Source organism: Micromonospora sp. NPDC048830, from assembly GCF_043198215.1.
Lineage (GTDB): Bacteria > Actinomycetota > Actinomycetes > Mycobacteriales > Micromonosporaceae > Micromonospora.
In genome coordinates, this window is sequence record NZ_JBICUP010000015.1 from 56527 (window position 1) to 137314 (window position 80788).

The following is an 80788-nucleotide window of genomic DNA, read 5'->3' on the forward strand; positions in this document are numbered from 1 at the left end:
CCGCACCGCCGGGGTGGCCGTCCTCGCCGTGGCCTTCACCCGGAAACCACCTGACCCACCAGCAGGGCGGACACACTCCACCGCCCAGATGGTGAACCGCCCCATCCCCGGCAGCGGCGCACACCCCGCCCGCCGGGGCCCGGGGCGGTGGCAGTCAACCCGAATGACTGCCGAGCCGGCTCCTGCTCCGGGTCCAACGCGGGCAGGAACAACTCGCCGGCCAGCGGCCGGCGGCGGGCCTTCCTCCACTCCTCCGCCGCCGGCCGCCCCCCATTCACAACCAGAGGAACCGAGCCATGCACACCCTGCAACACCGAGGCACGCCACCATGGCGGATTCCGCTCCATACGGCGAACGCCACCGCACCGCCGTCGCCCTACACGAACTCGCCGCAGCCGGCTAAGGGGCCCGAGACGGTCACGCACGCGGAACTGGTGTCGGCGTTCGGCTCGCTCCAGGTCGAGACGATGCCGCCGGAGGTCGCCGAGCAGCACTTCGCCGACCCCGAGGACCGGCGACTGCTGACCGAGGTCGGCATGCCCCAGTCACTCCTGGGCCAACTGTATTTCGGCAACGTCCGGACCGACTCCCCGCAGACCATCAGCCAAGCCCTCGACACCGAGACTCCGGACAAGTTCCCGCCAGAGGTCCGGGACGACATCGTGATCGCCGCGGGCATGGGCGGCGTCGCCTGCATGTCGCGGGCGGACAACCGCATCCACTGGTACGAGCCGGGCAGCAGCGACCGAAAGTTCGCACTGGTCAACACGTCCCTTGAGCGATTCATCGAGACCATGTACCAGCTCCGGTTGAAGTTCAAGGACCTCGACCTGCTCGACAGCGAAGACGAGGACGAGATGGCGGAAGAGATCGGGGACGAGGTGCGCCGCCTGGTCGGGGAGATTCGCGACATCGACCCGCCGTCCTTCGACAGCCCGGCCATGTTCTGGCAGCACGTAGTGCTCTTCGCGTTGGAGAGCCTCGCGTCGGAGGGGTGATGCCGGATTGGTCAGCCGCCTCCGACGTAGCCGTGGTTGACCACCGCGAGTCGTCCTTCGCACTCCCGCCCGCGTTGTCCACCGGTCTCCAATGCGGGCAGGAACAACTCGCCGGCCGGCGGCCGGCGGCGGACCTTCCTCAAACTCCTTCGTCGCCGGCCACACCTCATCCACAACCAGAGGAACGGAGTCATGTACACCCTGCAAGACCGAGGCACATCTCCACCCGTAGCGGCCTCATCACATCGCCACGCGCCAGCGAGCGCTGCGGCTGTTTGTCAGCAGGTGGTCGCCGACGCGTTGCGCCGCAGCGCTGCCCTGCGGGCCGACGGTGCACTCACCGACGCCTACACCTGGGCGCAGTACGCCCACCACCAGTGCCGGCACCTGCCCGTCGACGACCCGACCAGGGTACGGGCCGCAGGCCTACTGGCTCCGTTGGCCGCGCAGACCGGCCAGCCGCACCTCGCCGTCACGGTGTACCAGGACCTCATCGCCGCCATCACCAGGGCCGTCGGCGTCAACCACGCGCAGACGTTGCGCGCCCGAGCGGACCTCGCCCAGCTCCGACACAGCCTCGGCGACTGCGCGACCGGGTTGCGGGACCTCGCCGCCGTTCACGCCGCCGCCCGCCTGCGGTACGGCCAACACCCCCGGTTGAGCATGCACACCCTGATCAGCCTCGGCCGGCTCTACCGCGACTGCGGACACCACCGGCTGGCCACCCGCTGCCTGCACGCCGCCCGCACCGGCATCAGCCGTTATCTCCCTGCTGGCGACCCCCTAGCCAGCACGGTGACCGCCGCGCTCGGCACCCCGCCCAGCCTCAACCACCCCGCCGTTTGCACCCAACAACAACCACGCATCGGAGTAACGACGTGACCACCATCGCCGAACGGGCCCTGGCCCTGTGGACCGTTCCACGACAGACGCCACCCCCCGACCCCACACACGCCGCCCTCCAGGCCCTCGCCCGCCGCACCCCGGACCCGACCAGCGCGCGGCAGCGCCGTGACCTCCACCAAGCCCTGGACTCCCTCGCCGCCGTACAAGGCCGCCACGGTGCCGGCCACTGCCACACCATCGCCGCGGTCCTCGCCGTCGCCGCCCTCCTCGCCGCCCTACCCGACAGGTGGTTGGCCGAGGTCTACTACCGGTCAGCGGCCCAGCGTGTCCACCACAACCCGCCGGATCAGCACCTGTGGGACGAACTCGACATGATCACCGTCTACGACGCCCTCGCCGACCACCGCCGCGCCCACCACACCGCCGAACAGTCCGTCCGCCTGTTCATCGTTTACTTCGGCTATCTCGCCCCGATCGCCATCGCCGGCCGCCTCACCTGGGCCCGCCTACACCCCCACACCGACCAACTGCCCACCACCACCGGCGGGGTGGAGGCCGTCGCCGCCCGCGGCCTCCGCCACGTCTCACACCCGATGCTGCGCGCCGCGTTGACCGGTCTCGCGGCCACCGCTACCGGCGCTCGACCCTGCCACATCGAGAGGACACCCCTCGCGGGCTTGGCGAACCCGCAGGCATGGCCGGTGAACACCAAGGCGGCGTCGTGACGCCGTCGCCCCAGCTAGCCGCGCTCCGCTCCTCCTGGACGGCGGTCACACCGTTCATCCACCGCGCCGCCGACCACTTCCGGTCCACCCTCGCCGACCGACTCCGCCCACCGCTGCCGGAACGCGAGATGCCCCTGTTCCTCGCCACCCTCGGCCACCTCATCGCTGGCGACGACCACCACGCCGGCCGCACCGCCCTCCTCGCCGCCCTCGCCCCCACCTACCAACACCTCGGCATGCAGCCCCACCACCACGACCTTCTCCTTGACGCCCTGATCGCCACGATCGCCCGCCATACTTCCGGCTGGACACCCGAGACCGCCGACCACTGGCAGCGCCACGGCCGCCACGCCCTGAACCTCACCCACCGCGCCGCCACCCGAATCGGCGGCGGCCCCGCCTGGACCCCCGCCGAGATCATTGACCGCGAACACGCCGCCGACACCATCACCATCCTCACCCTGCGGCCCCGACGCCGACTGCGCTACCAGGCCGGCCAAGCCATCCCCGTCACCACCCTCCGCCGGCCCGGCGTGTGGCGGTGGTACTCCCCAGCGAACGCGCTCCGCCCCGACGGCACCATCGAGCTACACATCCGCGCCATCACCGCCGGACCGGTCTCACCGCTACTCGCCCACCACACCGCCATCGGCGAGCAACTGTGGCTCGGAGCGCCCTACACCATGGGCCTCACCCTCGACCCCAACCACGACGGCGACCTCCTCCTCGCCGCAGGCGGCACCGGACTGGCGCCGCTGCGGGCCATCGTCGAACACCTCGCCGCGAACTCCGTCCGCCTGCACTCCACCCACGGCACCGACCTGATCCTCACCGCGGGCGGCACCGGCCTGGCGCCCCTACGCGCCGTCACCGAACACCTCGCCGGCATCCGGCCGCGGCGCCGGGTCACCCTCGTTGTCGGCGCCCGCACCATGCCCGACCTCTACGACAGCGTCGCCCTCGACAAACTCCAAACCACCCACCACGACTGGCTCACCGTTGTCCCCGCACTCTCCAACGACCCGCTCGTCGAACCGGCCTCCCAAGGCGACGTGCTCACCCTCGCCCTGCAGCACTACCAGCCCGGCCAGCACGTCTTCGTCGCCGGCCCACCCGACCTGATCACCCACGCCCGGCTACGCCTCCCCGCAGCCGGCGTGCCCGCCGGCCACCTGCACGTGGCGGAAACCTTCACCCGCCACACCGCATAGGAGAACGCGTGGATCCAGCAATAGCAAAGGCGATCGCAAGGGCCGTCGGGCACGAACCACCGTTCACTCAATCGGAGGAGAATGCGGTAACTGAGCTGCCACGTCAGGGACGCGGTGGACCTGACAGTAATCAGCAGGGTGCCGGTCTCTTGAAATGCTGATCCTGGTCGGCTGCGACCCCGCCGATCTGGGAGAGCTGTCGGAACTGAATCGACTCGGCACGCTCGTGGTAAACGACAGCTCTCTTAACGATCTATCGCCAGTGGCACGGATGCTGCTCAGGGCCGGCTTCATTCCCCGAAACATGGTCCAGGGCTTGGATCCCCTCCTGCGATTGCCGCATCTAATTCGAGTAGACGTGACCGGAAACCTCCTTTCCGAAACCTCATACCAGGCCATCATCCCAGAGCTGGTACCGAAGGGAACGTCGACGTATGCCGCTCCGACGAGCTCGAATGGCGAGTCACCGCCCGCCTGCATTCTGAGGCAATTTTTGTGAACTGCTACCGAGGCCACCTCGGCTGTCACCTCTGCCGTCCCGCATCATAGCTCTCAAGAACTCCGGAGTACGGACACCCCACAATTCCTCTGGAGGTTGTACGCGAACTCCTCACCGGCAATCCCGAGGGGGTGCATGATCATCTCCTCGACGGCAATCAGTAGCGGTCTTTGCGCATCTCACGGTAGAACTTCAGAACGCGTACAAGGCTGGTCGAATCAGGTTCGACTCAAGTCCGGCGGGAATGGCCAGCCTACGGAAACCGAAACCGGAGGAACACGTGGAGACTGACTACGAGCGGACGCTCCGCGAGACCGCGGAGCAGATACAAGAGCACGATTCCATGTGAACAGTCGAGCGCGACCAGGGCGCACTTGAAGGTCATCCTCGACACCGCGAGTCGAATGGCCAGCGTCGCCGATGACCAATTGACCAGCCGCCCGGAACAGGCAAAAAGACGATGACAACCTTGGACGACGACCACCTCCCCCCGCAGGCACGTGCCGGGCTGCTGAAATTAACGACACCTGGCGAAACGCCAGCGCCACAAGCAAACAGCGCCTCGGCCGAGTGTGTCCCCGCTCCGCTGCCGGGGACAGGGGGCGGCGCCAACATCAGGGCGTCACGGCCGACCTCGCCTAACCGCGCGCCCACACTCGCTCGGCCGGTGGCCAGTCATCGGCAACCGTGGCAGGGCAGCGCGTGCCCGACCTTAAGCATCTGTGTCGGAGGGCTTCCGGCGTGGCGACCATGACCGTGACCTGTCATGGCGACATCTGGCGGGAAGTGCAGGACATGTTGCCTTCATGGTGTAGGGGCCCGAAACAGCGCGACGACGGCCTGAGGAGGGGTGCTGCGTGAGGCCCGGGGGGGACGAGTGCGACGAGCACGCGCTGATCGAACGCGCACGGGCCGGCGATCTTGATGCTTTCGGCAGCCTCTATGACCGCTACAGGGTCAGGCTCACGCTCATGGTCGTGCGTTGGCTGGCCCCGGAGGCGTCGTATGAGGTTGCGGAGGACCTTGCATGCGACGCGCTCCTGTGCGCCTACCGGAGTTTGCGCCAGTACGACGCCGCGCGTGCGTCCTTCTGGACGTGGCTGAACTACGTTGCGATGTCAGTGGTCAGGAATCACAAGCGATCGAAGCGGCGCAAGCCAGAGATGCCAGCGGGTTTCTTGCACGAGTATGTGTTTGATCATCCTGGCGCAGTCGAAAGCGCGGAAGCGGCCGTTTTACGCCGGCTCGACTCAGAGCGAGTCGTAGGGGTGCTGAGGTCGCTCATGAGTCCGGGCGGGGCCGTGTTGGCGCTCCGGTTCATGGAGGGGTTCACGCAGAAGGAGACCGGAGCTTTGCTGGGTGGCCTTACGGCGAAGCAGGTGGAACGCCGGCAGATGCTTGCCAGAGCGGAGGCCGTCGTCCAGCTCGCAGCTATGCGTCCCGGTCGTTCGGACGAGGCGAGCTGAGGCCGAGGGTGCCGCTGGGGATTGGTCCACGACGTGGCGGACGGGGTGGGCTGCGCCGCCCTACGACGCACCCGCATCACCCGCAGCCCGAACAGGTCACCGGCGACACCGGCTCCACCTGCGCAACCGCACCCCACATCGTTCGTACGCGATCCGAAATGGACTCACCTGACACATGCAGAGATGCGCCTTGTTCCCCGCGACCCGAAACCCTCGGACACTCTGTCGCGCCTTGCGGAAAGACACGGCTGGAAGATCAACAAGTGATGCCGCCGGCATCACCGACGGACGACGCCGCAACCGACTCCAGCCCGCCGCCGCACCCCTACGCCACGGGCACGGTCATTACCGATGACGCCGACAACCTGCTGTCCCACGCCTCGACCCAGCGCAGGCCCGGGGACGATCCGCGCCGCCAACGGCCCGCAGGCGGGATCGGGGCTTGCGAACCTCCGCGTGCGCAAGCCCGACCGCGCGAGCCCGTGGCCCGGATACCCGTCACGGTGATCTCCACCGACGTGATCTCCCGCGCTGGTGTGATCGGCCAGCTTTGGCCCCGGCCGGAGGTGCTGCTGATCGACGACAGCGAAGCCGACCGCGCCCAGGCCACACTCGTCATCGGCGGCAGCGTCGACGAGTCGACCGTCCGGACCCTCCGCACGCTGCGGATCCGGAAGGCACCCGCGCCGGGGATGGTGGTGACCCACGTCGACGACGCTGGCCTGGTCGCCGCCGTGGAACACGGCGTTGTGGGGATCGTCCGGCGGTCCGAGGCCAGCCCAGAGCGTCTCGTCGCGGTGATCCGCGCCGCCGTTGGTGGTGACGGCAGTCTTCCGCCGGACCTGCTCGGCCGGCTCCGGCAGCAGGTTGGGGTGCTGCAACGGGACTTCCTCGGCCCACGCGGGCTGCCCTTCGCCGGGCTGGCCGACCGGGAGGCGCAGGTGCTGCGCCTGATCGCCGACGGCTACGACACCGCGGAAATCGCCGGGAATCTCTCCTACCCCCCGGACGATCAAGTACATCGTCCACGACGTCATCAACCGGTTTCAGCTGCGCAACCGCTGCCATGCCGTGGCGTACGCCCTCTGCAACGGCCTCATCTGATGGCACGCGGACGACAGGACGCCCACGACCGCGGCCACAGCTCTCATCCGGGTTGGGCATGACGCAGGCGTCGGCGCGAGTCAGCAAGCATACGCCCGAACCGGGAACCCTCGGGACCCGTCAACCAGATCCGGGCCGTCGTCGCCGATCTGAGACAGCCATTGAACGATTTAAGGAGTGTCGAGTGGCAGGGACCCGTCTGGTTCCTCGCGACACGGTGTCCTTCGAGGACTTCTCACGGTTCGCCGACGCGCGTGGCTGGACGACCGACCGGCGATCGGTGCGGGCAGCCCGTAGAGATGAGTCCCCGGAGTTCCTCTGGCACGGTGGCAGCCAGGGGACGGTCCGGCTGGTGCACAGCTCAACCCTCGGTCGCTGCTACCTGGTCTTGACCGGTGACGAGCCCGACACCCTCGCCGCCCTTGTTCGAGACGAGTTCCCCACCTTCACCGAAGCGGACATCATCGCGCGGCTGTCCGCTGCTCGTACCGACGACGATCGGATCGCCGCGTTCCGTCTCGTGGCGGCAGCCGGAATCCCCACCTACGACCCCACCATCTACGAGACGGTCCGGGCGGGCCTCCAGGATGCGGACCCGCTCGTGCTGCTCGCCGCGATGGCCGCCGCGTTCCACCTCCGGTGGCGCCAGTTCGAGCCCCTCGTGGAAGGCGTACGGCGATCCCCAACGGCCGGCGAGAACATCCGAGTCGTAGCGGGAGACCTGCTCGGACTCACCCTCTGGGACCGCGGATGACCGAAAGACCCACCCGCAGACGCCTGCCAGCAGAGGAGCAGAACATGCCGACCCGTACCCGCCCAGTCGCCGTGTGGACTCCAGCATTCGTGGCCGACACGGTCGCCGCGACGCTCGGACACGCCAATGAGCGGGGTCTGCTACGCGCGGTCGGCGACGTGGCCCGCGCGCATGGATTGCTGTTAGCCACGGTCGAGGAGTGGGTGGCTCGCGCCCGGGCGGTGCAAGCGGCCCCCGTGCCGCCCGGGCTGCTGTTCTGCCACGCCTGTGACCAGCCGATGATCCTGGTGCAGCTCCCCGGCTGCGCGCAGCTGTACCTGTGCGCGCCCACCTGCGGTCGAGCGCCTGTGCCGGCGGAGGCGGTCCGCGACGCTGTCGCCGCAGCGATGATGCGCCGCAAGCCACATCTCGTGCCGGCCGGCAGGACCTCCGACGCCGCCGCCTACGCTCCCGGCGCCATGCTTCGCGTCAGCATCGGTGCCACATCCACCGACCTGCACATCACGTGGCGGACCGCCCCGCGGCAGCTCACCGGGCCGTTGATGTCGATGGCGCAACGTCTCCACCACGCCCGGCAGTACAGTGAGGGCCACCGCAGCCGGGCCATCGAGGTCCTGCGCACCGGGCTGATCTTCACCGACCCCGCAGGGCACAAACTCGCCCTGGACACCGCCACCGCACAGGCCACCGCGCTACTGGCCGAACTCACCCTCACCAACGGCGACCCACAAGGGGCACTGCCCTGGGCCGCCTGGGCGCACCGCTCCCTACGGCGCCTACTCGGCGCCACCTCCCCACAGGCCCGCACCGCGCTCAAACTCCTCGCCACCGCCCACCGCCGCGCCGACAACCACAAAGAGGCCGCGACCTGCTACAGCGACCTCATCCGCTACAACAGCGAAGCCGAGGGCCCTGACGCGCTGCCCACCCTCGCCGCCCAGGCAACCCTCGCCCTCGTCCTGTACGACGCGGGCCGCTGCGGGCCGGCACGGAGACTGCTTGCCCGCACCATCACCACCCACCGTCACGCCCACCCCCAGCATTCGGGCGGCACCCGCATGGTCGCCGCACTCGACCGCATGCGCGCTACCTGCATCGATAAACACCACGGCCACCAAGCTGGATTCGATGAGTGATGACAACGGCTGTCCGCACAGCCAATGGGAGGGACCAGGGGGTGCACAGTTGTTTACCTCGATAGACGACCGGATAGCCGAAGCCCGGGCCGGCGGGGTTCACGAGCTGGACCTGTCAGGCGACGGCTTGACCGAGCTTCCCGAATCAATTGGCGAGATGGTGCAGCTCCACCGTCTCCAACTACAGGGCAACCCGAGGTGGGGAAGGCGCGCAGCCCGGGGGCGTCGCCCCGGGCTGCCGCTGCGACCGCAGGCCGAACCTGGTCAACAGGGACACCCGTACGGTGCTGGCGGACGGAGCCGGCCGCGGACCTCGCCCCGCAGCCCCGGAATGGTTGCCGTGTGGTGGGTGGGCCGGGGTTATGCCACCTTGCGGTTGCGGCGGGGGATGAGCTTGGTGGTGGCCTCGGCGGTGGAGCGCTTGAGTTCCTGCAGGACAGAGGTGTAGGTGTCGGCGGTGAGTTTGTAGGAGGCGTGGCCGAGGGTGTCCTGGATTTCCTTGATGCTGGCTCCGGCGGCGAGCATGAGGGTCGCGGCGGTGTGCCTCAGGTCGTGGAACCGTACCGTGGGTAGGCCGCTGGCGGCGATGAGGCGGTCGAAGCGGGCGGTGATGAGTTCCGGGTGCCAGGGGCGGCCGTCGCGGCGGACGAAGAAGATGTCGCTGTGGTGCCATGTGCGGCCGGCGGCGAGTTTCCACGCGGCTCGTCGGGCGAGGTAGGCGCGCAGCACGTCGACGGTTTCCTCGGCGAGGGGCACGACGCGGTCGCCGGCGGCGGACTTGACCTCCTTCTCAATGACCTGGTAGCCGACGCTGGTGCGTTGTTCGGTGATGGTGAGTTCGCCGGTGGCGAGGTCGACGTCGTAGTCGTGTAGGCCGGCGAGTTCGCCTCGGCGGGGGCCGCGGTGTACGGCGAGGTCGAACAGCGCGGACAGTTCCGGATCGTGGGCGTCGACGTAGTCGAGGAACTGACCGACCTGCGCGGGGGTCCACACCATGACGGGGCTGGGGCGCCGTTTGGTGTGCTGCCAGCGGTTGACGGCGGCGGCGGTCCACAGGCGCGGCTTGGGTGGGGTGCCGGAGCGCAGGTCGACGGATTCGGCGGGGTTGTGGTCGACGAGTTGGTGATGATAAAGGCGGCGGGCGTCGTTGAGGGCTTTGCGGAGGGTGGCGAGGATGCGGTGCATGCTGGCAGCGCTGACCGTGCGGACGCCTTTGACGGTGTCCCGGATCGCCGGGTCGGGGCTGGCGCGCTTGGTGAGGATCTCGGCGTTGCGTGCTTCGATGGCGGCGAACACGGTCTGGATGTGTCCGGCGGTCAGGGTGTGTAGGGGCGTGTGCCCGATCTGGGGGATCCAGTAGTTGGTGATGTGGTCGCGGTAGCTGCGCACCGTGGCCGGGGCGAGGCCGGTGCGGTTGCCGATCCAGGTGGTGAGGTAGGCGCTGAGGGTCAGCGCGCCGTCGGTGGCTGGTACACCGGCGTGGATGCGTCGGGCGACGATGTCACGCTGGGGTAGCGCCTCGCCGGGCTTGAGGCCGTGCAGCAGGTCGCCGATGTGCTGGCGCAGTACCTTGTCGGTGCCGGCGAGGTCGAGCAGCCCCCGCGCGTGGTCGCGTTCGGTGGCGGCCTCTTCGCGGGTGGCGAACCCGGCGCGACGTAGCTGCCGGCGGACGCCGGATGCATCAGGCGGGAGTTCGAGCTGGTAGGCCCAACTGCCGTGGTGGGGGTTCCAGCCGTTGCCGCGGCGCAGCTTGGGGCACTTCGCGCCGAGGCGCTTGCCGCCCTGTCGGCAACTGCATTGTTTGGTAATCGATCCTTCGGCCATCAGAAAACGTCGCTCCTTCGCGCCGATGCCGCGTCCGGCGGCATCGGATTTGCGGGTGTCGCTGGTGGTTGATCGACGCTCGCCGCGGCCGGGCGATCAAGTCGCGGGCGGCGGGCGGGTGGGATCGGGGGCGGTCAGGACGGCGATGATCGCGGCCACGGACACGCGGTAGCGGGAACCGACCTTGATCACCGGCACCGGCAAGGTCCCGGCCTGGGCCATCTCGTAGGCGCCGCTGCGGGACAGACCGAAGATTTGTCCGGTGGTGGCGATGTCGGTGACCGCGCCGAGCGCGCGAATCCGGTCGAGCGTCCATGTGACGTCGTTGGGCGGTGGATGGTGGGACGACATGGCTGTGTACTCCTTACAGGTTTGAGGCAGCCAGAGGTGGCGGGGCGAAGCAGTCTCACGGCTAGGCCGCGCGTCGGCAACGAGGCCATGATGTGACGCATTGACATTGCAGCAACGTTGCTGGAAGCTATCAGCGGCGTTGACGGAGGAGGAAAGTTGATCAATCACGAGGTCGGTGACGTTCAGCTGGGACATAGGCTGGCTCAGCTTCGCGAGCAAGCCGGAATGAAGCAGGCGGAGCTCGCCCGGAAGGTCACGTGGAGTCCGGCCGTGCTGTCGCGTATCGAGGCTGGCGAGCGCCCGGTCTCAGGTGACGAACTGGAAGCGTTGCTGGAAGCCATCGGTACCGACGAGGCGGCCGACCTGGCTACCATCCTGAATCGGGACTGGCGGCATCTCCCGCGGCCATCCCTAGATCACCCGGATCAGCATCTGCTGTGGCGGGCCGAGGGGATGATGGCGGCACTCGTGGCCGCCGGGGCAGTTCCGGGGACGCCTCCCGCCTTTCGCACCCGCCTCGAAGAATATGTCAAGGAAATATTGCGTATGGCCAATCTGCTGCTCCGACGGGAGCACCGGATTGCCTTCATGGGAACTATCGGCATCGGAAAGTCCACGGCGATCTGTCGAGCAACGAACCTTGAGATTGACGGTCCGCAAGGTCGCAGCATGCCCGTGCTGGAAACCGGCGGCGGTGGGGTCACCCTGTGCGAGGTCCATCTGGGCCGCGGACCCGGGCACGGAATCATGGTTGAGCCACGTTCCCACGACGACATCCGTTCGGATGTAGAGGACTTCGTCGACCAGCTGTTGCAGTCGAAGCCCTCGGCAGCCGACGAAGACGGCAGCCCGGCGGTCCCGCGCGAGATCGAGCGCGCTATCCGTAACATGGCTGGCCTCACGCAGAAGCGCATCAAGAATGCTGACGGCAAGTTGGTGCGTACAGATCCCGCCAAGGAGCTCGCGGTAGAGTTTCCAGTACGGCGGGATCTCGTTGTCGAAGTGCTGACTCGTATGGGGTTGCATCGGCGGGACCGGCGCGACGAGTGGCACAGCCCTGCAGTTGCCGCCTCTCCGCTGGAGTGGATGAAGGCGACGTTCGAGCGGATCAATAACGGCCGGCATCCAGATTTCTCTTTGCCGGCTCGGATCGACCTCATTGTCCCTGAGTTACTGGATGCTGGCGATCTGGACGTAAGTATCATCGACACCCGGGGAATCGATCAGCCTTCAGCCCGCGCTGACCTCGAGGTGCTGCTCGAAGATCCACACACGGTGTCGATCTTGTGCTCCGGCTTCAATGACGCTCCGTCTCAGGCGGTCCAGCACCTGCTCAAGCGAGCCCGGGACATCAACAACACGCAGATCGACTCCAATGCCAGCTTGCTCGTCCTCGCCCGCCCCAACGAAGCACTGGCTGTCAAAGACGAGACCGGAGTTCCGGCGGAGACGGCCCAGGATGGCTACGACCTCAAGGACGAGCAGGTCCGTAGTGCTCTTACCCCATACCGCCTCACTGCGATCCCGGCATCGTTTTTCAACGCCCTTGAAGACGACCCTGACGATCTTCGAACCTTCCTTCGCGAGAGCGTGATCATGACCCGCCGTCACTTCCAGCGTCAGCTGGATGACGTGCTGGAGCGGACACGGTCTCTACTCGAGAACGCTGAGCAGGAGCAGGTCCAGGCGGTCCAGCGCGACGCGGGACGGCATCTGGCCAGTTGGATCAAGCAGAACCCGGCACCTGCGCGGGTCGGCGGGCATGTCCACGACACGCTCCTTGACGAAGTCCGTCGTGCCCATGCGAGCACCGTGAACGCTGCTGTCCGCCGCGAGGGCGAGTGGCGATCACTGAGCTACACGCACCAGCTCGGCTACGGTGCGCGAAAACTGGCCGTGGCCGCATTGCAGGAATCGGTTACGGGCTTCACCCAGCTATGCCAGACGCTGTCCGGTTCTATGCCCGAAGCAGGGGAACTCCTGTCTCACGCGGATCGGCTCATGGCTACCGCGTACGAGGAGTTGCTACGCAAGGTCCAGCTGACGGGTCTTACCCTCTACCGTAACCAGCTCCGGCAGGATCCGCAGTTCTGGACCGACAACGCCGACGAGTGGGGGCGGGGGCCGGGGTATCTCGGACGCGTACTGCATCGGAACCGTGAATGGTTCGAGGCCTCGCAACGCCGCGATCTTGAGGACCAGATCGCGACCGTCCTCAAACGCGAATGGCGTGCGGTTCTCGAGCGCGTCGAAGCGATTTTCGAACAGGAAGACGGGAAGTAGGCTTCGTCGGCTGTCGAAGGTCGGGACGGCATGCTGGCCAGAGTGCCGCAGCAAGGCCGCGCTGAACATCGCGGAGGTAGAGGATGCCCGGCTGGCCGGGTGCTGTACCCAGCCAGCCGGTCGGGCGCTGCCTCGTCGTTAATCATGACGACGCCTTCCACCGGTGCGGGCACAGCAGCAGCCGCAGCGCGGCTGCCGCCTGCTGTGGGACGACGCCGTTGCCGAGAACCCGCAGCGCGAGGGTGCGCGGCAGCCCCAACGCCGGGTTGGTGACGTGGCCGGCGTTGAGTCCCATCAGCCATTCCACGAACGGCGGGGCGAGCACAGGTTTGCCGTGCTGCCCGGTCTGCGTGGGCTCTGGCGCCGGTCGGCCGAGCAGCAGCTCCCACCGGGCGACGGCGGCGGCGTAGACGCCCCACCGCTGCTCGTCGAGATGGCCGAGGCCGGCGACGGTGGTGCGCAGGTCCGCGCCGCCGTCGCCGTGGCGTCCGGGACCGCGTCCGTCGGACGCGCGGGGGGTTGGCAGGGTGCGGGCGGGTACCCGCACCGCCGCCGAGGGGAGGGTGAGGTCGCCGTGGGAGCCGCGCTGGCCGGGGCAGCCTTTCGCTCCGTCGGTGGCCCTCGGGGTGGGCAGCAGCACCTGCGACAGCGGAGGCCGGAATCCTGCTCCCGCCTTGCGTCCGGGAGTGCCGGTGTCACTGGCCCTCGGGGTGGGCAGCAGCGCTTGGGGGTCCGGTGGTTTGCCGCCGGGGTGTGGTTGGTAGCCGCGGACCGCTGATTCGAGGGTTGGCCGCCAGGTGTCGCGGTTGCTGCCGCTCATGTAGCCGGTGCCACCCCCAGCGGTCGGGGTGGGCAGGAGTTTCCCGGCGATGCCGGCGAGGCTCGGCCGGCGGGTTGCTCCCGCGGACGGGGACTTGTTCGACCCGTACGCCACCGCGGTGGGGGTGGGTAGCAGGCCGTGGGTGGATCCGGACGGTTCGATGAGGTCGGGTAGCCCGTACTGGTGGCCGGGGCCTTTGCCGTCACGGGCGCACGGTGTCGGCAACGTCCGCACCTGCTGTCCACCGCTGGGCGGGTGTGGCCAGCAGGAACAGTCGGTCGCGGCGGTGGGCGGCGCCGATGTCGGATGCGCGTAGGCACGTCCAGCTCGTGTCGTACCCGATCGAGGCCAGGTCGGCTTCGACGACATCGAACCCCCGCCGGAGCAGCGCGGCGACGTTTTCCACGAACACGAGCGGCGGTCGAAGCGCGCGAACGGCGTCGGCGACAGCACTCCACAGGCTGGAGTGCTTGCCGCCGATCCCGGCGCGCTTGCCGGCGTTGGAGATGTCCTGGCAGGGGAACCCTGCGGTGAGGATGTCGACCGGCGCGACGGTCCTCCAGTCGACGGCGCGGATGTCACCGAGGTTGGGCACGCCGGGCCAGTGATGAGCCAGGACGGTGCTGGCGTGTCGGTCGGTTTCGGCGTACCAGGCGAGCTGGCCGCCAAGCACCAGCTCGACGGCCATGTCGAGGCCGCCGTAGCCGGCGCACAGCGATCCGATCCGGGGCGGGAGATGCTGCTCAATCACGCCACCTCCCGCCCCGGCGTCGCCACCGCGACGTCCGACTCGACGGGATGTGGGCAGGTCCACGGCCCACACCCAGGCACGTCCGCCTCCTCGCCGCGGAGGCGGAGAGTGACCTGGTCGAGGGGGATCCGCTGCCGGTGCAGGAAGAACTGTCCGCGCAGCGGCTGCCCGGCGGCGTTGGCGCGCGCCGACCCATGGCGGATCGCCGCGTCGAACGCCACCGCGTCCGCCCACCCGTGCGGGTCGTCGCGGCGCAGCCGCGCCCACTCACTGTCGGTGCGGTACGGGCACCCCACGCAGGCGCTGCGCGGGGTGTCGGCCAGCCCGTGCCTGGCGAGGTAGGCGAGACAGTCTTCCCGCCGCCACCCGAGGTCGAGCAGCGGGAAGACGTTTCGCATGTAGGCGACGTCGGCGTCGCGGGCGCGGCCGATCTCGTCGAGCGAGATGCCGATCGCCATCTGCGCGACCAGCCCGGACGGTACCCGGGCTGGGTGGGGATAGCCCAGGCGGCGCCGCACCTCCGCCTTGATCGGTTTGATCTTGTACTCGGACGTGCACTGTCGGCGGGCCATCCCCCGCTCGCCGTCCGGTCCGAGCGTGAACAGGGGCATGGAGGCGAACCGGTGCGCGGGGTCGAGCGCGTCGGTGCGGATGTTGCCCGCCGACACCCGCACGATCGGGATCCCGGCCGGGGCGGCGAGCCGCTCCAGCCGGCGTAGGTGGGCGTAGACCGGGGTGGGTTCCCAGCCGGTGTCGGCGAAGATCGCCGCGTCGAAGGTGGGGATCTCACCTCGCACGGCGAGCAGGAGGACGGTGGAGCTTTGGACGCCTGCGCCGAGGCTCAGGTACCGGTGGGTGGGTGCGGTCACGCGACCACCCCGCCCCCGGTGGCGTCGTTCAGGATTCCTGAACCCGAGTCGGTCTGGGGGCGGCGGAAGATCAGCACGTCCTCATGCGTGATCAGGTGCAGTGGGGTGCCGCCGGCGCGGGCCTTGCGCACGGCCTGGAGTTGGAAGAACGACGGCCGGGCGACGAGGTGCCCGTCGCGGACCGCCGCGAGCAGCGCCACGCACCGCTCGGTCGGTACGAGACCAGCGCGGACACCGGCGGCGATCACGGCGCTGGGCAGGTCGACCAGCTGTCCGTTCTTGCGCCACGGTCGGGCGGTGACCACCACGGTGCCGCCGGGGCGCAGCAGTACCGCGCAGCCGGCCAGGATCTGTTCGAACCCGTCGGTGAGGCCGGTGAGGTCTCGGTAGGCGAGGTTGCCGCGGTCGGTGCCGTCGTTGTAGGCGTTGTCGAACTTGGCCACCCCGTCGGCTCCGGGCCGCACGAGGCCGTGGACGGTGGGCCCGTACGGCGGTGAGGTGACCACGAGGGCGACCTGTTCCGCGAGGGCTGCGGGCAGCAGTGACCGCAGCCGGGTGGCGTCGCCACGGACCACCGACGCCCGCCCCGTGGCGCCCTGGGCGTGGGCGTGGGTGATGTTGGCGTCCGCGGTGTTGGCCCAGCGTGGCTCGTACTCGACGCCGATGGCGTCGCGGCCGGCGTGGGCGGCCTCGACGAGGGTGGTGCCGATCCCGCACATCGGGTCGAGCACGAGGTCGCCGGGCTGGGTGTAGGCGTGCACGGCGTGGGCGGCGATGGCCGGGAGCATCCGGGCGGGGTGCTTGACCGACTCGGGCACGTACCGGCCGCGTCGTTGTACCGGTCCGGTCTGCTGCGCGGTCGCCCAGACCGACAGGCCGTCAGGCTCCACGGCGTGGCGTCCCGTGGTGTCGCGGTGGCGGCCGTCGTAGTTGCGGTGCCGGCCGTGGTAGTTGTCCTCGGCCGGCTGGTTGGCCTCGGTGGGGTTCGGGGTGTGCTCAGCCACGGCGGTCACCCCCGTCCTGGCGTCCGCCGCGTGGCGCTACGGGTGAGAAGACGAGCAGGTCCGCGTGGACCCGCAGGTGCGCCGCCGCCCACTGCGGGTCGGCCTGGTGGGTGAGGGTGAGCAGTTCCTCGTCGGTGACGTGGTAGACGAACGCGTCGCCTTCCGCGTCGGCGGCGACGGCGACGATGTGCTGCAGGTAGCCCAAACCGACGGACGCGGCGGCGGTGGCAACCGGGGTGAAGTCCTCCGGCCCACCCGCTGCGGCGGTGGGGACGGTGACGACCAGGACGAGGCAGCCGCCGGGGCGCAGCAGTCGTGCGCAGGCGGTCAGCAGCCACGCCAGCCGGATCCGGTTGGTGGCGTCGGCCGGGTCGAGGGGCCAGCAGGCGACCACCAGGCTCGTCGCCTCCGAGAGAGACGTGTGGCCGGGCGCGGTGACAGGCGGTTCGGTGGGCAGATCGGGGTTGGTGAGGTCGTCACCGAACCAGGCGCTCATGTCCGGCACGTCGTCGCCGTCCTCGCCTAGGGCGGCGGGGTCGGGGTGGGCCGGCGGAGTGGGCGGTCCGATGATCAGGCTGGACGCGTCGGTGAACCAGGCCGGGTGGTGCGCTCGGTCGCCCGCCGCGCAGACGGCGGCCAGGGCGTGGTCGGTGGTGAGGTCGACGACGACCTCGCCGGGGCGGGTGTAGGCGGCAACGAGGCGGTAGGCCAGTCGGGCGCCGATGCTGCGGCCGGCGTCGGCCGGGCCGCGGGCGGTGCGCCACACGGTGACCGGCACCGGCGGGTCGCCGGCGACCAGGTCGATCAGGGTCGGGTCGACCTTCTGCGGGGCGACGGGGCGGACAGGGGCGTTGTGGTGCTGCGGCGTGTGCTCGCTCATGTGATGTCGGCTCCGCGCCGCGCATGCAGTGCGCTGACACCCTTAAACCCGCGGCTGTGTGCTCTGGCGAACGCCTGCCTGACTCACAGCCGCTCACAGGCACTCACAGCACAGACGGTGGACATCTGTCCTTTCTCAGTTGACCTGCTCTTTTCTCAATGTTTCTGCTCCGACTGGAGGGTTTTCTCAGTTGAGGTGATCCGGCTGCCCTGTCAGGTTCGTGAGCGCTGCCGGAGATTCCGTCGCCGCTGGCGACGCTGGCGAGTTCGTGGTCGAGTTCGTCGGCGTGGACGGTCAGGTGCGCGGTGAGCCGCTGGCGCGGTGTGGCGGAGTGCGGTTGTTGCCCGGCGCTCAGGATGCCGATGAGCGGGGCGTCGAGCGCCCGGATGTTGGCGGCGTAGGAGGGGCCTCCGTCCGCGACTACATCGTCAGCAAGATCCGCGACCAAACCGTTCCCCGGAGCAGATCAACTGAGAAAACCAACCCGAAACGCCAGCGCGGAGCAGGTCAACTGAGAAACCCGACCACCCGCATTCTCAATCGAACTGATCCGCCCAGCTCAGCGCGTTCCGCCCGGATCGACTTGACTGAGAACGGACAACATCGCGGTCACGGCGGCGACTAACGGCGGACGGTCACCCGCGCGGACGGCAGATTCCGGGGACACACGACCCCGAACAGCGGTGCCTGTCGATGCTGCGGCCACTCCACTCCGCCGCTGTCATCGTGGAATGTCGATGGACATGGTGCGGTGCCACCGTGCCCGCGGCGGAGGGGCAGCGCCCTGCGCGACACTGACCGCAGTCAAGTCGGACACGCTGACCGCAGGGCACGCGCGCCGATGCCGCCGACGTGACCCGTCACGTGGCCGCAGTGACCATGTCCGGCGCCGAACGGGGACACGGCCACGTGTCCGCAGCGGGTGTCCACGTCCTGTTCAGCGCCGTTGAGGGACACGCGTGTCAGAGATGACGGTCGATGACGCGGGTCGCGGCGGGAGCGGTCTCACGGGTGCGCCGGCCGTCCCGGGGCGCGTGTGGCCGTGCGCCGGGACGACGTGGCCGCCGCGGCCGCCCGGCCATGTCCCCCTGACGGTGTCCACCGGAGATCCTCGATGGTCATGCTCCGGTGGTGCCGCGCGCTCGGTCACGTTGCGGAGGGCTTCCCTCGGCGCGGCCACGCGCTGTCCGGCACTGGTCATGCCACTGCGGCGACCTCTGCGGCTTGTCCCGGAGCCTTGATGGGTGACATCGGCTGGTTTCGGGCGGCCAGCACGGGCGTCGTCCGGAGCGTCGCCGTTCGTCCGCGCGGAGCTGTCTCTTCCCCACGCCGCGCTGTCCGTTGACAGCGAAGTTGAACCGCCCCTGGTCCCGATGACCAGGGGCGGTTCATCTTCGATGGCAGGGGAGTCGGTTCGCCTGCTCAGATGTGACTGGTGGGCTCGAGGCTTTGTGCCACCGAATCTGACCCTGATCGTGGTGGTAGCCGTCGCGCCGCGATCGGGTGGGCCTACGCACCAGCCGCCGCGACGAACACCAGCTCAGCGCCAGGCCAAACGGATTCCGCCGTCACCAGCGTCATCATCAACTCCAGACTCGTTGGCCAGGGGCGGACCATCTGTAGCGGCAGAAACTCCATCCGAACCAGATTCGATGGCAAGAAGTCCAACTTCGCTGGCAACGGACACGCGCGGCGGCCGTCGCGAGACCCGCTGTGAGTGGCTGTGAGTGGCTGTGAGCGCGCTGCGGCGGGTCGCTGTGGTGGGCGCCCGAGGTCGGGTGTTCGTGCCGGTGCGCAGCGGACGGGCCGGTGTCCCTGTCGCTCACAGCCCTGCTCAGCGGCGCTCCCAGCCCCGCGTCGCGCGCGTAGGAGCTGGCGCGTGGGCGGTAGGCGGGGGCGTCTCGCCGGCCGGCTTGTCCGCAGTGGCATTCCGGCCCTGACCTGGCCTGTGAGCGTGTGTGAGTCGGCGGTGGCGTAATCGGTGCCCCAGGCGTCGCCGGCATCCGGCGGCGCGTCATCTCTGACCTTGGAGTGGCAACCATGACTGCGTCGAACATCCAGTGGCCGGACTCTCCGTTGGACGCGGCGGACGTGGCGTTCGGCGCGTTGACCAGCGATCCCGAGCCCTTGTCGATCGATTGTGACGTGTTCGGTCCGGACGTCGGCCTTCCGCCGGGTGTGATGACGTTGCCGGCGGTGCGGGACTGGCTGCTGGCGCACTCCCGGGCCTTTGCGGCGCGCGACGCGGTGTGGGCGGAGGTCATCCGCCGCGCACGGCTGGACGGGCCGCGGTGGGTTATCGGCGCGGTCGGGATGGCGATGCCGGCGCTGCGCCGCTACACCCGCCAACTGTGTGCCGGCTACCGAGGCGACCCCGACGACGTCGAGGCGGAGATTCTCACCGGGTTCCTGGCGGCGCTGCGCGACCACGTGGACCTCGCCCGGCCCGCCCCGTACGCGGCGTTGTGCCGCGCCGGTTGGCGTGCCGGCTACAGGCTGCGCCAGCAGGCCGGGGAGTTCACCACGGTCGACGACGTGGAGCACGTCACTGGGCCACGCACCCCGCAAGTCCCATACGGGCATCCAGACGTGCTGGTCAGCCGGGCGGTGGGGTTGGGGATCCTTGACGTGTGCGATGAGCAGCCCTACATCGACGTGCGGCTGGGCCGTCGGGCGATCGAGCCGATCGCCGCCCGGTTGGGCCTGACCACCGACGCGCTGCGGATGCGGTTGGGTCGCATCGACACCCGCATCGCCGAAGCCCTCGCCACCGGGCTGCTGACCGGCGTCGCGTCTCCGCAGGCCGCGAGGCAGTTGTCCGCGCAGGCCGAGCGTCGGGCCGCCTTGCGCGTTGCCAGCGCACAACGGGCCCGCAGCGGCCCCGTGGAGGCAGCAGCGGCGTAGCCCGCAGCCCACCTCACGCGGCGCCCCCATCGTGTCTGGTGGGGGCGCCGCGCTGTGTCCTGCCAGCCGGGCCGGACGCTTGAGCCGCAAGCCGACGTCTCGAAGGGGGCATGGCGCTGCGGCGCTGCCGTGGGCGGTGTGCGGCTTCTGGTCCAAGCCGCCGTCGGCGTCCGGATCTCGCTGTCGGCCCGTGGTGTGAGCGGTTGTGAGTGGCTGTGAGCGGCTGTGACTTTGGCAGGCGTTCGCCAGAGCACACAAGCGACGGTTTAAGGGTGCGGGGCCTTCCCGCCCGCTCCGGCGGGCCGCAGGGGGTTCCGCCCGCCGCTAGAGGGCAGGGCCCATACGGACAGCCCGAGCCGGACGTTCCCGGGTGCCGCGCAGGTTCGGTGCGCTGACACTCATCGAACACCGCTACCCGACAAGGGGAGGACGTGCTCCCCCCGGGAACGGTTCGTGTTCGTGGCGCTGTCCGCGCCCGCCCTCTGGCGGCGGCCCACTCACGCTGTCCGCCCGCTACCGCCCCGCCATGCGCCCCTACGGGGCCGTCTCGGGGCCGGAGGTGACACCACCCATGTCCCGCGTCCCGGCACGTCTTCGTGCCCTCACCCACTCCCGCACGCTGCACCGCGCCGCCACCGCGACCACCACCGCGGTGCTGGTGCTGACCGCGCCTGCCGCCGCGCACGCCGACCCCGGCGGGCCGGTGACGCTGGCGGCGAACTCCCTGCCGGACGTCATCAGCAACCTGCAGACCTGGCTGATGGGACTCCTCGCCGCAGTCGCGACCCTGTTCCTCGTCCTCGGTGGCGTCTACTGGGCCACCGCCGGGGGAGACCCGGCCCAGGTCGAGCGGGCCAAGGGCGCGCTGAAGAACGCCCTGGTCGGCTACGGCCTGGCCGTCCTCGCGCCGATCCTGCTGGAGATCGTCCAGAGCATCGTCGGGGGCTGATGCCGCTATGGGTTGGCTGCTCGACCAGATCCTGGACTGGCTGGCGACGGCGATCCTGGCGACCCTGGACGCGCTGTTCGGGGTGATCAGCAGCGCCCTGCTGATCACCCCGAACGTCACCAGCCTGCCGCAGGTGCAGGCCCTGACCGGCCGTTCCGTGCTCGTCGTGGACACCATCTTCGTCCTGGCCTTCGTGGCCGCCGGCGTGCTCACCATGACCGCCGGAGGCAACGAGACCTCCCGCTACACCGCCAAGGACCTCGGTCCTCGCCTGATCGTCGGGTTCGTCGCCGCGCACTTCTCGCAGCTGTGGTGCGGCATGCTCATCGACCTGGCCAACGCCCTGACCGGCGCGCTCACCACCCCCAGCGGGGACAGCGACGGGGCCCTACGGGCGATCAAGACCCACATCGGCGCCGGGCAGGACAGAACGGCGACGCTGCTGTTCGTCGTCTGCGTGGCGATCATCGCCGTGCTGCTCGCCGCGACGGCGTTCAGCGTGATCGTCCGCTTCGCGATCGTGCTCGTCCTGACCGCCGTCGCACCTCTGGCCTTGGCGTGCCACGCGCTGCCGCAGACCGACCCGGTCGCCCGCCTGTGGTGGCGCTCCTACGCCGGGATCCTCGCCGTGCCGGTGGCGCAGGGCCTCACCCTGTACGCCGGGCAGTGGATGCTCACCGACCCGCAGCACCTGATGCCGGTGCTCGGCCTGCCCGTCGACCCGGGCGGCGCGCTCAACCTGTTCGTCGTCATGGTCATGCTCTGGACCACCTTGCGGGTGCCCACCCTGATGAGCCGCTTCGTGAGCGCGGGCGCCAGCAATCGCGGGGTGAACATGCTCGGCGCGGCGGTGCGGGTGCTCGTCGTGCAGCAGGCCACCCGCGCGGTCCCCGGCCTCGGCCGTGGGCTGCGGGCGGGCCGCTGACCTGCCCTGGCCGCCGTGCGGCACACCCGGCCCCGCCCCGGCGGACCGCGCCCGTCGCGCGCACCACCGCCAGCCCTGACCGGCCTCACGATGGAAGGACGCGTACCTGATGCATCCCACGAAGAATCCCGACGCGCAGCCCTACAGGGCTCGTGTCCCGGCCGACGTCGACGCCCCGGACAAGGTCCTGTACGGGCTGACGTTCCGTCAACTGGCGATCCTCGCCGCCGCCGCGCTGGCGTTCTGGGGCGCCTGGCGGGCGCTGCACCAGCTTGTGCCGGTGCCGGTGCTCGTCGGCGCCGCCGTGCTGTTCGGCGGTTGCGTCTTCGGGGTGGCCGTGGGCCGCCGCGACGGCCTGCCGCTGGACGTGTGGCTGCTGGCCGCCATCCGCCACTCACAGGCGCCTCGGGCGCTGTCGACCACCGACACGACCTCGAGGGTCCCGGACTGGGTGCAGGCTCCGAAGAGCCGGGTGATGGTGCCGGCGCCGTTGAAGCTGCCCGCCGACGCGATCGACGACGGCGGGGAGATCCGCCTCGGTGGCGGGCGGGCGGCGATGGTCGCCGCGTCGAACGTCAACCTCGCCCTGCGCACCACCGACGAGCAGGCAGCCCTGATCGACACCTACGGGCGGTGGCTGAACTCCCTGTCCACACCGACGCAGATCGTCGTGTCGGCGCAACCGGTGGACCTGCACTCCGCCGCCCGCACCCTGTCCCGCGCGGTGGACCAGCTCCCACATCCGGCCCTCGCGGACGCGGCGGCCGACCACGCCCGTTTCCTCGACGACCTCGCGACCCGGCGGGACCCGCTGCGCCGGCAGGTCCTCATCGTCACCTGCGGCAACGCGGGGGAAAGCGGAGAGCACGCCGCCAGGCGGCGCGCCGACGACACCGTCCGCGCCCTGTCCGGCCTCGGCGTCACCACCCGCGCCCTGGACGGGGCGGCGGTGACCGCCGCGATCGCCGCCGCCGCCGACCCCTACCGGCCGCCCCGACCCGGCGGCCTCGCCGCGCCGGACGCCGTCGTCACCTCAGCCGCGCCCCGCCGTTCTGGAAGGAGCCACCCGGCATGAAGCCGCGCCACCGGACCCCACCCACCGACCACCGACAGCCGCACCGGTTGGCGGCGGCCGTCGCGCCCGCCTCGGTGGAGGTCACCCCCCGCTTCCTGCGGGTCGGCGACGGTTACGCCGCCACCCTCGTGGTGACCGGCTATCCGGCCGAGGTCGGCCCCGCCTGGCTCGAACCCCTCCTGTCCTGGCCGGGCCGGCTCGACCTCGCCCTGCACATCGACCCGCTGCCGGCCCCGATCGCCGCGGCACGCCTGCGCGACCAACGCGCCCGCTTCGAGTCCTCCCGCCGGGCCGACACCGAGCGCGGCAAGCTCACCGACCCCGCGGTGGAGGCGGCGGCCGAGGACGCGGCCGATTTGGCCAACCGGCTCGCCCGCGGCGCGGCGAAGCTGTTCCGCGTCGGCCTCTACCTGACCGTGCACGCCCGCACCGAAGACGAACTCCTCGAAGCGTGCGCGCAGGTGAAGGCCGCCGCCGCGTCGACGCTGATCGAGGTGCAACCGGCCACCTGGCGACATTTGGCCGGCTGGACAACCACCCTGCCCCTTGCCACCGACAGCCTGCAGATGCGCCGCACCATGGACACCGCCGCCCTCGCCGCCGCGTTCCCCCTCGCCAGCGCCGATCTGCCGGCGCCGCTGCCTGGCGACCCACCCGCCGACGGCGGGGTGCTCTACGGGATCAACCCGGACTCCCAAGGCATCGTCTGGTGGGACCGCTGGGCCCAGGAGAACCACAACTCCGTCGTCCTGGCCCGCTCCGGCGCCGGCAAGTCCTACTTCGTGAAGCTGGAGATCCTGCGCAACCTCTACCAACGGGTACAGGTCGCCGTCATCGACCCCGAAGACGAATACCTCAGGCTGGCCGACGCGGTCGGCGGCACCGTGGTGCGCCTCGGCGCCGCCGGGGTGAAGATCAACCCCCTCGACCTGCCCGCCGGGGACACCCGACCCGACACGCTGACCCGCCGCGGCCTGTTCCTGCACACCCTCATCGCGGTGCTGCTCGGACAGCAACCGCCCCCGGCGGAACGCGCGGCCCTGGACCGGGCGATCCTCGCCGTCTACCGCCAGGCCGGCATCACCGCCGACCCGGCCACCCACCACCGGCCCGCGCCGCTGCTGCGTGACCTCGCCGACTGCCTGCACGGCGACACCGACCCGGCCGCCCGGCAACTCGCCGCGCGCCTCGCCCCGTGGGTGCACGGCTCGTTCTCCCACCTGTTCGACGGCCCGTCCACCACCCGCCTCGACGGGCACCTGGTGGTGTGGTCGCTGCGGCAGCTGCCCGACGAACTGCGCGGCGTCGGCACCCTCCTCGCCCTGGACGCGATCTGGCGGCAGGTCGACGCCCCCGGCCAGACAGCGGTCCGACGGCTGGTGGTGGTGGACGAGGCGTGGCTGCTGATGCGCGACGGCGAGGGCGCCCGGTTCCTGTTCCGCATGTCCAAGGCCGCCCGCAAGCGCCACGCCGGCCTGGCCGTGATCACCCAGGACGTCGCCGACGTCCTCGGCACCGACCTCGGCCAGGCCGTCGTCGCGAACGCCGCCACGCAGATCCTGCTCAAGCAGGCACCGCAGGCCATCGACGCCATCGGCGACGCGTTCGGCCTCACCGCGGGCGAGCGGCGGCTCCTGCTCGCCGCCCGCGTCGGCACCGGCTTGTTGATCTCCGGCACCAACCGGACCAGCTTCGAGGCCGTCGCCTCCCAGGCCGAGCACCACATCTGCACCACGAGGCCGAGCGAGCTAGCCGACCTCGACGACGACGAAGGAGACGACCTGTGACCCCGCCCCCGCCCACCCACCTCTGGACATCGACGCCGCCGACCCCGTCACCGCCGGGCACCGACATTCCCACGCCCGCCGCCGGTCCCGCGCGGTGGGTGCTCGACACCGCCGCCTGGGCCGCGCAACGGCCCTGGCTGCTCGCCGTCGCCGCGGCCGCGCTGATCGCCTACGTCGCCGGCCGCAACCTCATCGCGCTGTGGCGACACCGCCACCACGCCGACGGCGCCCGCCTCGTCACGATCGCCCCGCCACCCGAGGTCGACCCCCACAGCGCCGCAGCGCTGTGGGCCAACCTCGCCGGCACGCTCACCCCGTCCCGCCGCCGTCGGCTGCTCTACGGCAGCCCCCACGTGGCCTGGGAATACACATGGACCGGGCGGCGGCTGCTCATCTCCGTGTGGGTGCCCGGCACCGTCCCACCCGGCGCCGTCGAGGCCGCCGTGCGCGCCGCCTGGCCCGGCGCCACCTGCACCACCGACGACACCCCCGACCCGCCGATCCCCCTCAACGCGGCGGCGGTGGGCGGGCACCTGCGGCCCGCCGCCGCCGAATGGCTCCCCTTCGCGACCGACCACGACACCGACCCGCTGCGCGCCCTGATGTCCGCCGGATCCCAACTGAAGGCCGACGAGTACGCCAGCGTGCACATCCTCGCCCGCCCCGCCACATCCCGCCGCGCGCTGCGCGCCCGACGCGCCGCCACCCGACTACGCGACGGCAAGACCGCCCTGCCCGCCATCAACCCGGCCGCGCCGCTGCTGTGGCTCATCGAGGCGTTCCTCCCCGGCCGCCCCACCCACACCACCAGCCGTCCCACACCGGCCGGACGGCGCGACCCAAGCGTCGAACGCGACGTGCGGGCCATCCTCGACAAGACCTCCCACCCGCTATGGGAGACCGCCGTGCGCTACGCCGTCGCCAAGGACACCCGCCGCGCCACCACCGACCAGCGCCCCCGGCTGCGGGGCGTCGCCGGCACCATCGCGTCAGCGTTCGCCGTGTACTCCGGCCGCAACCGCCTCACCCACCGCGTCCGCATGCCCCACCCCGCCGCTGTCCTCGCGCAGCGGCGCCTCGGCGCCGGGTTCCTCACCTCCACCCCGGAGTTGGCCGTGCTCGCCGCGCTGCCCCGCGACCTGGCCGTCCCGGGCCTGGACCGGGCCCGCGCCAAGTCCATGCCCGCGCCGGTCGCCGTGCCCACCGGAGCCGGTGGGCGCGGGGCGAAGGTCCTCGGCGACGCGCAGGTCGGCGACCACGGTGTCGCCCTGTCGGTGGCGGACGCGAGGTATCACACGCATGTGATCGGGTCGACGGGCAGCGGCAAGACGACGCTGCTGGTCAACATGGCCGTCGACGACATCACAGCCGGCCGCGGCACCGTTGTCATCGACCCGCACGGCGACCTGGTCCTGGACATCCTCGATCGGCTACCCGAAGCAGCCAAGGACCGGGTGGTGCTGTTCGACCCGGACCAGCCCAACCCGCCGGCGATCAACCCCCTCGCCGGCGACGACCCAGACCTCGTGGTCGACAACCTGGTGTCGATCTTCGGGAACATCTTCGCCAAGGCGTGGGGTCCCCGCATGGACGACGTCATGCGCGTCGCCTGTCTCACCCTGTTGCGACACGCCAACGTCACCCTGCACCACATCCCGCCGCTGCTCAACAGCAAGCAGTTCCGCGCCGCGATGACCGTCGACCTCGATGACCCGGCCGGACTGCGCGGATTCTGGCAGTGGTACGACGAACTCAACCCCGCCCTGCGCTCCCAGGTCATCGGCCCCGTCCTCGCCCGGCTGCGCGCGTTCCTGCTGCGCGACTTCGTCAAGCGCACCATGCGCTACCCCCAGTCGAGCTTCGACATGGGCGAGGTCCTCGACGGCGGGGCGCTGCTGGTGCGCATCCCGAAAGGGCAGCTGGGGGAGGACACCAGCAAGCTGCTGGGCTCGCTGATCCTGGCGCAGGTGTGGCAGGCCGCCACCGCCCGCGCCCGCGTCGCCGCCGACCAGCGCCGTGACGCCACGCTGATCATCGACGAGGCGCAGAACTTCCTCACCCTGGCCAACAGCCTGGACACGATGCTCGCCGAGGCCCGCAAGTACCGGCTGTCCCTCGTGCTGTCCCACCAGGACCTCGCCCAGTTCCCGAAAGACCTCCTCGCCGCCGCGTCGGCGAACGCCCGCAACAAGGTCTACTTCTCCTGCGCGCCGGAGGACGCCCGCGTCCTGGCCCGCCACACCCTGCCGGAACTCGACGAGCACGACCTGACCCACCTCGACGCCTACACCGCCGCGACCCGCCTGGTCGTCGACGGACGGCAGACCCCGGCGTTCACCATGCGCACCCGCCCACCGAAGCCCGTGGTCGGCGCGGCCACCGCCATCCGGCAGGGCGCCGCGCAGAGGATCAAGCCGCAGGAGGCCAGCGCTCTCGACGCGCTCGTCGAGCGGCTCTCCGAACCGAAGAAGGACGACAACGAGCGAGGCGCCGCCGACACCCGCGGCGCCGGCCGGGCACGCCGCGACGCCCGCTCCGCCTGACCACGGCAGGACCGACACTCCCTCGACGTGCCGGCGGCCCAACGGGGCGAAAAGGTGGGGTTCCGTGGCGTCTTCCGTGGCGTCTTCACCGCGCCTTCACCACCCTCTCCCGCCAGCACGCCCCGTCCGAGGGGCTCCTGTGCCTGTTCGCGCAGCACATCGCCGGTGACCAGCTCCGGCCACCGGCGGTGACAGTTCCAGACTCCCTCCTCACAGGAGGGAGTCTCTCCGCTTCCACTCCCTGAGGAGATCCTCATGTCAGCGCTCTCACCGACTCCTGAACCCCACCGGTCCGAACCTCACCCGCCCGAACCCCGCCCGTCCGTGCCGACCCGCCGGCCGAGCAGGGCCGAGCGGCTGCCCTACCTGCGCCGGCTGACCCTGCGTGACCGCCAACTCCTGGCCTGGCTCGCCGAGCACTACGTGCTCTCGACCGCGCAGATCACCACCGCGCTGTTCCCGTCGGAACGCTCGGCGCGGCTGCGCCTGGCCACGCTGCACCGCATCGACGCCGTCCACCGCTTCGTCGACGTCACCACCGGCACCGGCCAGCACCTGTACACCCTCGGCCCGCTCGGCATGCTCGTGCACCCCACCACCTACACCGACCCCGAACGCCCCGACGCCCGACCGCCCCGCAGCAGCATCGAACGCACCGAACGCATCATCGGCAGCCCCCGCCTGTGGCACCTGCTCGGCGCCAACCAACTCTTCGTCGACCTGCACGCCTACACCCGCACCGACCCCAGCGCGAAGCTGGTGCGCTGGTGGTCCGAACAGCACGCCACCGCCGCCTACACCCTGGCCGGCATCCGCCCCGACGGACACGGCATCTGGCACGCTGCCGGCCGCACCGTCGGGTTCTTCCTCGAACACGACAACGGCACCGAACCCCTGCGCACGGTGCTGCGCAAGCTTCGCGCCTACGAACGCCTCGCCGAGTTCGGCCCCCGCTACCCCGTCCTGCTGCGCGTGCCCACCCACCGCCGCGAAGCCCACCTGCTCGACGCCCTCGCCGGCGTGCCCACCGTCATGCCCGTCGCGACCGGCCTGCACCACGAGCACCCCGCAGGCCCCGCCTGGACCCTCGCCGCCGAACCCGGCCCCCGCCGGTGGCTCCATGAGCTCCCCACCGACCACGGCCCCGACAACACCGCCACCAACCCCCACCGCTACACCGACCCCGACGACTGACAGCCCCGCTGGCTCGCGCACAGCCGCTCACACCGCAGGTCACCGCCCCTCACCGCCCCACCGGGACAGGTGAGGGTCACAGCCCGGCGAGCGGCTGTGAGCGGGCCAGCCCACTCACAGACACTCACAATCGCTCACACCGGTCCCGTCCCACACCGGCAGTTGATCTCTCGCAGTGCAGGTCAACGGCCCTTCGGCGGGGCTGATGCGGCCCCAGCCCGCTGTGAGTGCCCAGGGCTACGTTTCACGGCAACACCACACCTCATATATCGCTCCACCCGGTTCGGTCCCACCCGAAGGGATTCCCCGCCGCACCAACCCGGTGCGTTACGCCCACCCGCTTCGGCCGGTCGGTACGCGCCCCGCGCGGCGACCCTGACGGTCGCGCCAACCACCCGCACCACACCTTCCCCTTTCCGCTCTGACCCGACCCATGCACCCGGTGGGTCGGTCAGTCCTGCGCGCCCAACGCGCACCCACCCCGAAGGAGGACCAACATGCCCAAGAACGCGCCCGCCGCGGCCAAGAGCACCCCGACCGCGGTGGTCACCCCCGAGGCAGTCGTTCGCACCATGATCGTCTGCGTTCCCGACGAGCTGTCCCAGGTACTCGACAGCACCCGGCAACTCGAACGCCACCTCGGCGTATCGGGCACCAGCTGCCCCCGGTACTGGGCCACCCCGGCCCTGCGCCCCTGGCAGCGTGGCCAGCTCATCGACCTGCGCAAGGCCAAGACCGGACCCCGGTACTGCGCGGGCGGGCCCATCCGCCTGCTCGACCTGGCCGGGATGCGCCACGGCGCCTACGTCGGCGCCAGCGTGCGTCACACGCACTGGACCCACGTCGTCGCGGGCACCAAGCCCGCCACCCCGTGGCCGGCCTTCCTGCAGAAGCACCTGTCCGACCCGTCGGGATATCCGATGGACGTCGCGACCGCCGAGTTCAACCGGCAGCCGCGAGTGCAGGCCATGCGCATGCACAACGCGGCGACGCCCGAGCCGGCCCAACTCAACCTCGGCGACCTGGAGATGTTCCAGGCCGGCGCCAGCGCGTACGCCAACTACCACGCCCTCTGGGCGCTGTGCACCGACGCCTTCCTCACCGAGGCCGGCGACCGGATGCAACCGGTCAGCGCGTTCTTCGCCGACCGGATCACCTACCTGGAGCAGGCGGCCCGCTATCTGGACTCGCTCGACGAGGACCAGCGGCTGTTCGCCATCGACCTGCAGCACCGGTGACCGCAGGCCGGTCGGGCCCGCCAACGGCATCCCCCGCACCCGAAGGGAGCCGCTACGGCCCGACCGGTCCCACCACCGCAGGACCAGCTCACGACAACCCAATTGATGATCGGAGGACACCGATGGCAATGATCGTCAACCTGACGCCGCACCCTGTCCGGATCTGGCCGGAAGACACCCCGGACCGCATCGACCCGGACAGCGTCACGCCCCTGCGCGTGATCCCACCATCCACGCAGCACCAACCCGCGCGGTTGGGGGAACGCGTCGTCGGACCCGACGACCTCGATCTCGGCGTCCCCGTCGAGCGAGTCGCCTTCGGAGCGGCGCAGCACGGCACCCCGTCGCTACCGCCGCCGGTCGAGGGCACCTACTACCTGGTGTCCCTCGTCGTCGGCCTCGCCGCGTACGACCGCGACGACCTGCTGGTCTGCCACGCCACCGTCCGAGACCTGGACGGCTGCATCATCGGCGCCCGCAAGCTCGCGCGTCCACACCGCCTCTGACAGCAACACCGAACCGGTCGGGCCAGCACACCACCCCCTCGCACCCAAAGGGACCCGTGTGCTGCCCGACCGGCTTCACCCCACTCCACGGCCCACAAACCCACCTCGTGCGGATCGGCTGTGGGCGTCCGTCCCACACGCACCAACAACCCTCACGGAAGGATCACCATGTCTCGCTTCCTGTACTTCGACCTGCAGGCGGTCACCGCCCAGGCCCGGCACGCCATCCTCGCCGACCAGAACCTGCCCACCCGCAGCGGCGTCGGCGACAACCGCTCGGCCGAGCCGGCGCTGCGGCTCTACCGCTACTCCGGGCAGCCACGGCTCGCCGGCAACGGATACCACCGGCCCTTCGACGCCGTACCGCCGTCGGTCGCTGCGGACAACGACCTGACCACCCCGGCGGCTCGACTGCCGCACATCGACGACGCGCAGGGCCTGCCGCTGCTCGACAGCGCCGGACCGTCTCTGATGGACCTGCTCACGCACGGCCTGACCGACGGCGCGCAATGGGTGATGGTCGACCCGAACACCCTCACCATCGGTGTCGGCCGGCGCCGCCAGCGCCACGCCGCACGCTGACCCACAACCCGCATTCCCGAGTGGGCCGCCTGTCGCACCTGCGAACAGGCCGGCCCACCTAGGTACGCCAGGAGCGCAGGCGACGGAGTTGACCGAGAGAGCTACCGCAAGCGCCAGCGGCTCGGCGCCCGGTCCCCGCCAGCCGTCCGGATGAGCGCACACGTCCCATCGACGGTCGGTGCCTTCTGGCACCCACGTTTCGCGCGCCGTCATCACCCGACCTGCTCCCGCCAGTGGCCGACTCACACGGGATGTGTAGCCACCGCGGTTCCCGGCCAGGCTGGCCGCTCATCACACGGCCGGTCGGAGGCCCCTGACGCCGGGCGCCCCGGGCATGGGGCGCCCGCATCCACCTGGCCTGAGACAGGCCGCCCTGTTCCTCTTCCCGCCATTTCCCTTCCAAGGAGGTCCGGTTCACCATGTTCAACCGACTGTGGTTCCGCGTCGAGGACGTGCTGCCCCTGGCAGAACACGCCCTCGCCTGCACCACCCACCGCCTCACCCACACACAACTCTCGGCAGGGGAACACAACACCCCGGCTCTGATCCTTCACCGTTCCGGCAGCGACGGTGAGCTGCGCTCCAACGGTGTGCCGGTCTGGTACAACCCCTACGGCAATGAACAGACCGCCTACGGCGGCGCGTGGCGGCGCAGGGGCACGTTCCTGGAGCCTGCCCAGCACCTGTACCTGCCGCTGCGGCACGCCGGCCCCGACGGGCGCCGGCTCATCGACGTCCTGCGCGAAGGCCGCGCCCTCGACCGCACCTGGCTCGCGATCGACACCGACAATTCGTCCGGCCTGATGCTCGACGTCACCCGGGTGGAGCTGTTCGACCACCGTGCGGAAGTCGCCCCGCCGGAGGTGCGTTGGCAGCCGGCCATGGTCACCTCACCGGAGGTCGACGACAGGGAATATCCGGCGCTGATCGCCGATGGCTATGACACCGGGGAACTCGGCCACGTCATCTGCCGCTTCGATGCCCACACCGTGCGGCAGATCGCCGAGGACATGTCGGGGCCACCGCGCGCGGACACAACGCCGGACGAGCGCCCGGTGTTGCGCCTCGACGGCACCACTGTGGTGCTGCTGGAGGAGATCGAACTCGGCGACGGCACCCGTCTCACCGTCGACGATCGCTGCTACCCCGACCAGGACGGCTACTACAGCCTCGGTGCCTACCGCTGGATGTGGCTTCTCGCCCCCACCCAGTCGATGCCCGTTCGAACCGGCGGCGACTGCACCTGACCGCCTGACTACCCACACGCGCGAGAGCACCACCCGCCGGCTGCCCCGACAGGCACCTGAGGGATCCGAGAAATCACCGTTCTGACCCCACGTCGACCGAGATCTGCCCTGCCGGCTCGCCGGGGGTCCCGAGATCCGGTCCTCGCACTTGATCACCGCCGCGTTCGAAGCGTGGATCAGTGCTGACCTCACACGAAAGGGAGACGCCCATGACCGACGCACCGGAACCCGTACCGGCCCACGCCATGTTCAAGGTCCTCGCCGCACTCGCAGAACTCGGCGAAGCCACCGCCGCAGCCGTGGCCGACAACGCCGGGCTCGGCTACTCCACCGCCACAGCGAAGCTGCGCGCCTGGGAGCAGACCGGGCAGACCGAACGCGTCCGCACCGACGACAACCGTGCCGTTTGGCGCCTGACCGACACCGGCCGCGCCACCGTCGGCACCGACCAGGCCACGCCACCGGCATCCGGCACCGCCTCCAACGTGCCGTCCGCCGATCCGGCACAGATCACCTCCGACCCGCCGGACGACGCCCTCGCCGGGGCCGCTGACACCGCAGAGCTACCCGAGGAGAGCGCTGCGCCGGAGCCCGAGAATCCCGACCACGGCGAACCCTCGACCTCCGCCAACGGCACCGTCGCTCCGCCGGACGCATCCCCATCGCCCGACAGCGACGACGAACGCGCGCCCTCGTCGGACGGGGACATCCAGCAGCCTGCCACCGCATCCGACGACGAGCGCCGCGCTGACGACGACTCCGGCGACGAGGCCACCCCGACCGGGCGTAGCCGCCGGGCGAAGGGCTCCCTGCGGGGCGCGGTGTTGGACATCCTCGAAGCCCACCCCGACCGGGCCTACAAGACCAGCGAGCTGTGCAAGCTCATCGACGCCGCGAACGCCGGCACGGACGCGAAGAAAGCCAGCGCCGGCGCGGTCAACAACGCGGTGGTCAAGCTCGTCGCCGCCGGCGAGGCCGTGCAGACCGTCGAGCGCCCGGCCACCTTCCAACTCGCCCCCGCCACCGGCGGCGAGTGACTCCCACCTGTCAGGCAGCCCGAGGGCGGGCGTCGAAGTTGGCGCCTCACGCCCACCCCCGGTGCTCCTTCGTATCCAAGGAGCGTTCCCAGTGTCTTCTATCCTGCACACGATCGCCATCGCCGTCGGCGGGATCCTCGCCGGCCTCGCCCTCGCCGGAGCCCAGCTGTGGCGGCAGCAACAAGCCCTACGGGCAGCCCGCTACGAGGCCACCCACGACGAGATCACCGGCCTACCCAACCGGCGGCTGTTCCTCACCCGCCTGCGCGCCGCCCTCGCCGACAACACGCCGGTCGGGGTGGTGCTACTGGACCTCAACCGGTTCAAGACCATCAACGACACCCTCGGCCACGAGGTCGGCAACGACCTGCTCGACCAAGTCGGCCGGCGCTTGGCCAGCCTTCCCGCTCCGGTGCGGGTCGCGGCCCGGCTCTCCGGCGACGAGTTCGCCCTGATCGTGACGGGCGATCGAGATGACGTCGCCGCCGCGGCGGAGGCCGCGTGGCAGGTGATCGCCTCCGCCCCGATCCGGGTCGTCAACGGCGACCTGCAGGTGACCGCCTCGGTCGGCTACACCCACGCCCATCACCTCCAGGCCAGCACCCGGCAACTGCTCACCCAGGCCGACTCCGCCATGTACGAGGCGAAACGCGCCAGCGGTGGCGTCCGCGAGTACCTAACCCACCGCACGCCCACCGCACGCAGCCGCGACCGTCACGACCACTGACGCCCGCCACTGCCCACCACGCACGTCACAGACCCCGCAGCCGCGCCGGCTGCGGGGTCTTTCGCCTTTTTCACCCCTGACAAGGGAGACCTCGGTGTTGTCCTTCAACGCTGTCCGCACCCTCACCGAATGCCTCATCGCGGCGGACGCTGACGCGAACCAGATGGGATGGGGTCAGCCCCCGACCCTGCTGCTTGTCCACGACTGGCTCCTGGCCCCCGTCACCTCGAGGCGACGGCGCAAGATGCGCAGCCTGGAGTTCCCGCTGCACCCCGACGACATGCTCGCCGACCCCGCCGGGCTGCCCGCGCTACTGCACCGCCTCGCCGCCGGCCTGACCAACCCCACTGGGCCCACGTCCTACCAGGCCACCCTCGACACGATCATCAGCCGGATCCGCGCCACCGCGCCGGACGCGCGCCTCGTGGCCTGGGCCGCCTGCTACGACGACATACACATCCGCGAGGGCCAGCCACGACAGGTCCGCCGTGTCGACGCCGTCGACACCGACGGGCGCGTCTACCAGCTCACCCACCCGCGCGGCGAGGACCACCCGCTGGTGCTCGTCGATGGCACCCCCGACCCGAACGACATCCCCGCCACCTATCCCGGTCTGGTCGCGCTGCTGGCCGCCACCGCCCGCTACACCCAGGCCAGCGCCACCGGGGCCACGCCACGCCTCGATCGATTCCGGCCCCGCGCCGACCCCGACGAGCCGATCTTCAGCGTGTGGGGACCCGACGGCGCGTCCATCCGCTGCCGGGTCTGCGGCGCCGTCGACAAGGTCGTCTTCACCGAGGTGCCGTCCATGGCCGGCTACGGCGAGGACACCGACACCCGGTGCATCCGCTGCGGGTCGGCCGAGATCACCGACCCGATCTTCGGCTGGCGCGCCGCCCCCGCCACCTGGCCGCCCCCACCCGAGCCCGACCAGCCGTGACGTCCACCCACCGGCCGATCGTCGGCCCTTTCGCTGAAGGAGCCCATTCCGTGAGCACCCACTGCTACATCGGCGCCACCAGCCCCGACAACCCGCACCTGGTCCACGCCCGGTTCGTGCTCTTCGACGGTCACCCGGCCGTTGTGCTGCCCACCCTGGCCGCGATCTGGGATGGCCACGTCGACCATGACACCGCAGCGTTGATCACCGCGATCCTCGCCCACGACTGGGAGTACCTCGACCCGGACATCACCGCCACCACCCGGTCAGCGTTTCCTGGGCAGCGCCCGGTGCCGGGCGTCGGCATGACCCTCGCGTCCGAGGCGGAACCGTCGGAGCCCGTCACCGTGTTCCCGCTGTGCCACGCCAGGCACCTCGACACCGAATGGATCTACCTCGTCGAGGCGGACACCGCCACCATCGCCGTCTACAGCAGCGACGGCACGAGCGTCGCCACCTACCCCCTCGCCACTTGCCAGCATGCCGGCAGCACCGATCGGGGCGAGCGGCCGTGCGGGCCGCGGCCGACGGTGGGAGCACGGCCGTGAGCGCCCGCGCTCTCGGCGCGATCGCCGCCGCAGTGATCGCCGTGCTGGTGCTGTGCGCGGGCGGGATCGGCGCCCTGTTCACCGGCGGCGGCACCGCGTCGGCCGCCTGCTACAGCGCGGTCGGCCCGGACGGGCAGCCGCTGCTGCCCACTCACACCATCTCCCCACCCGCCCGCGCCGCTGGGTGGGACAGCGAGCAGACGGCCAACGCCGCCGTGATCGTCGCCGTCGGCGCGGAGCTGAAGGTCCCACCGCGGGGCTGGGTGATCGCCCTGGCCACCGCCATGCAGGAATCCACCATGCGCAACCTGCCCGGCGGGGACCGCGACTCGATCGGCCTGTTCCAGCAACGTCCCTCCCAAGGCTGGGGCACTCCCGCCCAACTGCGGGATCCCCGCTACGCGGCCGGGAAGTTCTACACCGCGCTGCTGGCGGTCGACGGCTGGCAGGCCACGGCGCTGACCGACGCCGCCCAGGCGGTGCAGCGCTCCGCCTACCCGGGCGCCTACGCGAAATGGGAAGACGACGCGATCGCCCTGGTGCGCGTCCTGACCGGCGGCACCCCAGCCGGCCCGGTCGCCGGCGATCTGGAGCAGGCGATGAGCAACCCGCTCTGCCTGTTCGACGGCGGTGACGGCCAGCCAGGCAGCGAGCAGGTTCGCCTGCCGGACGGTTTCACCCTGCCGCCGGGCACCCCACCGCAGGTCACGACGGCGATCGGCTGGGCCCTGGCACAGCTCGGCACGCCCTACACCTTCGGCGGGGACTGCACCGCACCCCACTCCGGCATCCCCCGGCATCAGTGCGACTGCTCATCGCTCATGCAGCAGGCATACCGGGCTGCCGGCGTCAGCCTGCCCCGCACCACCAGCGAACAAGTCCACGCCGGCACCGCGGTCGCCGACCACCGGGACCTGCGGCCGGGGGACCTGTTGTTCATCCCGGGCAGTCGCGGCAGCGCCACCCGCCCCGGCCACGTCGGCATGTACCTCGGCCAAGGGCTCATCGTGCAGGCCCCGCACAGCGGCGACGTCGTCAAGATCAGCCGCCTGTCCGGATGGGCCAGCCAGCTCGCGGCCGTCCGCCGGGTCATCAACTCCCCACAGTAGGTCCTCACCGTCGATGACCGGCCTGCATGAGCTTGGCGGGCGTCCTGGCGGAACCACCGCAACGGCTGGGTGTTCAGGCGCGTGACCACGGACATTCACTGGCGCGACGACCCGCACGCGCCCGCGGACTTCCTGGCCGGGCAGCGGGTGCGCGTCCGTACCGAACGATCGGCCCGGTGTACGGCACGGGCTGCCCGAGCAGCATGACCGCCTACTCCACCCGCGGCTGGCACGCGCGGCCATCGCGTGACCCCACTGGCCCTCATCTGCCGCCCGCTGCAGCAGGACCGCCGGGCGCGACTCCTGCCGGACGGGCTTCTTCCACCCACCCCTGCGAAAGGGAATCAATGAGCATCTACACCCTCACACCCAAGCCCGGCTGCGAGCGCTACACCATCCAGATCGGCTGGAACCCGCACCGCACCTACTTCGCGACCGTCGTCGACTTCGCCTGGGACCCCGTGACCGACCCTGACAAGGAACCCGACACGGTGCGGATTGGCCTGGTCGAGACGATTCTCGACCCGACCGAGGTGCTTCTGGCCGTCGAACCCTACGCCGACATCCCGGCTGGCCTGGCCGCCACACTGCGCGCCGACCAGGCCGCGCACCCGCTGCGCCGCCAACACGAACACCAGAGGCCCGCCATCGCACCGACTCCAACGGCCCCGCATCGCCCTCGTCGCAGCACCTACTGATTCGCCGGCCGTCGCCCGGTCGTCTCACGCGAAGCCCACGCACCATCCGGGCACGGCCGACCAGCCGTGCCCGGATTGCGTGTTCAGCGACCTGCGCTTCGGACGCCGCCACCTAACCGGCGACGCGAAGGCGGCCCCGTCGACCCCCGCGCGCTGGCGGGCCGCCGCCGTCGGCGCCCACACCTGACCACCCAGCGGCTGCGCCCAGAGCGCGCTGCCCCAACCCACACGAGAGATAAGGACAACGACAGTGACCAGTCCCGACAACAGGTCAAGGCGAGCCGGCCCCGACGGCGATGGCTCACAACCTGAGTCGGCCGGTCCCGACTACCAGGAGGGAGACCGGGTCGCCCTGGAGCACACGAGCGACCCATACACCCGGCTGCGGCCCGGCGATGAGGGCACGGTGCGCCGCTACGACCCGAGTGGTCAGGTGCTGGACGTCGAGTGGGACAGCGGTTCCCGGCTGTCCATGCTGCTGGACGCGGGGGACCGCGTGCGCCGGCTGCCGGTGGCCCGCTGGCCACAGGTATGTGATGCCCTGCGCGACGCCGGGGCGCAAGCCGGACGCGAGGCCGCCCGCTGGTGGGCTCAGGACACGATCGGCGGGCGGGCCAGCGGTGACGTGACCGCGGCCGCCCGATCGCTGCTCACCGACCTTGAAGCCGGCGACGGCCGGGACGTCGACGGGTTGCCCTTCGCCGACCGCGATGACCTGGCTCAGGCCGCCGCCCGCTACGCCGAGCACAGCCCGCCGGCCGCCCCTGACTGGCAGCAGTTGCGGGCGTGGCAGCTCGATCAGGCGAGGTGGGCGTGGTGCGACGGCTTCGACGCCGCCGTCGAGGCCGAGGCGGCACGCCAGTGCCGCCTCACGCTGCACCCCGGCGGTGACGACCGGGACCTGCGCCACGTGTACCCGGATCGGGTGCGCGTGGGGGGCCCGGGGGTGTTCGCCGGGGACTGGGCGTGGACGCCAAACGAGGCTGGGGACCTGCGCATCCCGGTCGGTTTCGTCGGCACCCTGGTCGACACCTGGAACGGGTGGGCGGTCTTTACCTGCACCCGGGAGGTCGCCGAGGCGATCGTCGCCGACCAAGCGGACGCCCGCGACCGCTGCCGTCGCTACCTGGCAGCTGAGGGCACCGCCGACGCGGATCTGGACCGGATGGTCGACCAGTCCATGGGGCGGATGTGGTTCGACGGTGACGTCATCGTCGCCGACGACACCCGCGTGCAGGACGACCCAGACGCGATCGACCGCATGACTCCAAACGCGGACGGCCACTACACCGTGATGGGTTGGTCATGGACCTGGCTGCCGGTGCACCCGTACGACTGCGACCGCATCGCCGGCACCATCCCCGACCCGCTGCCGACCGCCAGCACCCCCGCGAACCCTCCCGGGAAGGGAGCACCTGATGCCTGACGAGCGGGACCGCGAGGACGAGCGATCGTTGCAGCCTGGGGAGATCGTCGCCGTCGCGCCCGCGCTGGTCGACGAGATGGGCGAGTACCTGTACGTCGTCATCGACGGCTTCGGCCACCCTCGGTACACCGTCGCCCGTCTCGGTGGCGACGGGTACCAGTGGCCCAACGTCGACCGCGAGCACCTCACTCCCATGTCACCGGAACGAATCGTTCGGGTCTACGACGCGGACGGTGAGGCTGCCTACAGCGTCGCCTAGCGGCAGGGACCCGCGGCCCTGACGGCGGGCCACATGCGGGCCGTCTGGACGTCACCGCGTCGCGACCTCAGCTCGACGACGATCGCGACGGCACGAAGAGCCCGCCCATCTCGCAGTCATCACTGCGTCCTCCGGAACCCGACCGACGCGGAGCCAGCCCGTCGCCGGGAGCCGGGCCCCACATGTCAGCGCTGCCCTCGCCGCCCACCAAACGCGTCGAGGGCAGCGCTGGTTTCCCCTACGGAAGGAATCACCCTGATGGCAACCAAGACGGTTGTCGTGGTCACGGACGACCTGGACCACAGCACGGACAACGTCGCTACGCACCACTTCGCGCTGGACGGTGTGGCGTACGAGATCGACCTGTCCCCACACAACCTGCAGCGGATGCGGGAGGCGCTTGCCCCGTACATCGCCGTTGGGCGGCGGCTCGCGAAGGGCCCGGCAGGCCAACGCCGCGGTTCGCGCCAGAAGACTGGTCGGTGACGGTGGCCGATGCCCACTCCTGACTACTTGCCCAGGCGCGGCAGCACGGCAGTGTTCTCCGGGCCCTGGTTGCGCTATGAGCCGATCTCCGGCTCCCACCGCTACTACGAGGCCTATACGGCCATGCTGGTCGGCTGGTGGAACGGCACCCGCGAGCTCAGTATCGACGCCGAGGCAGCCCGCGCCCTCGCCCAGACCTTCGGGGGGATGGCCGACTTCGTGGGCGGTGACTGGCGCACCGTCGACTTCGACGGCCATGTCCTCACCGTCGCCCGCCCGCTGTCCCTCGGCGGCGGTGTCCACCGCGTCGAGCCCACCGAGGGCCGCTACCGGATCGGCTGGGGCCTGCCCTGGCTACCCGTTGACCCTCGGCGCTGCGACCGCGTCATCGGGCGAGTCTAGGCACCTTCCATCCAGGGAAAGCGGACGCCCACCTGGGCGAACGTCCGCAGGATCACGTCCCGGGCCCCGTCCATCCACCCGCGGGCTCCGGCCAACCGGTCACGGTGCCCGGACCCCTCGGCGCGGGGAGATGGCCATGGCAGTCATCGCCTCACCGCTGAAACACCTCACCGATTTCACCGGCTGCCATCGAGGCAATCCGGCGCTGCGCCCCGCACACACGGGGTGCCTGCTGACGAGATCAAGCCGGCCGCGACCACGCGTACCGCAACGCCGCGCGTCGGCGTCATCCCTCTCTACTCATCAAGGAGGCCCCATGCTTCATCCAGATACGCAAGACCAGTTCACCAGCACACTCGCTGTCGTCGAAGCCCAGCACGAGCGGCGCGGGTGGGATCTGCCGCCACAGCTGATCGGCCTGTTCGACCGCCCGATGTCGGCGCACCCCCACCGCGTCTACGTCGACGGCGACCTGTTCGACCCGAGTGTCTGGCACGACCCGGACCTCGCCGGCGGCGACCAGGAGGCACCGCCCGCGGTGATCCTGCACCGCCTGGCCGAACACGCCGACAGCCTCCCGATGCGGAGCTGGCTGCGCGCGTGGCTGCGCCAGGACGGGCGACGCTGCGTCGGCTTCGCCGTGGTCTTCGAAGCCTGGGCCGGCCCGGTGGGCCCCGGCTACCGCCACGGCGACCTCGCGCAAGCCCCCGCGTCCGACCGCGTCGAGGTCCGCGTGGTCGCCGCCGTCGACATCGACCTGCGGATGTACCAGGTCATGCGGGCGCGCGGCGCGCAGGCACCAGCCGTCAACACCTGGCCGGTGCCACCACCCCGGGTGCGCGACACCCGCATCGCGACCGGTCTGACCCGGCTGGTGCGGCTGACCCGCACCCTGTGACACCCCGATCGGCGCGCTCCTCAGCCTGACGCCGAATCCCGATCCGACCGGCGCCGAACAGTAGGCGCCCAACCTGAGACACCGCTCCGCGTAGCCGAGCACGGCTACGCGCGCTCTTCCCGCCCGCCACGGCATATCCACACGCCGCCGCGCACCCCGGGAAGGGGCGCGCGGCGGCTTTTCATCCGCCAAGGAGCACCCATGCCACACCAGAAACACCCCCAATCCGGCCGGGCGCTGACCGCGCCCACAGGCCCGCGTTGCCCTGACCTGATCGCCCGCGGCCTCGCGGTGACCGGCCGTGCGCTGGTCGCAGGCGTCGCCGGAGGTGCCCGGTGACCTCGACCGGTAAGCCGAAGGCCAAGCCCCGTCCCATGTTCGGGCCGGTCCTCGCCGTGCTCGCGGACGAGCCGAGCCGCGCCTTCTCCATCACCGACATCAACAAGGAACTGCCCGGCCGGTCGTCGGGCGCCATCGGTTCCGTCCTGGGACGCCTCGTCGACCGAGGCTGGGCGACCATGTCCGCCGGCCCGCCGCGCCGGTACACCATCACTGCTGTCGGGCTGGCCGGGTTCAAGGCGACCGCCGGCTACGGCCACGTTCCCGCGCCGACCACCACGACCACTACACCGGCACCGGAACCGGAGCCGACCTCCACCGGCCCGGTTCCGCCGCGTCCCGGTGCCGTGCTGCGCCCGAACGGGGACTGGTACCTGCCCCGCCAGTTGGGCGACGGCACCGACGTCGAGGTGCTGCGGCGGCTGCGCCGGGACAAGATCCCGGTCCTGCTCTACGGGCCTCCCGGCACCGGTAAGACCAGCCTCATCGAGGCCTCCTACCCCGACGCGGTCACCGTCGCCGGGCACGGCGACACCACCGTCGAAGACCTCGTCGGCAACTACGTGCCCCTGCCCGACGGTGGCTTCGAGTTCTCCCACGGCCCGCTGGTCACCGCCATGCGCGAGGGCCGTGCCCTGTTCATCGACGACGCCACCCTGATCCCACCCCGGGTCCTCGCGGTGCTCTACCCGGCGATGGACGGCCGGGCCACGATCACCATCACCGCCCACCACAACGAGACCGTCACCGCCGCCGACGGGTTCTTCGTCTGCGCCGGCCACAACCCGGGCGTGCACGGGGCTGTCCTCACCGAAGCCTTGGCCAGCCGATTCTCCGTGCACATCGAGGTCACCACCGACTTCGACCTCGCCCGCTCCCTGGGTGTTCCGCCGGGAGCCGTCAACGCGGCGGTCGCCCTCAACCAGCGCCTGCGCAAACACGAGATCGACTGGGCGCCGCAGCTGCGCGAGCTCCTGGCGTTCAAGCGCATCACGGCCAGCCTCGGACTCGCCGCGGCCGTGGCCAACCTCGCCGCCATCGCCCCCGAACCCGACCGCCCCGCGGTCGTCGAGGCCCTCCAACGGGCCTACGGCGGGGCCACCGTCACGCCCCTGACCCTCGGCAAGCAGAAGTAAGGCAAACCCCCTCATGACCAGTGTCTCCACGCACGTCGCCACCTCCAGTACCAGCCCCGCCCTGCCAACCCGGGCCACCCCGGCCTGGGCCTCGTGGTCAGCGGCCTGGACCACGCAGGCCGCGCTGATCACCGGCCGGCCGGACGCCGCCGTCACCGTCGCGCCCGCCGCAGGCGGCCCACCCGGATACAGCCTCCCGGCCACCGCGCAGATCCACGTCGACGCCGACCTCATCCCCGCCCCGACGATCGCCGACCCCCGCCGCCCCGGACACAAGGCGAAAGTCCCCGTCGCCTACGGCGTCCTCCTACACGAGTGCGCCCACGTCATCCACTCGAAGTGGGACCCGCCACCGGCCGTCGCGCCCGTCGTCCGAGAGGCCGCGCTCCTGCTCGAGGAGGCACGGATCGAAGGCCGCTACCGCACCACCCGGCCCCGCGACCGGCGATGGCTGCGCCGCGCCGTCACCGCCATCATCGACCCCGCCGACACCCCCACCGACACCACATGGTCCGCCGCCTACGCCGCCGGACTCCTCCTCGCCCGAGTCGACGCGAAGATCCTCTACAGCAGAGATGTCCGCGAGCCGCGCCGCGCCATCACCAAAATCCTCGGGCGCAAGCTACTCAAGGGCCTACGCAGGATCTGGCAGGAAGCCCTCACCGTGGACGACACCGACACCGAACGCATGATCAGCCTCGGCGAACGGTGGTGCCGGCTGCTGGGCATCAATCCCACCCTCACCCCTGAACTGCCCGCCGACGACGCCGCGACCAGCACGATCGCGGCGGCGATCGCCGCCGCTCTCGACGCCATCCTGACCAACCCCTCCGACACCCCGGAACCCGGCAGCCCCAGGCCCCGACCGGGCGGGCCCGGCATCCACGTCGACACCGACACGCCGATCACCTGGCAGGAGCGGGAGCCCCGCGACGCCGAACGCAAGGCCGCCAACCGGCTCACCGCACTGCTGCGCCGCGCCCGCCACCGCGAACCCGCCCGCACCCTGCAACCCAGCACCACACCACCAGGGCGCCTGCGCACCCGGGCCGCGGTCACCCTCGCCGCCCAACGGGCCGTCGGCGCCAGCCCCACCGCCGAACCCTGGCAACGCGTCGTACGGCGTCCCGTCCCCGACCCGGAACTGACCGTCGCCATCCTGATCGACGCGTCCGGTTCCATGCGCGACTTCGCCGAGCCCATGTCCTCCGCGGCGTGGATCGTCGCCCAGGCCAGCACCCGCGCCGGCGCCACCAGCGCCACCCTCGCCTTCGGCGACCGGATCACCGTGCTCATCCCACCCGGGCGCCGGCCGGCCAAGGTCCGCGACATGCGAGCCGACGCCGGCACCGAACGGTTCGTCGAAGCCTGCACCGAGGCCGACCGCATCCTGCACCTGTCCACCCCCGGCACGGCACGGCTACTCGTCGTCGTCTCCGACGGCCACTACGTCAACCCGACCAAAGCCCAGGCCACCATCACCCGCCTACACCGCACCGGATGCGCCGTGCTGTGGCTCGCACCCGACAACAAGAGCTGGCCGCCCCGGGTCTACGACCACACCACCACGATCACCGTCGACGACCCCACGACCTGCATCAACCTCATCGGCCAAGCGGCCATCGACGCCCTGTCCAAGGCCTGACACCGCACCCCGCCGGCCCTGGGCACCGCCCACAGCGCCCCGGGAGTCGGTGACTCAACACCCACTTAGCGGCTAGCCGCATCCGCTGGCGCCGCCGCCTCGCACCACCCGCACGAACCAGGCCGTTGCCCGGCCACCCGCGCACCCACGCGCACCCCCGGGCACGGCCGCACGGCCGTGCCCGGGTTCCCCTGACCGAGAGGAACCCGATGACACTGCCACCGCTCACCCGCCCGACCAACGCGCCGACGCGCACCAGCGCCACCCCGACCGGTCTGCTGCCGCGCAGGCCGCAACCGCGCATCGCCGTGGTCGGCGGATCCCTCACCGGCTGCACCACCGCACTGCTGTTGCTGCACGCCGGCTTCGACCATGTCGCCATCTACGAAGCCGCCCCCGATGCCATGCCGCGCGGTGGCGGGCTGATCGGCCTGGAACACCCCGCCCTGGACATCCTCGACCGCCTCGGCATCGATCAGAGCGAGTTCGTCGCGTACGAGTCGGAAACCGTCTGGCAGGTCACCGTCCGCGCCCGCCAGCCCATCCACACCACCAGACAGCTCTACCCGGGCCGCAACACCACCTGGACGCTGCTGCATACCGCGCTGACCACCCGCCTGCCAGCCGGGGTGCTGCACACCGGTCGCCGCGTCGCCGCGCTCGACGTCCGCAACGGACAACCCGTCCTCACGTTCGGCGACGGCTCCCGCGAAATCGCCGACGTGGTGGTGTTCGCCGACGGCCGCGCCTCCACCGGCCGCCGCCTCCTCGACCCCCACCGAACGCTGCGGTACGCCGGCTACACCGCCCACCGGGGCCAGACCACTACGCCCGACACGCCACTGCGCGACTTCCTGCGCCTGGAACCGTCGGGCTGCCAGTACAACGTCGCGCCGATCCCCGGCGGCCTGGACTGGACGTTCTATCTCACCTGCAGTCCCACCGACTACGCCCACCACTTCGGGGCGCCACCGCAGCGGCGAACGTTCGCCTTGCCTCACCACGTCGGGCCTGCGGCCCACGCCCACGTCGACGAGCAGGCCGCCCGGCTGCTGCCGGCCCCGCACGCCGCGACCGTGCACGCCACCACCATCCGCATGGCCGCGCCGGTAATGGACATCGACCCACCCACCCGCATGGCCTGGCCCGTCGGGCGCGGCTGGGCGGTGCTGCTCGGCGACGCCCTCGCCCCCGTACGCCCCCACACCGCCCGCGGCGCCAACAACGGCATCGAACAAGCCGCCGGCCTGACCACCGCCCTCACCCAACACCACCGCCACGGCGCCGACCTCCCCGCGGCCCTCCACGCCTGGCAGCGACGGCACCTGCCCACCGTCGTCACCGCCATCCAGCAGGGCGCCGCGATCGTCGCCCACCTCGGCCTCGGCGGCACCGCAACCTCCGGCCGGACACCGTCCGGCCGGGCCATTCCATCCACCCGAGCAGCGAGAAGGGAAATCCGATGACGCTGCACCTGTACTTCGACCTCACCGACACGCTGCGGCTGGCCGAACACGCCGTCGCCGCCGACGAACAAGCCCCGACCTACACCGAACGCGAGGAGGGCCCGGCCTGCCCAGGCGCGCTCGTGTGGGTTCACGACCAGGGCGTCTACCTGATGTCCAGCGGCCTGCCCCGCCTACCCGACCCGAACCGGCCCGAGTCCTCCCTCGTCGTCTACGCCCACGGCTGGAACCCCGACACCGACGGCTACCGCCGCGATCGGGACCTCGGCGGGGACGACTTCGCCGAACACCTGCACCTCACCGAGCAGCCCACACCGCTGATCGACACGCTCCGCACCGCCCACGCCGCCGGCTACCGGTGGCTGCTCCTGACCGTCACCGCCGACACCTACCAGGTGCGCGTGACCCGCACCCGCCGCACCGACTGACCACCCCTGCCCGACAGCCCCGCCCCGATCACGATCACGGGAGGCGGGGCCGTCGGCTGTTCACCAACTCGGAGACCCCATGCACACTCCTGAAGATCACCAGCCGCAGCCGGCGAGCCTGGAGTCCGTCCTGCGCGACGTGTGGGACGCCTTCCATCCCGGCCAGGCCGCCCCACTGGGATGGCTCACCCACACCGCCGCCCGCATCCACGACCACCTCCGCGCCCAGCAGCCCGCCCCGACCGCGACCGCGCCACCCGCAACCATCGACGAGCAGTCCGCGACCCTGCGCCGGCGGGTGTGGCAGACGCTGCGCGCCGCCGCCGCCGACGACGTCATCGCCCCGGATGCCGTCGACCAGATCCTGCACACCCTCGACCTGCCCGGACTACCGCGCCGCTGGCAGGTCCGCCTCACCCTGCCCCTGACCATCGAGGTCACCGCCACCAGCCGCGACGACGCCGTCGAGGCCGCCGAGGACGCCATCGACGCCGCCCTCACCGGCACCAGCCACGACACCTACCTCGACTGGGACAACACCCACCGAGACGACGCCACCCCCGGCGACATCGACACCACCACCGACCCGCCCGCCGACCTGCGATGACGCCCCCACGCGCCAACGGCCTACCCCATCCGCGAAGGACCCCGCGCACGCTGCTGCGCCTTACTCGCAGCATTCGACGCCGCGCCGTCTAGGGCATTGCCGGCGCTCGCCCCCTACCGCTCGGCGACGACTTGATCAATGCGAGAAGTCGAGCGTCACTTGCACCCCGGCCCGCCATCCACTGCGGCGTACCCGATCGCGTCAGCCCATGCCGCTGGCCGCAGGGGTGGCGGGCCCATGACAGCCGAACCCCCACCGGAAAGGGCATCACCTCATGGGTTCGCAGCATCGCCGTGCGATACCGCGCACGGTCACCGACGTCCTGTTGTGGCTGCTCGCCAGCGACGTGGCCGCCGCTCACCAGCCCCAGCCGCACCGGCCTGACCGGTGCGGCAACCTGCGCTGCGCCGGCCAGGCATACCCCTGCCCGCCGGCACGCGACGCCCACCGCGCCCACCAGGCAGCTACCCGCCCCCAGCCGCGGCCGCGAGGACGCGCCCGGGTGACCACGCCCGTCGACCGGGTCGCCGGCTGGTTCCGGCCTGCCCGCACCCAACCCCGCGCCGCCTGAAGCCACGGCGACAACGATCCACGACAGTGATGGAGGTGCCGTGAGTTTTCGTACCGAGTCGACCCTCGCGGGCTACGCCCGCGCGACGGTCGACCTGCGCGCCCGCATGATCGACTACACCCGTAGCCGTTTCGCCCAGCAGTACCTGAAGGCGTTCCTCGAACCCACCCTGGACGCGACCACCGACGGCCCCGACCACAAAACGGCCGTCATCGACGCACTCGGCCGCGTCGCGCACCAGCCGTGGCAGGACGGTGAACCCTACGTCCTCGCTCCCGCCATGACCGCGATCATCGCCGCCGCCGCCCAGGCCCTCGACCTCACCGGCGACATCATCGGCAACGACACCGCCCCCAGCGACGCCGGCGTGCTGTTCCTCCCCGAACCCATCTACGAACGCGGCATCCAAGGCCACGTGACCTCGATCGGCGCGATCGCCTGGGCCAAGTTCCACAACACCACCAACGGGCGCACCGGCTGGTGGATCACCGGCTGGGCCGACCGCGACGACCCCCTCGACCCCGCCGCCGCCCGACGCCGACGCCAACTCACCGAAGCCCCCGAACTCGCCGCCCAGCTTGGCCCCTACGTGCTCCACTCGTTCGCCGAGATCCCCATCGGCGTCCCGATCACCGCCCCCGGCGAGATACCCGAGGAAGTCGACCGCGACTGGGAAACTGCCCCGGACGGCCGCTTCTGCATCGACGAGTCCACGCTGCGGATGCACGCCGTCGCCGCGGTGCTCTACGCGTTCTGGCGCATCCAGGAACAACCCATCGCCACCATCGCCAACCTTCCCCTCGACAGGCCCGCCCGCCGACGCGCGCTACGCGCCAGCCTGCGCCACGACACCCGCGTCGTCATGCTCCGCCGCACCAAACCCATCACCGAACCCACCGGCGAGACGAAGTGGCACTACCGGGTGCGGTTCCTCGTACGCGGTCACTGGCGACGCCTCACCAACGCCGACGGCCAGCCGTACCGCATCTGGATCCACTCCTACATCAAGGGCCCCGACGGGGCGCCGCTGCTGCTCGGCGAAACCGTGTCCGTCCTCGCCCGATGATCCGACCTGGCCTCGACTTCACACCACTCCGTCGAGTCGCATCCGCCGAAAAATTTGAAGTTACCGTCTGTCCACGTTGATGCGTCGTTTCCATGGTACTTCCGCCCGTTTTGGGCGTGCGGAGATTTTACGGAGCGCGGTGCGAGGTGTCCTAATTGCAGGGCATTCGTTGGGAGTGGCCCTTGATATGCGGTGATCAACCCCTTACGGTGCGGAAAGCACGAGCGGTGACGGTGCGGTCACACCGTCACCGCTCTCCGTCCTCACTGATTCCTGGGAGGTTCATCCATGAGGACAACCCGTAGGTTAGTCCTGTCCGCCGTGCTTGTCGTCGGCACAGTCCTGACGGGTCCCGGCGTGGCGGACGCGGCAAGCAGCGGCCGGTCGGCGGCCCCGGCGGTCAGGGACATCCACGAGTACGGCATGTCCGGTCCCGTCGACCCTGCGGACGTGCTGGCGAAGCCCAGCAGCATGCCCCTCGTCCGGCCCGGCGCCAAGGCCACGCAGTCGTCGGCGGCAGCGCCGCAGAAGACGTGCGCTCCGGTCTCGGACAGCCGGTCAGTCTGCATCGCGCCGGCCAAGCCCAGCAGCCGGCAGGCACTGGCACCCCAGGCCATAGTGCCGTTCCCGTCGTGGTGCGCCAGCAGCGATGGCTCCGCTGTCGCCGGCACGCGCACCGCAGCCTGCCGGATCACCGGTCTGCTCCTGACCACCACACAGACGGTCAACGGGAGCACCCGGGTCACCGGCGAGCTGAACATGGACGTCTACGACTACACCTACGGCGCTGTGGACCTGCCCAACTGGATCCACCAGATCGGGCTGTCACCCTGGTCCGGGTGGGGTGATGCCGTCAACTCCACCGCCACCGGCACCCTGTCCGTCGCGGGTGACTGCGTAGTCAACGGCGCGTCGGCATTCCCGGTGCAGTCCCTGTCGCCGATCAATAACACCAGCCGCAGCGGGGAGGCCAGCGCCGCGACGACCGCGACGGCGGTCGGCGCGGTCGGCGAGTGCACGACGACGTGGAACCTACGCTTCCAGGTCCCCAACTACCCGCAGGCGACCGCCTCGTCGGCGATGGCGGAGATCATGTGCGACAACGCTGTCGGCGCCAACGGATCCCGGCCGGCCCGCGTGGGATGCGTCGTGCCGTGGTATCCCGCGCAGGTGCTCTACAGCCAGAGCCGCTACCCCGACCTGGCCTCGCACGTCTCCCGGGCCCAGGGCTCCGGGTTGCCAGGCGCCACGATCACCAACCCGCTTAACCGCAATGTCGACCAGGCGTCGATCGATTTGAATCGCAGCAGAGCCTGCGGAGACGCGCCGAGCATCGCGGGTAAGAGCTGCGACGAGTACCCACTGGCGTCGACCTTCCAGGGCTTGGCGTTCGGAGGCACACGGCGCACGTTCTCCGGCTGCAACATCAACGCTCCTACCGGTGTCACCGGCTCGTCCGGGGCGAGCGCCTGCATGATCACCGCCACTGAGAACAACGCCCAGGGCGGCGTCATGGCCGCCTTCTACTACGACTACCGCGTCCTCCACAGCGACCCGTTCCGCGTCGGGATCGGCAGCTAAAGGCCAACAAGGACTACGAGACCAGCTCATCGCGGGGCGTCAGGGCAACCTGGCGCCCCGCGACGTCGTGACGAGTGAGGCAAAATAGTGCACATGACGCAACCGGCGCGCGTCTACGTCCAGGATCACGGCTTCTTCCTGACTGACCGGGACGTAGACACCCCGTTCGAGACGATGGACTACGCCACCGGCCTGGCAGGGGTCATGAGGTCGGCGGCCCTGGTGTACGCGGGCGTCGACCGCGGATACATCACAGTGACCACCTACGCAGCCGATGCTTCCCCGCCGCTGGACACCCCCCAACAGTGGGCCGACCTGGCCACGTGGGAGGACATCGCGGAATTCAGCCTGCACGTACCACACGGAGCACTGACGGTCGCACCACTGGAGCGGAGGCCATCGGATGCGGCACAAGGGCCCTCGCTGAGCCCCCACGGCCCCGGCCACTACCGGATTCGGATCTACGCGAGTGGCCGCGACCACCACTTCGACCAAGCGGTCAGCGAGTCGGGCGAGCGGTTCCACCTTGTTGCCTGGCCTGCTCCACCGCAGGGACCGGTCGTGATCAAGTCGAGCTCACGCTGTGGCTACGGCCTGCGCCTGGCCGCGCTCGCGTCCCCACCCCGCACCGAGCCGATCACGCCGCTCCCACAAGACCAAGCCGAGGTGGAATACCAGTCGCTGCTGCGCCAAAACCTGCTGAGCAACACACCCGAACAGCCATAGGCCACCGCCCTGTCAACGACTGCGGGGGAACCCTGCCGGTGCCCCGAATTAGCCCTACTGGGAGAATTTGGCCGCTTCTGCCGGCTGGCGCCCGGCTGACTCCGCCTCAGCAAAGAGCAAGAGACGGGGCCTTTTGACATTGAGGGCAAGCTGCCGGCCTCTGTGGATGTGGTCGGCGATCAATCGCCGGGGTGGCGACGGGCGTCAGCGCCGCAGCTTGCTGGCTGGGTGACCGTTGACGCGTGCTGTACGGGTGGCTCCTCGCGGTTGCCAGTGGCGGCGCACGGTGCGCTCTGACCTGCCGATCCGCGCGGCGATGTCCGCTGGCCGCAGCGCGGGATCGCGATGCCGCCAGTAGGCCACGGCGGCGGCTGTGTCAGCCAGCGCGACCGCACCGCCCGATAGTTCCCTCCGGTCGTGGCCGCTGACGCTCCCAGCTGGCGATGACGGGGCAGCGGGATCTGGGGCAGTGGAGGCCACACCGGTGTCTGCGACGTGGGCCGACTGCGGCTCGGTGTCGGTGGGCGGCAGAGTTGCTGCCTCGGAATCAGGGCCCGCATCCTCGGTGAGCGCGACAGCAGAGGGGGCACTGTCGTGGTCGCGTGAAGTGTTGTCGGCGGCGGGTGCCGTGACAGGGGCAGTCGTCCGCTGCTCGGTATCGAGCCGGGGCGTCGCTGCGCGGTCATCGGCTCCGGGGCCTGGCGGCATGGGCGGGGCGGCGGCATGCGGCACCGTCAACGAGGTGCAGGCGGGCGTCGCCAGCGCGGCGGTGCGCTCGGCGTCCGTGGGCGGACGTTGGGCGACGGCAGCCTCGTCTGCGGGTGCAGACGACTGTGGGACATGCTCGAAGGCTGGCGTTAGAGGATCGAGGGCTACGGCTGCTGGTGCCGTGGGTCGTTCGGTGGCCGCTGTAGGGACTGCTTGCGTGGACGTGACGCGGATCCGGGCGCTGATCTCGACGAGGCTGACGCTGGCGACGATGACGAGTCCGTCGACGGAGATGGGGAGAAGGTAGGCGGCCCCGTAGCTGGTCTCGCCGTAGCGGGCGGCGACACCGACGAGGTGCCAGTAGGACACCCACGCGGCGATGACGGCGATCACGGCGGCGGCGGTGACGCGGATCGCGCCGAGGTACCAGCGGTGGTGGGGGACGCGGGAGATCAGCTCGACGGTGAGCAGCAGTGCCAGGGGTGGCCACGCGGCGATGATCTGGCTGATCGGGTTCGGGCGTGCGTGCAGGACGTTCGCGGCCACCGAGGCGGCGACGCCGAAAACGAGGGTGGCCCTTACCGCCCACCGCAGCCTGCGCAACTGCTTGTCGCCCGTTCTGTTGCCAGTGATGGGTGCGCCAGCGGGGCTTCCGGAAGTGGCGGCGGGGTGTGCTGCCATGGTCACGCTGACGGCCCGGCATGTGGGGGGCGTGAGCCACGTCGGGCGCGTACCTCGGCGATGAGCCGGTCGGCGAGGGCGAGCGTGTCGTCGTTGGGTTCGGCGTCGATGTCGGCGAGGCGCCGGGTCAGGGTGCGGCGCAGTGCGCGGATGGCGTCAAGGTTGCCGAGGTGGGCGTGGGCTCGCATCGCCTGCTGGTAGAGCTCTTCGCTATACGGGTGATGCGGCAGGGCAGCGTCACAGACGGCGGCCTGCTGGTCGGGCTGATCGGTGAGTTCCTCGACGAGGGTGGTGACGGCGTCGAGGGCGTCGCGTTGCACGGCGTGCCGGTGGGGTTCGAGCCATTCGTAGTCGCAGCCCTCGGCGAGGGGCCGGTAGCTGTCGACGGCGCGGCGCAGGGCCTGTACGCGTTCGGATCGCGTGCCGGTGTTGCGGATCGCGGCGCGTAGGCGCCACAGGTCGATGTCGAAGCGGTCGGGGTTGAGCTGGTAGCGGTGGTGGGGGCGGGTCAGGTAGGTGCCGGGGCCGGCGTGGTGGCGCAGCACGGCGCGCAGGTCGGAGACGTAGGTGTGCAGCCGGTGTGTGGCTTTGCTGGCGGGAGCATCCGGTAGCAGGTCGTCGAGGATGGCCTCGGCGGCGGCGTCGCCGTCGCACACGGCCAGGTACACCAGCAGTTCCAGAGATTTGGCGCGTAGCGTGCGTTGGTGGGTGGCGCCGACGATGGCCGGCGGTCCGAGCACGGTCACCTCGACCCGGTCGCGGCGCGGTGCTTCCGGCGGTTGGCCGGTGTCAGCGGTCGCCGTCTTGGCCGGGCCCTCGCGGGTTCCGGATGCAGGCCGGTCGTCGGGGGACGTGAGGCTTTCGCGGTCGGCTGGGGTTGCGCCCGCCTCGGGTGCGGGTGGGCGGTCGGCGGTCGGGGCACCGGCGGTGGGTGGGCTGCCGGCGTCGATGGCCGCGTCCGCGGCGGGATCGTGGGGCGTGGTGTGGTCGGTGCTGCCGCCGGCTGTGGACGGCGTGGTGGATGGCTGAGGAGCAGGCAGGGGCGCGGCGGTGTCGGCGGCGGGCGTCGGGGACTTCGGGTGGGGTGGGGTTTCGGTGGGGGCGGGTGCCGGTAGGTGGCCGGTGTGGGCTTCCGCGAGGGTCGCGAGCAGGTCGATGGTCTCGGCGGGGTCGAGTACGGCCAGGCGGCCGATGTCGGCGGGATGGGGGCCGTGGCGTGCGTCGCCGTCGGCGCGGGTGACGGTGCCGTCGGCGGCGACGTTGGCGGTGTCACCGTCGGGCCATGCGCCGAGCAGCACGCCGTGGATGTCCAGGCGTTGGCCTTGGGCGAGCAGGGCGGCGACACGGGTGCGTTCGTGACGTTCCGTGGCGTCGGCCAGCAGCATGATCGGTGTGAGGGGCTCCTCGTAGGGGTCGGCGGCGCGTAGTTCGGCGACGGTGTCGACCTCGTGCTGGTAGACCAGCCGGGTGCGGTGCATGGTCTGTTGCTCAAGAACGTCCAGGGCGTCGTTGAGGTCGGCGGTGACGGTCAGCCTCGGGCTGCGGGGCAGGTTGACGGCGGCGGCGCCCAGGAGGGTCGCCGCGGTGGCCGCGGGGATGACCACTCGGGTACGGGCGTCGGGGTGGTCCGCGCCGCCGGCGGCGAGGGCGGCGGTGAGGAATCCACGGGCGGCGGCGTCGCTGCCGGGGCCGACCAGGCCCAAACCCGCCGGGGGCCACGCCGCTGACAGTGAGTGGGTGAGAGCCGGTGCCACCGGCTCGCCGGCTTCCCTGGCGCGGCCATGATCACCGTTGGCGTGCGCGGGGCTGGAGGTGTCGGCCTGGTCGGGCCCGTTGTCGTCGGGCCCAGGCGACTGGTCGCCGCCGCTGTCCTGCTCGTCGTCTGGGCGCCCGGTGCCGTGTCGCGGCGCGTCGGTCGCGGTGCCGGCGTCGCGCAGGCCACGTCGGATCTGCCGGACCACGCGGGGCATGGGCGCCAGGTCAGGGTCTGTGACATGTCGTTGACCTGATGGCTTGCGCGGGCGGTAGCGGCGCTGCCGGTGTGCCCACACCAGCGCCACTGCGGCGGCGATCGCCAACGCCAGCCCACCATCGACCCAGCTGCCGGTCGGTAGGGACACGCCGTGGCCGGGCCGCTGCGGGCGGCTGCTGTCGCCGGGGGAGGGGCTGGCGGCCCTGACATCACCGGGGTCCGGGGCGGTGCTGGTGGGTGTCGGGCTGGCGGTGGTCGCGCTCGGAGCGGGGGCCTGCGGGGCGATGCTCGCCGACGCGCCGCTGGCCGGTGGGGCATCGGGCGTGGGCGCTGGCACCGGCGTCTCCAGCGGGGGAGCGGAAGGCTCGGGGGCTGTGGACCGGGGTTGCTGCCCTGCGGGTGGGGTGGCGTCGGCGGGGAGGTCGAGTGTCCATCCGGGGTAGATGACGTTCGGGTTGCGCAGGGTGCCGCCGACGTCAGCGAAGTGGGCGCCGCGGTTGAGGGCGAAGATCTCCGGCCAGCGGTTCGGGTCGCCGAGCCACCGCTCGGCGATCTCGGACAGGGTGTCGCCCCGCTTGACGGTGTGGGTGTACTCGCGTCCGTCGGCGACAAGCGTCACCTCCCCTTCGGAATGAGCGCCGCCCGACGTCGCGGATGCCAGCTCCGCCCCGGTGCTGGCGACGAGCGCCGCAGGCGCATGGTGCGCGACGGCGGTCGTGACCGCGGCGACGCCGGGGGCGCCAGGGTGCGCGTGCGCGGGGCCGGCAAGGGGTGGTGTGGCGGCTTGCGCGGCGGTGGCCAGGACCCCGCCGGTGATCATGGCGACGAGGAGGGCGGCGAGGCCGCGCGCGGGGGTGAGGGCGCGGGGTTGGGGCAGCCGCAGGCCGGTGAGGGCGGTGGCGAGTTCAGCGAGCACTGACCAGGCGAACGATGCCCAGGCGGCCCAGAGCAAGGCGGTGAGGATCGCGCCGATCATGTCGTCGGTCAGCGGGCTGGCCAGTGTGGTGGCGAGGGTGTGCCATGTCGGCAGCCGGTCGGGCAGCGGCGCATCGAGGTAGCGCAGCAGCGCGTAGGGCACGCCGGCGAGCAGCAGCGCCAGGGCCGTGACGCCGACGGCGCGGCGGGCGGCGGTGGACAGCGTCGCGATCACGGTGGCAAACCTCCCCGGGCGTAGGAACGATCGCTGGTCAGGTGGCGGTGGTGACGCCGGTGGCGGGCGTGGCGGTGGCGGTGGCGGACACCGGGATGTCGGTGATGCCGACCAGGTGCAGCAGTTGGGTGCGGTGGCCGGTGGTGACCGTGACGGTGACCTGCTCGGTGGTGGCGGACACGCTGCCGGGCTGGCCGGCCTGGTCGAGGAAGACGCGTGCGGCGGTGGCCGCGGCGGCGGGGTCGAGTCGCAGGGTGCCGGCGGCGCGGTAGAGGGCGAGGTCGATCTCGCGGGCTCCGGCGCGGGCGGCGGCCTGAGCGGTGTCGTAGGCGGACACCTTGGTGGCCATGGCCATGCCCTGGTCGAAGACGAGGCCGGCGAGGATGAGCACGATGAGGGTGCCCACGACGGTCCACGCTGTGATCTGCCCGCGGTCGTCGGAGCGCAGCCGGCGTGTCCAGGCTGCTAGGCGTCCGGTCATGGCTGGCTTCGGTACGCGTCGAGGGGCTGTCGGGAGGTGGCGCGGATCGTCACCGCGCCGGGCAGGCCGAGGCCGTAGAGGTCGTCGAGTCGGACGCTGCAGGTCACGGTCGCGCTGACCTGCCCGCCCGGGGCGAAGGCGCCGGGGTCGATGGTGGCGGTGGATGGCTGGCAGGTGACGGCGCGGCCGGCGAGGCTGACGGAGGCAGCGTCACCTCCCGCCTGCCGGGCCTCGGTGGGCGTGCTCGCCAGCGATGCCTGCCGGGCCGCCGCTGCGGCGGCGGAGCGCACGTCGATCGCGGTCGAGGCGAGGCGTAGGCACGCCACGATGGCGAGGGTGGCCAGGACCATCAGGGGCACGTAGCCGAGGGCCATCTCGACGCTGACCGACCCTCGATCACGGGGCCGTCGCGCGGCGTCTCGCCTCACGGTGCTTCGGGTGCTCACCACAACGCTCCTTCCAGACGCGCAGTGATCGGGATCTAGCCGATGTCGGGTCGGAACCGCTCGACGGGGGCGCTGACGCGGCTGCTGACCGGCAGGCGCAGCCACGGCAGCACGGCGGGGGCCCGGCCGGACACGGCGACGGTGGCGGTGTCGGCGGTGCGGGCCACCGCGACGCGCGGCTGCTCGACAATGCGGGCGGCGACCTGGTCGAGCACGGCGGTGGCGTCGGCGTGTCCGGCGGCGGAGGTACCTTCGGTGACTCTGGTGGCCTGGAGGGCGTGGTTGGCGGTGTGCTGGACGCCGAGCTGCGCCAGCGCCCACAGGGCCAGCTGCACGCCGACGAGCACGAGCAGGAACAGCAGTGGCGCGTACAGGACCACTTCGGTGGTCACTGATCCACGGTCACCCGAGGGCCAGCGTCGCCTGCCGTGTCGCCGTCGGCGCGGTGTCACAGGGCGATCCCGTTGATCTTCTCGAGGATCTTGGACCGGAAGATGGCGTAGACGGCCAGGACGAGGGTGACCAGCAGCGCGATCCACATGACCTTCTCCGTGGTTTCGCTGCCCCGGTCGCCGCCGTCGCGCAGCCGGCGGATCCGCTCGGTCAAGGTGAGGTGCGCGAGGGCCAGCAGGGCGAGCAGCTTGCTCGGTCGCACGGGTCTGCCTCCTTGGGCTCAGTCAGAACGTGTCGACGGCGGTGACAGCCGGGTAGAGGAGGAACAGCATGTAGGCGGCGGCCAGCAACATGACCGGCATCGACATGCGTTCGGTGGCGGAGTTGGCCCTGGCCTCCAGGGCGGCGGCCTGGTGGGCGCGCAGGGTGGCGGCGCGGATGGTCAGGGAGTCACGGATGCGGGCGCCTTCGGTGCCGGCGAGGCTCATCGTCGCGGCCATTTCCTGCAGTTCGACCACGCCGGTGTCCTCGCCGAGCTGTCCCAATGCCTGCCACGGTGAGACGCGGAGCAGCCGGGCGGTGTCCACCGCACGGCGTAGCCGTTGCGCGGCCCAGCCGTGGGTGTCGGCGCAGGCGTCGTCGAGGGCTTGCTCGAGGCCGGCGCCGCCGGCGAGGGAGATGACGACGAGGTCGAGCACCGCGGACAGGGCGTGGCGCAGCTCGTCGCGGCGTCGTTGCGCCTCGGCGTGCACGGTGGACTCGGCCAGCCACCAGCCTCCCGCCGCCCCGGCGAGGGATGCCCACAGGGGCATGCCGGCGGCGAAGGTGACCCCGCCGGTGGCGAGGACCGCCATCGCGACCGGGGGCAGCACTAGGCCGGTGAGAACGGCGAGGGTCTGGTCGGCCAGATGCAGGGCGACGGGGCGTTCGAGGACAGCCAGGTCCGCGCGCATCCGCCGCCGAGGCAGGCCGAGGGCGCGCAGCGGCGCGGCCAGCAGCCGAGTGCGTGCCGGCGCCGGGACGTCGGCTGCCCGGGGTGGGCGCCGCAGCGCGTCGAGGGCTTGGGTGAGGCTGGGCCGGGCGGGCAGCAGGCCGGAGGCGGCCAGCACCAGGCCGAGCCCGGCCAGCAGCCCGCACGCGAGCACCGCGCTCATGACGCCACCCGCTCAGGCTCGCCGGCGAGCACCCGCGGAGGCTGCGGCACGCGGGAGGCGCGGGCAAGCCACCAAAACCCGCCAGCGAACACCCCACCCACGACGAGCAGCACGAGTTGACCGGTGACGCTCTGGTAGGGGGCGAGGAAACCGCGGTTGAGCAGGATCAGCCCGGCGACCATCGCCACCGCGGTGCCGGTGATGACCCGCGCCGCGGTGCGGGTCGCGGCCCGCTTCGTGGCCACCCGCATCCGGATCCCGGCCAGCTCCCGGGCGGTGGCGGCGAGGCTGGTCAAGCACTGTGACAGCTGCCCGCCGTGGTAGCCGGCGGCCTGCGTCAGGGCGCGCACGACGAGGTCGGCGGTGGGATCGGCGAGGTCGGCGGCGAAGGCGCGCAGCGCGTCGGGCAGCCGGGCCCCGCCCCGCACCGCGGCGGCCAACGCCTGAACCTGGGGGCGGATCGGCTGCGGCGTGACCGGGGCGGTGGCGGTGATCGCCTGCTCCAGCCCGGCCGCCGAGGACAGGGTGTCGCGCAGCAGCTCGGCCCAGGTGGCGACCGCTTCGATGCGGGCGATCGCGCGGGCGTGCTCACGGTCGGGGCCGAGCACGCGGGGCAGCGCCCACACGGCGGCGGCGGCCAGCAGGGCCGCGACGGGCCAGCGGGTCAGCGCCGCCGCCGCGAGCCCACCGGCTGCGGCGGTCAGCAGCCGGGTGCGGTCGGCGGACGTCCAGGCACGCCGTGGGCGGGAGGCCGGGGCGCCGGGTGGGCGGCGACGTAACCCGTCGATGACGAGGACGAGGCCGGTGGCGCAGCCGAGGCCGAGCAGGATCGGCAGCAGGTCCATGCTCACCACCGGTCCCGGGCGAGAAGATCGGGGTTGAGGCCGGCGGCGGTGAGCTCGTCGAGGGTCTCGGCGCGTATCGGCGCGGCCGGTACCGCCCGCCGGTCTCGGCCGGGGCGGTAGATCTCGTTGGAGGGCACCTGGGTGCCGTCGGTTTCCAGGACCTGCCGGACGGACGACAGGACGCGGGTGCCGTCGGTGGCGACGTCGAGGTGCAGGACGAAGTCGACCGCCTGGCCGATGAGCACGTTCGCCGCGTCGAAGGTCAGCTTCTCCGGCGCCTGCATCACATACATCGCCAGCCGGGTCAGGGCCTGCTTTGACGAGGAGGCGTGCAGGGTGCACATCGACCCGTCGTTGCCCTGCGACATGGCCAGGAGCATGGGCACGGCTTCAGCGCCGCGGGACTCACCGACGATGACCCGGTCCGGGCGCATCCGCAGCCCCCACTTGACCATGGTCGCCATGTCGATACCGCCGACGCCTTCCAGGTTCGGTTCGCGCTGCTGCAGGGCCGTGGTGTTCGGGTGAGACTCGACGTCCTCGTCCAAGCCGAGTTCGAAGGCGTCCTCGACCGTGACGATCCGCTCAGCCGGGCCGATCGCCCCGGCGGCGGCACGCAGCAGAGTTGTCTTGCCGGCGCCGGTGCCGCCGCAGATGACCAGGTTCTTGCGGGCCCGCACCATCGCCGTGACCAACTCCCGTAGCCCGGCGGTGAGTTCCCCGCGGCGTACGAGGTCGTCGAGGGTGACCCGGTGCAGCACGTTGCGGCGGATCGACACCGAGACGCGTTTCGACACGGCCATCACCGCGAACAGCCGCTGCCCGCCGGGCAGGCGCAGCGACAGGCCGGGACAGCCGCGGTCGAAACGCCGTTCCTCCTGGCCGCTGCGCGCCGCCGCGACCCGCACCAGGTCGATCAGGTCCTCGTCCGACGCGGCGACCGGCGGCACCCGCCGCGTGTGCCCGTCGGTGGTGCGGACCCACACGTTGTCGCAGCCGTTGGCGAAGATGTCCTCCACCTGCGGGTCGTCGATCAGCCGCTGCAGCCCACCGAGGCCGGTGAAGCTGTCGCGCAGCGCCCGCGCCAGCGCGGCCTCGGCCTGCGGGCTGAGCGGATCGCGGCCGGCGCCGATCACCTCGCGGGCGTGGGCCAGCAGCTCCTCGGCGATGTAGCCGGCGATCACCGCGTGCCGTTGCGCGTCGGGCAGTCGCGCGCCGTGCGCGGCGAGACGGTCGCTGACCCTGGCACGCAGCCGCGCGACCAGCTCCGGCGCCACGGTGGCGGTGCCGCCGCCGGGTGCGGGGGTGGTCACCGGACGACCTCCAGCACCGTGCGGGCGGGCTGCGCCTGGGCGGCGACGGTGGCGGCCAGGGCGCGCAGCGCCTGCGCCAGCCGGGTACGGGTCCACGCCGGCCCGGTCATCCGCCCGCACAGCACGGCCGCGCCCCACCGGTCGGTCGGCAGGTGCGCCCAGACCGGCACTCCGAGGCGTCCGCTGATCTCCTGCGGCTGGTAGGAGCACTTGCCGGCGACGGCCACGCCCACCGATCCCGACGGCACGGTCGCGCGTAGCGCCGCCAGCCGGGTGTCGAGGTGGTCGATGTACTCGGTCGTTCCCGAGGTGACCAGGAGCAGCGCGTCCGCGCGGCGCAGCAGACCGTGCGCCGGGCTGTTCGGGTAGAGACGACCGGCGTCGACGACCACGGCCGGCGCCAACCCCGCCACCGCCTCCGGCTGGGCGGCCAGCACCGACACCGCCCCCGCGGCGGTCTCGGCGGCACCCGGCCCGACGAGCGCGTGCAACCCCAATGGCAGCAGCTGCACGAACGGCGCCGCACCACCGGGCGGCTCGCCGTGGCGGGCCGCCGCAGCGAGCGCCGCCAGGCCGGGCTCCTGCGCCAGACCGAACCGCGCGGCGACCACCCCACCGCACGGGTCCGCTTCCACCAGCAGCCCGGGCCGGCCCGGCCACAACGCGGCCAACCCCAGCGCCGCCGTCGACACTCCCGCAGCGCCGGACACCGACGCGACCACCACCAACATCGTCCGCACCTCCCGTCTCCTATTGGCCTGGCCCCAGCTGCACCAGCGACACGTCCCCCGCCGCCGAGGCCACCCCCTCCGCCTGGTCGGCGGCCAGCAGCAGCGTCACCACCTGCCCGCCCGCCTGATCCGCGCCCGCCGCCGACACCACCGTGGCGACCGCACGCCGCGCCCCCGCTGCTGTCCGCCCGGCCGGCGCCGCGGACGCCTGGTCGGCGCCGGCAGCGGGCGCCACGAGCACCACCACCCGCGCCCCGGCGGCAAGGCCGGCGGGGGCACGACCCGCCTTGACCGGCACCGCGATCACCGCCTGCCCGACCGGCGGCCACGCCGGCGGACCCACCTGCGACGACACCACCAAGCTGCCCGCAGCCAGCGGCACCGCCGCAGTACGCCCCACGACCTGCTCGCGGCGGTCCGCACCGACCAGCGCCAGGCCCGACGGGTTCGCCACCCGCACCACCCGCACGTCCGCGCCGCCGATCACCGCGCCCGCGGGCACCGGCCGCGCCACCGCCAGGAACCGCTCCTCGGCGTGCCGGCGCAGGTCGACCTGCCAGAACGTCACCACCGTCGCCAGCACCAACAACACACCGCCGGCCACCCGCCGGCCACTGCGCCGCCCGACCTGCCGTGACGCCCCCGTCAGCACGCCCTGGCCTGCCGGGCTGGCCGACGGCCGGTCCGTCGAGGCACTCACCGGGTCCCCTCCACGACGGCCTGCGACTGCCCGACCCGCACCGCGACCGTCGAGGTCGTCGTCAACGGCGCGAGGGTGCCCCCACCACCGGGCCCGGACCAGGTCACCGACCACGTCACCGTCGCCCGCAGCGCGAACACCTGATCGCGTGCCGCAGCCGACGACCGGGTGTAGGTGTGCCCGCACGCAGACGCCACCCGGGGATCCGCGCCGGGCGTCCACGGCTTACCAGGGCCGACGCAGGTCAGGTCAGCCGTGCCGTCACCGAAGGACCACCGCACCTTCGTCGGTGTCGCCGTCGCGGTCACCGCCACCCCCGGCACCGACGCCGTCGCCGACCGGGCCCCCCACGTCACCGGATCCACCCACAGCCACACCGGCACCCGCACCAGCAGGAACGGCGCCTTGTCGGGGTTCGTGCGGATCCCCGGCGAGGGCAGGCGCAGCCGCGACCGCGCCGTCTGCGCCAGCGCGGCCGGATCCACCCCGGGGGCTTGGTCCAGCCACACCGGCGTGCCCTGCGAGCCGAGCCCGCCGCCCTCACACGTCCACGCGTACCAGCCGCCGTCCGGTCCCTTTCCCGCAGGCGGCGGCCTGCCGACGTCAACCGGAGCCCAGTAGCAGCCGTCGGCACCGCCGCCGCTGGAACCGTCACCAGAGCCACCGCCGCCTTGACTGCCGTCGTTGGAGCCTCCGGAACCACCGGGCAGGCCCGCAGAGATGTCACACTCGGCCGTGTTCGGGGTCTGCCCGCAGTCGACGTTGCCGAGCCCGTCGTCGGCCCGGGCAGGAGACACCACCACCACGACAGCGGTGGCGGCGAGAAGCGCCGGGAGTCCGCCCCGCAGGACGTGCCTCAGCATGTGCCCACCGCCTGCACGCCGAAGCTGGACACCTTCCAGATGCCGCCGTCGCGGACGACCGTCGCTCGCACGGCACGGTTGCCACCTGGGATGTCGTCGGCCAACGCGCCCGTGGCCGCCTTGTAGGTGAGAAACCGCGTGGTGTTGAGGCAGTCCTGAACAGAGACCGTCGAGGGAGCCGTTGACGGCGAGGCCACCACGACCTTCGGGTCTGACTTGTACTCGCCCTTGATGACCTCGCCGTCCTTGCGCAGCTTCGCCAGCCCGCTCTTCAACGTGGACAGGGCTTGACCAGTGGCGTGGCGCGCCAGCTCGGGCTCGTCCGGGTCGGCTGCCGCGCCGGCCTTGGCGTACGCCGCCCACATCTGCCGGTAGGCGAGCAACGCCGCGTCGTCCGCGGCTCCACTCGGACTTTGCCCGGGCGCCGGCAGTGAGGGCGAGGAGGTCGAAGACCGGCTCTCCGAGGGCTCGCTCCCGCCGCAGCCGCCTCCGCCTGCGACGAGACACAGACCGATCGTCAGCCCCGCCAGCCGGGCCGCGCGGCTGCCGCTCACCGCGGCAGTGGACATGCGCTGTGTCGTACGGACCTTCATCGTCAACCATGCCTCCCGACAAGGTGGAAGCTCCTGGGCTTCCAGCCTTGGAGCCGTATGCGTCAATGGCCGAACCCGCCTCCATCGACGACCGTCGCGTGGTGGCGCTTCGTCACGTCGCCGTCTATAGGCGTGGGAGGCCCCGGTCGTGGAGCGGACCGCGTGGCAAGCCGGCGCACGTCGCACGCGACCAACCACGGTTGGAGCTTTTGGTAACCGCAGTTGCGGAGTGGTTATGCGAGCTAAGCACAGAGCCGCGACGAGCGTCAACCGCAGTTTGGGTTGCGGTCAATTGTGGTTTGGGTTTGGTGTGCCTCGTCGAGCGCGTCATCCTCGACCGCTCGCGTGCGCCACGCCTACGGCATCGTGAACGGGTTCTCGCCCTCACCCAGCAGCAATGGCACGGCGTACGGCGACAGGTCAGGGCGAGCCCGGTTGTAGCGCACCTGGTGGCGCCACCGCCCTCGCTCGAACGCGGTGTCCACTCCGATGTCGACCACCACCGTCGGCTGCACCTGCACGTACCGCAGCGGCTCCGGCTGGTCCCACTGCCCCGACCAGGAGGCCGGCAGCGGTGCCGGCCACGGGTGCACGACCGCGCCAGGGCTCGGCACAGTCAGCGGGGACAGCAGCGCGGCCAGTTCCCGCCGCTGCGCCGTCGCGAGCGGGCCGGTCCGGCCGGTGTACCGCAGCCGCCCGCGCCGGTCGAACCGGCCGAGCAGCGCGGTCGACGGATCGTGGACGCTGCCGGTGACACCACCGATGATCGCCTCGGTCGTGGCCCGAACCCGGAATTTGCCCCAGCCGCGCCGCCCGGGCTCGTACCGGCTGGTTCGCCGCTTGATCACGACTCCCTCGATCCCCGCCGCGGTCCAGCCGGTCAACCACTCGGACACCTCGGCCAGGTCGTCGGTCTGCGGGGTGAGGGTCAGCTGCGGCGGCGCGCCAGCGAGCAGGTACGCCAGCCGGGCCCGCCGCTCGACCAGCGGGACGTCCAGCAGGAGCTGCCCGCCAGCGTCAGCGAGCAGGTCGAACAGCACATAGTGCGCCGGGTACCGCGCGGCCAGCCGCACCACATCGCGGCCGGCGGTGACCCGCCGCTGCAGCAGCGCGAAGTTGGTCCTGCCTCGATCCCACACCACCAACTCCCCATCGAGCACCACCCCCGGCGGCAAGGCCCGTACGGCGCGGGTGATATCGGGGAAATAGGGGGTCAGGTTCCGGCCTGCCCGAGACTGGATGTGTACCCGGTCGTCCTGGAATGTGATCGCCCGCCATCCGTCCCACTTCGGCTCGTACAGCAGGTCGGGGCCCACAGGCACCGCGTCGACGGGGGCGGCGAGCATCGGCGCGACCGGCCGGCGCAGCGCCTCGGCCGCCGGCCCGGCACGACGCCTGGCCGGGCTCACCTCCCGCCCAGATCGTGAACCGCCCTCATCTCCGCCCCCAGGTCATCGTGGGGGAGCGGCTACCGCCAGGGAGCGAGAATGCGCGACAACGAATGCGTTCCGTCACCGACTGGCGGGCTGCCCCTGCTGGCGTCTGGTCCCCCCGTCAGGTCACCCACGTCGACGGCCGCTGCGACCGACACGAGCGACGGGTCGTGTCCGGACCGCGGAGGCCTCTGGACTGGTGAAGAGCGGCCTCAGCCTCGGCTCGCGGGCGGACCAGCAAATCGGTAGCCACCTCGTCGCGCCAGGCAGAAGCGCTGCGTGAATTCTGGGTCCGCGCGGCGCAGCGTCTCCCTCTAGACTCGGTCGCCCAGTGAATCTCACGGCGACCGGGCTTGCTCTGTGGTGCAGCGCGTTGTGCGGTGCACTGGTCGGTGTGGCACTACCCCGCGCGTCTGCCCGGTTCGTGGCACGCGCACGCGCACGAGCCGACGACGAGCCCACCGCGCCGGTGACGGACACGCACGCATCCGGTCAAGGCGTCCGGTGCCAGCGGCTGATACTGCACGCGTCCCTGACCGGCGTCGGGCTCACTGGCGCCTCCGCAGGCATCGCCTGGCACCTGAGCGCCAGCTCCGGCGGCCTCCTGATGGTCGCGGTGTGGCTCATCGTGCTCTACGCCGGCGTGCTGCTCGCCGTCATCGACATCGCGTCGCGGAGACTACCCACGCCCATCATCGGCGCCGCAGCGCTCGCCATAGGCGGGCTTCTCGCAGGCCAAGCCGCGACCACAGGCCAGACGCACACCCTGCGCGCGGCCGTACTGGCGGCCGTGGCCCTCGGCGGCAGCTACCTGCTGCTGGCACTCGTCGGCACCAGCGGGATGGGACTGGGTGACGTCCGGCTGGCCGCGTTGCTCGGCGCGGCTCTAGGGCCTCTCGGCTGGCCCGCGGTGCTCCTGGGCGCTCTGCTGCCCTACGCGCTTGCCGTTCCCGAAGCGCTGACCCGCCTGGCGCTCAGCCGCCGGCCCGACATCCCATTCGGCCCGTACCTGCTGGCCGGTGCCCTGCTGTCGGTAATGGTCGTTGGCCAGTGACCCAAGGACCCGCGGCGGCGGCTTGGCGTCGGCGGCCCACTCCGGCTACCGACGCCAGACCGCCGGCAAGTTTCTCGGAAGCAGCGGGTGTTAACCCGCGGTTGCGGAGCGGACCTCCGGCACCGCCACTGCGTGCGCCGCACCTAATGGTGGCCGAAGACCCCATTCGTCGGTTGGACCGTTTCGGTAATCGTGTGGACAGTTCGATGGCTGACTGGCGCCAGGGTGCGATCCTCATCGCATGGTCCTCAGTCCCCCCCAACGCCACGCCGCATCGATACGCCGAGCCCTGGCCCTCGGCACCGGGCTGCTGCTGGCCACCGCACTGACCGCCGCCGCTCCGGCGGCGGCCGCCAGTTCCGAGCTCGCGAAACGCTCGCTGGCCCGCCTGTGTGATCCGACCGGCTGCTACGTGGCCTGGCGCATCGTCGACTCCGACAAGGACGGGGTGAGCGACGCCGACGAACTGATGGTCGGCACCGACCCTCACGACCCTCGCAGCGTGCCCCTGCTTCAGCACGTGGTCGACCTCGCGGCCGACCGGAAGCTGCCGTCCTTCGAGGCCGGTCTCGGCGGGTTCGTGGCGTTTCCCGAGGAGATCATCAAGGCAATGGACAAGCCGTCGGACCCGTTGAGCGCCTTCCCGCTCGGCGGCCGCCGCGACACCCTGACCAGGCTCGGCATCACCGACGCCCTCACCCCGGGCGGGGCGAAGATCGACCTGGACCGCGACGGCTTCACCATCGGCCTCGACGGCTTCAACGCCAAGGATGCCCCGGCCCGGATCCGGATCAACGGCATGGACGCCAGCCTGATCAGCGCGGGCGCCAGTTCCAACCACTATATGGCCCACGGCGGCTCCGGCACCTTCGAGCCGGACGGGGATGGCGGCGGCACGTGGAGGTTCCCCGATGGAAGCACCGACACCCAGCGCTGGGACGGCGACCACATAACCATCACACACACCAACCCCGACAGCTCGGAAGGCACGACGCGGACGATCCAGATGCACGAGTCCACCGAGGAAGGCGTCAAGTACCTCTCGGAGAAGGAGACCGTCACCGACGCGGAGGGCAATCTGCTCAGCGTCACCTATACCGACACCAAGATCTTCTCGGGCGGCACGCACACCCGGGTGGAGACCACGGAGTTCAAGCGGGACGCTGAGGGCAACGTGATCGGTCAGCGGATCACCGTCACCGAGACCTACCACGCCGACGACGGGACGACCGGCACCGGCAAGGTGATCGTCAACTGCAACGCCGACGGCGGCGACTGTTCGGAAGAGGTCGACCACGGCGACAGCTCCGGGGACCACGAACACTACGACCCCGAATACCAGGACACCTGGATCGTCTCCCAGGAGACCGTCGACAAGACCCTGCGCAACCGGGGTGCCGCGATCACCGTCCGGCAGGACTGGACCGCGCCGGGCAACGACGGGCCTGCTGATCCCCGCAACCCGGCCCTGGTGATGCTTGTGGATCCCGCCCAGTCGGAGCAGTTCATGCTGGTCGAACCGATGCGCGTCACGAAGGCGCAGCCGGAGTTCCGCGACGACCTGCCCAGCCCGCAGGCCGCAGCGCCGAAGACGGGCGGCGGCTGCAACGGGCTGTGCTGATCCCGGATCCTGCCCGCGCCCGTCGATGTCTCGGGCGCGGGCGGTGATCCGTTCGTCTCAGCCTCCGGTTTTTGTGGACCGGGCCGGGCGGGTGGTTGGGTCCGGAGTATGGCGCGGATCGCGTACGACGATGCGGACGCCGCCGCTTTCGCTTCTTTCCCGAGGCCGTCCGGGTGCTGGACGCCTTCCCGGCGTCGCCGAGGTCGAGGCGTCCTTCGCCACGGCCGGGTTCGCGACCGTCAGCCTTGCTCCGGTCCCGCAGGTCACCGCCACCTCCCTGAGCGAGGCGGCGGCCTCGCCGCGCCAGGTGCACACGCCGCTCAAACTGATCACCGACGACGAGTATGCCGCAGGCCCTTGCCTGCCTGAGCGCGGTCGTTGGCGGGTCCTCGCCCACGAATTCCGCGGCAGACCCCGCCAGCCCACCACGGTCGTCAAGGCCGTCCAGGCCCTGCAGTACCTGATCCGGGACCCGTTCGCCGCCGCCGCGATCGATACCACACCGTGACCTCGCCGATCGGACCAGTTGGTTCTCCTCCCGCGGCAGCGATCATCCACCGCGACCTGCCACCGAGTGGGACGACCCGGTTGTCAACCCCGGGTCACCAGCAGAAACGAGGTTGGGACACGCTCAATGGAGGTCGTCAGTGCGACGGTCAGGTTCGTGGACGGCGTGTCCACGGACGGGGGCGGCGTGTCCACCGGCAGGGACGGCGGTGCCTGGGCCGGTGACGACGTGGTCGAGTTGGATGATCCGATCGCATCGGGTGTGAGAGGTACGTGGGCACGCTGCGCCCGCCGAGGATTGCTGCTGTCCGCCCGAGCCTCCCGGAGTGCTTCACACTGTCACCGTCCTCTCGCATGATGTATAGATGGCGGGTGCTCCGTGCTGATCAGGCGGCCAACCGAGCGGCGCGGAGCACCCTGACCGACCAGGCAGTCAGCGTTGATCGGCATGGATGACTCTTCCCGGCACCCCTTGCGTCGGGAAAGAGGGTCCGGACAGACTCCCGACAACATCGACCGTTGTCGGGCCCACCTCTCGTGCCTCAAGGACGATCGCATGAGTACCGGGCACCGCCCCGTGAGCCGCAACAGCCGCCCCTACGCGGTGGACGAGTCCACGATCCGCCGCCGGTGCGCCAACCCCGACGCGGCCGAGTACACCCTCTACGTCCGCAGCCTTGTCGACGACTACCTGGGCGTGAACGGCCAGGCCCAGATCCTGCGCAACGCCCGGATGCGCGGCCTGGACTTTCCTGGCCTGAACCGGCAGAAGCTGTCCGAACAGCTCAGCCGCTACCGCCTCGGACCCACGTGGGAGATGGTCGAGCTGATCATCGCCTGCCTGCCGGACAGCTGCGACACCTCGAGCATCCGGGCCCTGGCCGCCGGCTGGTACCAGTGCGCCCGCGGCCGGCTGCCCGACGGCTACACCGGCCCGGTCAGCAGGCCAGCGGGCAAGCCCGCGCTACGCAACGTGCCCGACAGCGGCCCGACCATCCCCAGCCTGCAACGCAGGATCGCCCGCCTGCAGGACCGCCTCCAGGAAGACACCGACCGGTACCTGGACAACCTGCGCCGGCTGGAGAACGGCCGGCAGAACGAGATGCGCCGCGCCAACCAGCTGGAGCAGCAGTTCCACCAGACACGCGAGGAACTGCTCAAGGTCCGCACGGTCGCCGCGGAGGTCGCCACGATCCGGGAGGAATACGCCCGCCAGTGCGTGACGCTCGAACTCATCGCCGCCCCCGGCCTGCGGGCGAAGCCCGTCATAGACCTTCCGGAGCTGCCTACCGCGCGACGGAGGATCCGCTTCGGGCACCTGGTCGCCACCATCGACCCGCAGGCGCCGCCCGCCCGTCGAGCCCTGGCCCGTTACCTGTGCGTCTACGCCGAGTTCGCCGGGGTCTCTCCCACCGAACTCGCCGCCCGCGCCAACATCGACACCACGGTGATGATGGACGCCCTCGCCGGCCGGACCCTCCTGACCGACCTGCACATCGCCAGCCTGACCCGCGTACTCGACTGCGATCCGGACACCCTGCGCCACCTCACCACCGCCGCCGGCCGCGACACCAGCCTCGACGAGAGCTTCTGGGAGATCGCCGCCACCGTCGACGCCCCACCGCCTCCGGGCGGCTGGATCACCCCCGCCGAGGTTGTCGGGGTGAATCCCGACAACCGTGCAGCGCATCCCACCGCCACCCCGACAACAGCACCCGCCTCCACGATCACCGACCGGCTCCGGCAGCTCGCCGACCTCCACCAACAGGGGTTGATCACCGACACCGAGCACGCACAGCAGCGCGCCCGCATCCTCGGCGAGCTGTAGACCGTCCCAGCCGCGCCGGCCAGGCAGGTTGACCTCCATGCCACCCCGGAAACGTGGGTTCAGATCAGTCAGCTGTTGCCCACCGCCGCCTGCGACAGGTGGCGGGCGACAGGATCAGGACAGGCTCGTCCGCCACGATCCGGCCGAGTGTGCCCGTAGGAGACGGTCCACCATTCGAGTGCGCCTCGTCCTGGCTGTCGAACTCCCAGCGCCTGCCCGTCTCACTGTCGCCAGCCCGGGCGATGACCTTCCAACGGTGGCAGCGGGATGGGGCTGCGCGACGTGCGGCTGGCGGCGCTGCTCGGCGCGTCGCCGGGCACTCTCGGCTGGCAGGCGGTGCTGTGGAGCGACCTGCTCTATGCGCTCGCCGCTGCCGAAGCGCTGACCCGCCTCACGCTGCGCCGCCAGCCCGACCTCGCCTTCGGGCCGTACCTGCTCGCCGGCGCCTTTCTATCGGTTGCGATCGTCGGCCCTGGACTCTGTCGGAGAAACGGGCGCAGGGCCGGGGCGGTGTGTGACCTCGCCGCCCCGGCGCCAGCATCCCTCGTACCCGGGCTCGCGGTCGCCATCGAAGCACTGGACCTGGGTTCCACCGGCCTATCGATGGTGTTGGTGCAACGATGGAAGACGTGGGAACTGCGAAAACTGATACGCCTGCTATCTCGCCGCTTGCTGGCGAGCCGATTAAGCGTGCCGATGCCGAACGGCTCGCGGGAGTGCTGAAGGCCGTCGCCGACCCGGCCCGACTGCGACTGCTCAGTCTGATCCAGTCCGCCCCGGAGGGCGAGGCATCCGTGAGTGACCTCACCGCGCCGCTTGGTCTCTCCCAGCCGACCGTGAGCCATCACCTTCGGATCCTCACCGAGGCCGGCCTGATCGAGCGCGAGAAGCGGGGCGTCTGGGCTTATTACCGCCTCGTGCCGTCCGCGATAGCGGCGATCGCCGACCTGTTGACGCCACCCCGCAAGCGGGCGACGAAGCGGACCCGTTGAGCGGTACTGCCGAAGGCCGGCGCCGGCCGGGCCCATCCGTGGGTCGGCAGACCCAGACCCACCCTCGGGGTGCCCGGTGTTTGTCCTACTCGGCCTGGCCAGCTTGCCGGCGGCGCAGGGTACGGATCCATCCTTGGGCGGTGTGCCGGGGCACGTTGTAGTGGTCGGCGACAGCCGCCACGCTGCCAGCCTGCTGGTACACCGACTCGAGATCACTCGGTGACCGCCGGTACACGCGGCCCGTGGCCGTGGCCGCCTCGCCCTTCGCGGTCTGGGTGGTGGCCTTCCGTGCCGCGGTGGTGGCGTTGGCACCCGCCGCGGCTTTCCGCCCACCGGCCCGGGTCGCGCCGGCGGCCCGTGCCTTCGCGCGTGACGCCTGCTTGGGAACCGCGACCTCAGTCACGTCAGCCTCCGCGGGGCTGGTCGTGGCCGGCTCCTCCGCGGTGGGGGTGGTAGCGGCAACAGGCTGGGTGGCCTCGGTGTCGGCGACGTGCTCCTCGCCGTCAACGGATGTTTCTTCTGTGGTGGGCGCGTCGTCGGCTGGGGCAGCGGGCGACAGGGTTATTGCCTGCTGCCCGCCGACGGCAGGCGTGACCGCCTTCAGCAGCAGATCCAGGTCGACCGCGGGAAGCTGGCCCGCGGTCAGCCCGTCCCCCTCACCGGCGCGTACCACCAGCTCGGTGATGCGCGTGGTCGGACCGTTCAACTCGACCGTCATGGTGGTGGTCGCTCGGCTGGGATCGTTCGCGGCGATGGTGATGGTGTAGGAACTCACGACTTTGCCTCCTATGTAGGGCAAGGGCCACGTCGCCTCTCACGCGAACCATTCGGCAAAGGCGACATGTGCTCGGCCTTCCCCATGCAGTATTCGGGGATCAAAGGGTAGAAGCTATCGCATGCCCTGCCAGCTGCCACCCCGTATGTGGGCCATGTGCTTAAGCTGACAGCGGTCTGGCCGTTCGACGGAAGCCAGGAAACTCCGTACGTCGCCCATCCTTTCAGCGCGGGCCGGTCGATGACGTGGATCTGATGCTTCATGGCGAAGCGCTGAGCGGCATCTGACAGCATGCGGTTGGTGACGATGCCGACGATGTCCGCACCGTGTTCCGGGCGGGCGGTGCCATTGAGTTCGTGAAGGTACCTGGGGTCCACGCGGTTTCTCAGCTTCGTCGAGTGCTTGCACTGGAGAACGACACGCCGGCTACAGGCAGTGATTGCGATGACGTCAGCGCCTTGATCGTTGGGGCCGTCATGCCTCCGTATGATCTTGCAGCCGTCGCGCTCCAGCAGCCAGGCGGTCCACTCCTCGAAAGCGCCTGCGGACAACGCGTCCATCGTGTCGAGGACCATTCCAAGTCCGCGTCGCACTCAACCAGCTCCGCGCCGAACTCGCCCGTCACTACGACACCGACGACCACACCACAGCCGCCGTGAACGAGGTCATCGCGACCGCCGTATCGCCTACGTGGCTGCTCGGGAGCCGCTCGGCAGGCCAGGACGACAACCAGGAGGTGTGCTAGCAGATCCGACCATGATCAGGGCGATATCCACACCCGCCAAAGTTATCCACAGCCCACGGCCGAGTGCTGGCGAGCAGCCGGGTCGGCGGCCAACCTGAACAGGTCGGCGAGGCCACCGCTCGACTGCTGGCCACGGCCACGTGCAGGTGGAGCAGCTACGGCCGCAGGCCACCGACAAAGCCGGTCCCCGCAGCCAGGCGTGCAGCTGCGGGGACCGTCCCCGCCCCAGCGCCGCCCGGTCAGGCAGCAAGGTCTCGTACGCCCCGTCCGGCCCCCAACACACGCGTACGGTCGGAGCATGGACGTGCTGCTGCGCGGCGGACCCGGCGACGGCCAGGTGGTGCCCGGCGGCGGAGAGACCGTGATGTGGCATGCCTGCCTGTACGAAATCACGCCCGAGTACGGCCACCGGCACGGTCGCGACCTGCGGGTCTACCGGCATCGCCCCGACTGCTGTGAGCCCTACGGCCGAGGTGCCGAAGACCGCTGCGAATGACCGGCCGGAACCCCGTGCACGCCGACTTCGTTCGCCACCCCGCCCCGCGCATCATCGAACATGCGTACGATTGACGTGTGGAAGAGGTGGTCCGGAGGTGGTGGAACGGCAGCTGGGGGCGCCTGGCGCGCCGCGATGTGTGGCTTGTCCGCCAGACACGCTGGAAGGTCATCGCCCGTGCTGGGGACACCGAGACGGGGAAGGTGCTGCTGCGGTGGGAGTTCGAGACGGAGCGAGAAGCCGCTCGTATGGTTGATCGGCTGCTTCGGGCCGACACCGCCGGGCAGTGGCGTGAACATCAGCCGGGGGCAACTCCCGGGGACGGCAGCGGCGATGCGAGCAGTGCCCGGCCCGCCCAGCGAGGTGAAACGAAGAGCAACAATTTCGACGTATAGAGCAGCGAATGAAGCTCACGACCTGGTGCTGCCCGTGTGCTGCTCGCCGGTTGCCCTGCCCAGCCTCGCATGACCCCACCGTCGGCCTGATCAACGGCCAGGCCGTCACGTCCGGAGGAGGAGCCGGTCCCTGGCCGCCGACCTCGACCACGACCCGCTGCGCGGGCCCCCGGTCACCTTCTACGACCATGCGGAATCGAAAGCCGCCGCGCACATGCGGCGCACCGGCGCGTCCGAGGCCGACCTTGCAATCGACAACACCGTCTGCGGCACCAACGACCGCGACCGGAGCTACCTCTGGACCTGCGACAAGATCCTGCCCGCCATCCTGCCCTCGGGAAGCCGCCTGCGGCTGCGGGTCACCCGGACGGCGGCCACACCTGGTGGCACCGTATCTACACCGGCACCGGAGAAGGATCACACGATGACGCTGCTACTTCGCGACTACCACGGCTATCCGTACCCGTTGACCAGCCCCGACGAGGCTGGCCGCCGCTTCGACGAGCAGATCGAGGCGATCATGCCGCATGGCGGCTGGCGGCTGCGGGCAAACCATGACGATTGGACCCGCCGACCAGCCCGCGCTGCGGATCGACATCGACATCGACGCTGACCGGGCGGCGCTGCGTTGGCTGCCTGACCGCACCTACGCTGCCGACCTGGACCCCGACACCCCGATCACCGTCTACGAGTCCCCGGATGCGGGCCTACAGGACATCCCCGCTGACATCGCACGGGTGAACACCACGGCAGCCCGCGAGGCGGTCGTGGAGTACGTCGCCACAGGCCGACGCCCTGCTAGTAGGTCCTGGGAGCACGAGGAGCAGTGTGCTTCGTAGGCTCTGCACCGAAGTGCCTACTATCGCCGTTGACCGGTTGACTGTTGACCCGGCGGCGCACCGGTCCAGACGCGCGTCCACGGCGGGCCCGGCGATCGACTCCAGCCCGTGCGCGCTGTTCGCATCCGCGTCGAGCAACTCGCCGCCGCACTCGTTCCACAACCAGCGCTGATCAATGGGCATGCAGTCCTCGTCGACCCCATCAAGAGTGAACGACCATCCACCGGTCCGCCGACGCATGTACCTCCAGTCGCCGGGCCGTCCGGGACAGCCCACCCGGCGGCCGGCTAGCCACGAGCCGGCCGCCTGGCATCATGTCCCAGCCAACGAGTCCCGACTGGCTCGCCGCGAACCCGTCTTCGCCCAGCCAGGAGGGTCACGCCCCCGCCAAGACACCCCCGACCATGTGCGCGTGGCCGGTAGCAATCGGCTATCGATCCTCGCCGGGTTGTTCGTGCGAGCTGGCGAGCCAGCCACCGACAACGGCGAGGTCAGCTTTCAAGTTCATGACCAGGACGCAGGCTCCGTCGGCGAGGAGTGTGGCTCGCGGCAGGTGCAGTTCTACCGGCCGCTGCTCAGCGCGTCGATCGCGCGGAGGAGCACCGTGCGCGAGTACACCAGGGTGCGACCGCCGACGCTGAGGGCCTCGTTGCCGGTGGTGGTTCTGAGCTGCGCGCCGATGCCGACGATCGCGTCAGCGGCGTCGGTGACGATCCCGGCGGACTCCGCTGGCGCGGTCGGGATCTGCTCCGTGGCCAGCTTGCAGACCATGCCGAGGGCGGCGAGAGCGCGCCCGGCCTCCGACACGGTCAGCGCCACCGGTTCGGCGTCGGCCATCTCGGTAGGTGGCTGCGTGCTCTCCGAGCGTCTCAGAGACCGTCGGGTAACCAGCTCCGAGCGTTCTGTTACGGGGAGACACGTCGATGCCGGGTGTTCGACAAATAGATCATCCCCGCCATGATCGCGTTGTGTGCGCAACTGCAACTGTGGCGGGGATGACGCCCGTTCATGCTATCCGTCGAGCTTGACCGATGCGATGTGGGCGGTCCTCGCGCCCTTGATGCCGGTACGCGACCTGCGTAAAGGCGGCCGGCCGCGCAAGTGGGGAGATCGGTTGATCCTGGATTCGATCTTCTATGTGCTGCGGTCGGGCTGTCCGTGGCGGATGATGCCGCGGGATCTGGCGCCGCCGGACGCGGCACATCGCTGGTTCACGACGTGGCGGAAGAACGGGACGTGGGACGCGATCCACGACGAGCTTCGCCGGCAGGTGCGGGTCGCGGCCGGTCGTGAGCCGGAGCCGACAGCGGCGGTGCTGGACGCCCAGTCGATCAAATCCAGTGAGGGCGGCGAATGCCGCGGGTTCGACATGGGCAAGAAGACCACCGGCCGTTATCTTGAGCTTTCTGATCTTGTATCGTCCTGACCTGCGGTGATGCGTGGTGGACGTGTCTTCGACGGTGCCGGTCAGCAGGGTCCGATGACGGGGGAATGTCTTCTTCCCGGCGTGTCGCGGGTGTGGCCGGGCAGGTCGCTGGTGCGTTGTTCGCCGAGGGCCAGGGCGAGGGCGTGCCGCAGCTCGCGGTTCTCGGTCTCGAGTTGCTGGTTGCGTTCGGTGGCGGTTTGCAGGCGCTGGAGCAGTGAGGCGTCGGAGGCTCGTTGCCGGTTGGGAACCGGCCGGGTCGTGGGGGTGCGGTGCCGGGCCCGGAGTCGGCCGATCTCGGCTCGGAGATCGGGCTGGTTGTAGAGCCAGGACCGGGAGACCCGGGCTTCGCGGGCCACGGTTTCGAAGGTGATCATTGTTCCGCTGGTGTCCATGCGTCGCAGGGCGGCGGTTGCGCGGCGGCGGGTCGCTGTGGCCCGTTGCCGGGCGGCGGTGACGAGGTGGTGAGCGTTGTCAGCTGGCATGTGTGGTCTCCTGCGGTTCGTGGTGGCCGGTTTCCAGTTCGCTGATCATGCGGTCGAGGTTGTCGGCAACCTGCTGGTTCATCTCGGCGACTCGGGTGTGGCCGCAGTTGGTGGCGTTGTCGATCAGGGTCAGGGTGCGGGTCCGCTGGTCGCGAAGTTCGGGCAGAAACTCGGGCCCTGTGAGGAAGACCGGGCAGGTCAGGCAAGCATTCGCATGTGGACAAAGTTTTTGGACGGGCAGCCCGCAGTAGCCGTTGGGCAGGGTCTGGGTGGCGATGCCGTAGCGGGTTTTGGCCCACTGGGCCTGCCCGAGCGGTCCGTCGGCGGTGAGTGCGACGTGTTCGCCTTTGATGTTGACCTTCATCGCGGCTTCCCAGCGGCGCCGGACGGTCTGGTCGGTGATTCGTGCGTAGTGCGCGGTCATCCGCGATGACTCGTGGTCGAGCAGGATCCGGACGACTTCTTGTGGGACGTCACGGTTGATCAGGCGGCAGGCGAAGGTGTGCCGCCATTGGTGCGGGGTCAGGTGCACGGGTTGTCCGTGCTCGTCGCGGATGTCGCAGGCGACGAGCCAGCGGCGCAGCATCTGCCGGTAGCTGCTGTCGGACAGCCTCAGCTGTCCGGAGGCGTTCGCGTGCCGCCGAGGGAACAGGACTCCGGTGCCGTCCGGCCAGCGGTCCAGCACCCGGCGTTGCTGCTCGTGGATAACCCGTTCGAGGTGTTCGTCGATGGGGACAGCGGCCTCGCGTTTCATCTTGGTGTTGAAGTAGCGCAGGTAGGCGGCGCCTTGACCGTCGTGAACCAGGCAGTCGAAATCCAGGCAGACGACGCTGGAGATCCGCAGCCCGGTGCGCACGAGGATGAGCGTGACCAGCCGTCCGGCCGGGTCGTGCCAGCGGTCCAGGTTCGCCTCGGACTCGACCTGGGCCATGACGTGCTCGGCGAGCCGGCGGGAGATCGTCGCTGCCGGGGCCGGTGGGATGTCGCCGGGGTAGAAGGCTGCGGTTCCGGGCAGCGAGTCGTCCCAGCGGTTCTGCCGGATGGCCTGCAGGAACAGGTTCAGGTTGCTGATCCTGCCCTTCTTCAGCCCATGCCCGCCGTGTTGGGAGGCGACGTGGGCGAGGTGGCGTTCGAGCAGAGGGCGGTCAATGTCGGCGAGCCGGTCGACGCCGGCGTGGACGAGGAAACCGCCGAAGCAGACCAACGCGTCCAGCCCGGTATGCGCGGCGGTGATGCTCAACCCGCTGGTCAGCCGCAGCCTCAGCCACCGTTTGGCCAGGTCACGTAGCCAGGGCTGCGGGATGCGTTCGAAGTGCAGCCGCACTCGTGGCCGCGGAACGGTGGCGGTGGCCGGGGTGGTGATCCCCGGAAGCCGTTCCAGCCGCCACACGTCTCGACCGAACTCGGTCTCCCAGCCTGCGCCGTCGCGCAGCAGTTCGACGGCGTCACGGACTTCAAGCAGGAACAATACCGGCGCCCGGACTTGGCCGGTTCGCACTCGCTGTCGCCACTGCTCCTCCGACAATTCCAGCAGCGAGGCGATCCCAGCCGCTTGGGCGTGCCGAACGGCCTGCATGACATAGCGGGCGGGAGTCGTTCGGCGCCGGGCATCGGCCCGGCATTGCAGCCCGTACTGGAACTCCAGCGTCAACTGGGCGGGCAGGCCACGCAGATCGACCGCGGCGATGCCGTTCAACTCGCAGTCCACGATGAAACGCTCGGCGTCCCGGTGCCCGGCACGCGTCCAGCGTTCATGATGTTGCTGGCAGAAGACCTTCTCCGGCCCCTCGACCCACAGGCTGCAGAACGGCAGACGGCACTCGGCCGGGACAGCGCCGACTGCGGGCAGGGTCGGGGCGTGCCAGTGATCGATGTCAGGTCGCCCGGCCCGGACCCACCGGTCGTAGTGCTTGCAGCAGAGCCCTTTGCCGAAGCGTCCGTAACGGCAGCCGCCGATCCGGCAGGAAGGCAGGACCTGCCGGCCGCGAACCGGCGGCCCGGGGTCGGCGAGGAAGTCCTCCATCACCGGTCGTCCCCGGTGCCGCCACCGGATGACATGCCCGTTGCACAATCCTCGCTGGGAGACCACCCGGTCGCAGCCGGCGACCGCGCACTGCGGGGCGACGAAGACCGGATCGGCAGGGTCCGGGCGGTAGATCTCGGTGCGGAACTCGGCCCGGACAGCGGCCAGAAGCTTCTCCAGCAGCCCGGCCTGCCGGCGGCCGGTGGTTAGCGCAGCGACGGTCACAGCCGGACCTCCCGTCCGGTGAACCACCCCGCGGCCTCCAGCGTGCGGCGGGCGTCCTCGACCGTCAGGTGGCCATACGTGTCGATCGTGGTGCTGATCGAGGCATGGCCGAGTAGTTCCTTCACGTTCTCCATCCCCGCCCCGCGACGCAGCAGCCAGGTCGCATAGGTATGGCGGTACTGGTGCGGCCCGAAGGCGATGCCCGTGACCTTCCGCAACCGTTTGACCAGGTCATAGACCGCCGGATAGGCCCACGGATGCCCGTGCGGCTCGGCGAACAGGTTCACGAAGACGTAGTCGGAATCCAGGGCGCCGTACTCACGATTCAGATAGTCGCAGTACAGACGCATCAACTCCGGGCTTGCCGGGATGACCCGGCTGCGGCCGGCCTTGGCACGGGCCCGGTTGTCGTTCTGCCGGGGCACCACCGTCACCTGCTTATCGGCGATCGCGATGTCGTCGTGGCGCAGACCCAACGCCTCGCCGATACGGATCCCGGTGTCCAACAGCAGAGCGAACAGCAACCGGTCGCGCAGATGCTCGCAGGCATCCAGGATCGCCTGGACCTGGGCAGCCGTCAGCACCCGGGGACGCTTGCGCCCGGCCTTGAGCTTGATGGTCCTCGTCCGCTCCGGCTTGCCTGAGCCGACGTGCTGCAAGAACGGCTTGTAGGACGTCGCCGCGGACCGATGCCATCCGACCGGGCGCATCGAGATCAGCGGGTCGGCGACCGTGACGCCACTGCGGGCATGGAACTCGTAGAACGTGCTGACCGCGGCAAGCTTGCGGTTCACGCTGGCCGCCGTGCAGTGATGCTCAACCGTCGGCAGCACCGCCACCGCCCCGCTGCGGGCGGCCGGCGGCAGCCGTAGCCATGCCACGAAACCAGCTACCGCCTCCAAGTCCACCCGCTGCCAGTCCATTGCTCGACGGGCGAGATAGACCCACCAGTCCTTCAAATCGTGGGCGTACGCCTTGATCGTGTTCGGTGACCGCTCGATCGCCGCCAGGTAAGCCAGGAACGACTCCACCGGGCCGACCGGCCGCAGATCATCGCCCAGCAGAGTCCACGACTCCGCCATCGATCCCGGCGCCAGCACCCGCTGCACCCGCATCGCACCTCCCGCTACTACGTGATGGACGGCAGCAGGTAACCGCATCCACGACGCGAGCTGGGGGACGTTCAGCGTCCTTGGACTACATCAAGAACAAGTCAGAGCGGGCTCCAGATAACGGCCGCAAGCGGCACCTGGTCGTGGACACGATGGGGCTGATCCTGGTCGTGATGGTCACCTCCGCCTCGGTCAACGACCGTCCCGGTGGCCGGCGGATCCTGGCGCGGCTGGCCGAGGCGTTCACCACCATCGCCCTCGTGTGGGCCGACGGCGGCTACGCCAACAGCATCGACTCCACTCTGCTGACCTGGGCGAAAGAGCAGCTCGGCATCCTGGTGGAGATCGTCAAGCGCAACGACGACGTCAAGGGCTTCAAGGTCCTACCGCGCCGGTGGGTGGTAGAGAGGACGCTGGGTTGGCTGGTCCGTAACCGACGCCTGGCCCGGGACTACGAACGGCTGACCGTCAACTCCGAGGCCATGATCAAGGTAGCGATGATTCGACTCATGACGATACGCCTGGCCGGTCAAACGATCCGTTGGGCCAACGCCACCGAGCGCGAAGCCGCCCAACGCATCAACGTTGAGCGACTTCTCGCCACGTAGTCACCCGGTTACCCGACGGTCTCTCAGCCATCAGGGAGATGGCGTGTGGCGCGATGTAGGTCTGCAATGCGGTCCGTTCGGTGACGCCGAACTGGTGGGCGACAGCGGCGATGTGATCGGCGAGGAGATCCGCGGCCTGGGCCGGCACGAGCACGACGCCGTGCCGGCTGGCTTCCTGCTCAAGCTGGGCGAGCCGCTCCTTGAACACCTTCATGTTGCGGATGTTGACCATCGCGACGTCTCCTGCCTCGCATGCCCAGGCCGACCGGGCCATCAACAGGGACCTCGAAAGCTTTAACAGAGCCCAGCCTGCATCCAATACGGAACTGGGTAGCGGGACAACCAGCGCATCGAGTCGGCTTGCCTCAGGCCGGTGCCCGGCCCGCGAGTGCCAGGCATTGGCGGGCGTTGGGACGGGCGACCGTGAAAAGCGTTTGCCGCCCGCCCCCCAATGGCTGACCGCCACCGGTGAGGCCGCGGGGTTTTAGCGGCCGGCCTTCGAGTTGTACTCGTCGACGATCTCCTGCGGGATTCGGCCCCGGTCTGAGATCTCCAGGCCGGCCTTCTTGGCCCAGTCCCGAATCGCCTTGTTCTGCTCCCTGTCACTGCTGACGCGGCCGTTGCCGGACCGCCCGCCCCCGACCCGTCCGGCGACGACACCGCCCCGGCCGACCTTGGTGCCGTGAGTGGTAAACGGGGCGAAGACGCCGCGCAGTTTCTCGGCGTTGCCCGCCGACAGGTCGATCTCGTACTGGACCCCGTCGAGGGCGAACTTGACGGTCTCGTCGGCGTCCCCACCGTCCAGGTCGTCGATGAGCTTGTGAATGACTTGCTTGGCCACGTCCAATTCCCTTTCCAACTAGCACAACTGCTAGCACAGTAGCCTGCGCGACGCTCATCGCCAAAGTAGATACACCAAAATCGTCCTGCGGGTCTCCGGGCACAAATAGGCGGCCTCTGAACTTTCCGCCATGTAAACGTGCCGGCAGGCGCATGGATCACCACCTTGAGTTGGCCAGGTGGGTCCAGCCCGTCGCTGTCGGCGTATCGCGACCCGACCCGCGGACATTCGGACCACCTCGTCGCAACGCACGGTTCGCTTCGCGTGTCCACAGCGTGAGGAGTCACCGATGATGCCTCGCTCCCGGGGTCTGGACCGTCGCGCAGCCTCCACCGGCGGCCCGTCACTCAAGCGGGCTCGCCCGCTATCGGCAGGCGACGTGGGTTGGCTGAGTCGAGTTGTGCGTAGCCGCCGACACGCCCACGCCCATCAGCTTCGCGCCGAGGGCGACTTCAAGGCTGGCGAGGATCCGCAGGTCCGCCGTTTGCCGTTGAGGGAGAAGAGGCACTCACAGGCGATGAAGCACGCACACGACCTTGCCGAGGATCGTTGCATCGTTGCTAGTGATCACCGGATAGGCCGGGTTGCGAGGGACGAGCTCGACAAGGCCGTCGCGCATTCGGTACTCCTTCACGGTGGCCTCCCCATCGATCATGGCGGCCACGATGTTGCCGTTGTCGGCCACCGACTGTTGGCGCACGACGATGACATCCCCGTGCGCGATGCCTGCCTCGATCATCGAGTCCCCGCGCACACGCAGCGCGAACAGGGTGCCCCGGCCGACCAACTC

General features: G+C 70.8%; 82 protein-coding genes and 2 pseudogenes. 54 read left to right on the forward strand and 30 right to left on the reverse strand.

Annotation, left to right across the window (positions count from 1 at the left end):
* Nucleotides 1-296 precede the first annotated feature (296 nt).
* The 9 genes from ACGFIZ_RS15420 to ACGFIZ_RS15460 all read left to right on the forward strand — a co-directional run bounded on the left by ACGFIZ_RS15420 (nt 297) and on the right by ACGFIZ_RS15460 (nt 8739).
* Nucleotides 297-998 carry an SUKH-4 family immunity protein gene (locus tag ACGFIZ_RS15420; RefSeq protein ID WP_393419623.1) on the forward strand — a complete coding sequence of 234 codons (702 nt, stop codon included), beginning with the start codon at nt 297-299 and terminating at the stop codon, nt 996-998.
* A gap of 285 nt (nt 999-1283) precedes the next feature.
* Nucleotides 1284-1880, forward strand: a complete 597-nt coding sequence (locus ACGFIZ_RS15425; RefSeq protein ID WP_393419625.1) for a hypothetical protein — start codon at nt 1284-1286, stop codon at nt 1878-1880.
* Entirely contained in the window at nt 1877-2569 is a 693-nt protein-coding gene (locus ACGFIZ_RS15430) for a hypothetical protein (RefSeq protein ID WP_393419628.1), read from the forward strand. The genes ACGFIZ_RS15425 and ACGFIZ_RS15430 overlap by 4 nt, the downstream gene beginning before the upstream one ends.
* Entirely contained in the window at nt 2566-3780 is a 1215-nt protein-coding gene (locus tag ACGFIZ_RS15435; RefSeq protein WP_393419630.1) for an FAD-binding oxidoreductase, read from the forward strand. The genes ACGFIZ_RS15430 and ACGFIZ_RS15435 overlap by 4 nt, the downstream gene beginning before the upstream one ends.
* Before the next feature lie 154 nt (nt 3781-3934).
* Nucleotides 3935-4279, forward strand: coding sequence for a hypothetical protein (locus ACGFIZ_RS15440; protein ID WP_393419632.1), 345 nt, complete (start codon nt 3935-3937; stop codon nt 4277-4279).
* An 857-nt stretch (nt 4280-5136) separates the two neighbouring features.
* On the forward strand, nt 5137-5745 hold the full coding sequence (locus tag ACGFIZ_RS15445; RefSeq protein WP_393419634.1) for an RNA polymerase sigma factor: 609 nt from the start codon (nt 5137-5139) through the stop codon (nt 5743-5745).
* Nucleotides 5746-6248: 503 nt separating this feature from the next.
* Entirely contained in the window at nt 6249-6911 is a 663-nt protein-coding gene (locus ACGFIZ_RS15450) for a DNA-binding response regulator (protein WP_393419636.1), read from the forward strand.
* Between the two features lie 122 nt (nt 6912-7033).
* On the forward strand, nt 7034-7603 hold the full coding sequence (locus tag ACGFIZ_RS15455; protein ID WP_393419638.1) for a hypothetical protein: 570 nt from the start codon (nt 7034-7036) through the stop codon (nt 7601-7603).
* Nucleotides 7604-7647: 44 nt separating this feature from the next.
* Nucleotides 7648-8739 carry a tetratricopeptide repeat protein gene (locus ACGFIZ_RS15460; protein ID WP_393419640.1) on the forward strand — a complete coding sequence of 364 codons (1092 nt, stop codon included), beginning with the start codon at nt 7648-7650 and terminating at the stop codon, nt 8737-8739.
* Between the two features lie 360 nt (nt 8740-9099).
* Here ACGFIZ_RS15460 and ACGFIZ_RS15465 read toward each other — a convergent pair whose 3' ends face one another.
* Nucleotides 9100-10563, reverse strand: coding sequence for a tyrosine-type recombinase/integrase (locus ACGFIZ_RS15465; protein WP_393419642.1), 1464 nt, complete (start codon nt 10561-10563; stop codon nt 9100-9102).
* A 96-nt stretch (nt 10564-10659) separates the two neighbouring features.
* Nucleotides 10660-11133 (reverse strand): helix-turn-helix domain-containing protein, encoded by a 474-nt coding sequence (locus tag ACGFIZ_RS15470; protein ID WP_393419644.1) that lies wholly within the window; start codon nt 11131-11133, stop codon nt 10660-10662.
* 6 nt (nt 11134-11139) lie between these two features.
* Between ACGFIZ_RS15470 and ACGFIZ_RS15475 the strand changes: the two genes are divergently transcribed.
* Nucleotides 11140-13197 (forward strand): helix-turn-helix domain-containing protein, encoded by a 2058-nt coding sequence (locus tag ACGFIZ_RS15475; protein ID WP_393419646.1) that lies wholly within the window; start codon nt 11140-11142, stop codon nt 13195-13197.
* Nucleotides 13198-13339: 142 nt separating this feature from the next.
* Here ACGFIZ_RS15475 and ACGFIZ_RS15480 read toward each other — a convergent pair whose 3' ends face one another.
* Genes ACGFIZ_RS15480 through ACGFIZ_RS15500 form a run of 5 tightly spaced genes read right to left on the reverse strand, consistent with a single transcriptional unit; the run spans nt 13340 to nt 17521 of the window.
* A complete protein-coding gene (locus ACGFIZ_RS15480) occupies nt 13340-14251 on the reverse strand; it encodes a hypothetical protein (protein WP_393419648.1) in 912 nt (303 codons plus the stop codon).
* Complete coding sequence (locus tag ACGFIZ_RS15485) at nt 14220-14768, reverse strand: DNA cytosine methyltransferase (RefSeq protein WP_393419650.1); 549 nt, start codon at nt 14766-14768, stop codon at nt 14220-14222. Before ACGFIZ_RS15485 ends, ACGFIZ_RS15480 begins: the two co-directional genes overlap by 32 nt.
* Nucleotides 14765-15637 carry a hypothetical protein gene (locus ACGFIZ_RS15490; protein WP_393419652.1) on the reverse strand — a complete coding sequence of 291 codons (873 nt, stop codon included), beginning with the start codon at nt 15635-15637 and terminating at the stop codon, nt 14765-14767. Before ACGFIZ_RS15490 ends, ACGFIZ_RS15485 begins: the two co-directional genes overlap by 4 nt.
* Entirely contained in the window at nt 15634-16650 is a 1017-nt protein-coding gene (locus ACGFIZ_RS15495; RefSeq protein ID WP_393419654.1) for a TRM11 family SAM-dependent methyltransferase, read from the reverse strand. Before ACGFIZ_RS15495 ends, ACGFIZ_RS15490 begins: the two co-directional genes overlap by 4 nt.
* Nucleotides 16634-17521, reverse strand: a complete 888-nt coding sequence (locus ACGFIZ_RS15500) for a hypothetical protein (protein ID WP_393419656.1) — start codon at nt 17519-17521, stop codon at nt 16634-16636. Before ACGFIZ_RS15500 ends, ACGFIZ_RS15495 begins: the two co-directional genes overlap by 17 nt.
* A 268-nt stretch (nt 17522-17789) precedes the next feature.
* Here ACGFIZ_RS15500 and ACGFIZ_RS15505 point away from each other — a divergent pair, with 268 nt between their 5' ends.
* From ACGFIZ_RS15505 to ACGFIZ_RS15660, 32 genes are all read left to right on the forward strand, one after another.
* A complete protein-coding gene (locus tag ACGFIZ_RS15505) occupies nt 17790-18146 on the forward strand; it encodes a hypothetical protein (RefSeq protein WP_393419658.1) in 357 nt (118 codons plus the stop codon).
* A gap of 1415 nt (nt 18147-19561) precedes the next feature.
* Nucleotides 19562-20425 (forward strand): hypothetical protein, encoded by an 864-nt coding sequence (locus ACGFIZ_RS15510; protein ID WP_393419661.1) that lies wholly within the window; start codon nt 19562-19564, stop codon nt 20423-20425.
* A 571-nt stretch (nt 20426-20996) separates the two neighbouring features.
* Entirely contained in the window at nt 20997-21374 is a 378-nt protein-coding gene (locus ACGFIZ_RS15515) for a pilin (protein WP_393419785.1), read from the forward strand.
* A gap of 7 nt (nt 21375-21381) precedes the next feature.
* A complete protein-coding gene (locus tag ACGFIZ_RS15520; RefSeq protein ID WP_393419663.1) occupies nt 21382-22299 on the forward strand; it encodes a hypothetical protein in 918 nt (305 codons plus the stop codon).
* A gap of 109 nt (nt 22300-22408) precedes the next feature.
* Nucleotides 22409-23374, forward strand: a complete 966-nt coding sequence (locus ACGFIZ_RS15525; RefSeq protein ID WP_393419665.1) for a PrgI family protein — start codon at nt 22409-22411, stop codon at nt 23372-23374.
* Nucleotides 23371-25161: a VirB4 family type IV secretion system protein gene (locus ACGFIZ_RS15530; RefSeq protein WP_393419667.1), complete on the forward strand. Its 1791-nt coding sequence runs from the start codon at nt 23371-23373 to the stop codon at nt 25159-25161. The genes ACGFIZ_RS15525 and ACGFIZ_RS15530 overlap by 4 nt, the downstream gene beginning before the upstream one ends.
* The gene (locus ACGFIZ_RS15535; RefSeq protein ID WP_393419669.1) at nt 25158-27704 is read left to right on the forward strand and encodes a helicase HerA domain-containing protein; all 2547 of its coding nucleotides are present in this window, start codon (nt 25158-25160) and stop codon (nt 27702-27704) included. The genes ACGFIZ_RS15530 and ACGFIZ_RS15535 overlap by 4 nt, the downstream gene beginning before the upstream one ends.
* Nucleotides 27705-28028: 324 nt before the next feature.
* Nucleotides 28029-28898, forward strand: coding sequence for a replication-relaxation family protein (locus tag ACGFIZ_RS15540; protein WP_393419787.1), 870 nt, complete (start codon nt 28029-28031; stop codon nt 28896-28898).
* A 497-nt stretch (nt 28899-29395) separates the two neighbouring features.
* Nucleotides 29396-30136: a hypothetical protein gene (locus ACGFIZ_RS15545; protein ID WP_393419672.1), complete on the forward strand. Its 741-nt coding sequence runs from the start codon at nt 29396-29398 to the stop codon at nt 30134-30136.
* Nucleotides 30137-30258: 122 nt separating this feature from the next.
* A complete protein-coding gene (locus ACGFIZ_RS15550; protein WP_393419674.1) occupies nt 30259-30642 on the forward strand; it encodes a hypothetical protein in 384 nt (127 codons plus the stop codon).
* A gap of 168 nt (nt 30643-30810) precedes the next feature.
* The gene (locus tag ACGFIZ_RS15555) at nt 30811-31224 is read left to right on the forward strand and encodes a hypothetical protein (RefSeq protein ID WP_393419676.1); all 414 of its coding nucleotides are present in this window, start codon (nt 30811-30813) and stop codon (nt 31222-31224) included.
* A 452-nt stretch (nt 31225-31676) separates the two neighbouring features.
* Nucleotides 31677-32471 carry a hypothetical protein gene (locus ACGFIZ_RS15560; RefSeq protein WP_393419678.1) on the forward strand — a complete coding sequence of 265 codons (795 nt, stop codon included), beginning with the start codon at nt 31677-31679 and terminating at the stop codon, nt 32469-32471.
* A gap of 209 nt (nt 32472-32680) precedes the next feature.
* A complete protein-coding gene (locus tag ACGFIZ_RS15565) occupies nt 32681-33508 on the forward strand; it encodes a MarR family transcriptional regulator (protein ID WP_393419680.1) in 828 nt (275 codons plus the stop codon).
* 91 nt (nt 33509-33599) lie between these two features.
* Nucleotides 33600-34235 carry a diguanylate cyclase domain-containing protein gene (locus ACGFIZ_RS15570; RefSeq protein WP_393419683.1) on the forward strand — a complete coding sequence of 212 codons (636 nt, stop codon included), beginning with the start codon at nt 33600-33602 and terminating at the stop codon, nt 34233-34235.
* 94 nt (nt 34236-34329) lie between these two features.
* Complete coding sequence (locus tag ACGFIZ_RS15575) at nt 34330-35175, forward strand: hypothetical protein (RefSeq protein ID WP_393419685.1); 846 nt, start codon at nt 34330-34332, stop codon at nt 35173-35175.
* A gap of 50 nt (nt 35176-35225) precedes the next feature.
* Nucleotides 35226-35723 (forward strand): hypothetical protein, encoded by a 498-nt coding sequence (locus ACGFIZ_RS15580; protein WP_393419688.1) that lies wholly within the window; start codon nt 35226-35228, stop codon nt 35721-35723.
* On the forward strand, nt 35720-36832 hold the full coding sequence (locus tag ACGFIZ_RS15585; protein ID WP_393419690.1) for a C40 family peptidase: 1113 nt from the start codon (nt 35720-35722) through the stop codon (nt 36830-36832). The genes ACGFIZ_RS15580 and ACGFIZ_RS15585 overlap by 4 nt, the downstream gene beginning before the upstream one ends.
* Before the next feature lie 347 nt (nt 36833-37179).
* On the forward strand, nt 37180-37530 hold the full coding sequence (locus tag ACGFIZ_RS15590; RefSeq protein WP_393419692.1) for a hypothetical protein: 351 nt from the start codon (nt 37180-37182) through the stop codon (nt 37528-37530).
* A gap of 250 nt (nt 37531-37780) precedes the next feature.
* Entirely contained in the window at nt 37781-38956 is a 1176-nt protein-coding gene (locus tag ACGFIZ_RS15595) for a DUF4314 domain-containing protein (protein WP_393419694.1), read from the forward strand.
* Nucleotides 38949-39215 (forward strand): hypothetical protein, encoded by a 267-nt coding sequence (locus tag ACGFIZ_RS15600; protein WP_393419696.1) that lies wholly within the window; start codon nt 38949-38951, stop codon nt 39213-39215. Before ACGFIZ_RS15595 ends, ACGFIZ_RS15600 begins: the two co-directional genes overlap by 8 nt.
* A 258-nt stretch (nt 39216-39473) precedes the next feature.
* Nucleotides 39474-39701, forward strand: a complete 228-nt coding sequence (locus ACGFIZ_RS15605) for an Lsr2 family protein (RefSeq protein ID WP_393419698.1) — start codon at nt 39474-39476, stop codon at nt 39699-39701.
* A 9-nt stretch (nt 39702-39710) separates the two neighbouring features.
* On the forward strand, nt 39711-40103 hold the full coding sequence (locus ACGFIZ_RS15610) for a hypothetical protein (RefSeq protein ID WP_393419700.1): 393 nt from the start codon (nt 39711-39713) through the stop codon (nt 40101-40103).
* Between the two features lie 316 nt (nt 40104-40419).
* On the forward strand, nt 40420-41001 hold the full coding sequence (locus ACGFIZ_RS15615; RefSeq protein ID WP_393419702.1) for a hypothetical protein: 582 nt from the start codon (nt 40420-40422) through the stop codon (nt 40999-41001).
* Nucleotides 41002-41375: 374 nt separating this feature from the next.
* Entirely contained in the window at nt 41376-42476 is a 1101-nt protein-coding gene (locus ACGFIZ_RS15620; RefSeq protein WP_393419789.1) for an AAA family ATPase, read from the forward strand.
* A 13-nt stretch (nt 42477-42489) separates the two neighbouring features.
* Complete coding sequence (locus ACGFIZ_RS15625; protein ID WP_393419704.1) at nt 42490-44121, forward strand: VWA domain-containing protein; 1632 nt, start codon at nt 42490-42492, stop codon at nt 44119-44121.
* Between the two features lie 209 nt (nt 44122-44330).
* Nucleotides 44331-45587 (forward strand): FAD-dependent monooxygenase, encoded by a 1257-nt coding sequence (locus ACGFIZ_RS15630; protein ID WP_393419706.1) that lies wholly within the window; start codon nt 44331-44333, stop codon nt 45585-45587.
* A complete protein-coding gene (locus ACGFIZ_RS15635) occupies nt 45584-46015 on the forward strand; it encodes a DUF3085 domain-containing protein (RefSeq protein ID WP_393419708.1) in 432 nt (143 codons plus the stop codon). Before ACGFIZ_RS15630 ends, ACGFIZ_RS15635 begins: the two co-directional genes overlap by 4 nt.
* A gap of 79 nt (nt 46016-46094) precedes the next feature.
* Nucleotides 46095-46622 (forward strand): hypothetical protein, encoded by a 528-nt coding sequence (locus ACGFIZ_RS15640; protein ID WP_393419710.1) that lies wholly within the window; start codon nt 46095-46097, stop codon nt 46620-46622.
* A gap of 274 nt (nt 46623-46896) precedes the next feature.
* The gene (locus tag ACGFIZ_RS15645) at nt 46897-47193 is read left to right on the forward strand and encodes a hypothetical protein (RefSeq protein WP_393419712.1); all 297 of its coding nucleotides are present in this window, start codon (nt 46897-46899) and stop codon (nt 47191-47193) included.
* A 40-nt stretch (nt 47194-47233) separates the two neighbouring features.
* Nucleotides 47234-48259 carry a hypothetical protein gene (locus tag ACGFIZ_RS15650; protein ID WP_393419714.1) on the forward strand — a complete coding sequence of 342 codons (1026 nt, stop codon included), beginning with the start codon at nt 47234-47236 and terminating at the stop codon, nt 48257-48259.
* A 423-nt stretch (nt 48260-48682) separates the two neighbouring features.
* Nucleotides 48683-49840 (forward strand): hypothetical protein, encoded by a 1158-nt coding sequence (locus ACGFIZ_RS15655; protein ID WP_393419716.1) that lies wholly within the window; start codon nt 48683-48685, stop codon nt 49838-49840.
* Between the two features lie 93 nt (nt 49841-49933).
* Complete coding sequence (locus ACGFIZ_RS15660; protein ID WP_393419718.1) at nt 49934-50566, forward strand: hypothetical protein; 633 nt, start codon at nt 49934-49936, stop codon at nt 50564-50566.
* 204 nt (nt 50567-50770) lie between these two features.
* Here ACGFIZ_RS15660 and ACGFIZ_RS15665 read toward each other — a convergent pair whose 3' ends face one another.
* From ACGFIZ_RS15665 to ACGFIZ_RS15730, 14 genes are all read right to left on the reverse strand, one after another.
* The gene (locus tag ACGFIZ_RS15665) at nt 50771-51955 is read right to left on the reverse strand and encodes a DUF2637 domain-containing protein (RefSeq protein WP_393419720.1); all 1185 of its coding nucleotides are present in this window, start codon (nt 51953-51955) and stop codon (nt 50771-50773) included.
* Nucleotides 51956-51957: 2 nt separating this feature from the next.
* The gene (locus tag ACGFIZ_RS15670; RefSeq protein ID WP_393419722.1) at nt 51958-55077 is read right to left on the reverse strand and encodes a BTAD domain-containing putative transcriptional regulator; all 3120 of its coding nucleotides are present in this window, start codon (nt 55075-55077) and stop codon (nt 51958-51960) included.
* A 37-nt stretch (nt 55078-55114) separates the two neighbouring features.
* Nucleotides 55115-55558, reverse strand: coding sequence for a pilus assembly protein TadG-related protein (locus ACGFIZ_RS15675; RefSeq protein WP_393419724.1), 444 nt, complete (start codon nt 55556-55558; stop codon nt 55115-55117).
* Nucleotides 55555-55932 (reverse strand): TadE family protein, encoded by a 378-nt coding sequence (locus tag ACGFIZ_RS15680; RefSeq protein WP_393419791.1) that lies wholly within the window; start codon nt 55930-55932, stop codon nt 55555-55557. The genes ACGFIZ_RS15675 and ACGFIZ_RS15680 overlap by 4 nt, the downstream gene beginning before the upstream one ends.
* A gap of 107 nt (nt 55933-56039) precedes the next feature.
* Nucleotides 56040-56396: a TadE family protein gene (locus ACGFIZ_RS15685; RefSeq protein ID WP_393419726.1), complete on the reverse strand. Its 357-nt coding sequence runs from the start codon at nt 56394-56396 to the stop codon at nt 56040-56042.
* Nucleotides 56397-56452: 56 nt separating this feature from the next.
* A complete protein-coding gene (locus ACGFIZ_RS15690) occupies nt 56453-56659 on the reverse strand; it encodes a hypothetical protein (protein WP_393419728.1) in 207 nt (68 codons plus the stop codon).
* A gap of 22 nt (nt 56660-56681) precedes the next feature.
* Nucleotides 56682-57551: a type II secretion system F family protein gene (locus ACGFIZ_RS15695; protein ID WP_393419730.1), complete on the reverse strand. Its 870-nt coding sequence runs from the start codon at nt 57549-57551 to the stop codon at nt 56682-56684.
* Entirely contained in the window at nt 57548-58396 is an 849-nt protein-coding gene (locus ACGFIZ_RS15700; protein ID WP_393419793.1) for a type II secretion system F family protein, read from the reverse strand. The genes ACGFIZ_RS15695 and ACGFIZ_RS15700 overlap by 4 nt, the downstream gene beginning before the upstream one ends.
* Nucleotides 58397-58398: 2 nt before the next feature.
* Entirely contained in the window at nt 58399-59709 is a 1311-nt protein-coding gene (locus ACGFIZ_RS15705) for a CpaF family protein (RefSeq protein ID WP_393419732.1), read from the reverse strand.
* Nucleotides 59706-60440: a hypothetical protein gene (locus tag ACGFIZ_RS15710; RefSeq protein ID WP_393419795.1), complete on the reverse strand. Its 735-nt coding sequence runs from the start codon at nt 60438-60440 to the stop codon at nt 59706-59708. The genes ACGFIZ_RS15705 and ACGFIZ_RS15710 overlap by 4 nt, the downstream gene beginning before the upstream one ends.
* Nucleotides 60441-60459: 19 nt before the next feature.
* Nucleotides 60460-61089: an SAF domain-containing protein gene (locus ACGFIZ_RS15715; protein WP_393419796.1), complete on the reverse strand. Its 630-nt coding sequence runs from the start codon at nt 61087-61089 to the stop codon at nt 60460-60462.
* Nucleotides 61090-61136: 47 nt separating this feature from the next.
* Nucleotides 61137-62003, reverse strand: coding sequence for a hypothetical protein (locus ACGFIZ_RS15720; RefSeq protein ID WP_393419734.1), 867 nt, complete (start codon nt 62001-62003; stop codon nt 61137-61139).
* Nucleotides 61997-62602, reverse strand: coding sequence for a hypothetical protein (locus tag ACGFIZ_RS15725; protein ID WP_393419736.1), 606 nt, complete (start codon nt 62600-62602; stop codon nt 61997-61999). The genes ACGFIZ_RS15720 and ACGFIZ_RS15725 overlap by 7 nt, the downstream gene beginning before the upstream one ends.
* Before the next feature lie 350 nt (nt 62603-62952).
* Nucleotides 62953-64005 carry an ATP-dependent DNA ligase gene (locus ACGFIZ_RS15730; protein WP_393419738.1) on the reverse strand — a complete coding sequence of 351 codons (1053 nt, stop codon included), beginning with the start codon at nt 64003-64005 and terminating at the stop codon, nt 62953-62955.
* Between the two features lie 355 nt (nt 64006-64360).
* Between ACGFIZ_RS15730 and ACGFIZ_RS15735 the strand changes: the two genes are divergently transcribed.
* The 6 genes and pseudogenes from ACGFIZ_RS15735 (at nt 64361) to ACGFIZ_RS15760 (ending at nt 70031) form a co-directional block, all read left to right on the forward strand.
* Entirely contained in the window at nt 64361-65083 is a 723-nt protein-coding gene (locus ACGFIZ_RS15735; protein WP_393419740.1) for a prepilin peptidase, read from the forward strand.
* A gap of 241 nt (nt 65084-65324) precedes the next feature.
* Nucleotides 65325-66704 (forward strand): hypothetical protein, encoded by a 1380-nt coding sequence (locus ACGFIZ_RS15740; RefSeq protein ID WP_393419742.1) that lies wholly within the window; start codon nt 65325-65327, stop codon nt 66702-66704.
* Between the two features lie 146 nt (nt 66705-66850).
* Nucleotides 66851-67059: pseudogene (locus tag ACGFIZ_RS15745) on the forward strand (SAM-dependent methyltransferase); the annotation flags it as partial.
* 708 nt (nt 67060-67767) lie between these two features.
* Nucleotides 67768-69039 carry a hypothetical protein gene (locus ACGFIZ_RS15750; protein ID WP_393419744.1) on the forward strand — a complete coding sequence of 424 codons (1272 nt, stop codon included), beginning with the start codon at nt 67768-67770 and terminating at the stop codon, nt 69037-69039.
* Nucleotides 69040-69306: 267 nt separating this feature from the next.
* Nucleotides 69307-69762 (forward strand): hypothetical protein, encoded by a 456-nt coding sequence (locus ACGFIZ_RS15755; protein WP_393419746.1) that lies wholly within the window; start codon nt 69307-69309, stop codon nt 69760-69762.
* Nucleotides 69660-70031 carry an ArsR/SmtB family transcription factor gene (locus ACGFIZ_RS15760; protein ID WP_393419748.1) on the forward strand — a complete coding sequence of 124 codons (372 nt, stop codon included), beginning with the start codon at nt 69660-69662 and terminating at the stop codon, nt 70029-70031. The genes ACGFIZ_RS15755 and ACGFIZ_RS15760 overlap by 103 nt, the downstream gene beginning before the upstream one ends.
* A gap of 85 nt (nt 70032-70116) precedes the next feature.
* Here ACGFIZ_RS15760 and ACGFIZ_RS15765 read toward each other — a convergent pair whose 3' ends face one another.
* Complete coding sequence (locus ACGFIZ_RS15765; protein WP_393419750.1) at nt 70117-70806, reverse strand: hypothetical protein; 690 nt, start codon at nt 70804-70806, stop codon at nt 70117-70119.
* Nucleotides 70807-70817: 11 nt separating this feature from the next.
* Nucleotides 70818-71381, reverse strand: a complete 564-nt coding sequence (locus ACGFIZ_RS15770; protein ID WP_393419752.1) for a restriction endonuclease — start codon at nt 71379-71381, stop codon at nt 70818-70820.
* A 468-nt stretch (nt 71382-71849) separates the two neighbouring features.
* Between ACGFIZ_RS15770 and ACGFIZ_RS15775 the strand changes: the two genes are divergently transcribed.
* The 4 genes and pseudogenes from ACGFIZ_RS15775 to ACGFIZ_RS15790 all read left to right on the forward strand — a co-directional run bounded on the left by ACGFIZ_RS15775 (nt 71850) and on the right by ACGFIZ_RS15790 (nt 73281).
* Nucleotides 71850-72047, forward strand: coding sequence for a hypothetical protein (locus ACGFIZ_RS15775; RefSeq protein ID WP_393419754.1), 198 nt, complete (start codon nt 71850-71852; stop codon nt 72045-72047).
* Between the two features lie 77 nt (nt 72048-72124).
* The gene (locus ACGFIZ_RS15780) at nt 72125-72442 is read left to right on the forward strand and encodes a hypothetical protein (protein WP_393419756.1); all 318 of its coding nucleotides are present in this window, start codon (nt 72125-72127) and stop codon (nt 72440-72442) included.
* Between the two features lie 106 nt (nt 72443-72548).
* Nucleotides 72549-73055, forward strand: a pseudogene (locus tag ACGFIZ_RS15785) (DddA-like double-stranded DNA deaminase toxin); the annotation flags it as partial.
* Nucleotides 72997-73281: an Imm1 family immunity protein gene (locus ACGFIZ_RS15790; RefSeq protein ID WP_393419758.1), complete on the forward strand. Its 285-nt coding sequence runs from the start codon at nt 72997-72999 to the stop codon at nt 73279-73281. The pseudogene ACGFIZ_RS15785 and the gene ACGFIZ_RS15790, both read left to right, overlap by 59 nt.
* A gap of 561 nt (nt 73282-73842) precedes the next feature.
* Here the strand turns inward: ACGFIZ_RS15790 and ACGFIZ_RS15795 are convergent.
* Nucleotides 73843-74118 carry a hypothetical protein gene (locus ACGFIZ_RS15795; protein ID WP_393419760.1) on the reverse strand — a complete coding sequence of 92 codons (276 nt, stop codon included), beginning with the start codon at nt 74116-74118 and terminating at the stop codon, nt 73843-73845.
* A 187-nt stretch (nt 74119-74305) separates the two neighbouring features.
* On the opposite strand from ACGFIZ_RS15795, the gene ACGFIZ_RS15800 reads away from it, so the two are divergent.
* Nucleotides 74306-74707 carry a transposase gene (locus tag ACGFIZ_RS15800; protein WP_393419762.1) on the forward strand — a complete coding sequence of 134 codons (402 nt, stop codon included), beginning with the start codon at nt 74306-74308 and terminating at the stop codon, nt 74705-74707.
* A 41-nt stretch (nt 74708-74748) separates the two neighbouring features.
* Here the strand turns inward: ACGFIZ_RS15800 and ACGFIZ_RS15805 are convergent, their stop codons facing one another.
* From ACGFIZ_RS15805 to ACGFIZ_RS15815, 3 genes are read right to left on the reverse strand one after another with little or no spacing between them, the layout of a single operon-like run.
* Nucleotides 74749-75189, reverse strand: a complete 441-nt coding sequence (locus ACGFIZ_RS15805; RefSeq protein ID WP_393419764.1) for a DUF6262 family protein — start codon at nt 75187-75189, stop codon at nt 74749-74751.
* Nucleotides 75179-77437 carry a tyrosine-type recombinase/integrase gene (locus ACGFIZ_RS15810; protein WP_393419766.1) on the reverse strand — a complete coding sequence of 753 codons (2259 nt, stop codon included), beginning with the start codon at nt 77435-77437 and terminating at the stop codon, nt 75179-75181. The genes ACGFIZ_RS15805 and ACGFIZ_RS15810 overlap by 11 nt, the downstream gene beginning before the upstream one ends.
* Complete coding sequence (locus ACGFIZ_RS15815; protein WP_393419768.1) at nt 77434-78546, reverse strand: tyrosine-type recombinase/integrase; 1113 nt, start codon at nt 78544-78546, stop codon at nt 77434-77436. Before ACGFIZ_RS15815 ends, ACGFIZ_RS15810 begins: the two co-directional genes overlap by 4 nt.
* An 83-nt stretch (nt 78547-78629) precedes the next feature.
* On the opposite strand from ACGFIZ_RS15815, the gene ACGFIZ_RS15820 reads away from it, so the two are divergent.
* Entirely contained in the window at nt 78630-79157 is a 528-nt protein-coding gene (locus ACGFIZ_RS15820) for a transposase (RefSeq protein ID WP_393419770.1), read from the forward strand.
* On the opposite strand, the gene ACGFIZ_RS15825 is transcribed toward ACGFIZ_RS15820, so the two are convergent.
* The 3 genes from ACGFIZ_RS15825 to ACGFIZ_RS15835 form a co-directional block, all read right to left on the reverse strand.
* Nucleotides 79129-79389 (reverse strand): hypothetical protein, encoded by a 261-nt coding sequence (locus tag ACGFIZ_RS15825; protein WP_393419772.1) that lies wholly within the window; start codon nt 79387-79389, stop codon nt 79129-79131. The genes ACGFIZ_RS15820 and ACGFIZ_RS15825 overlap by 29 nt on opposite strands.
* A gap of 252 nt (nt 79390-79641) precedes the next feature.
* Nucleotides 79642-79998 (reverse strand): Lsr2 family protein, encoded by a 357-nt coding sequence (locus ACGFIZ_RS15830; protein WP_393419774.1) that lies wholly within the window; start codon nt 79996-79998, stop codon nt 79642-79644.
* 508 nt (nt 79999-80506) lie between these two features.
* The coding region (locus tag ACGFIZ_RS15835; RefSeq protein ID WP_393419776.1) for a LexA family protein at nt 80507-80788 on the reverse strand (282 nt) is incomplete at its 5' end.

Coding starts and splice junctions, on each gene's coding strand:
- ACGFIZ_RS15420 (WP_393419623.1), top strand. CDS start 297: ATGCACACCCTGCAACACCGAGGCACGCCACCATGGCGGATTCCGCTC.
- ACGFIZ_RS15440 (WP_393419632.1), top strand. CDS start 3,935: ATGCTGATCCTGGTCGGCTGCGACCCCGCCGATCTGGGAGAGCTGTCG.
- ACGFIZ_RS15460 (WP_393419640.1), top strand. CDS start 7,648: ATGCCGACCCGTACCCGCCCAGTCGCCGTGTGGACTCCAGCATTCGTG.
- ACGFIZ_RS15465 (WP_393419642.1), bottom strand. CDS start 10,563: ATGGCCGAAGGATCGATTACCAAACAATGCAGTTGCCGACAGGGCGGC.
- ACGFIZ_RS15475 (WP_393419646.1), top strand. CDS start 11,140: ATGAAGCAGGCGGAGCTCGCCCGGAAGGTCACGTGGAGTCCGGCCGTG.
- ACGFIZ_RS15500 (WP_393419656.1), bottom strand. CDS start 17,521: ATGAGCGAGCACACGCCGCAGCACCACAACGCCCCTGTCCGCCCCGTC.
- ACGFIZ_RS15510 (WP_393419661.1), top strand. CDS start 19,562: ATGACTGCGTCGAACATCCAGTGGCCGGACTCTCCGTTGGACGCGGCG.
- ACGFIZ_RS15515 (WP_393419785.1), top strand. CDS start 20,997: ATGTCCCGCGTCCCGGCACGTCTTCGTGCCCTCACCCACTCCCGCACG.
- ACGFIZ_RS15520 (WP_393419663.1), top strand. CDS start 21,382: ATGGGTTGGCTGCTCGACCAGATCCTGGACTGGCTGGCGACGGCGATC.
- ACGFIZ_RS15525 (WP_393419665.1), top strand. CDS start 22,409: ATGCATCCCACGAAGAATCCCGACGCGCAGCCCTACAGGGCTCGTGTC.
- ACGFIZ_RS15530 (WP_393419667.1), top strand. CDS start 23,371: ATGAAGCCGCGCCACCGGACCCCACCCACCGACCACCGACAGCCGCAC.
- ACGFIZ_RS15545 (WP_393419672.1), top strand. CDS start 29,396: ATGCCCAAGAACGCGCCCGCCGCGGCCAAGAGCACCCCGACCGCGGTG.
- ACGFIZ_RS15550 (WP_393419674.1), top strand. CDS start 30,259: ATGGCAATGATCGTCAACCTGACGCCGCACCCTGTCCGGATCTGGCCG.
- ACGFIZ_RS15555 (WP_393419676.1), top strand. CDS start 30,811: ATGTCTCGCTTCCTGTACTTCGACCTGCAGGCGGTCACCGCCCAGGCC.
- ACGFIZ_RS15565 (WP_393419680.1), top strand. CDS start 32,681: ATGACCGACGCACCGGAACCCGTACCGGCCCACGCCATGTTCAAGGTC.
- ACGFIZ_RS15590 (WP_393419692.1), top strand. CDS start 37,180: ATGAGCATCTACACCCTCACACCCAAGCCCGGCTGCGAGCGCTACACC.
- ACGFIZ_RS15600 (WP_393419696.1), top strand. CDS start 38,949: ATGCCTGACGAGCGGGACCGCGAGGACGAGCGATCGTTGCAGCCTGGG.
- ACGFIZ_RS15605 (WP_393419698.1), top strand. CDS start 39,474: ATGGCAACCAAGACGGTTGTCGTGGTCACGGACGACCTGGACCACAGC.
- ACGFIZ_RS15610 (WP_393419700.1), top strand. CDS start 39,711: ATGCCCACTCCTGACTACTTGCCCAGGCGCGGCAGCACGGCAGTGTTC.
- ACGFIZ_RS15615 (WP_393419702.1), top strand. CDS start 40,420: ATGCTTCATCCAGATACGCAAGACCAGTTCACCAGCACACTCGCTGTC.
- ACGFIZ_RS15620 (WP_393419789.1), top strand. CDS start 41,376: ATGTTCGGGCCGGTCCTCGCCGTGCTCGCGGACGAGCCGAGCCGCGCC.
- ACGFIZ_RS15625 (WP_393419704.1), top strand. CDS start 42,490: ATGACCAGTGTCTCCACGCACGTCGCCACCTCCAGTACCAGCCCCGCC.
- ACGFIZ_RS15630 (WP_393419706.1), top strand. CDS start 44,331: ATGACACTGCCACCGCTCACCCGCCCGACCAACGCGCCGACGCGCACC.
- ACGFIZ_RS15635 (WP_393419708.1), top strand. CDS start 45,584: ATGACGCTGCACCTGTACTTCGACCTCACCGACACGCTGCGGCTGGCC.
- ACGFIZ_RS15640 (WP_393419710.1), top strand. CDS start 46,095: ATGCACACTCCTGAAGATCACCAGCCGCAGCCGGCGAGCCTGGAGTCC.
- ACGFIZ_RS15645 (WP_393419712.1), top strand. CDS start 46,897: ATGGGTTCGCAGCATCGCCGTGCGATACCGCGCACGGTCACCGACGTC.
- ACGFIZ_RS15655 (WP_393419716.1), top strand. CDS start 48,683: ATGTCCGGTCCCGTCGACCCTGCGGACGTGCTGGCGAAGCCCAGCAGC.
- ACGFIZ_RS15660 (WP_393419718.1), top strand. CDS start 49,934: ATGACGCAACCGGCGCGCGTCTACGTCCAGGATCACGGCTTCTTCCTG.
- ACGFIZ_RS15665 (WP_393419720.1), bottom strand. CDS start 51,955: ATGGCAGCACACCCCGCCGCCACTTCCGGAAGCCCCGCTGGCGCACCC.
- ACGFIZ_RS15675 (WP_393419724.1), bottom strand. CDS start 55,558: ATGACCGGACGCCTAGCAGCCTGGACACGCCGGCTGCGCTCCGACGAC.
- ACGFIZ_RS15680 (WP_393419791.1), bottom strand. CDS start 55,932: ATGGCCCTCGGCTACGTGCCCCTGATGGTCCTGGCCACCCTCGCCATC.
- ACGFIZ_RS15695 (WP_393419730.1), bottom strand. CDS start 57,551: ATGAGCGCGGTGCTCGCGTGCGGGCTGCTGGCCGGGCTCGGCCTGGTG.
- ACGFIZ_RS15700 (WP_393419793.1), bottom strand. CDS start 58,396: ATGGACCTGCTGCCGATCCTGCTCGGCCTCGGCTGCGCCACCGGCCTC.
- ACGFIZ_RS15710 (WP_393419795.1), bottom strand. CDS start 60,440: ATGTTGGTGGTGGTCGCGTCGGTGTCCGGCGCTGCGGGAGTGTCGACG.
- ACGFIZ_RS15720 (WP_393419734.1), bottom strand. CDS start 62,003: ATGCTGAGGCACGTCCTGCGGGGCGGACTCCCGGCGCTTCTCGCCGCC.
- ACGFIZ_RS15740 (WP_393419742.1), top strand. CDS start 65,325: ATGGTCCTCAGTCCCCCCCAACGCCACGCCGCATCGATACGCCGAGCC.
- ACGFIZ_RS15750 (WP_393419744.1), top strand. CDS start 67,768: ATGAGTACCGGGCACCGCCCCGTGAGCCGCAACAGCCGCCCCTACGCG.
- ACGFIZ_RS15755 (WP_393419746.1), top strand. CDS start 69,307: ATGGGGCTGCGCGACGTGCGGCTGGCGGCGCTGCTCGGCGCGTCGCCG.
- ACGFIZ_RS15760 (WP_393419748.1), top strand. CDS start 69,660: ATGGAAGACGTGGGAACTGCGAAAACTGATACGCCTGCTATCTCGCCG.
- ACGFIZ_RS15770 (WP_393419752.1), bottom strand. CDS start 71,381: ATGGTCCTCGACACGATGGACGCGTTGTCCGCAGGCGCTTTCGAGGAG.
- ACGFIZ_RS15775 (WP_393419754.1), top strand. CDS start 71,850: ATGGACGTGCTGCTGCGCGGCGGACCCGGCGACGGCCAGGTGGTGCCC.
- ACGFIZ_RS15790 (WP_393419758.1), top strand. CDS start 72,997: ATGACGATTGGACCCGCCGACCAGCCCGCGCTGCGGATCGACATCGAC.
- ACGFIZ_RS15795 (WP_393419760.1), bottom strand. CDS start 74,118: ATGGCCGACGCCGAACCGGTGGCGCTGACCGTGTCGGAGGCCGGGCGC.
- ACGFIZ_RS15805 (WP_393419764.1), bottom strand. CDS start 75,189: ATGCCAGCTGACAACGCTCACCACCTCGTCACCGCCGCCCGGCAACGG.
- ACGFIZ_RS15825 (WP_393419772.1), bottom strand. CDS start 79,389: ATGGTCAACATCCGCAACATGAAGGTGTTCAAGGAGCGGCTCGCCCAG.